General features: G+C 68.6%; 104 protein-coding genes and 1 riboswitch (1 of these 105 cut by a window edge). Of the genes, 64 read left to right on the top strand and 40 right to left on the bottom strand.

Annotated features, from left to right (window positions below):
• Window positions 1-66: 66 nt before the first annotated feature.
• Window positions 67-837, bottom strand: coding sequence for an ATP-binding protein (locus tag N8A90_RS14870; RefSeq protein WP_262075700.1), 771 nt, complete (start codon window positions 835-837; stop codon window positions 67-69).
• Window positions 838-848: 11 nt separating this feature from the next.
• Window positions 849-2,123: an integrase catalytic domain-containing protein gene (locus N8A90_RS14865; protein WP_262075699.1), complete on the bottom strand. Its 1,275-nt coding sequence runs from the start codon at window positions 2,121-2,123 to the stop codon at window positions 849-851.
• Window positions 2,124-2,563: 440 nt separating this feature from the next.
• Between N8A90_RS14865 and N8A90_RS14860 the strand changes: the two genes are divergently transcribed.
• On the top strand, window positions 2,564-3,241 hold the full coding sequence (locus tag N8A90_RS14860) for a hypothetical protein (RefSeq protein WP_262075698.1): 678 nt from the start codon (window positions 2,564-2,566) through the stop codon (window positions 3,239-3,241).
• 173 nt (window positions 3,242-3,414) lie between these two features.
• Here the strand turns inward: N8A90_RS14860 and N8A90_RS14855 are convergent, their stop codons facing one another.
• The gene (locus tag N8A90_RS14855; RefSeq protein WP_262075697.1) at window positions 3,415-3,963 is read right to left on the bottom strand and encodes an HAD domain-containing protein; all 549 of its coding nucleotides are present in this window, start codon (window positions 3,961-3,963) and stop codon (window positions 3,415-3,417) included.
• A gap of 375 nt (window positions 3,964-4,338) precedes the next feature.
• On the opposite strand from N8A90_RS14855, the gene N8A90_RS14850 reads away from it, so the two are divergent.
• Window positions 4,339-4,728 carry a helix-turn-helix domain-containing protein gene (locus N8A90_RS14850; protein ID WP_262075696.1) on the top strand — a complete coding sequence of 130 codons (390 nt, stop codon included), beginning with the start codon at window positions 4,339-4,341 and terminating at the stop codon, window positions 4,726-4,728.
• A 53-nt stretch (window positions 4,729-4,781) separates the two neighbouring features.
• Here N8A90_RS14850 and N8A90_RS14845 read toward each other — a convergent pair whose 3' ends face one another.
• The 4 genes from N8A90_RS14845 to dnaA all read right to left on the bottom strand — a co-directional run bounded on the left by N8A90_RS14845 (window position 4,782) and on the right by dnaA (window position 11,030).
• Window positions 4,782-5,300 (bottom strand): hypothetical protein, encoded by a 519-nt coding sequence (locus N8A90_RS14845; protein WP_262075695.1) that lies wholly within the window; start codon window positions 5,298-5,300, stop codon window positions 4,782-4,784.
• 452 nt (window positions 5,301-5,752) lie between these two features.
• Window positions 5,753-8,371 (bottom strand): DNA topoisomerase (ATP-hydrolyzing) subunit B, encoded by a 2,619-nt coding sequence (gene gyrB, locus N8A90_RS14840; RefSeq protein WP_262075694.1) that lies wholly within the window; start codon window positions 8,369-8,371, stop codon window positions 5,753-5,755.
• A 103-nt stretch (window positions 8,372-8,474) separates the two neighbouring features.
• On the bottom strand, window positions 8,475-9,581 hold the full coding sequence (gene dnaN, locus N8A90_RS14835) for a DNA polymerase III subunit beta (protein WP_262075693.1): 1,107 nt from the start codon (window positions 9,579-9,581) through the stop codon (window positions 8,475-8,477).
• Between the two features lie 69 nt (window positions 9,582-9,650).
• Window positions 9,651-11,030: a chromosomal replication initiator protein DnaA gene (gene dnaA, locus N8A90_RS14830; RefSeq protein ID WP_262075692.1), complete on the bottom strand. Its 1,380-nt coding sequence runs from the start codon at window positions 11,028-11,030 to the stop codon at window positions 9,651-9,653.
• Window positions 11,031-11,311: 281 nt separating this feature from the next.
• Between dnaA and rpmH the strand changes: the two genes are divergently transcribed.
• The 7 genes from rpmH (at window position 11,312) to N8A90_RS14795 (ending at window position 16,854) form a co-directional block, all read left to right on the top strand.
• Complete coding sequence (gene rpmH / locus N8A90_RS14825) at window positions 11,312-11,446, top strand: 50S ribosomal protein L34 (RefSeq protein ID WP_007834827.1); 135 nt, start codon at window positions 11,312-11,314, stop codon at window positions 11,444-11,446.
• A 76-nt stretch (window positions 11,447-11,522) separates the two neighbouring features.
• Entirely contained in the window at window positions 11,523-11,912 is a 390-nt protein-coding gene (locus N8A90_RS14820) for a ribonuclease P protein component (protein WP_262075691.1), read from the top strand.
• A complete protein-coding gene (gene yidD, locus N8A90_RS14815; RefSeq protein WP_262075690.1) occupies window positions 11,909-12,193 on the top strand; it encodes a membrane protein insertion efficiency factor YidD in 285 nt (94 codons plus the stop codon). Before N8A90_RS14820 ends, yidD begins: the two co-directional genes overlap by 4 nt.
• On the top strand, window positions 12,190-13,947 hold the full coding sequence (yidC, locus tag N8A90_RS14810) for a membrane protein insertase YidC (RefSeq protein WP_262075689.1): 1,758 nt from the start codon (window positions 12,190-12,192) through the stop codon (window positions 13,945-13,947). The genes yidD and yidC overlap by 4 nt, the downstream gene beginning before the upstream one ends.
• Window positions 13,948-14,027: 80 nt before the next feature.
• Window positions 14,028-15,434 (top strand): tRNA uridine-5-carboxymethylaminomethyl(34) synthesis GTPase MnmE, encoded by a 1,407-nt coding sequence (mnmE, locus tag N8A90_RS14805; protein WP_262075688.1) that lies wholly within the window; start codon window positions 14,028-14,030, stop codon window positions 15,432-15,434.
• Window positions 15,435-15,506: 72 nt separating this feature from the next.
• Complete coding sequence (locus N8A90_RS14800; RefSeq protein ID WP_262075687.1) at window positions 15,507-15,974, top strand: Crp/Fnr family transcriptional regulator; 468 nt, start codon at window positions 15,507-15,509, stop codon at window positions 15,972-15,974.
• A 91-nt stretch (window positions 15,975-16,065) separates the two neighbouring features.
• Entirely contained in the window at window positions 16,066-16,854 is a 789-nt protein-coding gene (locus tag N8A90_RS14795) for a hypothetical protein (protein WP_262075686.1), read from the top strand.
• Between the two features lie 28 nt (window positions 16,855-16,882).
• On the opposite strand, the gene N8A90_RS14790 is transcribed toward N8A90_RS14795, so the two are convergent.
• Window positions 16,883-18,865, bottom strand: coding sequence for a monovalent cation:proton antiporter family protein (locus N8A90_RS14790; protein ID WP_262075685.1), 1,983 nt, complete (start codon window positions 18,863-18,865; stop codon window positions 16,883-16,885).
• Between the two features lie 87 nt (window positions 18,866-18,952).
• Here N8A90_RS14790 and N8A90_RS14785 point away from each other — a divergent pair, with 87 nt between their 5' ends.
• Genes N8A90_RS14785 through N8A90_RS14770 form a run of 4 tightly spaced genes read left to right on the top strand, consistent with a single transcriptional unit; the run spans window position 18,953 to window position 21,944 of the window.
• The gene (locus N8A90_RS14785; protein WP_262075684.1) at window positions 18,953-19,954 is read left to right on the top strand and encodes an SIS domain-containing protein; all 1,002 of its coding nucleotides are present in this window, start codon (window positions 18,953-18,955) and stop codon (window positions 19,952-19,954) included.
• Window positions 19,954-20,502 carry a KdsC family phosphatase gene (locus tag N8A90_RS14780; protein WP_262075683.1) on the top strand — a complete coding sequence of 183 codons (549 nt, stop codon included), beginning with the start codon at window positions 19,954-19,956 and terminating at the stop codon, window positions 20,500-20,502. Before N8A90_RS14785 ends, N8A90_RS14780 begins: the two co-directional genes overlap by 1 nt.
• Entirely contained in the window at window positions 20,499-21,146 is a 648-nt protein-coding gene (lptC, locus tag N8A90_RS14775) for an LPS export ABC transporter periplasmic protein LptC (RefSeq protein WP_262075682.1), read from the top strand. The genes N8A90_RS14780 and lptC overlap by 4 nt, the downstream gene beginning before the upstream one ends.
• 9 nt (window positions 21,147-21,155) lie before the next feature.
• Entirely contained in the window at window positions 21,156-21,944 is a 789-nt protein-coding gene (locus N8A90_RS14770) for an SDR family oxidoreductase (protein ID WP_262075681.1), read from the top strand.
• Between the two features lie 74 nt (window positions 21,945-22,018).
• Here the strand turns inward: N8A90_RS14770 and N8A90_RS14765 are convergent, their stop codons facing one another.
• Complete coding sequence (locus N8A90_RS14765; RefSeq protein ID WP_262075680.1) at window positions 22,019-22,543, bottom strand: RNA recognition motif domain-containing protein; 525 nt, start codon at window positions 22,541-22,543, stop codon at window positions 22,019-22,021.
• Between the two features lie 249 nt (window positions 22,544-22,792).
• A riboswitch (yybP-ykoY riboswitch) is annotated at window positions 22,793-22,971 on the top strand.
• A 14-nt stretch (window positions 22,972-22,985) separates the two neighbouring features.
• Here N8A90_RS14765 and N8A90_RS14760 point away from each other — a divergent pair.
• The 4 genes from N8A90_RS14760 (at window position 22,986) to N8A90_RS14745 (ending at window position 26,027) form a co-directional block, all read left to right on the top strand.
• Window positions 22,986-23,546 (top strand): TMEM165/GDT1 family protein, encoded by a 561-nt coding sequence (locus tag N8A90_RS14760; RefSeq protein ID WP_262075679.1) that lies wholly within the window; start codon window positions 22,986-22,988, stop codon window positions 23,544-23,546.
• A 140-nt stretch (window positions 23,547-23,686) separates the two neighbouring features.
• Window positions 23,687-24,841, top strand: coding sequence for a homoserine O-acetyltransferase (locus N8A90_RS14755; protein WP_262075678.1), 1,155 nt, complete (start codon window positions 23,687-23,689; stop codon window positions 24,839-24,841).
• Window positions 24,838-25,422 (top strand): methionine biosynthesis protein MetW, encoded by a 585-nt coding sequence (gene metW, locus N8A90_RS14750; protein WP_262075677.1) that lies wholly within the window; start codon window positions 24,838-24,840, stop codon window positions 25,420-25,422. Before N8A90_RS14755 ends, metW begins: the two co-directional genes overlap by 4 nt.
• An 11-nt stretch (window positions 25,423-25,433) precedes the next feature.
• Window positions 25,434-26,027: an IMPACT family protein gene (locus N8A90_RS14745; RefSeq protein WP_262075676.1), complete on the top strand. Its 594-nt coding sequence runs from the start codon at window positions 25,434-25,436 to the stop codon at window positions 26,025-26,027.
• 12 nt (window positions 26,028-26,039) lie between these two features.
• On the opposite strand, the gene N8A90_RS14740 is transcribed toward N8A90_RS14745, so the two are convergent.
• Window positions 26,040-26,984 carry an ion transporter gene (locus N8A90_RS14740; RefSeq protein ID WP_262075675.1) on the bottom strand — a complete coding sequence of 315 codons (945 nt, stop codon included), beginning with the start codon at window positions 26,982-26,984 and terminating at the stop codon, window positions 26,040-26,042.
• Between the two features lie 174 nt (window positions 26,985-27,158).
• Between N8A90_RS14740 and N8A90_RS14735 the strand changes: the two genes are divergently transcribed.
• On the top strand, window positions 27,159-27,677 hold the full coding sequence (locus N8A90_RS14735; protein WP_262075674.1) for a polymer-forming cytoskeletal protein: 519 nt from the start codon (window positions 27,159-27,161) through the stop codon (window positions 27,675-27,677).
• On the opposite strand, the gene N8A90_RS14730 is transcribed toward N8A90_RS14735, so the two are convergent.
• Complete coding sequence (locus N8A90_RS14730; RefSeq protein ID WP_410087686.1) at window positions 27,678-28,493, bottom strand: DUF72 domain-containing protein; 816 nt, start codon at window positions 28,491-28,493, stop codon at window positions 27,678-27,680.
• A 106-nt stretch (window positions 28,494-28,599) separates the two neighbouring features.
• On the opposite strand from N8A90_RS14730, the gene N8A90_RS14725 reads away from it, so the two are divergent.
• Window positions 28,600-30,120, top strand: coding sequence for a M20 family metallopeptidase (locus tag N8A90_RS14725; protein WP_262075672.1), 1,521 nt, complete (start codon window positions 28,600-28,602; stop codon window positions 30,118-30,120).
• Between the two features lie 13 nt (window positions 30,121-30,133).
• Here the strand turns inward: N8A90_RS14725 and N8A90_RS14720 are convergent, their stop codons facing one another.
• The 5 genes from N8A90_RS14720 to N8A90_RS14700 form a co-directional block, all read right to left on the bottom strand.
• The gene (locus tag N8A90_RS14720) at window positions 30,134-31,315 is read right to left on the bottom strand and encodes an MFS transporter (RefSeq protein ID WP_262075671.1); all 1,182 of its coding nucleotides are present in this window, start codon (window positions 31,313-31,315) and stop codon (window positions 30,134-30,136) included.
• 31 nt (window positions 31,316-31,346) lie between these two features.
• Window positions 31,347-31,763: a YidB family protein gene (locus N8A90_RS14715; RefSeq protein WP_262075670.1), complete on the bottom strand. Its 417-nt coding sequence runs from the start codon at window positions 31,761-31,763 to the stop codon at window positions 31,347-31,349.
• A 102-nt stretch (window positions 31,764-31,865) separates the two neighbouring features.
• Entirely contained in the window at window positions 31,866-33,242 is a 1,377-nt protein-coding gene (locus N8A90_RS14710) for a M20/M25/M40 family metallo-hydrolase (protein ID WP_262075669.1), read from the bottom strand.
• Window positions 33,239-33,955, bottom strand: coding sequence for a 16S rRNA (uracil(1498)-N(3))-methyltransferase (locus N8A90_RS14705; RefSeq protein WP_262075668.1), 717 nt, complete (start codon window positions 33,953-33,955; stop codon window positions 33,239-33,241). Before N8A90_RS14705 ends, N8A90_RS14710 begins: the two co-directional genes overlap by 4 nt.
• Before the next feature lies 1 nt (window position 33,956).
• On the bottom strand, window positions 33,957-35,045 hold the full coding sequence (locus N8A90_RS14700; RefSeq protein WP_262075667.1) for an aminoglycoside phosphotransferase family protein: 1,089 nt from the start codon (window positions 35,043-35,045) through the stop codon (window positions 33,957-33,959).
• 196 nt (window positions 35,046-35,241) lie between these two features.
• Between N8A90_RS14700 and N8A90_RS14695 the strand changes: the two genes are divergently transcribed.
• The 3 genes from N8A90_RS14695 to rsmA are packed head-to-tail and all read left to right on the top strand — an operon-like array spanning window position 35,242 to window position 39,873.
• Complete coding sequence (locus N8A90_RS14695) at window positions 35,242-37,632, top strand: LPS-assembly protein LptD (protein WP_262075666.1); 2,391 nt, start codon at window positions 35,242-35,244, stop codon at window positions 37,630-37,632.
• 13 nt (window positions 37,633-37,645) lie between these two features.
• Window positions 37,646-39,061: a peptidylprolyl isomerase gene (locus tag N8A90_RS14690; RefSeq protein ID WP_262075665.1), complete on the top strand. Its 1,416-nt coding sequence runs from the start codon at window positions 37,646-37,648 to the stop codon at window positions 39,059-39,061.
• A 17-nt stretch (window positions 39,062-39,078) separates the two neighbouring features.
• A complete protein-coding gene (gene rsmA, locus N8A90_RS14685; protein WP_262075664.1) occupies window positions 39,079-39,873 on the top strand; it encodes a 16S rRNA (adenine(1518)-N(6)/adenine(1519)-N(6))-dimethyltransferase RsmA in 795 nt (264 codons plus the stop codon).
• A 239-nt stretch (window positions 39,874-40,112) separates the two neighbouring features.
• Here rsmA and N8A90_RS14680 read toward each other — a convergent pair whose 3' ends face one another.
• The 3 genes from N8A90_RS14680 to N8A90_RS14670 form a co-directional block, all read right to left on the bottom strand.
• Window positions 40,113-40,550, bottom strand: coding sequence for a barstar family protein (locus N8A90_RS14680; protein WP_262075704.1), 438 nt, complete (start codon window positions 40,548-40,550; stop codon window positions 40,113-40,115).
• A gap of 44 nt (window positions 40,551-40,594) precedes the next feature.
• On the bottom strand, window positions 40,595-41,011 hold the full coding sequence (locus N8A90_RS14675; RefSeq protein ID WP_262075663.1) for a ribonuclease domain-containing protein: 417 nt from the start codon (window positions 41,009-41,011) through the stop codon (window positions 40,595-40,597).
• 200 nt (window positions 41,012-41,211) lie between these two features.
• Window positions 41,212-43,569: an NADP-dependent malic enzyme gene (locus tag N8A90_RS14670; protein WP_262075662.1), complete on the bottom strand. Its 2,358-nt coding sequence runs from the start codon at window positions 43,567-43,569 to the stop codon at window positions 41,212-41,214.
• Window positions 43,570-43,804: 235 nt separating this feature from the next.
• Here N8A90_RS14670 and N8A90_RS14665 point away from each other — a divergent pair, with 235 nt between their 5' ends.
• From N8A90_RS14665 to N8A90_RS14595, 15 genes are all read left to right on the top strand, one after another.
• Window positions 43,805-44,662, top strand: a complete 858-nt coding sequence (locus N8A90_RS14665; RefSeq protein ID WP_262075661.1) for a FadR/GntR family transcriptional regulator — start codon at window positions 43,805-43,807, stop codon at window positions 44,660-44,662.
• A gap of 28 nt (window positions 44,663-44,690) precedes the next feature.
• Window positions 44,691-46,019, top strand: a complete 1,329-nt coding sequence (locus N8A90_RS14660) for an ABC transporter substrate-binding protein (protein WP_262075660.1) — start codon at window positions 44,691-44,693, stop codon at window positions 46,017-46,019.
• Window positions 46,020-46,114: 95 nt separating this feature from the next.
• Window positions 46,115-47,011 carry a branched-chain amino acid ABC transporter permease gene (locus tag N8A90_RS14655; RefSeq protein ID WP_262075659.1) on the top strand — a complete coding sequence of 299 codons (897 nt, stop codon included), beginning with the start codon at window positions 46,115-46,117 and terminating at the stop codon, window positions 47,009-47,011.
• Between the two features lie 153 nt (window positions 47,012-47,164).
• Window positions 47,165-48,163, top strand: coding sequence for a branched-chain amino acid ABC transporter permease (locus N8A90_RS14650; RefSeq protein ID WP_262075658.1), 999 nt, complete (start codon window positions 47,165-47,167; stop codon window positions 48,161-48,163).
• Entirely contained in the window at window positions 48,160-48,960 is an 801-nt protein-coding gene (locus N8A90_RS14645; protein WP_262075657.1) for an ABC transporter ATP-binding protein, read from the top strand. The genes N8A90_RS14650 and N8A90_RS14645 overlap by 4 nt, the downstream gene beginning before the upstream one ends.
• Window positions 48,961-48,963: 3 nt before the next feature.
• Complete coding sequence (locus tag N8A90_RS14640) at window positions 48,964-49,629, top strand: ABC transporter ATP-binding protein (protein WP_262075656.1); 666 nt, start codon at window positions 48,964-48,966, stop codon at window positions 49,627-49,629.
• Window positions 49,626-51,227 (top strand): class I adenylate-forming enzyme family protein, encoded by a 1,602-nt coding sequence (locus tag N8A90_RS14635; RefSeq protein ID WP_262075655.1) that lies wholly within the window; start codon window positions 49,626-49,628, stop codon window positions 51,225-51,227. Before N8A90_RS14640 ends, N8A90_RS14635 begins: the two co-directional genes overlap by 4 nt.
• Before the next feature lie 69 nt (window positions 51,228-51,296).
• Window positions 51,297-52,346 (top strand): SPFH domain-containing protein, encoded by a 1,050-nt coding sequence (locus N8A90_RS14630; RefSeq protein WP_262075654.1) that lies wholly within the window; start codon window positions 51,297-51,299, stop codon window positions 52,344-52,346.
• A 9-nt stretch (window positions 52,347-52,355) separates the two neighbouring features.
• The gene (locus N8A90_RS14625; protein ID WP_262075653.1) at window positions 52,356-53,858 is read left to right on the top strand and encodes a DUF4178 domain-containing protein; all 1,503 of its coding nucleotides are present in this window, start codon (window positions 52,356-52,358) and stop codon (window positions 53,856-53,858) included.
• Window positions 53,859-53,898: 40 nt separating this feature from the next.
• Entirely contained in the window at window positions 53,899-54,120 is a 222-nt protein-coding gene (locus N8A90_RS14620) for a DUF350 domain-containing protein (protein ID WP_262075652.1), read from the top strand.
• Between the two features lie 2 nt (window positions 54,121-54,122).
• Window positions 54,123-55,658 carry a polyamine aminopropyltransferase gene (locus tag N8A90_RS14615; protein ID WP_410087688.1) on the top strand — a complete coding sequence of 512 codons (1,536 nt, stop codon included), beginning with the start codon at window positions 54,123-54,125 and terminating at the stop codon, window positions 55,656-55,658.
• A 2-nt stretch (window positions 55,659-55,660) separates the two neighbouring features.
• Window positions 55,661-57,244, top strand: coding sequence for an FAD-dependent oxidoreductase (locus N8A90_RS14610; protein ID WP_262075650.1), 1,584 nt, complete (start codon window positions 55,661-55,663; stop codon window positions 57,242-57,244).
• A complete protein-coding gene (locus N8A90_RS14605; RefSeq protein WP_262075649.1) occupies window positions 57,241-58,353 on the top strand; it encodes a saccharopine dehydrogenase family protein in 1,113 nt (370 codons plus the stop codon). The genes N8A90_RS14610 and N8A90_RS14605 overlap by 4 nt, the downstream gene beginning before the upstream one ends.
• Window positions 58,350-58,730, top strand: a complete 381-nt coding sequence (locus N8A90_RS14600; protein WP_262075648.1) for a DoxX-like family protein — start codon at window positions 58,350-58,352, stop codon at window positions 58,728-58,730. The genes N8A90_RS14605 and N8A90_RS14600 overlap by 4 nt, the downstream gene beginning before the upstream one ends.
• Entirely contained in the window at window positions 58,727-59,215 is a 489-nt protein-coding gene (locus N8A90_RS14595; protein ID WP_262075647.1) for a DUF2269 family protein, read from the top strand. Before N8A90_RS14600 ends, N8A90_RS14595 begins: the two co-directional genes overlap by 4 nt.
• Before the next feature lie 52 nt (window positions 59,216-59,267).
• Here the strand turns inward: N8A90_RS14595 and N8A90_RS14590 are convergent, their stop codons facing one another.
• Complete coding sequence (locus tag N8A90_RS14590) at window positions 59,268-60,653, bottom strand: aminopeptidase P N-terminal domain-containing protein (protein WP_410087685.1); 1,386 nt, start codon at window positions 60,651-60,653, stop codon at window positions 59,268-59,270.
• Window positions 60,654-60,819: 166 nt separating this feature from the next.
• Between N8A90_RS14590 and N8A90_RS14585 the strand changes: the two genes are divergently transcribed.
• Window positions 60,820-62,832 (top strand): hypothetical protein, encoded by a 2,013-nt coding sequence (locus tag N8A90_RS14585; RefSeq protein ID WP_262075645.1) that lies wholly within the window; start codon window positions 60,820-60,822, stop codon window positions 62,830-62,832.
• A 22-nt stretch (window positions 62,833-62,854) separates the two neighbouring features.
• Here the strand turns inward: N8A90_RS14585 and N8A90_RS14580 are convergent, their stop codons facing one another.
• Together N8A90_RS14580 and N8A90_RS14575 are read right to left on the bottom strand one after the other, a co-directional pair.
• Window positions 62,855-63,574: an NDP-sugar synthase gene (locus N8A90_RS14580; protein ID WP_410087687.1), complete on the bottom strand. Its 720-nt coding sequence runs from the start codon at window positions 63,572-63,574 to the stop codon at window positions 62,855-62,857.
• 76 nt (window positions 63,575-63,650) lie between these two features.
• Complete coding sequence (locus N8A90_RS14575; protein ID WP_262075643.1) at window positions 63,651-64,040, bottom strand: S-adenosylmethionine decarboxylase family protein; 390 nt, start codon at window positions 64,038-64,040, stop codon at window positions 63,651-63,653.
• Window positions 64,041-64,176: 136 nt separating this feature from the next.
• Between N8A90_RS14575 and tkt the strand changes: the two genes are divergently transcribed.
• The 3 genes from tkt to N8A90_RS14560 all read left to right on the top strand — a co-directional run bounded on the left by tkt (window position 64,177) and on the right by N8A90_RS14560 (window position 68,334).
• Window positions 64,177-66,228, top strand: coding sequence for a transketolase (tkt, locus tag N8A90_RS14570; RefSeq protein WP_262075642.1), 2,052 nt, complete (start codon window positions 64,177-64,179; stop codon window positions 66,226-66,228).
• A 41-nt stretch (window positions 66,229-66,269) separates the two neighbouring features.
• Entirely contained in the window at window positions 66,270-67,271 is a 1,002-nt protein-coding gene (gene gap, locus N8A90_RS14565; protein ID WP_262075641.1) for a type I glyceraldehyde-3-phosphate dehydrogenase, read from the top strand.
• 148 nt (window positions 67,272-67,419) lie between these two features.
• Window positions 67,420-68,334 (top strand): c-type cytochrome, encoded by a 915-nt coding sequence (locus tag N8A90_RS14560; protein ID WP_262075640.1) that lies wholly within the window; start codon window positions 67,420-67,422, stop codon window positions 68,332-68,334.
• 12 nt (window positions 68,335-68,346) lie between these two features.
• Here the strand turns inward: N8A90_RS14560 and N8A90_RS14555 are convergent, their stop codons facing one another.
• On the bottom strand, window positions 68,347-68,655 hold the full coding sequence (locus tag N8A90_RS14555) for a putative quinol monooxygenase (RefSeq protein ID WP_262075639.1): 309 nt from the start codon (window positions 68,653-68,655) through the stop codon (window positions 68,347-68,349).
• A gap of 83 nt (window positions 68,656-68,738) precedes the next feature.
• Window positions 68,739-69,146 carry a VOC family protein gene (locus tag N8A90_RS14550; RefSeq protein ID WP_262075638.1) on the bottom strand — a complete coding sequence of 136 codons (408 nt, stop codon included), beginning with the start codon at window positions 69,144-69,146 and terminating at the stop codon, window positions 68,739-68,741.
• Window positions 69,147-69,250: 104 nt separating this feature from the next.
• Here N8A90_RS14550 and N8A90_RS14545 point away from each other — a divergent pair, with 104 nt between their 5' ends.
• Window positions 69,251-69,901 (top strand): TetR/AcrR family transcriptional regulator, encoded by a 651-nt coding sequence (locus N8A90_RS14545; RefSeq protein WP_262075637.1) that lies wholly within the window; start codon window positions 69,251-69,253, stop codon window positions 69,899-69,901.
• A 1-nt stretch (window position 69,902) separates the two neighbouring features.
• On the opposite strand, the gene N8A90_RS14540 is transcribed toward N8A90_RS14545, so the two are convergent.
• Window positions 69,903-71,144 (bottom strand): MFS transporter, encoded by a 1,242-nt coding sequence (locus N8A90_RS14540; RefSeq protein ID WP_262075636.1) that lies wholly within the window; start codon window positions 71,142-71,144, stop codon window positions 69,903-69,905.
• Window positions 71,145-71,178: 34 nt separating this feature from the next.
• Window positions 71,179-72,279, bottom strand: a complete 1,101-nt coding sequence (locus N8A90_RS14535) for a pirin family protein (protein WP_262075635.1) — start codon at window positions 72,277-72,279, stop codon at window positions 71,179-71,181.
• A 161-nt stretch (window positions 72,280-72,440) separates the two neighbouring features.
• On the opposite strand from N8A90_RS14535, the gene N8A90_RS14530 reads away from it, so the two are divergent.
• Window positions 72,441-73,487, top strand: a complete 1,047-nt coding sequence (locus N8A90_RS14530) for a DUF2272 domain-containing protein (protein WP_262075634.1) — start codon at window positions 72,441-72,443, stop codon at window positions 73,485-73,487.
• A 3-nt stretch (window positions 73,488-73,490) separates the two neighbouring features.
• Here N8A90_RS14530 and N8A90_RS14525 read toward each other — a convergent pair whose 3' ends face one another.
• Window positions 73,491-73,739, bottom strand: coding sequence for a DUF3297 family protein (locus N8A90_RS14525; protein ID WP_262075633.1), 249 nt, complete (start codon window positions 73,737-73,739; stop codon window positions 73,491-73,493).
• 51 nt (window positions 73,740-73,790) lie between these two features.
• Between N8A90_RS14525 and N8A90_RS14520 the strand changes: the two genes are divergently transcribed.
• The gene (locus N8A90_RS14520) at window positions 73,791-74,393 is read left to right on the top strand and encodes a DNA-3-methyladenine glycosylase (protein WP_262075632.1); all 603 of its coding nucleotides are present in this window, start codon (window positions 73,791-73,793) and stop codon (window positions 74,391-74,393) included.
• 6 nt (window positions 74,394-74,399) lie between these two features.
• Here the strand turns inward: N8A90_RS14520 and N8A90_RS14515 are convergent, their stop codons facing one another.
• Genes N8A90_RS14515 through N8A90_RS14505 form a run of 3 tightly spaced genes read right to left on the bottom strand, consistent with a single transcriptional unit; the run spans window position 74,400 to window position 80,272 of the window.
• A complete protein-coding gene (locus tag N8A90_RS14515; RefSeq protein WP_262075631.1) occupies window positions 74,400-75,866 on the bottom strand; it encodes an efflux transporter outer membrane subunit in 1,467 nt (488 codons plus the stop codon).
• Window positions 75,866-79,042: an efflux RND transporter permease subunit gene (locus N8A90_RS14510; protein ID WP_262075630.1), complete on the bottom strand. Its 3,177-nt coding sequence runs from the start codon at window positions 79,040-79,042 to the stop codon at window positions 75,866-75,868. The genes N8A90_RS14515 and N8A90_RS14510 overlap by 1 nt, the downstream gene beginning before the upstream one ends.
• A gap of 9 nt (window positions 79,043-79,051) precedes the next feature.
• The gene (locus N8A90_RS14505) at window positions 79,052-80,272 is read right to left on the bottom strand and encodes an efflux RND transporter periplasmic adaptor subunit (RefSeq protein WP_316044020.1); all 1,221 of its coding nucleotides are present in this window, start codon (window positions 80,270-80,272) and stop codon (window positions 79,052-79,054) included.
• A gap of 390 nt (window positions 80,273-80,662) precedes the next feature.
• On the opposite strand from N8A90_RS14505, the gene N8A90_RS14500 reads away from it, so the two are divergent.
• The 14 genes from N8A90_RS14500 (at window position 80,663) to N8A90_RS14435 (ending at window position 96,664) form a co-directional block, all read left to right on the top strand.
• Entirely contained in the window at window positions 80,663-81,454 is a 792-nt protein-coding gene (locus N8A90_RS14500) for a class II aldolase/adducin family protein (protein WP_262075628.1), read from the top strand.
• A gap of 123 nt (window positions 81,455-81,577) precedes the next feature.
• Window positions 81,578-83,146: an ABC transporter substrate-binding protein gene (locus tag N8A90_RS14495; protein WP_262075627.1), complete on the top strand. Its 1,569-nt coding sequence runs from the start codon at window positions 81,578-81,580 to the stop codon at window positions 83,144-83,146.
• A gap of 137 nt (window positions 83,147-83,283) precedes the next feature.
• On the top strand, window positions 83,284-84,255 hold the full coding sequence (locus N8A90_RS14490; RefSeq protein ID WP_262075626.1) for an ABC transporter permease: 972 nt from the start codon (window positions 83,284-83,286) through the stop codon (window positions 84,253-84,255).
• Window positions 84,252-85,100 (top strand): ABC transporter permease, encoded by an 849-nt coding sequence (locus N8A90_RS14485; protein WP_262075625.1) that lies wholly within the window; start codon window positions 84,252-84,254, stop codon window positions 85,098-85,100. Before N8A90_RS14490 ends, N8A90_RS14485 begins: the two co-directional genes overlap by 4 nt.
• Complete coding sequence (locus tag N8A90_RS14480; protein WP_262075624.1) at window positions 85,097-86,746, top strand: ABC transporter ATP-binding protein; 1,650 nt, start codon at window positions 85,097-85,099, stop codon at window positions 86,744-86,746. Before N8A90_RS14485 ends, N8A90_RS14480 begins: the two co-directional genes overlap by 4 nt.
• A gap of 17 nt (window positions 86,747-86,763) precedes the next feature.
• Window positions 86,764-87,711 (top strand): 2-hydroxyacid dehydrogenase, encoded by a 948-nt coding sequence (locus tag N8A90_RS14475; protein WP_262075623.1) that lies wholly within the window; start codon window positions 86,764-86,766, stop codon window positions 87,709-87,711.
• Window positions 87,712-87,746: 35 nt separating this feature from the next.
• Window positions 87,747-89,117 carry an aminotransferase gene (locus N8A90_RS14470; protein WP_262075622.1) on the top strand — a complete coding sequence of 457 codons (1,371 nt, stop codon included), beginning with the start codon at window positions 87,747-87,749 and terminating at the stop codon, window positions 89,115-89,117.
• Window positions 89,114-90,172, top strand: coding sequence for a histone deacetylase family protein (locus tag N8A90_RS14465; RefSeq protein WP_262075621.1), 1,059 nt, complete (start codon window positions 89,114-89,116; stop codon window positions 90,170-90,172). Before N8A90_RS14470 ends, N8A90_RS14465 begins: the two co-directional genes overlap by 4 nt.
• 10 nt (window positions 90,173-90,182) lie before the next feature.
• On the top strand, window positions 90,183-91,088 hold the full coding sequence (locus tag N8A90_RS14460; RefSeq protein ID WP_262075620.1) for a DMT family transporter: 906 nt from the start codon (window positions 90,183-90,185) through the stop codon (window positions 91,086-91,088).
• 36 nt (window positions 91,089-91,124) lie between these two features.
• Window positions 91,125-91,871 carry a GntR family transcriptional regulator gene (locus N8A90_RS14455; RefSeq protein ID WP_262075619.1) on the top strand — a complete coding sequence of 249 codons (747 nt, stop codon included), beginning with the start codon at window positions 91,125-91,127 and terminating at the stop codon, window positions 91,869-91,871.
• Window positions 91,868-92,896, top strand: coding sequence for a histone deacetylase family protein (locus N8A90_RS14450; protein WP_262075618.1), 1,029 nt, complete (start codon window positions 91,868-91,870; stop codon window positions 92,894-92,896). The genes N8A90_RS14455 and N8A90_RS14450 overlap by 4 nt, the downstream gene beginning before the upstream one ends.
• Window positions 92,893-93,951, top strand: a complete 1,059-nt coding sequence (locus tag N8A90_RS14445; RefSeq protein WP_262075617.1) for a phosphotransferase — start codon at window positions 92,893-92,895, stop codon at window positions 93,949-93,951. The genes N8A90_RS14450 and N8A90_RS14445 overlap by 4 nt, the downstream gene beginning before the upstream one ends.
• 15 nt (window positions 93,952-93,966) lie before the next feature.
• The gene (locus N8A90_RS14440; RefSeq protein WP_262075616.1) at window positions 93,967-95,250 is read left to right on the top strand and encodes an aspartate aminotransferase family protein; all 1,284 of its coding nucleotides are present in this window, start codon (window positions 93,967-93,969) and stop codon (window positions 95,248-95,250) included.
• Window positions 95,251-95,260: 10 nt separating this feature from the next.
• Window positions 95,261-96,664: an amidase family protein gene (locus N8A90_RS14435; RefSeq protein ID WP_262075615.1), complete on the top strand. Its 1,404-nt coding sequence runs from the start codon at window positions 95,261-95,263 to the stop codon at window positions 96,662-96,664.
• Between the two features lies 1 nt (window position 96,665).
• Here the strand turns inward: N8A90_RS14435 and N8A90_RS14430 are convergent, their stop codons facing one another.
• The 6 genes from N8A90_RS14430 to N8A90_RS14405 all read right to left on the bottom strand — a co-directional run bounded on the left by N8A90_RS14430 (window position 96,666) and on the right by N8A90_RS14405 (window position 101,997).
• Window positions 96,666-97,682 (bottom strand): MerR family transcriptional regulator, encoded by a 1,017-nt coding sequence (locus tag N8A90_RS14430; protein WP_262075614.1) that lies wholly within the window; start codon window positions 97,680-97,682, stop codon window positions 96,666-96,668.
• A gap of 60 nt (window positions 97,683-97,742) precedes the next feature.
• The gene (locus N8A90_RS14425; RefSeq protein WP_262075613.1) at window positions 97,743-98,027 is read right to left on the bottom strand and encodes a cupin domain-containing protein; all 285 of its coding nucleotides are present in this window, start codon (window positions 98,025-98,027) and stop codon (window positions 97,743-97,745) included.
• Between the two features lie 49 nt (window positions 98,028-98,076).
• Window positions 98,077-100,611 (bottom strand): chemotaxis protein CheW, encoded by a 2,535-nt coding sequence (locus N8A90_RS14420; protein WP_262075612.1) that lies wholly within the window; start codon window positions 100,609-100,611, stop codon window positions 98,077-98,079.
• Window positions 100,612-100,750: 139 nt separating this feature from the next.
• Window positions 100,751-101,236, bottom strand: a complete 486-nt coding sequence (locus N8A90_RS14415; RefSeq protein ID WP_262075611.1) for a GNAT family N-acetyltransferase — start codon at window positions 101,234-101,236, stop codon at window positions 100,751-100,753.
• 4 nt (window positions 101,237-101,240) lie between these two features.
• The gene (locus N8A90_RS14410) at window positions 101,241-101,498 is read right to left on the bottom strand and encodes a hypothetical protein (RefSeq protein ID WP_262075610.1); all 258 of its coding nucleotides are present in this window, start codon (window positions 101,496-101,498) and stop codon (window positions 101,241-101,243) included.
• A 22-nt stretch (window positions 101,499-101,520) separates the two neighbouring features.
• Window positions 101,521-101,997 (bottom strand): peptidylprolyl isomerase, encoded by a 477-nt coding sequence (locus N8A90_RS14405; protein ID WP_262075609.1) that lies wholly within the window; start codon window positions 101,995-101,997, stop codon window positions 101,521-101,523.
• A gap of 234 nt (window positions 101,998-102,231) precedes the next feature.
• Here N8A90_RS14405 and N8A90_RS14400 point away from each other — a divergent pair, with 234 nt between their 5' ends.
• Window positions 102,232-102,696 (top strand): DUF2846 domain-containing protein, encoded by a 465-nt coding sequence (locus N8A90_RS14400; protein WP_262075608.1) that lies wholly within the window; start codon window positions 102,232-102,234, stop codon window positions 102,694-102,696.
• 100 nt (window positions 102,697-102,796) lie between these two features.
• Here N8A90_RS14400 and N8A90_RS14395 read toward each other — a convergent pair whose 3' ends face one another.
• Complete coding sequence (locus N8A90_RS14395) at window positions 102,797-103,186, bottom strand: hypothetical protein (protein WP_262075607.1); 390 nt, start codon at window positions 103,184-103,186, stop codon at window positions 102,797-102,799.
• 26 nt (window positions 103,187-103,212) lie between these two features.
• On the opposite strand from N8A90_RS14395, the gene N8A90_RS14390 reads away from it, so the two are divergent.
• Window positions 103,213-103,962 (top strand): TorF family putative porin, encoded by a 750-nt coding sequence (locus N8A90_RS14390; RefSeq protein ID WP_262075606.1) that lies wholly within the window; start codon window positions 103,213-103,215, stop codon window positions 103,960-103,962.
• Here the strand turns inward: N8A90_RS14390 and N8A90_RS14385 are convergent.
• Window positions 103,946-104,704 (bottom strand): tRNA-uridine aminocarboxypropyltransferase, encoded by a 759-nt coding sequence (locus N8A90_RS14385; protein ID WP_262075605.1) that lies wholly within the window; start codon window positions 104,702-104,704, stop codon window positions 103,946-103,948. The two genes, N8A90_RS14390 and N8A90_RS14385, sit on opposite strands and share 17 nt — an antisense overlap.
• A 41-nt stretch (window positions 104,705-104,745) precedes the next feature.
• A complete protein-coding gene (locus N8A90_RS14380) occupies window positions 104,746-105,693 on the bottom strand; it encodes a LysR family transcriptional regulator (RefSeq protein ID WP_262075604.1) in 948 nt (315 codons plus the stop codon).
• 105 nt (window positions 105,694-105,798) lie between these two features.
• Between N8A90_RS14380 and N8A90_RS14375 the strand changes: the two genes are divergently transcribed.
• Genes N8A90_RS14375 through N8A90_RS14365 form a run of 3 tightly spaced genes read left to right on the top strand, consistent with a single transcriptional unit; the run spans window position 105,799 to window position 109,180 of the window.
• Window positions 105,799-107,640 carry a gamma-glutamyltransferase family protein gene (locus N8A90_RS14375; protein ID WP_262075603.1) on the top strand — a complete coding sequence of 614 codons (1,842 nt, stop codon included), beginning with the start codon at window positions 105,799-105,801 and terminating at the stop codon, window positions 107,638-107,640.
• 39 nt (window positions 107,641-107,679) lie between these two features.
• Window positions 107,680-108,645, top strand: coding sequence for a Bug family tripartite tricarboxylate transporter substrate binding protein (locus tag N8A90_RS14370; RefSeq protein WP_262075602.1), 966 nt, complete (start codon window positions 107,680-107,682; stop codon window positions 108,643-108,645).
• Window positions 108,646-108,682: 37 nt separating this feature from the next.
• The gene (locus N8A90_RS14365) at window positions 108,683-109,180 is read left to right on the top strand and encodes a GAF domain-containing protein (RefSeq protein ID WP_262075601.1); all 498 of its coding nucleotides are present in this window, start codon (window positions 108,683-108,685) and stop codon (window positions 109,178-109,180) included.
• Here N8A90_RS14365 and N8A90_RS14360 read toward each other — a convergent pair whose 3' ends face one another.
• Window positions 109,181-110,419: a dienelactone hydrolase family protein gene (locus N8A90_RS14360; protein WP_262075600.1), complete on the bottom strand. Its 1,239-nt coding sequence runs from the start codon at window positions 110,417-110,419 to the stop codon at window positions 109,181-109,183. It abuts the gene before it with no gap.
• Between the two features lie 339 nt (window positions 110,420-110,758).
• Here N8A90_RS14360 and N8A90_RS14355 point away from each other — a divergent pair, with 339 nt between their 5' ends.
• Window positions 110,759-111,592, top strand: partial view of an AraC family transcriptional regulator gene (locus N8A90_RS14355; RefSeq protein ID WP_262075599.1) — the 5' portion only. Its footprint extends 180 nt past the window's final position; the window shows 834 of its 1,014 coding nt (coding positions 1-834); it begins with the start codon at window positions 110,759-110,761; its stop codon lies beyond the right edge, outside the window.

Below are 111,592 nucleotides of genomic sequence, written 5' to 3'. Positions count from 1 at the left end.
CCCGCAGCTCGCCATGTGAAAAGCAGCCCTCGGCGAAGGAACGGGCTCGTCCGCAGGGGGAGTATTTCAGCAGCCTGCTAGGTCGTAGGCAAGTCGATTCATAAAGGCGCTAACCACACCCACAAGCCCTCCGGAGAGCAGATAGCAGTGCTTGACCAGCTGAGGAATTGGCAAGCCAAACTGCAACCCAGCCTTCTCGAACTCGTCCGCATAAGTCTTGACGCACGCGCCAAAAGACTTGTACTGCGCCGGGTCCATGCAGTCGTAAGGTCGGAACTCGCGGCGGGCCTGTGAACGCTTGCGCAGTTGCTCGTTGCTTTGGTACAGCTTCTCCAGGTGCGGTACGCCAAACAAGATGACGGTCAGGCCTACACGGTCTATAAGTTGCTTGAACCAATCGCCCGCCGCGCGCGGAGGCATCTTGGCCCCCACCTCGACGATGTGACTAGCTTCCTCAAATAGGATGACCTTAGTGCCAGCCAATCTGAGAAGCTTTTCCATCTTCGCGAAAAGGTCACCGCTGTTGCCGCGTACGGTTGGCATGCCCAGGGCTGCCAGTACGCTTTTAGGCATTTCCTTTGGGGAAACTGGGCTAGGGATTGGTACCACGAGTACCGGAATACGCCGAACGCCGTCAACTTTAAGCTCTGGATAGTCTCTGGCCAGATTGTTGATGAGCATGCTCTTGCCTACACGCGAGGGCCCGATGACCCACTCGGATGCCGCAGGGTGACCCGCCAAAGCGTCATCGATTCGGCGTTTAAGAGCCTGATAGTGATTGGCGAACTCTGCGTGTGGAATCTCGCAGCTCTCAATGACTCGGCGCACGCCGAACATGACGTTCCTTGTCATAGTGCCTCGCCAGTCCTGCGGTCAATGATGGGAAGTGCGTCGAACTGTTCGAGCGAAAAGTCACTCGTGACAGACGCTTCATCAGCCACGGCCTCTGCCGCCAATGGCCGTTGGCGCGCCTGCTCGACAGCCTGCAAATGCTTCGTTTCATTGCGAACGCTTTTCGACGCAGAGGTGCTATTGCGCTTAGCCGCCCGGAGAGGGGCTTCCAAGCTGGCTGCAAAGATGTCTTTGCGAAACCTCTCTCGGATAACAGAACCTGCCGCCTTAGCAACCTCCTTGGCTGCCTTCTCCTTAGCTTTGGCCGCAGAGAAGGATAGAACGGGGGTCCCCTCGTCCACGTCAGCGTTGACGAGGGGAACCAACTCCTCGCCGTTGACTACATATACCGTCCGAAAGTCATCCGGGTCCACGAACACTTCGACCTCTGTCTCCCCGAATCGATTGATAAGCCTGTCGAGGTTTTGGCCGCGGAAGTGGAAGGACTCCACCGTGATGCCGGTAGTGCGTGCGAGGGTCCGCTTCTCTGAAGTGAACTTCACCCTGCGCCAATCGTCCAGATTGGGCGGCATGGGCATGGCGGCACCATCCCGCTCCATTCGCAGAAAGCGAGCAAGGGGCGTGGCGCCCAGGTCACTTGCCTCGGCGAAGTCGGCCCGAACCAGCCGGTCCAGCGGCCTGTTCGCCCAATCCTCGTAGTAAAAGCGAGCAATCCAGCGCTCGAGTTCTTCCATCGACATCAGTCGGTCACCCAGTGCGGTGGGGTCGCGACGTCCATCCTTCCCGTCCATGCGTGTGCAACCTGGCAGTGTCTCGAGCGCCTCTTTGAGGGCGCGATTCAGCCGCTCTATGAATGGCTTGTGATGCGGATGGTGAGACTTGCAATAACTGACTTCAATCCCGAGGCTGGTCAGGCTTGAGATACGTTCGTTCTTGGCCTCCGAGCCGTTGTCAAAAACGAGGCAAGTCGGCGCGCCGTAAGGGTCAGCATCAAAGTGCACGTCCATGGCGGAAAGTCGCGCTTTCTTTGAGTACAAAATGCTCTCAACGCAGGCGAGACTAACTGCAGTCGTTGGGGGCCCGACCGAGAGCGCCCATCCCACTACCAGACTGGTTGCGACATCGATGGCGTGGACCAACCAGATGTCGCGCAATTCACCTGCCAGGGTTTGAACGCGGAATGGCAGGTGAAGGGCATCTTGCTCAACTCTTTGCAGGAATCCATGCACGCGAATTGCATTCTTTGCAACGGCCTTCTTAGCGGCGCGCAAATGAGGGAGTATTCGAAGCAATTCATCATCCGAACTCAAGTGTGTAAAGAGAACCTTCAAAACATACTTGCGGCTGATATTCCGGTCGGCCGTGAGTAGCTCTTCTTCGTGAGCCTTGGTATTGCAGTGCTCGGTGATGGAGGCAATACGGCATGACAGTCCCCACGTACGAGTATCCCGTGCCCTCCTGTGATGTGCCCTCTGTCCGGCATCGCGCGCTGGAGGAATACCGGCGCTTTCGCACCGAATGCCTAGAGTCACTCCGCGGTGACTCAGACACGTCGGTGATGAATCAAATCCATGACCTCACGTGGCACACGGCGGTCTTCCGAACGATGAACGAAGCGCGCCGTCTCGAACCCAGTCGCCCAGTGAGCGGGGCCATGTGGGAGTTGGTCACGGCTGGGTACGCTCACCTGATGGCACTAGGGATTCGCCGCTTGGTCGATACCGACTCCCGGGCTGATTCCCTCTGGAATGTCCTGGTCAGGGTCGAGAAGAGACCCGAGCTCCTCACGCGTGAGTTCTTCGTTTGTCACGATGGATTGCCGTTCGACACAGAGGCCGCAAAGGCTCGGTATTACGAGAACCTATCCCCCTCCGAGCGCACCTCAGCTCGATACCTTCCGAACAGTGGTCCCGGAGGATGGGCCATGTCAGAGCTTGTGCACGACGGCTTCGACAAGCTGCACGGCAAGACGGTGCGCCGAAGGCGAACGGACAAGCTTCCAATGAAGGTTGTCGAAGAGCTGAAGGAGGCGCTACGCCATCCAGCAATCAAGAAGGTCTGCACCATGGCAGACAAAAGATTTGCCCATGCAGAGAGGTTCGCCGCCTCGGCGGCGCCGGCGCCTACTGCGACCTACGATGAAGTCGACCAGGCACTGCAACAACTGGTCAAACTGGCAAACTTTATCGCTGGCTCATTCTTCTTTGATACCGTGATGGGCTCAGTCGTGGCGACCCCACAGTTTGATGTACTTGCAGGGCTTGACCAACCATGGGTAACAACGGAGAACTTGGCTGCGCTGAATGAATACTGGTATCAGCTCGCGGCCGAGATGGATGTTTGGGCCTCTCAGTCGGATTTGCTGTTGGACAGGCAGGGCTCAAAATGAAACTTGAGCTTTTCTGAGCGCTCATGAATTCCCAACAGTCGTCACGCTCAATTAGATGGACGTGGTAAGCCGCCGTGCGAAGTCGCTAGACGAGATAGTTGCTGACCGCAAGAATCGGCAGTTGGCAGTCTGAGTCGACGTGAGGTGCTCTAACAGTTGTTCGCGAGCGCTCCTCACGCGACCCCCGCTTCCATGCGTAGCAAGCAAGCCGCGCGGAGCCGGAGGTACTCCGCTTCTCTCAGCCCGCGGGACTCTTTGCACAGGACGATGAATGGCCCGTGCTCGCTCTGCAGTTCGAGGTCAAGACCAGTACCTGAGAGTTCATCGTCGATGACGACGAACCTGTTTGCAAATTCGGGATGGGCCGCGAGCCAGGCTTGGATTTCGGCACGGCGATTGGTTCGACCCCGGATTTTCGGTGTCGCAGCGTCGGGGTGGAGACTGTCGACAACCCACTGAAGCCCGCCTCGGGCGAGAGCCTCGCGGAGCCTTTTTTCGCCCAGGGCCTGCCACCAGGACGTTGTCAGCACGTAGAGAGGGCAAAACTCATCGTTGATTCGTCGCAGGTGCCCACATGCTGCAGCCTCGAAGAGGCTGTCCCAAATGTTGGCCGATGTGGCGACCGCAGCGCTGCGTTTCGTGGGTCGTTCTGCTGCTAGCGCAGCGGCCGCGTCGTAGCCGCCGTACGGTGCGTTCAGGCACAGGACATCATCGATGTCCAAAAAGCACACCGGCCGCCGGAGGGTACTCGGAGAGGAAGAGCGCTTTCTAATGGCCATCGCATGAGTTTCGGAAGGCGCAGACTGGAGGCGGGCAGCCGCAGCCTGGTTACCAGTCCTCGGGTTTGCCGAACGCATGTGGCGGGAATGTGACTTTGCAAGCGCGCACTAGGTCCGGTGCTATCAAGAACAAGGTTCGTGGGTCTCGTGCTCCAGGCTCGACCAGCGCTTCCAGTCGGGCGTGCGCCCGAGCGAACTCCTCAGCGCTTCCTGTCGACAACAACGGCGTTTTGGTGGCAGTGCGCTTGACCATGGCGTTATTTTGAGCGAAATGGTCCCAAGTTGCTGCACTCTTTGCAACGGCCATGGAGGCTTGTAATGCTCGTTAAATCGAGCACAATGACCTTAAAGATTGAAATCACGAACATGAAGGTCAAGCAATCTGACGCTTTGAGCGCGCCCCTAGCGGAGCAATGCACGCAAATTGGAGAACTGCTCGCAAGGCTTCGACATGCTCGCAAGATGAAACAGTCGGACGCAGCTGTGCGGGCCGGGCTGTCGCGCAATACTGCGTATCGCCTCGAACAGGGCGACCCGGGGGTGGCATTCGGGCAGATACTGCGATACCTCCAGGCAATCGCCCCCGGCGCCACGCTTGTCAGTCTGCTGACAGAGGCGGACCCGGCGTTAGTTGTACTTAGGGCGCGGGAGGCCACTCAGCGTGTGCGTGACCTGACAGCAGAGGAGCTCAAAAATCTGGATTTCTAGGCTGACAGCCCTGCAGAGAGGCTCTCCGCGGTATCAGTTTCAAGGGCGTGGCGCTAAGGCGCGTCGACGACGGCAGCGTGTGCAAGGATGAAATCCCCGGTGCCGTAGCCCCACGAGCCGCCGACGATTACGGGCTCTGAAAACCTCAAACGCTCGACCTTGATGGCAGCAGCCTCGGCCGTCGAAGTGGGGAAAAATGCCCCGCCTGGCTGGGCGTGCAAGAAAAAGTCTCCCGTCAGGCGGTCGCATTCGGGGCAGGTGTTCGCGTAGTACGAGCCGCCGACGGTATTGCTGTGCTGTAGTCGGTACGACGGATTTCGGGCAGTCAGCTCTGCCAACAGGGCCTCCGGCATGACATCAAGTTCGCGGATGATGAACATGTCATCGGTCTCCGTGACCTCGCCCATCGCCTCCCCGTCGTCCTCAATCGCGTGAGCGCCGAGCGCCACCGCTGTGAATGCGGCTTTGCAGTGCCAGCAAGATGTGGTTGCCGACAGCAGGAGAAGAGGTGGAAACAAGCGGAGGTTCACCTCGGCCTGGTCATCACCCTCATCGGCGTCGTCGTAGTTCATGCCGACATTCTGATTGCTCGCAAGAGGGATGGCCATCGTGACCGCGGGTCGAGGACCTTTGCTCGCGGCTTGTGCGCCAGCGGTTCGTCGGACTACGGCGGATTACGTACGGGAAGTCTAATTACGCACGGCCAACGTGATTTCGCATTCTGGAGGCCTCGCATGCAACGCACGGCTTCCGGCGCCCAGAAGTCCTTGGCGCGCCAAAGCTGGCGCTGTCAACCAAGCAAGGTTCGGCTGGGAAGCTAGTGAGCCTCGACGTCCGCAGGTGGTGCACCAGCAGGGTAGCCGCCTCAGCAGTGTTGGCAAAAAAGTCGTTGGAAATCAATGGCTTGCCACGGCGGTGGTCGAGTATGAACTCGCCTTCTCCGAAGACGCGCGTTCTCACTTATGGGGATTTCTCACTGATGCGGCGCAAATTCTCAGCTAATGCGTCGGTCTACACTACACCATCAAACGTCGATATTCGCCGCCCGCAGCGCGTTCTGCTCGATGAATTCACGGCGCGGTTCCACCTCGTCGCCCATCAGCATCGTGAACACGCGGTCGGCTTCGATCGCGTCGTCGATCTGCACGCGCAGCAGGCGGCGCACGGTCGGGTCCATCGTGGTTTCCCAGAGCTGCTCGGGGTTCATCTCGCCCAGGCCCTTGTAGCGCTGGCGTGAGGTGGTGCGTTCGGCTTCGCCGATCAGCCACTTCATCGCGACGCGGAAGTCGGAGACCTTCTCTTCCTTCGCACGCTCGCCTTCGCCGCGCTTGACGACCGCGCCTTCGCTCAGCAGGTCGCGGAAGGTGTTGGCCGCGGTGGCGAGTGCGGCGTAGTCGGCGCCGTGGACGAAGTCCTGCGTGATCACGCTGCTCTTGATGTTGCCGTGGTGGCGGCGGCTGATGCGCAGCACCGGCTTGTCGGTGCGCGCGTCGAACTCGCTCGCGACTTCGGCCGGTACGCCGGTCTCGTTGAGTTCGCGCAGCTTGGCCTGCAGCGCGACGGCCGAGGCTTCGGCGCCGGCCGTGGTGTCGAGGTCGAGCGACACGCCGTCGGCGATGGCGCGCAGCGCGGCCGCGTCCATGAACACGCCCAGGCGCGCGATCACGGCCTGCGCCAGCTGGTGCTTGCGCGCCAGCTCGGCCAGCGTGTCGCCAGCGAGTGTGGTCGGGTTCGGGCCGCCGGTCTCGATGCTCGCGTTTTGCAGCGCCACCTTCAGCAGGAAGGCGTCGAGCGCCGGGCCGTCCTTGAGGTATTGCTCTTCCTTGCCGACCTTCACCTTGTAGAGCGGCGGCTGCGCGATGTAGATGTGGCCGCGTTCGACCAGCTCCGGCATCTGCCGGTAGAAGAAGGTCAGCAGCAGCGTGCGGATGTGGGCGCCGTCGACGTCGGCGTCGGTCATGATGATGATGCGGTGGTAGCGCAGCTTGGCGACGTTGAAGTCGTCGGCGCCCCCGCCGTTCGTCGTGGCGCCGGCGCGGCCGATGCCGGTGCCCAGGGCGGTGATCATCACCAGGATTTCGTTGCTGGTCAGCAGCTTTTCATAGCGTGCCTTCTCGACGTTCAGGATCTTGCCGCGCAGCGGCAGGATGGCCTGGAACTTCCGGTCGCGGCCTTGCTTGGCGGAGCCGCCGGCGGAGTCGCCCTCCACCAGGTAGACCTCGCACAGCGCCGGGTCCTTCTCCTGGCAGTCGGCCAGCTTGCCGGGCAGGCCCATGCCGTCGAGCACGCCCTTGCGGCGCGTCATCTCGCGGGCCTTGCGGGCGGCTTCGCGGGCACGAGCGGCTTCGACGATCTTGCCGCAGATGATCTTGGCGTCGGCCGGGCGCTCCTGCAGGTAGTCGGTCAGGAGCTTGCCGACGATGTCTTCCACCGGCGCGCGCACTTCGCTGGACACCAGCTTGTCCTTGGTCTGGCTGGAGAACTTGGGCTCGGGCACCTTCACGCTCAGCACGCAGCACAGGCCTTCGCGCATGTCGTCGCCAGTGACCTCGACCTTCGCCTTCTTGGCGAACTCGTTCTCTTCGATGTACTTGTTGATGACGCGGGTCATCGCGGCGCGCAGGCCGGTCAGGTGGGTGCCGCCGTCACGCTGCGGGATGTTGTTGGTGAAGCACAGCACCTGCTCGTTGTAGCCGCTGTTCCACTGCATCGCGACTTCCACGCCGATCTCCGTGCCCGGGATGCCGCCATAGGTTTCGGCGGGGCGCTTGCCCTCCGCATAGAACACGTTGGGGTGCAGGACGGTCTTGCCCTTGTTGATGAACTCGACGAAGCCCTTGACGCCGCCGGCACCGGAGAAGTCGTCTTCCTTGCCACTGCGTTCGTCCTTCAGGCGGATGCGCACGCCGTTGTTCAGGAAGCTCAGCTCGCGCAGGCGCTTGGAGAGGATCTCGTAATGGAAGTCCGAGTTCTCGATGAAGATCGTGGTGTCGGGCAGGAAGTGCACTTCGGTGCCGCGCTTGTCGGTGTCGCCGACGATCTTCATCGGCGAGACTTCGACGCCGTTGACCGTCTCGAGAAGGCGGTTCTGCACGAAGCCGCGGCTGAACTCGAGCTCGTGGATCTTGCCTTCGCGGCGCACCACCAGGCGCAGCATCACGCTCAGTGCGTTCACGCACGAGACGCCCACGCCGTGCAGGCCGCCCGAGACCTTGTAGCTGTTCTGGTTGAACTTGCCGCCGGCATGCAGCTCGGTCAGCGCGATCTCCGCGGCCGAGCGCTTGGGCTCGTGCTTGTCGTCCATCTTCACGCCGGTCGGGATGCCGCGGCCGTTGTCGGTGACGGAGATCGAGTTGTCGGTGTGGATGGTGACGACGATGTCGTCGCAGTAGCCGGCCAGCGCCTCGTCGATCGAGTTGTCGACCACCTCGAACACCAGGTGGTGCAGGCCGGTGCCGTCGGAGGTGTCGCCGATGTACATGCCGGGGCGCTTGCGCACGGCTTCCAGGCCTTCGAGGATCGTGATCGAGCCTTCGCCGTACGAGGTGTCGGGGGGCGTGATCTCGATCGGGATCGCGTTCTCGATTTCAGGCGTGTAGACCGGCTCGGTGTGCGGTGCTTCCGGCTTGTTTTCTTCGCTCATTGGGGACACATCCTCTCTGGGGAAACGGGTTCTGGGGTCTCTTGAAAGACCCAACCCGCGGGGCCGCGGGTTGTGGGGGGCTAAGGCAGTCGACGGGAACGCATCAAATGCGCATTGGCATCACGACGTACTTGAAGTTCGCGTTCTCGGGAATCGTCAGCAGCGCGGAGCTGTTGGAGTCGGCCAGGTCGAGCTGGACCATGTCCTGGCTCATGTTCGACAGCGCGTCGATCAGGTAGGTCACGTTGAAGCCGATCTCGATGGCGTCGCCGCCGTAGTCGATGTCGAGTTCGTCCTGGGCTTCTTCCTGTTCGGCGTTGTTCGACGCGATGCGCAGGGTGCCCGGCTCCAGGTTCAGGCGCACGCCCTTGAACTTGTCGCTGGTCAGGATGGCGGTGCGCTGCAGGCTGGCCAGCAGCGTGGCGCGGCCCAGCGTGACGCTGTTCTTGTGGGCCTTCGGGATCACGCGGTTGTAGTCGGGGAACTTGCCCTCGACCAGCTTGGTGACGAACTCCATGCCGCCGAAGCTGAACTTCGCCTGGTTGTTGGCGAACTGCATCTCGATGGCGCCGTCGGCGTCGGACAGCAGGCGCTGCATCTCGATCACGGTCTTGCGCGGCAGGATCACTTCCTGGCGCGGCACCTCGACCTCGAGCGTGGCGGAAGCGAAGGCCAGGCGGTGGCCGTCGGTGGCCACCAGGCTCAGCTGCTTGCCCTCGGCCACGAACAGGATGCCGTTGAGGTAGTAGCGGATGTCGTGCACGGCCATCGCGAACGACACCTGCTGCAGCAGGTCCTTGAGCGTCTTCTGCGGTACGCTGAAGACCGGGCCGAAGTTCGCGGCTTCCTGCACCAGCGGGAAGTCCTCCGCCGGCAGCGACTGCAGCGTGAAGCGGCTCTTGCCGCCCTTGAGCACCAGCTTGCTCGCGCTCGATTCGAGGCTCACCGTCTGGTCGGTCGGCATGGTGCGCAGGATGTCGATCAGCTTGCGCGCGCCAATGGTCGTGGTGAAGTTGCCTTCGTCGCCGCCCAGTTCGGCCGTCGTGCGGATCTGGATTTCCAGGTCGCTGGTCGTGAGCTGCAGCTGCCCGCCGGTCTTGCGGATCAGCACGTTGGCCAGGATCGGCAGCGTGTGCCGCCGCTCCACGATGCCCGCCACCGACTGCAGCGCGGCGAGAACTTTGTCTTGTGTTGCCTTCAGGACGATCATCTCTTACCTCTTCCTCGTTTCGTTCGATTCGTTGACTCGTGCAGTGCCGAGATTAGCGGGTGCCGGTGACTAGCCCTTGAGGGTCTGCTCGAGCACATGGAGCTGCTGGTTGAGCTCGGTGAGCTGCTGGCGCTCGCCCGAGATCTTGCGCACCGCGTGCAACACCGTCGTGTGGTCGCGGCCACCGAAGAGTTCGCCGATTTCCGGCAGGCTCTTCTGGGTCAGCTCCTTGGCCAGGTACATCGCGATCTGCCGCGGCCGCGCGATGCTGGCCGGGCGCTTCTTGCTGTACATGTCGGCGACCTTGATCTTGTAGTAGTCGGCCACCGTCTTCTGGATGTTTTCCACCGAGATCTGCCGGTTCTGGATCGACAACAGGTCGCGCAGCGCCTCGCGTGCCAGGGCGATCGAGATCTCCTTCTGGTTGAAGCGCGAGTACGCGAGGATCTTGCGCAGCGCGCCTTCAAGTTCGCGCACGTTCGAGCGCACGTTCTTCGCGACGAAGAAGGCCACCTCTTCCGGCATCTCGGCCGACTCGGCGCGCGCCTTGTTGATCAGGATGGCCACGCGCATCTCGAGCTCGGGCGGCTCGATGGCGACCGTGAGGCCCGAGTCGAAGCGCGACACCAGCCGCTCGTGGATGTCGGCCAGGCCCTTGGGGTAGGTGTCGCTGGTCATCACGATGTGCGACTTCTTGGCGAGCAGGGCCTCGAACGCGTTGAAGAATTCTTCCTGCGTGCGGTCCTTGTTGGCGAAGAACTGCACGTCGTCGATCAGCAGCAGGTCGAGCGAGTGGTAACGCTCCTTGAACTCGTCGAAAGTCTTGCGCTGGTAGGCCTTGACCACATCCGACACGAACTGTTCGGCGTGGATGTAGAGAACTTTGGAATCGGGCCGGTCGGCGAGCAGGCGATTGCCCACCGCGTGCATCAGGTGGGTCTTGCCCAGGCCGACGCCGCCGTAGATGAACAACGGGTTGTACAGATGCCCCGGCATGCCCGACACGTGCATGGCCGCCGCGCGCGCCATGCGGTTGGCCGTACCCTCGACCAGGGTGTCGAAGGTGAGGCCGGAGTTCAGGCGGTTCTTGAAGGTGGCCGAGGCCGTGTCCTCGCCCAGGCCAGCCACGTCGCGCGGCACGTCCGTCTCGGCCATGACCGCCATGGGGGCACTGCGCACGGGCGCTTCCCGCGGAGCAAGCGCTAACTCGACATGCACCGACTGGCCGTAGATCTTCTCGGCCATGGCCGCGATCTTGCTGGCGTACTGAGCCCGGATCCAGTCGAGCTTGAAGCGGTTCGCAACGAACACGGTCATGCGCGACAGGTCGTCCGTGACCTGTGCGGTCAGCGGCTTGATCCAGGTGTTGAACTGTTGCTCGGACAGCTCCTGCGCGAGTTGGTCGACGCAGGCCTGCCAGAGGCTGTCACCCGCGCCGTCGTTCGGCATGGGCGGTTTGGAAGGGGGTGCCCTCTGTCATTTTTCTGGTTGTCGTGTTGTGGATAGCTGCCTTGTCAGGGCGACGGGCATTCTAACTTGTCAAAACCTTATCCACACCCGCGTCGAGGACCGATGTGTCCCGCGCCGCATGCCCCTGCGCAGGGCCGGATTTGTCGCTTTGGCAATTGTTTGTGATAATCGCGGGTTTCCCTGAAAACCTCTTTGTGTGTTTCGGGGCGTCAACCCTCGCCGGTGCAATCGATCAACGGCGGGTTCCTAGGAAAAGCATCATGAAACGCACTTACCAAGCCTCCAAAGTCCGCCGCGCCCGTACCCACGGCTTCCTGGTCCGCATGAAGACCCGCGGCGGCCGTGCCGTCATCAACGCTCGCCGCGCCAAGGGCCGCAAGCGCCTGGCCGTCTAAGGCCCGACCGACGGCACCCTTGCAGGATTCGCCGCTTCCGTCCGCAGCCCCTCGTGGCGCACTGCGGGTGGGTTCCATGCAGCGGCTCCAGACCCGCGCGCAGTTCCAGGCCGTCCTCGCTGGTGCCACCGTGGCGCGCACCGCCCACTTCGCATTGCACCGCTGCCCGCTCGACGCGCCAGCCGGGGCCGAGTCGCTGTTCGGCAGCGCGCGCGACGTGTGGGTGGGTGCCATGGTGCCCAAACGCTGGGCTCGCCGCGCGGTCACGCGCAATGCCATCAAGCGACAGATCTACACCGTGAGCGCCCTGGCCGAAGCTTCGCTGCCGCCTGCTGCGCACGTGGTGCGTCTGCGCGCCGGTTTCGACCGCAAGCAATTCGTGAGCGCCACCTCGGACAAGCTCAAGGCGGCGGTGCGCGCCGAGCTCCAGCAGCTGCTCCAGCGGGCCCAAGCGGTGCGTCCATGATCCGGCGCGCGCTGATCGGCCTGGTCAAGGCCTACCGGTTGCTCCTGAGCCCCTGGCTCGGGCAGTCGTGCCGTTTCGAGCCGACCTGTTCCGTGTATGCCATCGAGGCGCTCGAGCGCCATGGCGCTGCCAAGGGCAGCTATCTCACCCTGCATCGCATCGCGCGCTGCCAGCCCTGGTGCCAGGGCGGCCACGATCCGGTGCCTCCCACGAAGGCCGAGCGCGACGCTTCGCGATCGCTGTTCGCCTTTCTCTCCTCCGACAAGAAGTCTTCTTCATGAACGATATTCGCCGCACCATCCTGCTGGTGATCTTTGGTTTCTCGCTGGTGATGCTGTGGGATCAGTGGCAGGTCTACAACGGCAACAAGCCGACCTTCCTGCCTTCGAGGACGGCCCAACCTGCCCAACCGGCAGCAGGCACCGCAGCGGCATCGCCCGATGCCGCCAACGGTGCGCTTCCGGCGGCTGCCGGCAGCACCGCGAGCGCGGCGGCGGTGCCCACGCAGGGCGCACCGGCAGCGGCCGGCGAGAAGGTGAAGATCACGACCGACGTGTTCTCCGCGGTCATCGATGGCCAGGGCGGGACGCTGTCGGAGCTGCAGCTGCGCAAGTACGACGAGCAGACCAACAACGGCGGGTTGATCGAAACCTTCCACCGGCTCATCGGCAACCCGCCGGCGCCCAATGTCGTCAAGGACGTCACGCTGATGGAAGACGGCTCGGCCGCGACACGCTATGTCGCGCAGACCGGCCTGCTCAACACCGTCGACAGCGGTGACCGCTTTCCGAACCACCTGACGCCGATGACGCCGACGGCCGGCCCGCGCACGCTGGCAGACGGGCAGAACACACTGGAGGTCGCGTTCGAGTCGCAACCTGCTGGCGGCCTCAAGTACGTCAAGACCTATGTGTTCACCCGCGGCGACTACGCCATCCGCGTGAAGCACCAGGTGGTCAACGTGGGTGACCAGCCGCGCGACGCGCAGCTGTACCTGCAGTTCGTGCGCCACGGCACCGTGGCCGCCGGCACCATGTTCGGCACCAACACCTTCACCGGCCCGGCGCTCTACACGGACGAGAAGAAGTTCCACAAGGTCGCGTTCGCCGACATCACCAAGAACAAGGCCGAACTGCCGCCGCCCGCCAACAACGGCTGGATCGCGATGGTGCAGCACTATTTCGTGTCGGCCTGGCTGCTCAATGTCCCTGGCAGCGAGAACCTCAAGCGCGAATTCCGTGTGGCCGATCTGGGCAACAACCTGTACTCGGTGGCGATGGTGCTGCCGCTCCAGAAGCTCGCGCCGGGCGCGTCGCAGACGATCGACAGCAGCCTGTTCGCCGGCCCTGAAGAAGAGAAGAAACTCGAGGCGCTCGCGCCTGGCCTCGAACTGGTCAAGGACTACGGCATCTTCACGATCATCTCGAAGCCGCTGTACTGGCTGCTGAACCAGTTGCATGGCCTCCTGGGCAATTGGGGCTGGTCGATCGTCGCGCTGGTCGTGCTGCTCAAAGCGGCCTTCTACTGGCTCAACGCCAAGGCCTACGCCAGCATGGCCAAGATGAAGGCCATCAACCCGAAGATCACGGAGATGCGCGCGCGGCTGAAGGACAAGCCGCAGGAGATGCAGCAGGAGATGATGCGCATCTACAAGACCGAGAAGGTCAACCCGATGGGCGGCTGCTTCCCCATCGTGATCCAGATCCCGGTGTTCATCGCGCTTTACTGGGTGCTGCTGTCGTCGGTCGAGATGCGCCATGCGCCGTGGATCGGCTGGATCCATGACCTCTCGGCACCCGATCCGTGGTTCATCCTGCCGGTCATCATGACCGCGACCTCGCTGTTCCAGACCTGGCTCAACCCGACGCCGCCGGACCCGATGCAGGCCAAGCTGATGTGGATCATGCCGCTGGCCTTCAGCGTGATGTTCATCTTCTTCCCGGCCGGTCTGGTGCTGTACTGGATCACGAACAACACGCTGTCGATCGCGCAGCAGTGGTTCATCAACAAGCGGCTGGGTGTGCTGGGCAAGTAGGCCCCGGCCCCACGCCGACCTGCTCCGAGGGCCGCGCAAGCGGCCCTTTTCCATGGCAACTGCGAAACAATAGGTCTTCCATGCTGGCCCGCTCCACCGATCCGATCGTCGCCATCGCCACCGCCTCGGGCCGTGGTGCGGTCGGCATCGTCCGGGTGTCGGGGCGCGGGCTCGGCCCGCTGATCGCCGCACTGTGCGGGCGATCACTCAAGCCGCGCGAGGCCACCTACCTGCCCTTTCTCGACGCTGGCGGCGAGGCCATCGACCGCGGGCTGGCGCTGCACTTCCCGGCGCCGCATTCCTTCACCGGCGAGGACGTGCTCGAGCTGCAGGCGCACGGCGGTGCGGTCGTGTTGCAGCTGCTGCTCGCGCGCTGCCTGGAGGCCGCGGCCGAGGTCGATGCGCCCAGCGGCAAGCCGCGGCTGCGCGGCCTGCGCGTGGCCGAGCCGGGCGAATTCAGCCAGCGCGCCTTCCTCAACGGCAAGATCGACCTGGCGCAGGCCGAGGCGATCGCCGACCTGATCGACGCCAGCACCGAAGCCGCGGCCCGCAGCGCCGGCCGCTCGCTGTCGGGCGCCTTCTCGCGCGAGGTGCATGGGCTGCGCGACGCGCTGGTGCACCTGCGCATGCTGGTCGAGGCGACGCTCGATTTTCCCGAGGAGGACATCGACTTCCTCCAGAAGGCCGATGCCGCCGGCCAGCTCGCCGGGCTGCAGGCGCAACTCGCCGAGGTGGGCCTGCGCGCGCGCCAGGGGGCGCTGCTGCGCGAGGGCATCAAGGTCGTGATCGCCGGGCAGCCCAATGCCGGCAAGAGCTCGTTGCTCAACGCGCTCGCCGGCGCCGAGCTGGCCATCGTCAGCGCGGTGGCCGGCACCACGCGCGACGTGGTGTCGCAGACCATCCAGATCCAGGGCGTGCCGCTGCATGTGGCCGACACCGCGGGGCTGCGGGAGAGCTGCGACGAGGTCGAGCAGATCGGCGTGGCCCGCGCCTGGGGCCAGATCGACAGCGCCGACGCGGTGCTGTTCCTGCACGACCTGACCCGCGGCGACGAGCCCGCGTACGTGGCGGCAGATGCCGACATCCTGCACACGCTGCAGTCGCGTCTCGCGGCGAGCGTGCCGGTGCTCGATGTCTGGAACAAGCAGGACGCGACCTCCTCGCCAGTGCCGGCCGGCGGCCTGGCGCTTTCCGCGAAAACGGGGGCGGGTGTCGAGGCATTGCGCCAACGGTTGCTGGAAATCGCCGGCTGGCAGTCGGTGCCCGAAGGCCTGTACCTGGCGCGTGCGCGCCACGTCGATGCGCTGGCGCGCGTGGCGCAGCACCTGTCGCTGGCCGCCGCGCACCTCGGCGCCCGCAACCCCGCGCTCGACCTGCTGGCCGAAGAGCTGCGCCTGGCGCAGAACGCGCTGAACGAGATCACCGGGGAATTTGGTGCCGATGACCTGCTGGGTGTGATTTTTTCGCGATTCTGCATAGGAAAGTAGTACACGTCTGACACAAGCGTGTGACATTTGTCTACATTTACGGTTCTCACTCCGAACACAGGGGACCGGACCATGTCTTCCGCCATCCAGGCGCTGTGCCGTGCAGTCACGCACAACACCAGCTATGACGCCTTTGCGCCGGCGCTGAACGCGCAGCAATGGGAATTGCTCGGCGACTACATGCAGGGGTTCGAGCTGCCCGCCGGGCATGTGCTGATCAACCAGGGGGCGCAGGACCGCACCTTGTTCTTCATCGAGAGCGGTACCCTCAGCGTGCACCTGACCGGCAGCAAGGGCCAGATGCAGTTGGCCATCCTGAACCCGGGGGCGGTGGTCGGCGAAGGCTCCTTCTTCTCGCGGCTGCCGCGCTCGGCCAACGTGGTGGCCATCGGCGCTGCGCGGGTCTGGCGGCTCACGCCGGTGCGCTTCGCCGAGATGTCGAACCGCCAGCCGAACCTGGCGCTGGAGATCGTGATCGCCCTCGGCGGCGTGATCGCCAAGCGCATGGTCGACCGGCTCAAGCGCGTCGCGGTGACCTGAGCGCGCGATGGCATTGATCTGCGTGGCCTGCCGCACGGAGAACCGTGACGCGGCCAAATTCTGCAGGGGGTGCGGCGGCAGGCTGGTGAGCTTGCCGCCACGGTCGGCCGCGGAAGCGGAGGCGCTCGACGATGCGTGGGGGGCCACGGTGGTGGCGCCGCTGGACGACGGCCGCTCGCCGCCACCGCGCGCCGGTTCGCAGCCGGCCCGTGCGTCGCGCCCGTCGGCGCTGCACACGGCGTCTGCCGAGCCCTCCTCGCGCCCGCATCGTCTCGACATCGCCCCGCCGCCGCGCGACCGCAGCGTGTTCTGGGTGCTGCTGGCGGCCGCGGCCATCGTCGTCGCCACCGGTGGCCTGTATGTCTATCGGGGCCTGCATCGGAAGCCGGCGCCGGTGGCCGTGCAAACGCAGACACAAGAGCCGGCGGCGGTACCGCCGCCGATGCCCGCCTCCGCACCGGAGCCCGCTGCGCTGCCGGTCGCGGCCTCGGTGACACCGGCCGAAGCGCTGCCGGCCGAAACGCCGCCTGCCGAAGAGGCGGCCCCCACCGTGCCGGCGCAGACGGCTTCTGCGCCCGCCGTCGCAGTCGCATCCGGGCGAAAGCCGCGCAAGGTGGCGTCTACGGCGGCGCCGCCCGCTGCACCGCCGCCTGTGACCGCGGCACCGGCGGTGCCGGTCGCTCCCCCGACGGCGCCGGTCGAGGCACCCGCACCGGCCGACCCGGGTCAGGCCTGCGCCGGGCGCAACTTCATTGCCATGGCGCAGTGCCTGGCCGCGCAGTGCGCCAGGCCCGAGTTCGGCGCTCATGCCCGCTGCGACGACGTGCGGCGCCAGCAGCGGATCGACGAAGAAAAGCGCAACCCGACCAACGCCGCCTGAGTCCTGCGAAGGCGCCGACGCGTGGCGCTCAGCCTTTCTGCAGCACCTCGATCGCCAGCGCCAGCGCATCGGGCTTGCCCGACAGCACCAGCGTGTCGCCGTCGTCCAGCACCGTGTCGTCGGCCAGCGGGGCCGCCTTGCCGCTGTGCCGGCGGATCCCGACGATGCGCACGCCCACGGCGTGCAGCGCGATCTGGCCGAGCGCCCGTCCGACTGCACGGGCGCCGGGCGTGAGCGTGAAGCTGTTGAGCCGTTCGTGGTCGACTTCGTCGCTCCGGTCGTCGGCCCCGTGAAAGTAACCCCGCAGCAGGTTGTAGCGGGCGTCGCGCAGGTCCTGCACCACGCGAATCACGCGCCGCATCGGCACGCCCACCAGCGCCAGCGCATGGCTGGCCAGCATCAGCGAGCCCTCGATGGCTTCGGGCACGACTTCGGTCGCGCCGGCGGCCCGCAGCTTCTCCAGGTCGAGGTCGTCCTGCGTGCGGACGATCACCGGCACCTGCGGCGCATGCGCGCGGGTGTTGGCCAGCACCTTGAGCGCACCGGGCACGTCGAGGTAGGTCACGACCACCGCGCTGGCGCGCGCCAGGCCGGCGGCCATCAGCGCCTGCAGCCGGGCGGCGTCACCGAACACGACCGAGTCGCCCGCCGCCGCGGCCTGGCGCACCCGGTCGGGGTCGAGGTCGAGCGCCATGTACGGGATGCCTTCGCGCTCCAGGATGCGCGCCAGGTTCTGGCCGCAGCGGCCGTAGCCGCAGATGATCACGTGCTGTGCGGTGTTGATGGTCTTGCGCGCGATGCTCGTCATCTGCAGCGACTGCTGCATCCAGTCGCTGGCGACCAGCCTGCGCACGATGGCGTTGCTGTACATGACGATGAAGGGCGTCGCCAGCATCGACAGCACCATCGCCGCCAGCACCGGGTTGGCCAGCCAGGGCGGCAGCAGGCCGCGGTCCTGTGCCAGCGTCAGCAGCACGAAGCCGAATTCGCCGGCCTGCGCCAGGTAGAGCCCGGTGCGCAGCGAGACGCCGGCGGTCGCGCCCAGGCCGCGCGCCAGCAGCGTGACCAGCCCGAGCTTGAAGCCGAGCGGCAGCACCAGCAGCACCGCCACCAGCGCCCAGCGCTCCACCACGATGTGCCAGTCCAGCGACATGCCGATGGTGATGAAGAACAGGCCGAGCAGCACGTCGTGGAAGGGCCGGATGTCGGTTTCCACCTGGTGCTTGTATTCGGTCTCCGACACCAGCATGCCGGCGACGAAGGCGCCCAGCGCCAGGCTCAGCCCCGCCAGCTCGGTGAGCCAGGCCAGGCCCAGCGTGACGAGCAACAGGTTGAGCATGAAGAGTTCCTCGCTGCGCCGCCGCGCCACCAGCGTGAGCCACCAGCGCATCACGCGCGGCCCGCCGTAGAGCAGCACGCCGACCAGGAACGTGGCCTTGAGCATGGCGATCGACAGCGCCTTGAGGAGCGTCTCGGGCGGAGCGCCCAGCGCGGGGATCAGCACCAGCAGCGGCACCACGGCTAAGTCCTGGAACAGCAGCACGCCCATCACGCGCTTGCCGTGCTCGCTTTCGAGTTCGAGCCGTTCGGACATGAGCTTGACCACGATCGCCGTGCTGCTCATCGTGAGCGCGCCGGCCAGTGCCAGCGCCGTCTGCCACCCCAGTTGCCAGGCCGGCGGCAACAGCCGCGCCAGCAGCAGGGCGCCGACCGTGGCGATGCTCATGGTCAGCACCACCTGCAGCAGCCCGAGGCCGAACACGTGCTGGCGCATCGCGCGCAGCTTGGGCAGGCTGAACTCCAGCCCGATCACGAACATCAGGAACACCACGCCGAATTCGCCCAGGTGGCGGATGCTCTCGTCGTTCTGTGCCAGCGCGAAGGCGTGCGGCCCGATCAACACGCCGGCCGAGAGGTAGCCCAGCATGGGCGGCAACTTGAGGTAACGGCAGCTCACCACGCCGATCACCGCGGCCAGCAAATACAACAGCGTGAGATCGAGCGAGGACATGCCCGATGCTAGCAAGCGCCATGCGCGCAGGCGGGGCACCGGCGCGCCGCGGCGGCCGGATGGCGCCCGGCCGATAAAATCCGCGCCATGAGTTCCCGCCCCCCCCTGGCCGACAAGGCCGATCCCGAGACGCTGCTGGCGCGGGCACGTACCACCTTCGACATCGAAGCCGAGGCCGTGCTCGGCCTGAAGTCGCGCATCGGCCCGAGCTTCGTCGACGCCGTGCACCGGATCCTCGAGGTGCGTGGCCGGGTGGTCGTGATGGGCATGGGCAAGAGCGGCCATGTCGGCCGCAAGATCGCCGCGACCCTGGCGTCGACCGGGACGCCGGCGATGTTCGTGCACCCGGCCGAGGCCAGCCACGGCGACCTCGGCATGATCAAGGCGGTCGACCTGGTGCTGGCCATCTCCAACAGCGGCGAGAGCGACGAACTCGCCGCCATCCTGCCGGTCGTCAAGCGTCAGGGCGTGCCGCTGATCGCGATCACCGGCGGGCGCGACTCGATGCTCGCGCGCCACGCCGACCTCGTGCTCGACAGCGGCGTCGAGAAGGAAGCCTGCCCGCTCAACCTCGCCCCGACCGCCAGCACCACCGCGCAGATGGCGATGGGCGACGCGCTGGCGGTGGCGCTGCTCGACGCCCGCGGCTTTGGCGCCGAAGACTTCGCCCGCTCGCACCCGGGCGGCGCGCTCGGGCGCAAGCTGCTCACGCTGGTGAGCGACCTGATGCGCTCGGGCGACGACGTGCCGCGCGTGCCGCCCACCGCCACCTTCAGCGACCTGATGCGCGAGATGAGCTCCAAGGGCCTCGGCGCCGCCGCGGTGGTCGACGCCGAAGGCCGGGCCATCGGCGTCTTCACCGACGGCGACCTGCGCCGCCTGATCGAGACCGGCGCCGACCTGCGGGCACTGACGGCGGCCGACGTGATGCACGCCAGGCCGCGCACCATCCGCGCCGACGCGCTGGGCGTGGAAGCCGCGGAACTGATGGAGCAGCACCGCATCACCAGCGTGCTGGTGGTCGACGCGGCCCAGGTGCTGATCGGCGCGCTGAGCATCAATGATCTGATGCGCGCGAAGGTCATCTGATGGCAACGCGTTTCCCCACTGAAACCCTGTTGGCGGCGCAGGACATCCGCATCGCCTTCTTCGACATCGACGGTGTGCTCACCGACGGCGGCGTGTTCTTCAGCGAGCACGGCGAGACGCTCAAGCGCTTCAGCATCCTCGACGGCTACGGCCTCAAGCTGCTGCGCGCGGCGGGCATCGTGCCGGCAGTGATCACCGGGCGCGACTCCAAGCCGCTGCGCGTGCGGCTCGAAGCCCTGGGCATCGAGCATGTGCGCTACGGCACCGAAGAAAAGCTCCCCGCCGCCGAGGCGATGCTGGCGCAGCTGCGCCTCGGCTGGACCCAGGCTGCCGCCATCGGCGACGACTGGCCCGACCTGCCGGTGCTCTGCCGCGCCGCGTTCTGTGCGGCACCGCCCAATGCGCATGCCGAAGTGCGTGCGGTCGCCCATCACGTCACGGCGGCGCGCGGCGGCGAAGGCGCGGCGCGCGAATTCTGCGATCTGCTGCTGACGGCCGGCGGGCACTACCGGCGCCTGCTCGATGCGGCGCGAGGCCCCGCCGCATGAAGCCGGTCCGCGCGCTGTTGCGCGACGCGGTCGATCGCGCCACCATCTACCTCCCGGTCATCGTGACCGCCCTGCTGGCCCTGGGCACCTACTGGCTGGTGCGCAATGCACCCAAGCTGCTCGAGCCCACCGCCAAGGCGGCACCGACCCACGAGCCGGACTTCTTCATGCGCGGCTTCGTCATCAAGAACTTCCTGCCGAGCGGCGCGCTGCGCAGCGAACTCTTCGGCACCGAAGGGCGCCACTATCCCGACAACGACACGCTCGAAGTCGACCAGGTGCGCATCCGTGCGATCTCGCCCGAGGGTCTCGTCACGCGAGCCACGGCAGACCGCGGCCTGTCCAATGGCGACGGCAGCGAGGTGCAGTTGTTCGGCAATGCGGTGGTGGTGCGGGAGGCGGCGACCATCGCCGCCGGGCGCACGGCACCGCGGCTCGAGTTCCGGGGCGACTTCCTGCATGCCTACCTCGACACCGAGCGCGTGACCTCGAACAAGCCGGTCACGCTCATCCGCGGCACCGACCGCTTCACCGCCGACACGCTCGACTACGACAACCTGAGCGGCGTCGCCAACCTGCAAGGCCGGGTGCGCGGCCAGCTGGTGCCGTCGGCCGTGCCGCCGGCGTCCGGCGCGCCGCGCTGAGCCCTTCTCATGGCTGCCAATCCGCGGCCGTTGGCCTTCATCACCGGCGCCTCCAGCGGCATCGGCCAGGCGCTGGCCGGCCGCTTCTACGACGCCGGCTACGACCTCGCACTGGTCGCGCGCCGCACCGGGGAGATCGAGGCCTGGGTGGCCAGGCGCGGCATCGCCGCCGACCGCTGCGGCATCTACGGTGCCGACGTGGCGCAGATCGACGCCATGGCCGAACTCGGCGCACGCTGCGTCGCCGCGCAAGGGCTGCCCGACGTGGTGATCGCCAATGCCGGCATCAGCGTCGGCATCGACACGGCGGACCGGGGCGACCTCGACGTGCTGGCCCAGACCTTCGCCATCAACAACGTCGGCCTGGCCGCGACCTTTCATCCCTTCGTCACCGCCATGGCCGCACGCGGCAGCGGCCGCTTGGTCGGCATCGGCAGCGTCGCCGCGATCCGCGGCCTGCCGGGACACGGCGCCTACTGCGCCAGCAAGGCGGGCGTCGTCGCCTACTGCGAAAGCCTGCGCGGCGAGCTGCGCGCGAGCGGCGTGAAGGTCGTGACGATCTGCCCCGGCTACATCGACACGCCCCTCACGCAGGGCAACCGCTACGGCATGCCCTTCCTGATGCGGGCCGACGATTTCGCCGACCAGGCCTTCCGCACCATCGAGGCCGGGCGCAGCTACCGCGTGATTCCCTGGCAGATGGGGGTCGTCGCAAAGCTCATGCGCCTGCTGCCCAATGCCGTGTTCGACCGGGCCGTGCAGGGGCGGGGCCGCAAGAAGCGGCGAGGCGATGACTGAGCGCCGATGGGCCTGACGCAGACATGAAAAAGGCTCCTCGAAAGGAGCCTCGTTGCTGAACTGAGCGTCGCGGATCAGTAGCCGCTGTTGCCGCCGCCGTAGCCGCCGCCGCCACCGCTGCGGCCGCCACCGCCGCGCGGGCCGGCACCGTAGGGGCTGCGGAAACCGCCATCGCCACCACCGCCGCCGCTGCGACCACCGCCGCCGCCGTAACCGCCACCACCACCACCGCTGCGGCCACCGCCGCCGCCGTAGCCTCCCCCGCCACTGCCGCCGCCGCCATAACCACCACCGCCGCCACCGTAGCCGCCGCCACCACCGCCGTAGCCACCGCTACGGGGCGGGCGCGCTTCCATGGGGCGGGCTTCGTTGACCACGACACTGCGGCCGCCCAGGGGCTGGCCGTTCATGCCGTTGATCGCGGCTTGCGCCTCGGCATCGCTGCCCATCTCGACGAAGCCGAAGCCCTTCGAGCGGCCGGTGTCACGTTCCATCATGACCTTGGCGCTGGTCACGGCGCCGAATTGGCCGAAGGCCTGTTCCAGATCACCGTCGCGCACCGAGTAAGGCAGATTGCCGACGTACAGTTTGTTGCCCATCGAGGGACTCCTCATAAACACATCAAAGAAAGCGATGGAGTCCCGAAAGCAATCATCCCGGCGTACCGCCGAGTCGCGCGAAACTGACCGATCACCCAATTTCCGCCCCGGCAAAATTTGAAGGGAGGCTCGTGCATTATGGGTGAAATATGAAATTTGCAAGCAGGATTTTCCCCTCGGCGCCGGCGCCGGTTTCAACCTGAAAAGTCAGTGCCAGCTCACAAGTCGATCGGCGCGCACCGCTAGAATCGTCCGGTCATTGGGGAGTAGCCGCCTTCCATCGCGAGAAGGGTTTGCGTCAACAGACTTGTCCTGCCCCACACAGGACATGGCGCAAACGGTAAGAAACTTGGCGAGACCTTTGACCATGCAACTTCGGGATTCGGCCGAAGGGTTGCGTGGTCAATTGCGTCTGCTTCGGCCGAGGAACCCCCACATCATCATGGAAGCTTTTCTCGTCGCCACCGGCATCGTCGCCCTGGCGGAAATGGGCGACAAGACCCAACTCCTCGCGCTCGTTCTCGCGGCGCGTTTTCGCAAACCCTGGCCGATCGTGCTGGGCATCTTCGCCGCCACCATCGTCAACCATGCCCTTGCCGGCGCGGTCGGCGCCTTCGTCACCCAGTGGCTGGGGCCTACGACCCTGCGCTGGCTGCTCGGCGGTGCCTTCATCGCGATGGCGCTGTGGATGCTGATCCCGGACAAGCTCGACGAGGAAGACACCGGCTCGCGCTCGCACTTCGGCGTGTTCGGCACCACGGTCGTCGCCTTCTTCCTGGCCGAGATGGGCGACAAGACCCAGATCGCCACCGTGATGCTGGCGGCACGCTTCGTGAACGACTACATCGGCGTGGTCGCCGGCACGACCTTCGGGATGATGCTGGCCAACGCGCCGGTGGTCTTCCTCGGCGAACGCATCATGCGGCGCGTGCCGATCAAGCTGGTCCACGGCATCTCGGCGGCGATCTTCGGGGTGCTGGGCGTGGTGATGATCGTCGGCTGACGGCGCCGACGCCGGTCGGGCGCCGCGGCTATACTTGCCCAGCGCCGATTTGCTACAGCTTGCGGGCGCTTAACAAATTCAGCTAAAGACCGTGGCCGAACCCGGCTCGTTTTTTGGCGAGGCCGGGTTTTTCTTTGTCCATGTCGTCCTTCGAAGTCGCTGCGCAATCGATGTCCTTTGCCGGGCCGCTGCCCCTGCGCAGCGGCGCGTCGCTGAGTGACTACTCGCTCGCCTACGAAACCTACGGCACGCTCAACGCCGACCGCAGCAACGCGGTGCTGGTCTGCCATGCGCTCAATGCGTCGCACCACCTGGCCGGCGTCTACGCCGGGCAGCCGAAGTCCGAAGGCTGGTGGGACAACATGATCGGGCCGGGCAAGCCGCTCGACACCGACCGCTTCTTCGTCATCGGCGTGAACAACCTGGGCTCCTGCTTCGGCTCGACCGGGCCGATGCACGTGAACCCGGCCACCGGCCGCGTCTACGGCGCCGACTTCCCGGTGGTCACGGTCGAAGACTGGGTCGATGCGCAGGCCGGCCTGCTCGATGCGCTCGGCATTCGCACGCTCGCGGCCGTCATGGGCGGAAGCCTCGGTGGCATGCAGGCGCTGTCGTGGACATTGCAGTACCCCGATCGCGTGCGCCATGCAGTCGTCGTGGCCAGCGCCCCCAACCTCACGGCCGAGAACATCGCCTTCAACGAAGTGGCGCGCCGCGCCATCGTGACCGACCCCGACTTCCACGGCGGCCACTTCTACGAGCAGGGCGTGATCCCCAAGCGCGGTCTGCGCATCGCACGGATGATCGGCCACATCACCTACCTGAGCGACGACGTGATGAACGAGAAGTTCGGGCGTCAATTGCGCAGCGCTGTCGAAGGCGAACTGGCAGGGACTGGCTACCGCTATTCGACGCAGGACATCGAGTTCCAGATCGAGAGTTACCTGCGCTACCAGGGCGACAAGTTCAGCGAGTACTTCGACGCCAACACCTACCTGCTGATCACGCGCGCGCTCGACTACTTCGACCCGGCGCGGGAACACGGCGGCGACCTCACCGAAGCCTTCGCGAAGGCGACGGCGAAGTTCCTGCTGGTGAGCTTCACCACCGACTGGCGCTTCTCGCCCGCGCGCAGCCGCGAGCTGGTCAAGGCGCTGCTCGACAACCGCCGCAGCGTGAGCTACGCCGAGATCGACGCACCGCACGGCCACGACGCCTTCCTGCTCGACGACGTGCGCTACATGGGCGTGGTGCGCTCCTACTTCGAGCGAGTCGCGGCGGAGCCGTCAGCATGAGCGACATCGACACCCAACGTCTCATCGCCAAGTTGGTACCCGAAGGCGCGCGCGTGCTCGACCTTGGCTGCGGCGACGGCGCCCTGCTCGACCTGTTGCAGCGCGAGCGCGGCTGCAGCGGCTACGGGGTGGAGATCGCCGACGGCAATGTGCTCCAGTGCATCCGCCGCGGCGTCGATGTGATTCAGCTGAACCTCGACGAGGGTCTCGCGATGTTCGACGACGCGTCGTTCGATGTCGTCCTGCAGATCGACACGCTGCAGCACCTGCGCAATGCCGAGGTCATGCTGCGCGAGACGGCGCGTGTGGGCCGGATCGGCATCGTCGCCTTCCCCAACTTCGCGCACTGGCCCAACCGCCTGAGCATCGCGCGCGGCCGCATGCCGGTGACGCGCCGCCTGCCCTACCAGTGGTACGACACGCCCAACATCCGCGTCGGCACCTTCAAGGATTTCGAGGTGCTCGCAGGCAAGAACAAGCTGCGCGTGCTCGATGCCTTCGGGGTGCAGGAGGGCCGAGAGGTGCGCTGGCTGCCGAACGCACGCGCCGGCACCGCCGTCTTCAAGTTCCAGCGGGCCTGAGAGGCCGAGCCATGGCGCAGACGCTCGCCGCCGCGGTGCACAGCGAACTCGTCATCAAGAAGAGCCGCTTCATTGGCTGCGTGCAGCCGGTGGCCGACCGCGAAGCCGCCCTGCGCGTCGTGAACGACCTGCGTGCCGCGCATCCCGGCGCGGCCCATGTCTGCTGGGCCCTGATGGCCGGCGGGCAATCGGCGGCCAACGACGACGGCGAGCCCGGCGGCACGGCCGGCCGGCCGATGCTCGAGGTGCTGCGACACCAGGACCTCGAAGGCGTGCTCGCGACGGTGGTGCGCTACTTCGGCGGCGTGAAGCTCGGTGCGGGCGGCCTGGTGCGCGCGTACACCGACGCGGTGGCGCAGGCGCTGCTGGGGGCGACCAAGCTGCCGTTGCAGCGGCTGCGAACGCTGTCGTGCAGCGTGCCCTATGCGATGGAAGGCATGCTGCGCCGCGAGCTGGCCGCAGCCGGTGCATCGCTGGGGGCCGTCGAGCACGGCACGCTCGTTCGCTGCACCTTCCAGGTGGTCGAGGCCGATGCCGTCGCGCTCGTGGCGCGCATCGACGATGCCTCGCAGGGCCGCGCCGTCTGGGCCGACGCGGACGCCTGAACGCTCAGCCTCTCAATCCAGCGCGCGTCCGCAGCAGCGGCAGAAGCGGGCGTCGGCGGTGTGCTGGCCGGTACCGCAGTCCGTGCAACTGCGCGTGTCCGGTGCGACGTGCAATGCGTCCGCCAACAGCCCGTGGCCACCCGTGAGCGCAGGCGCCGCATCCCGGCCATAACGCACCATCTCGGCCGAGACGATGCCCGTCGGCACGGCCAGCACGCCCCAGCCCAGCAGCATCATCACCGACGCGATCGCGCGGCCGATGTCGGTCTTGGGCACCAGATCGCCGAAGCCGACGGTGGTCATGGTCGAGATCGCCCAGTACACCGCCACGGGGATGCTGGTGAAGCCGTGCTGCGGCCCTTCGACCACGTACATCAGCGTGCCCAGCACCAGCACGACCATCAGCACGAAACCGACGAACACCATGATCTTGCGGCGGCTCGCGGCCAGTGCGGCCACCAGCGTGCGGTACTCGGCCGCGTAACGCGACATCTTGAAGATGCGGAAGACGCGCAGCAGCCGCAGGATGCGCACGTCGATCAGCACCGACAGCTCGGGCATCAGGATCGCCAGGTACGTCGGCAGCAGCGCCAGCAGGTCCACCACGCCATAGAAGCTCATCGCATAGCGTATCGGCCGCTTCACGCAGGCGAGGCGCGCGATGTACTCGAGCGTGAAGACGATGGTGAAGAACCACTCGAACACGCCGAAGACCGCGCCCCAGCGCGCGCGGATCGGCTGCACGCTGTCGAGCACCACGACCCCGACGCTCACGAGAATGACCGCGATCAGCGCCAGGTCGAACCATCGGCCCGCGCGCGTCTCGGATTCGAAGATGACCGCATAGAGCTTCAGGCGCCATCCGTGCTCGGGCTTGCCGAAGCGGATCTCGACCGGCACTTCGTCGGCGATGACCGGACCCGCGACAGCGGAACGGGGCGAAGATTTCTTGGGCATGGGTCGGTGAGGAGGACGGGGCGAGGCCGACGCATTGTCGTTGCGCGCCTTCGAAGCACATCGAAAGTACCCAACGCCGGGCCAGGCGAATGATCTCGTTACCAATCTTTCGGAAAAAAGTGCCAGCATGGTGCGTGGCCTTCTTACGATAGGCCGTTTCCAGAGGAGTAAGTCTTGGCTTCACAGTCCCCCTTCTTCGGCAAGCGTGACCGCGACACCGACAACTTCAATTCCCGTCCTGCGCCGCTCGTCGGCGGTGGCACCAATCTCGCCGGCACGCCCGTCACGCCTTCGGCCCTGACGCCCACGACGCCGGCTGCGACCGCACCGGCGGCCAAGGAAGGCGGCAGCAAGCTGACCGTCGGCCCGAACATCAAGCTCAAGGGTGTCGAGATCACCGACTGCGACACGCTGGTGGTCGAAGGCCTGGTCGAAGCCACGATGGACTCGCGCGTGATCCAGATCGCCGAGCAGGGCGAGTTCAAGGGCTCGGCCGAGATCGACATCGCCGAGATCCGCGGCGTGTTCGACGGCAACCTCACGGTGCGCGAGAAGCTCGTCATCCATTCGACCGGCAAGGTCACCGGCAAGATCCGCTACGGCAAGATCGTGATCGAGGAAGGCGGCCAGCTTTCCGGCGAGATCACCTTCAGCGCGTCGGAGTCGAAGAAGCCCGCGTTGCAGGCCGCCTGATCAGGCGCCCAGCTTCGCAATCAAGGCACCCGCCGCGGCGGGTGCTTTTTCTTTGGCGCCATTGATGAAGAAGACGAACACGTCGCGCGACTTGGCCGCGACATCGTCGGCGCTCTCCACGCGCGGCAGATCGTCCGGCGCCCCGCCATCGGCCCACTGCTGCGCACGCGCGGCCCAGGCCGCCAGGGCCTTCGGCGCGTAGCCGCTCTTGAGCTTCGCGTCGCTGTTCATCAGGCGCGCATAGGCGAAGTCGGCCGTCAGGTTGGCGAAGGACGGGAACTTGTCCGAGTCGGTGAACACCGTCGCGACGCCGTGGTCGCGCGCGAGCGCGAGGTAGTCGGCCGTCATGAAGCTCTCATGCCGCACGTCCATCACATGGCGCAGCGTGCGGCTGCCCGCCTTCTTCGGCAGCAGCGCGAGGAAGGCCGCGAAGTCCTCCGCATCGAAGACCTTCGTCGGCATGAACTGCCAGACGATCGGGCCCAGCTTGTCCTTCAATTCGGTGATGCCGCTGTCGACGAAGCGCGCGACCGATTCGCCCGCGCTCGCCAGCAGCTTGCGGTTGGTCGCATAGCGCGTCGCCTTCAGCGAGAAGACGAAGCCGTCGGGCGTCTCGTCGTGCCACTTGCGGAAGCTCTCGGGCTTCATGGTGCTGTAGTAGGTGCCGTTGACCTCGATCGCGGTGACCTGCCGGCTCGCGTAATGCAGCTCCTGCTTCTGCGGCAGGTCGGCGGGGTAGAAGTTGTCGCGCCAGGGCTCGTAGGTCCAGCCGCCGATGCCCACGCGGATGCGGTCGGTCGCCTTGCTGCTGCTCATCGCGCGCTCCTTCATGTCGAGTCGGGATTGGGACTGCGCACTCTACGCGGCGCGGCCGCAGGCGCACAATGCTTTTTCCCTCGATTCCCTTCAGCGGAGAACCCCGATGAACGCCCCCCTGCACCGCGAAACTGGACCAATGCCCGCCGGCGCGCTCGACGCCGAGCGTGCCCTGTCCGACGTCACCACGAAGTGGGACACCGACATCCTGCGCCAGCTCACCGACTACATCGCGATCCCGGCCAAGTCGCCGGGCTTCGACAAGGAATGGTCCGCCAACGGCTACCTCGAGACCGTGCTGCGCAACGCCGCGGCCTGGGTCGAGGCGCAGAAGGTCGAGGGCCTGACGCTCGAGATCGTGCGTCTCCCGGGCCGCACGCCGGTGCTGTTCTTCGAAGTGCCGGCCACCGGCACCGACATGGGCGACACGGTGCTGATGTACGGCCACCTCGACAAGCAACCCGAGTTCACCGGCTGGCGCAACGACCTCGGCCCCTGGACGCCGAAGTACGAGAACGGCCTGCTCTACGGCCGTGGCGGCGCCGACGACGGCTATGCGGTGTACGCCAGCATCGCTGCACTGCAGGCACTCAAGGCCCAGGGCGCCGCGCACCCGCGCATCGTCGGCCTCATCGAAACGTGCGAGGAAAGCGGCTCGTACGACCTGCTGCCCTACGTCACGGCTCTGAAGGACCGGCTGGGCGACGTGAGCCTGGTGATCTGCCTCGACTCCGGCGCCGGCAACTACGACCAGCTGTGGCTCACCACGTCGCTGCGCGGCATGGCCGGCGGCATGCTCAAGGTCGAGGTGCTGACCGAGGGCATCCACTCCGGCGATGCCTCGGGCCTGGTGCCGTCGAGCTTCCGCATCATGCGGCAGGTGCTCGACCGCCTGGAAGACAGCGCGACCGGCCGCCTGCTGCCGGCGAGCTTCCATTGCGAGGTGCCGGCCGACCGGCTGGCGCAGGCGCGCGTCACCGCCGGCATCCTGGGCGACGAGCTGTTCAAGCGCTTCCCCTGGGCGCACTACGACTGCGGTGGCTCGACCACCTTCGCGCTGCCCACCACCACCGACCCGGTCGAGGCGCTGCTCAACCGCACCTGGAAGCCGACGCTGTCGGTCACCGGCGCCGACGGCTTCCCGGCCCTGAAGGACGCGGGCAACGTGCTGCGCCCGTACACCGCCTTCAAGCTGTCGCTGCGCCTGCCGCCGCTGGTCGATGCCGACCGCGCGGTGCAGGAACTCAAGGCACTGCTCGAAGACAACGCGCCCTACCAGGCCAAGGTCACCTTCGAGGGAGGCGGCGGCGCCACCGGCTGGAACGCGCCCGCCATCACGCCGTGGTTCGAGCAGGCGCTCAACGCCGCGTCGCAGGCGCACTTCGGCGCGCCCTGCGGCTACATCGGCCAGGGCGGCACGATCCCGTTGATGAACATGCTCAGTGCGGGCTTCCCGACCGCGCAGATGATGGTCTGCGGCGTGCTGGGCCCCAAGAGCAACGCGCACGGCCCGAACGAGTTCCTGCACGTGCCCTATGCGAAGAAGCTGACGGCGGCGGTGGCCGAGGTGATCGCCGCGCTGCCGGTGGCGCACCGCCGGGCGCAGGCCGAGCCGGTCGCCGCCTGAGTTCGATCGCCGGTCAGGCCGGTGCGGCCGCGCGCCGTGCCACGGCCTGCCGGCGCGCCAGCCACAGCAGGGCCGCGGCGATCATCGCCACCGGCACCAGCGAGCCGATATTCAGCCACTGCCAGCCCTGCGTCGTCACCAGCACGCCCGAGGCCAGCGAGGTGACGGCCACGGTCGCGAACACGCTGAAGTTCAACGCGCCCTGTGCGCGGTCGCGCTCTTCCGGCGTGTAGGTGCCCAGCGACAGCGTCGTACTGCCGGTGAACAGAAAATTCCAGCCCACGCCGAGCAGAAACAGCGCGACCAGGAACTGGTGCAGGTCCACGCCCGACAGCGCCACGGCGATGCAGCCCAGCTGCAGCATCAGCCCCACGCCCATCACCGGCAGCGCACCGAAGCGCCGGATCAGGTGGCCGGTGAAGAAGCCCGGCGCGAACATGCCGATCACGTGCCACTCCAGCACGAAGGCCACGTCCGGGAACGGCAGGCTGCAGATCTGCATGGCGAGCGGCGTGGCGGCCATCAGCAGGTTCATCACGCCGAAGCCCAGCGCGCCCGAGAGCGCAGCCACCGCGAACACCGGCTGCCGAATGATCTCGCGCAGCGGCCGGCCGCCGTTCGCACGCTGCGTGGCTGGCAGGGCCGGGAACTCGATGAAGTGCATCACCGCCATGGCGAGCAGGGCGACGCCGGCCAGCGCGAGGTAGGCGCCGGCGAAGGGCACGGCGAGCACGTCGCGCGTGGCGCTCGCGAGGTTCGGCCCGGCCACCGCGCCGATGAGCCCGCCCGCCATCACGATCGACACGGCTTTCTCGCGGCCATCGGGCGGCGTGAGTTCGGCGGCTGCGAAGCGGTAGAGGCCGGCGTTGGCGTTGTAGTAACCGGCGATGACCGTGGCCAGGGTCAGCAGCCAGAAGTTGCGGCTGACGGCTGCCAGTGCGCACAGCAGCGCCGCCGCGAAGGCTACGCCCAGGCCGATCTGGAACGACAGGCGGCGGCCATAGCGCTGCTGCGTGCGCGCGACCAGGCCGGTGGAAAGCGCGCCGCCGACCACGTAGCCCATCACCGGCAGCGTGGCCATCCAGGCACGCGGCGCCATGCTCAGGCCCACCAGTCCGTTGATGGCGATGAAGGTGACGTTGTTGGTGAGGAAGAGGCCCTGGCAGGCGGCCAGCAGCCAGAGCTTGCGGTTCATGGGTCGGTGCTGGCCGGCGGGCGCCGCGCCTTCAGCGCTTCTGCAACAGGCCGCTCAGCGAGGACAGCAGCTCTTCGTTGGTGCCGACGCCCTGCTCGGGGATCTGGCCGTTCGGTGTGAGCCGGTCGATCAGCGAGGGCAGCAGCGTGGCCAGCATCGGCAGCAGCATGCCCGGGCTGATGCCCAGCTTGCCGGCGATGGCCGAGATCGCGTCGCTGCCCAGCACGTCGTTCAGCTGGCCGCCGGAGACGGGCGCGTTCTCGCCCTTGCCGATCCACGAGCCGATGACGTCGCCCAGGCCGGCCTGTTCGAACTTCGAGACCAGGCCGCCCAGGCCTTCGGGCCCGCCGCTGTTGCCGAGCAGGCCGCCGAGCGCACCGGCGAGATCACCCTGCCCGCCCTGCGAGCCGCCGAGCACCTGACCGAGCATCGAGTCGAGCAATCCCATGACGTGTTCCTTGATGGATATGTGAACGAAAGGCGTCGATTGTGCGCGTCCGCGCATGGCCTGGGAACCCGTCGGCCCTCTGGTATCTGCCGCGTGCGTGACTCAGTTGGCGGTCGACCGCCTGGCCAGCAGGGGCGCACTCACCTGTTGCACACCCACCAGGCCCAGCACCGTGAGCAGCGAATTCTGCGCGCCGCGCCAGGCTTCGTGCAGGTCGATCCATTCGTCCAGGGCGTGGAAGCCGCCGGTCAGCCCGCCGCCGCCGACCACGATGGCCGGGATGCCCAGCGACATCGGCACGTTGGCGTCGGTGCTGCCGCCGCGCAGCAGGGTGCGCAGGCCCACGCTGGCGTTGGCTCGCACCGCCGCCTCGACGATCACGGCGTCGCTCGGTGTGCGGCCGCCGGGGCGCTCGCCCACCAGGCGGTGCGTGGCGCGCAGCGTGTCGGTACGGGCGCGGGCGTTCTCCTCGCGCACCGCGGCGTCGACGGCCTCGAAGATCCGGCGCTCGAGCACCCGGAGTTCGGCTGGCGCGTCCGAGCGGATGTCGATCGCCATACGGGCCTCGGCTGCGATGACGTTGACGGCCGTGCCACCGCTCGCCGTGCCCACGGTGAAGGTCGTGCGCGGGAAACTGGGCGTCTTCAGATCGGCGATCTTCGCGATGGCCCGGCCCATGCCGTGGATGGCGCTGGGCACCCGGCCGAAGGCGCCGAAGCTGTGGCCGCCGGGCCCGTTGAAAACGATCTCGTGGCGGCGGCTCGCGGTGCCGGCCACCAGCACGCTGCCGTCGGGCGCCGGTTCGAGGCCGACCATGCCGTCGATCTCGGGATGCTCCGCGAAGATGCGCTTCATGCCGCGCAGGTTGCCCAGTTCCTCCTCGCCGACGCTCGCGGCGAACAGCAGGTCGCCCTCGGTCTGGACCTTCTGCTCGTTCAGCACGCGCAGCCACGACAGCAGCACCGTGAGGCCGCGCGTGTTGTCCGAGATGCCGGGCGCGTAGAGACGGCCGTCGCGCTCGCGCACGCGCACGTCGGTGCCGGCCGGGAACACCGTGTCGAGGTGCGCCGACACCAGCAGCGTCGGACCTTTGCCGCGGCCCTTGCGCAGGCCCAGCACGTTGCCTTCGCCATCGATCGTTGCATGGGACAGGCCCAGCGCCTTCAAGCGCGCCAGGAAGGCTTCGGCGCGCTTCTGTTCCTTGAAGGGCGGCGCCTCGATCTCGGTGAGCAGCCGCAGGTCATCGATGGTGTTGAGGTGGTCGTCGCGCACCGCGTCCAGCGCGCGCTGCACGACGGGCGCGGCCAGCAGCCGCGTGAAGGCGAGCCGGACCTCCGGGCGCACCGTCCTGTCGGCCATGGACTTCGGCGCGAAGTGCTGGGCCTGCGCGGCGCTTGCCAGGCAGAGGCTGGCCAGCAGGGCGGGCATGCGGTGGAAGCAGTGCCGCAGGCGCGATGGCCGGACGACGACAGCGCTCATGCCCCGCCCAGCAGCGTCAGCGCCGCGAGCGCTGCGGTTTCGGCGCGCAGCACGCGGGGGCCGAGCCGGGCCGGGCGGAAGCCCTGCGCCAGCGCGCGTGCTTCTTCGTCGGCGCTGAGACCGCCTTCCGGGCCGCTGAGCACTTGCCAAGCGCCGGTGGCTGTCAGTTCGACCAGCGGCTGCGTGCCAGGCGCCAGGCTCAAAACGACGCGCTGCATGCTGTCGTCCGCCTGTGCATCGCCGAGCCAGTCGGCGTAGCCGCGCACCGGGTGGATCAGCGGCACGCGGTTGCGGCCGCATTGCTCGCAGGCGGCGATGGCGATGGCTTCCCAGTGGGCGCGCTTCTTCTCGGCCCGCTCGCCGGCCAGGCGCAGCACGCCGTGGGCGGTCATCAGCGGCTGGATGCTCGTGGCGCCGAGCTCCGTGGCCTTCTCGACCAGCCAGTCCATGCGGTCGTTGGCCGGCATGCCCAGCGCGAGGTGCACGGCCTGCGGCGCTTCGCGCTCGACCGGGTCGTGCGCGCCGACGTTCACCGCGACCTCACTGCGGCCCATGCGCTCCACCACCGCGGCGTATTCGCCACCGCGGCCGTCGAACAGCGTCAGCGCCTGGCCGGGCTGCATCCGCAGCACCTGCACATGGCGCGCGGCGCCGGGCGGCAGTGCGAGCGCCAGCCCGGCCTGCAGGGGAACGGCGCAGTGGAAGCGCGGCACCTCAGACCCGGCCGTAGGCGAAGCCGACCAGCGGCTGCGTACCCTCGACCTCGTCGATCACGCGCAGCAGCGGCGTGAGTTCGGTGTAGCGGCTGGCCGTGGTGCGGATGTAGGCGATGAAGCGCGGCGTGTCGGCCAGGTATTTCGGCTTGCCGTCGCGCAGGGTCAGCCGCGCGAAGATGCCCGCGACCTTCAGGTGGCGCTGCAGGCCCATCCATTCGACGGCGCGGTAGAACTCGCCGAAGTCCTCGTGCACCGGCAGCCCGGCCTTGCGCGCCCGCTGCCAGTAACGCACGGTGATGTCCAGCACGAATTCTTCGTCCCAGCTCAGGAAGGCGTCGCGCATCAGGCTGGCGATGTCGTAGGTGATGGGGCCGTAGACCGCGTCCTGGAAGTCGAGCACGCCCAGCGGCCCGCCGTCGTCGGCCACCATCAGGTTGCGCGGCATGAAGTCGCGGTGCACGTAGACTCTGGGCGCAGCGAGGTTGTGCGCGACGATGGCCTGGAAGGCGCGGTCGAGCCGCTCCTTGAGCTGGCCCTCGACCGCGACGCCGCGGTGCTGCGCGATGTACCACTGCGGGAACAGCGCCAGCTCGCGTTCGAGCAGCGCGCGGTCGTAGGGCGGCAGCACGTCGGGCTTGGACGCCAGCTGCCAGGCGATCAGCGCGTCGATGGCCTGGCCGTACAGCGGGCGGTTCGCGTCGGCGTTCGACGGGTCGATCATATCGAGCATGGTGCGGCTGCCCAGGTCGTCGAGCAGCAGGAAGCCGTCGGCCACGTCCCAGTCGAGCACCTGCGGCGCCTTCACGCCGGCGTCTTTCATGCGCCGGGCGACATCGACGAAGGGCGCGCTGTCCTCCTTGTCGGGCGGGGCGTCCATCACGATGCGGGTGCGTGCGTCGTCCGTGGTGTCGATGCGGAAATAGCGTCGGAAGCTGGCGTCGGCCGACGCGAGGCGCACCGTTTCCGGCAACAGGCGGTGGGCCGGCCCGATGCGCGCGAGCCAGCGCCCGAAGGCCTCTGCGCGGGCCGGGTCGCTCCAGGCGATGGAAGGGGTGGCGCCGGCGGCCGGGTGCGGGGATGCGGTCATGGATAATCGATTCTACAAATCGCCTTCCCCGGCCTTCTGCGAACATCCCGGTTCGCAGCCCCCTTTCCCCTCGACGATCCGTGACGCTCCTGCCCATGTTCGAATTGAAAAGCCCTGGTGCCTGGCCCGCCGTGCCCCTGCTGCCTGATGCGATGCGGGCGACCCGGGCAGCGGGCGCGGCCGGGCGGAGCGGCGAATGAGCCGGCCGGTGCGCCCGCCCCTGCCGCTCGCCATCCTGACGCTGGCACTGTGGCAGGCCCAGGGCGCGTTCGCACAGGACGCTGCCTGGATCGACGCGCCGCTGCAGCTGCGGCGCACGCCGCAACTGGTCGAAACGATCCCGACCACCGAGCGCGGCCTGCGCCCCAGCTTCGTCGACGGCGACCGCATCTCGGGCCGGCCCGATCTGGAGACCGTGGTCGAGGGCAACGCCTCGCTGCGGCGCGGCGACACCGTGATCCATGCCGACCGCCTCGAGTATTACCAGCCCGACGACCTCGCCAAGGCGCAGGGCAACGTGCGGGTGAACCAGGGCGGCAACGTCTACGAGGGACCGGAGCTGCAGCTGAAGGTCGAGACCTTCGAGGGCTTCTTCAACAACGTGCGCTACCAGTTCCTCGAAACCGGGGGCAACGGCAACGCCGACCGCATCGACTTCGTCGACGCGAACGTCTCGGTGGCGCGGCATGCGACCTACACCACCTGCCGGCGCGAAGACTATCCGGGCTGGATGCCGGCCTGGCTGCTGACCGCCGCCACCTTGACCACCGACACCGAGGAGAGCGTCGGCATCGCGACCGACGCGCGCCTGAGCTTCATGGGTATCAGCTCGCCCGCGCTGCCGTCGATCAGTTTCCCGCTGAACAACCAGCGCAAGAGCGGCTTGCTGCCACCGGTCTTCGGCGTGGACAGCGTCAACGGCATCGAGCTGCAGATGCCCTACTACTGGAACATCGCACCGAACCGCGATGCGACGCTGACGCCGACGTTCATGACCAAGCGCGGCATCAACCTGGGCAGCGAGTTCCGCTACCTGGAGAACTCCTACAGCGGTACCTTGCGTGCCGACTACATGCCGTCGGACCAGCTGCGCAAGCGTGATCGCTGGGGCCTCTGGACCACCCACAACCAGACCTTCGATCCGAAGCCCTTCGGGCTCGATGGCCTCACCGGCACGCTGCGCATCAACCGGGTGAGCGACAACGACTACTGGCGCGACTTCTCCCGCACGCCGACCCTGAGTTCCCGCCTGCTCGACAGCGAGGCCGCGCTCAACTGGAGCAAGGGCGACTGGTACGGCCAGGTGCGCGCGCTGTCCTACCAGACGCTGCAGTATTCGCTCTCGCCGATCACGCCGCCCTACGACCGCATGCCGCAGCTCACGGCGAACAACATCCAGTACGACTGGCACGGCTTCGACGTCAGCACCTCGCTGGACTACACCCGCTTCAAGGCCGACTCGCTGTTCGCGCCGATGCTCAACGGGCAGCGCCAGCCCGACGGCGAGCGCGCCTTCGGCATCCTGCAGGTCAGCCGGCCCTGGATCACGCCGGGCACCTTCGTCATCCCGAAGGTGCAATTGCACGCGACGTCCTACCAGTTCGACGGATCGCTGGCCAACGGGTCGAACTCGGCGAGCCGCACGGTGCCGACCTTCAGCATCGACAGCGGGATGGTGTTCGAGCGCGACACCAGCCTGTTCGGCCGCTCGTTCCGGCAGACGCTGGAGCCGCGCCTGTTCTACGTGCGCACACCGTACCGCGACCAGAGCCAGCTGCCGGTGTACGACACCGCCGCCAACGACTTCAACTTCGCGACGATCTACACCGAGAACGCCTTCTCCGGCAACGACCGCATCTCCGACAGCAACATGCTGACGGCCGGCGTCAGCACCCGCCTGATCGACCCCGACACCGGTGCCGAGGCGGCCCGCTTCGGCGTGGCCCAGCGCTTCCGCTTCAGCGACCAGCGCGTCACGCTGCCGGGCGTCTCGCCGGTCACCGACCGGCTCAGCGACATCCTGGTGGGCGCCCAGATCAACTGGACCTCGAAGTGGACCGCCGACACCACCGTCCAGTACAACCCCGACTCCCGGCGGTCCGAGCGCAGCACCGTCACCGCCCGTTACAACCCGGGGCCGTACCGCACCATCAATGCCGCGTACCGCTACCAGGCCGACAGCACCACCTTGGCCAACGATGGCAGCAAGTCGATCGACATCGGCTGGCAGTGGCCGCTCAACGACCTGTGGGGCGACAAGGGCAAGAACCTCGGCCCGGGCCGGGGCGAAGGCGGCGGCCGCTGGTACGCCGTGGGCCGCATGAACTACAGCCTGAAGGACAGCAAGCTCACCGACGGCGTGATCGGCGTCGAATACGATGGTTGCTGCTGGATCGGGCGCGTGGTGCTGGAACGTTTGTCCACCGGACAGGTCACAGCAGCCACCCGGATCATGTTCCAGATCGAGTTCGTCGGCTTCGCGGCCGTCGGCGCGAGCCCCCTGAAGACGCTGTCGCAGAACATTCAGCGCTACCAGCCGCTGCGCCAGCCCGGCGAGACACCGAGCCGCTTCACCAATTACGACTGAGCCAACCCAACCCATGAAACTCCTCCGTTCCACCGCCATCGGAGCCTGCCTGGGCGCACTGATGCTCGCATCGGCCGCGCAGGCACAAGGCCTCGGCCTGCGCCCGAGCGGCGGCACCGGCATCACCGACATCATGCGCGGCGGGCCGCGTGTGAACGCGACCGCACCGGGTGCCGCAGTGCCGGCGGCGCCAGTCACCGGGCAGCGGTCGGCCGAGTACATCGTGGCCCTGGTCAATTCCGAACCGATCACCAATACCGAGGTGCAGAAGCGTGCAACGCGCATCCTTCAGCAGAACCCCGAGGCGCAGCGCCTGCCGCGCCCTGAACTGAACCGCCTCGTGCTCGAGCGGCTCATCTCCGAACGCGCGCAGCTGCAAGTGGCCAAGGAAGCCGGCATCAAGGTCGACGACCTCGCCGTCGACCAGGCCGAGCAGATGGTGGCGCGGCAGAACCAGGTGAGCCTCGACGAGCTCTACCGCCGCATCGCGGCCGACGGCGTGAGCAAGCAGGAGTTCCGTGCCGACCTGCGCGATCAGCTCACGCTGACCCGGGTGCGGGAGCGCGAGGTCAATTCCCGCGTCAAGGTCAGCGACACCGAGGTCGAGCAGTTCCTGCAGGAGCAGCGCAGCGGCAACGCGGCGCTGTCGCCCGAACTCAACCTTGCGCACGTGCTGGTGGCCGTGCCGGAGGATGCCAGCGAAGCGCAGGTCAAGGCGCTGCAGCAGAAGGCGCAGGGCCTGGCCCAGCGCGCCATCGGCGGCGAGGATTTCGCCAAGCTGGCGCGCGAGAATTCCGATTCGCCCGACCGGGCCAGCGGCGGCGTGCTCGGCCTGCGGTCGGCCGACCGCTATCCGCCCCTGTTCGTCGAGGCCACCCAGACCACGCCGGTCAATGGCATCGTCGGCCCGGTGCGTTCGGGCGCCGGTTTCCATGTGATCAAGGTGCTGGCCAAGGGCCGCGCCGGTGCGGCGGAAGGTGTCGTCACGCAGACGCAGGTGCGCCACATCCTGCTGCGCAACGACCAGCAGCGCAGCACCGCCCAGGCCATCGCGCAGCTCGCTGAGTTCAAGCGGCGCATTCAGGCCGGCACCGCCGACTTCGCCGGTCTGGCGCGCGACAACTCGGAGGACGGCAGCGCCAAGGAGGGCGGCGACCTCGGCTGGGGCCGCCCCGGCCAGTTCGTGCCCGAATTCGAGGAGGCGATGGACCGCCTCGCCCCCGGGCAGATCAGCGACCCCATCGTGTCGCGCTTCGGCGTTCACCTGATCCAGGTGCTGGGCCGGCGTGAGGCCAAGCTGAGCCAGACCGAGCAGCGCGAAGCCGCGCGCGCGGTATTGAAGGACAAGAAGATGGACGAGGCCTTCGAGACCTGGGTGCAGGAAACCCGCGGGCGTGCCTACGTCGAGCTGCGCGAGCCGCCCCAATAAATGAAGCACCCGGCCTGATGGCCCAGCACATTGCGCGCAAGCGCTTCGGCCAGCACTTCCTGTCGGACGGCGGGATCATCGACGCGATCGTGCAGGGCATCGCGCCGCAGCCGGGCGATGCCATGGTCGAGATCGGCCCTGGCCTGGCGGCGCTCACGCAGCCGCTGGTCGAGCGGCTGGGCCGGCTCACGGTGATCGAGCTCGACCGCGACCTGGCCAGGCGGCTGCGGGAGCACGGCCAGCTCGACGTGATCGAGTCCGATGTGCTCAAGGTCGATTTCGCCGCGCTGGCAGCCCGGCTCGCCGGCGATCCGCCGAAGCCGCTGCGCGTGGTGGGCAACCTGCCTTACAACATCTCCACGCCGATTCTTTTCCATCTGCTCGGCTACGCGCACCTGATCGCCGACCAGCATTTCATGCTGCAGAAGGAAGTGATCGACCGCATGGTGGCGCGGCCGGCCACGTCCGACTACAGCCGGCTGAGCGTGATGCTGCAGTGGCGCTATGCGATGGAGAATATTCTGTTCGTGCCGCCGGAGAGCTTCGAGCCGCCGCCGCGCGTGGACAGCGCCGTGGTGCGCATGGTGCCGTTCGCGCAGCCGCCGGTGCTCGACGCGGCGCGGCTCGGCGAGATCGTGCAGATCGCCTTCAGCCAGCGCCGCAAGATCCTGCGGCATACGCTGGGCCGGTGGCTGGACGAGCACGGCTTCGGCGGGCCCTTCGACGCGCAGCGCCGTGCCGAGGAAGTGCCGGTGGCCGAGTACGTGGCGCTGGCGCAGGCGGTTCCGCCCTCACCCTCGCCCGCGTCTTGAGCGGCGCACAGAAGAAAGCCCGTCGTCGACGGGCTTCCTTCATCAGGCTGCGGCGAGCCAGTATCCCGCGTTGAAGGGGCTGCTCATGCGCAGCGCCAGCGGCGACACGTCGACCAACTTGTCGGTCGGCATCTTCTCTGCGTTGGGATCGACGGGCGCGATGTCGATGCCGGCGGGCGGCGCGCTACCCTCTGGAGCCTCGGTCGCCCGTTCTGCTTGGCTGGTGGATGCAGAACGGGCTACAGAAAAGAATAGAAGCACCTGAACGGGATCTTCCGGTCGCCCCAGTAGTCGGAGGCGTCGCGGAAGATGTCGAGCAGCTGTTCGCGGGCTTCCTTGTCGAACTTGGCATTGGCCGGAATCTGCTCCAGCACCACCACGAAGCCTGGCTGCGGGCCCGATTTATGCAAAGGGTCCGTCATGCAGTCGTACAGCGCGTCGAAGTTCTTCCCGAAGTGGGCCGGGAAGGTGAACTGCTGTGCGATGAGGTCGAGCACGTCCTGCTTCGACTGGGCGTTGGCCAGGTTCGCATACAGGAAGTGCTGCCCGGACGCGTTCGCGGCATCCTGCAGGTCGTTCACGCGGAAGGCGCGAATCGACTGCACGATGTTGGGTCGCACGGCACGAAGGGATAAGGTCATCTCCGCTGGTCTTTCCATGGTTGTCGTCGTCATCATTTCTTGGGGGCGCGCTGGGGCGCCGCCCTCATCCAGTTCATCGGTCATGGCGAAATCCGCCTGAAACTCGCATAGTGGTCTGCCGTGTACCAGCACGCATCGGGCGCCGCCTGGCGCTCGCCGCCGCACACGATGCGTCGGGCACCCCGGTTGCGTGCGCCCGGCGTATCGACCGTGTATTCGCGGTAGTGCCCGCGGCGCGCGGAAGGCAACAGGCGCTCGCGGTTGCCGAACACCGTGCCGTCCTTCTCATGAGGGAACGGCCCGCCCGCGAAAATTGCCCGATAGGTCCGCTGACCTTGGGGTGGCAATTCGCGCAGTGCGATCGATTCCTGGGTCGGCTGCCGCGCTGCCGTCCGGTCAATGTCTCGGGTATCCCGGGCGTCGGCCCCGGTCGCCAATGCCGCCAGCAGCATGCCGGCGACGGCAAATCGGGACACAGACAACGAGATCGAGGCCATGAATGAAACGGTGACCGAAGGGGCACCACAGGAAAAGAGCGAGGGGCCGAATCAGGGATCAACCTTGGGGTTAACCCGCAAATTCAAGCCCGCCAGTGTGCACCACGGATGCACAAATAGCAAGCGCCTGCTCAATTATTGAGCAGGCGCTTGGGGGAATTATTCGGCAGTGAAGTTAGCGACCGCTGTCGCCGATGCACTCAGCGTTCGGCGTTGGCGTCGGCCACGGTCAGCGCTGTCATGTTCACGATGCGTCGGACGGTGGCGCTGGCGGTGAGGATGTGCACAGGTTTGGCCGCGCCCAGCAGCACCGGGCCGATGGCGATGTTGCCGCCCGCTGCGGTCTTGAGCAGGTTGTAGGAAATGTTGGCCGCGTCCAGGTTCGGGAATACCAGCAGGTTGGCGTCGCCGGCCAGGGCGCTGTGCGGCATGACGGCCGCGCGCTGCTTGCCGTCGAGCGCCACGTCGCCGTGCATCTCTCCATCGACTTCGAGCCAGGGGGCCTGGACGCGCAGCAGGTCGAGCGTGCGGCGCATCTTCACCGCGCTCGGCTGGTTGCTGGAGCCGAAGTTCGAATGCGACAGCAGTGCCGCCTTCGGCTTGAGGCCGAAGCGCATCATTTCTTCGGCCGCCATGGTCGTGATCTCGGCCAGCTCTTCCGGCGTCGGGTCGTAGTTGACGTGGGTGTCGACCAGGAAGACCTGGCGGTCGGGCAGCAGCAGGCCGTTCATGCAGGCGTAGATCGGCACGTCCTGCGGCGTGCTGGCGCAGCCGCCGGGGCGCTTGCCGATCACCTGGTCGATGTGGTGCAGGTGGATGGCGGTGGTGCCCCAGGTGCCGCAGATGAGGCCGTCGACCTCGCCCTTGTGCAGCAGCATCGAGCCGATCAGCGTCAGTCGCCGGCGCATCTCGATCTTGGCGGTCTGCACCGTGGTGCCCATCCGCTCGGTCATGCGGTGGTAGGTCTGCCAGAAGTCGCGGTAGCGGTGGTCCTGCTCGACGTTGACGATGTCGTAGTCGAGCTCTTCCCGCAGGCGCAGGCCGAACTTCTCGATGCGCTGGGCGATGATGGCCGGACGGCCGATGAGCGTCGGGCGCGCCAGGCCTTCGTCGACCACGATCTGCACGGCACGCAGCACGCGCTCTTCCTCGCCCTCGGCAAATGCCACACGCTTCTTGGTCGCGCGCTTGGCCGCGTCGAAGATCGGCTTCATCATCGTGCCGGAGGCGTAGACGAAGCTCTGCAGCTTGTCGCGGTAGGCGTCGAGGTCGGCGATCGGGCGCGTCGCCACGCCGCTCTCTTCGGCGGCCTTGGCCACGGCCGGCGCGATCTTCATCATCAGGCGCGGGTCGAAGGGCTTGGGGATCAGGTACTCGGGGCCGAAGGTGAGCTTCTCGCCCACGTAGGCGGCCGCCACGACTTCGCTCTGCTCGGCCTGCGCCAGTTCGGCGATGGCGCGCACCGCGGCGATCTCCATCTCGTCGGTGATCGTGGTCGCGCCCGAGTCGAGCGCGCCGCGGAAGATGTACGGGAAGCACAGGACGTTGTTGACCTGGTTCGGGTAGTCGGTGCGGCCGGTGGCCATGATGATGTCGCCGCGCACCGCGTGCGCGTCTTCCGGCGAGATCTCCGGGTTCGGGTTGGCCAGCGCGAAGATCACCGGCCGTGCCGCCATCTTGGCGACCATCGCCGGCTTGAGCACACCGCCGGCCGACAGGCCCAGGAACACGTCGGCGCCCTCGATCACTTCCGACAGCGTGCGCGCCTGCGTCTTCTGCATGTACTGGCGCTTGTCGTCGTCCATCAGCTCGGTGCGGCCGTCGTAGACCACGCCGGCCAGGTCGGTCACGAACACGTTCTCGCGCAGCAGGCCGACCTTGAGCAGCAGGTTCAGGCAGGCCAGCGCGGCAGCGCCGGCGCCGGAGGTGACCAGCTTGACCTCGGCGATGTTCTTGCCCGCGACCTTCAGGCCATTGAGAAGCGCCGCCGCCACCGTGATCGCGGTGCCGTGCTGGTCGTCGTGGAACACCGGGATCTTCATGCGCTTGCGCAGCTCGCGCTCGATGTAGAAGCAGTCCGGGGCCTTGATGTCTTCGAGGTTGATGGCGCCGAAGGTCGGCTCCAGCGACGCGATGATCTCGACCAGCTTGGCCGGGTCCTTTTCGTTGATCTCGATGTCGAACACATCGACGCCGGCGAACTTCTTGAAGAGCACGCCCTTGCCTTCCATCACCGGCTTAGACGCCAGCGCACCGATGTCGCCCAGGCCCAGCACCGCGGTGCCGTTGGTGATCACGGCCACCAGGTTGCCGCGTGCGGTGTACTTGTACGCGTTGGCGGGGTCCTTGACGATCTCCTCGCAGGGCGCGGCCACGCCGGGCGAATAGGCCAGCGCCAGGTCGCGCTGGTTGACCATCTGCTTGGTGGCCGCGATGGCGATCTTCCCCGGCACCGGCAGCAGGTGGTACTCCAGTGCGGCGCGGCGCAGTTCGGTGCGCTTGTCTTCAGCGCTGGGTGCGGTGGGGACCGCGGGGCTCAGGGGAGAGGATTCGGACATTGGCAGCGTGCTCCGGCGATCGCTGGCGCGTGAAATGACGCGTCCGCGACACTGTTGTAAGGGGCGCGATTGTAGACCTCGCCCATTGGGGAGAAGGCTCGAGCAAGCCGTGTGTCGCCGGAGGGCATCGGGTCCTCCAACGGGAAAACCCGCTCTCCGCAGCCCCGGCCGCTCCCCAAAATCCGATTGTCCGACAAACGAAACGCGCCCCTCGACGAGCGCGAGGAGACATCGATTGACCGGCAGCCTTCGCGCACCCCGCCGCACAGCGGGCAACCCTTCGTCCGCACGTACCGCGGCACCCGCCGTGCGGCTTGCCAGCGCACCGCCTGCGGACGACGTGTCGATGTTCAGCCGGCTTCGCCTGGAGCCGGCCTACAAGGCCGTGTCGTCGGAGATCGAGCGCAGCATCCTCAGCGGCAAGCTCAAGCCCGGCATGCCGCTGCCGACCGAGCAGAGCCTGGCGGAGCGCTTCGGCGTGCACCGCTCGACGGTGCGCGAAGCCATCCGGCAGGTCGAGCAGGAAGGCCTCGTCCAGCGCCGCGCGGGGCGCCGGCTCTTCGTCACACTGCCGGGGCTGTACGACCTGGCGCCCCGCGCCGCACGATTGCTCCTGCTGCAGCAGACCACCTTCCAGGAGCTGTGGCAGGTCGCCGTCACGCTGGAGCCCTTGGCGGCGCGCCTCGCCGCGACGCATGCCGAGGTGGCGGACCTCGAAGAGCTGGCGCACAACACCGAGCTCACCGCGGCGCTGCAGTCGCACGACGCCGATTCGGTCGAGCACAACACGCGCCTGGTCGAGCTCGACGTGGAGTTCCACGCGCTGGTCGGCCGCGCCAGCCACAACCGTGCGCTGATGCTGGCGCGCGAGCCGATCAGCCTGCTCTACAACCCCACGCTGCTGCAGATCCACCTGCACCTGCCGCAGTCGAAGGCGCGCAACCTAGCGGCGCACCGCGCCATCCTCGCCGCACTGCAACGGCGCGACGCGGATGCCGCCGCCGAGTGGACGCGCAAGCACATGGTCGACTTTCAAAAGGGTTTCGAGATGACGGGCCTGGACATGCGCACGCCCATCACGAAAGCACGGTAGTTCATCCAAAACGAAGGAGACAAGAGACATGGAATCGAAGCAGCAGATCGGATCGGCACGGGTCGGCGCATGGCGCCGCGGCATGGCGCGTTCCGCCATCGCCCTGGGCGTGGGTGCGCTCGCGCTCGGCGCGCAGGCGCAGGAGACGTTCAAGGTCGGCGTGGTGAGCTTTCTCTCGGGCCAGGCGGCGGAGAGCTTCGGCATCCCCGCGGTCAACGGCGCCAAGGCGCTGGTCGAGGCCTTCAACAAGGGCGAGGCGCCTGCGCCGTACAACAAGACCGGCTTCGGCGGCATGAAGATCGAGGCGATCTACGTCGACGAGAACGGCGGCGCGACCAAGCAGGTGCAGGAGCTGCGCAACCTCTACGACCGCGAGAAGGTCGATGCAGTCGTCGGCTACGTGGGCTCGGGCGACTGCCTGGCAGTGGCCCCGGTGGCCGAGGAGATGAAGAAGTTCCTCATCCTCTACGACTGCGGCACGCCGCGCATCTTCGAGGACGGCAAGTACAGCTACGTGTTCCGCACCGCCTCGCACGCGACCATGGACAACGTCGCACTGGCCCGCTACATGAAGGCGCGCAACGTCAAGGTCGCCAGCTACAACATGATCAACCAGGACTACGCCTGGGGCCAGGATTCGCGCAAGGACTTCATGCTGTCGATGGCGCAGCTCTACCCCGACGCCAAGGCCGGCGAAGACCTGCTGCCGAAGTTCGGTGCCGGCCAGTACGGCACCGAGATCTCGGCGCTGATGTCCAAGCGCGCCGACGTCACGCACTCCAGCCTGTGGGGCGGCGACCTGCAGGCCTTCATCCTGCAGTCGGGTCCGCGCGGGCTGTTCAAGCGCTCGCAGGTCGTGCTGTCGGCGGCCGACCATGTGCTGACCAACCTCGGCGACAAGATGCCCGACGGCGCGATCCTCGGCGCGCGCGGTGCCTACGGCCTGCTGTCGCCCAAGTCGGCACTCAACGACTGGTGGTGGAGCGTCTACCAGAAGGCCCAGAACACCTACCCTGCGCAGGCGCCCTACCGCATGGCGCAGGCGCTGATGGGCCTGAAGCTCGCGGCCGAGAAGGCGATGGCGGCCAACGGCGGCAAGAAGCCGACGTCGGAGCAGCTCGCGGCGGCGCTCAAGGGCATGGAATGGGATTCGCCCGGCGGGCGGATCCGCATGACGCTGGGCGACGGCCACCAGGCCACGCAGGAAACCGCCATCGGCAAGACGCGCTTCGACGCCGCCAAGAAGATGGTGGTGCTCGACGACATCCAGCGCTTCCCGGCCGAGTGCGTGAATCCGCCGCCGAACGTGAAGTCGGAAGACTGGATCAAGAGCAACTTCGCCGGCGCCAAGTGCTGAGCGCCTGAGCGGCGCGCCGTACCGGTCGTTCACCGACCCGCGCTTGGCGCGGGCCGGTGGATGCATCTCCAGCCTCCAACCCCTACGAGTCGGGCATGAACACCGCCATCACCATCCTCATCGACGGACTGAGCTACGCATCCTGGCTCTTCATCGTCGCGCTCGGGCTCACGCTCGTGTTCGGCGTGCTGAAGATCCTCAACATCGCGCATGGCAGCTTCTACGCGCTGGGTGCGTACGCCGCGGCCAGCTTCGTCGGCTGGTTCGCCACGCTGAAGTTCGCGCCCGAATGGTCGCTGGTCGCGATGCTGTTCGCGGCTGTGGCGGTGGCCGTGCTGGTCGCGCCGCTGACCGAGCGCGGGCTCATGCGCTTCTTCTACGGCCGTGACGAGGTGCTGCTGGTGCTGGTCACCTACGCCCTCTTCCTGATGCTGGAAGACATCACCAAGCTCATCTGGGGCGCCAACCCGTACTACGTGTCGGAGCCCTACGCGCTCTTCGGCAACGTCGAGATCGGCGACCAGGTGTACGTGGGGTACGACTTCATGCTGATGGGCATGGCGGTGGCGGTCGGGCTGGCGGTGTGGTGGGGCCTGAACCGCACGCGCCACGGCAAGATCGTGCTGGCCGTGATCCACAGCGAAGAGGTCGCGGCGAGTATGGGTGTGAACGTCTCGCGGGTCTACATGCTCGCCTTCTCGGTCGGCATCTTCCTGGCGGCGATCGGCGGTGCCTTCACCGCGCCGCTGATCTCGGTGCAGCCGGGCGTGTCGGTCGGCGTGATCATCGTGTCCTTCGCGGTGGTGATCATCGGCGGCCTCGGCAGCATCGAGGGCGCCGCCATCGGCGCACTCATCGTCGGGCTGGCCCGCTCCTTCGCGGTCCACGTCATGCCCGAGGTCGAACTCTTCTCCATCTACATCGTCATGGCGCTGGTGCTCATGGTGCGGCCCGAAGGCCTGTTCCAGCGCATCCAGGCCCGAAAGATCTGAAATGATGAAACCCACCTCCGATGCGCCTGCGGCGCCTCCCCCTCAAGGGGGCGCACCCAGCGGCCTGGCAAAGCCAGTTCCGCGGGTGCCCTGGCATCCGGCCGCGCCGGTCTCAGCGGCTGTCGGTCGCGCGCAGCGTCATGGATAACTGACATGCAGAGCATTCCTCTCACCTCGTCGCCACCGGCCGCCTCGCACCGCACGACGGTGCTGCTCGTCGGCCTGGCCTTCATCGCGGTGCTGATCGTCGCCGGCGCCTTCATGCCCAAGTGGCTGACCTTCCTGCTGACCATGGCGGCGTCGCACGGGCTGGTGTCGCTGGGCATCGTGCTGCTGATGCGCGGCGGCGTGGTGTCCTTCGGCCAGGGACTGGTCTTCGCGGTCGGCGGCTATGCCGCGGCGCTGGCCTTCAACCAGCTCGGCATCACCGATGCGCTGGGCCTGGCGTTGCTGGGCGGCGTGGCGGCGCTGGTCGTCGCCGCGCCCTTCGCGCCGATGCTGGCGCGCTACCGGGGCATCTTCTTCGCGATGCTCACGCTGGCGCTGTCGATGGTCTGCTACGGCGTGCTGGTCAAGACCAACGCGCTCGGCGGCTCCGACGGCTTCAACATGGGCCGCCCGACGCTGTTCGGCCAGGCTCTGCCGGACGCACGCGTGGGCTACGTGCTGTACGGCGTGACGCTCGGCTTCGCGGGCGTGATGGCGCTGCTGGCACGCGCCTACTTCGATTCGACGCGCGGGCTGGTTACGCAGGCGGTGCGCGAGAACGAGCTGCGCGTCGAATACCTCGGCGGTTCTGTCAAACAGGCGATGAGCATCAACTTCCTGCTGGCCGCCTTTGCGGGCGGTGCGGGTGGTGCGCTCACCGTGATGTCGCTCGGCCACATCGACCCGAACTTCAGCTACTGGACCACCTCCGGCGAGTTCGTCTTCGTCGCCATCCTCGCGGGCTGGCAGAGCGTGCTGGCGGTGTTCGTCGCCTCGACGCTGCTGGAGATCGTGCGCTCCTTCTCGAGCCTCTATTTCCCCAACACCTGGCAGCTGTCGCTCGGCCTCTTCCTGCTGCTGATGATCCGCTTCCTGCCGCGCGGCATCGGCTCGCTGTGGGTCGACCGCGTGGCCGCCAGGCGCTCGAAGGGAGGCCGCGCATGAACGCCGTCATGAAGTCCCTCACCGAAGTCACCCCGCCGGTCGAACGCGACATCCTCCTGCGTGCCAGCGGCATCGAGAAGCGCTTCGGCGCGGTGGTCGCGGCCAGCGGCATCGAGGTCGCGGTGGGTGTCGGCGAGCGCGTCAGCCTGATCGGCAGCAACGGCGCGGGCAAGACCACCTTCGTCAACATGATCACCGGCTACCTCAAGCCCGACACCGGCAGCATCGTGTTCGGCGACCGCGACATCACGCGCCTGGCGCCGCGGCAGATCACGCAGTTGGGCGTGGCGCGGTCGTTCCAGATCCCGCAGCTGTTCCAGGAGCTGTCGGTGCTGGAGAACATGCTGGTGGCCACCGCCTGCCGCGAGAACCGGCTGTCGTTCTGGCAGACCGCGCGGCGCGCCGATGCAGTGGCGCGTGCCGATGCGCTGCTCGCCCGCTTCAACCTCACCGAGCACCGCGAACGCCGCGTGGCCGAGTTGCCGGGCGGCGTGCGCAAGCTGCTCGACATCGCGATGGCCATGACCGGCGAGCCGCGCCTGCTGCTGCTCGACGAGCCCACCAGCGGCGTGTCGGCCGAAGAGAAATTCCCGATGATGGAGATCATCATGACCGCGCTCGGCCAGGCGCCGATGACGGTGCTCTTCGTCGAGCACGACATGGACATCGTCGAGCGCTACGCCGACCGCGTGATCGCCTTCTACAGCGGGCGCATCATCGCTGACGACGCGCCCGCAGCCGCACTCGCCACCGACGACGTGCGCCGCTACGTCACCGGCACCCTTCGCCAGGAGTAAGCGATGCTCGCCATCGAATCGATCCATGTCGCCATCGGCTCCGTGCAGGTGCTGCGCGGCCTCAGCCTGGCCGTCGTGCCCAACAGCATGGCCGGGCTCATCGGCCGCAACGGCGCGGGCAAGAGCACGCTGCTGCGCTCGGTGATGGGCCACCTGGCACCCACGCAGGGCCGCATCGTTTTCGACGGGCAGGACCTGTCGCGCCTGCCCAAGCACGGCCGCGCGGCGGCGGGCATCGGCTACATGCCGGAAGACCGCGGCCTGGTGCCCGAGCTCACCGTCGAGGAGAACATCCTGGTACCGCTGTGGGCCACCGGCGCACGCAACGCGAAGGCGCGGCTGGACTTCGTCTACGGCGTGCTGCCGGAGCTCGCGGCTATGCGCGAACGCCGTGCGCTGCTGCTGTCGGGCGGTCAGCAGAAGCTGGTCGCGCTGGGGCGTGCGCTGGGCGTCGGCACGCGGCTGCTGCTGCTCGATGAACCGTTCGAGGGTGTCGCGCCGGCGTTGTCGATGCGCCTCGGCGAGGTCATCGCCGGGCTGCGCGGCAGTGCGTTGTCGGTGCTGATTGCGCAATCGGACCTGAACCATTCGCGCAAGCTGGTCGATGTGGAATACGTGATCGAGCGCGGTGCGAATGTCGCCACTGAAGCGCACGCGAGTGCCGCATGAACACGCACTGGCAATCCCGGAACATCCCTGCGCTGCGTCATGAGGCGGCGTATGGCGACCGCATCGTGCGCTGCTTCGCCGAGCGGCCCGGCAGCATGCACGCGCTGCTCGAACAGGCGGTCGCCACGCACGGCGACAGCGACGCGGTGGTCTGCGGTGACACGCGATGGAATTACCTCCGACTCGACGCCGAAGTCGCGCGCATCGCCGCCGGCCTGGCCGCGCAAGGCGTGCAGGCCGGCGAGCGCGTCGTGCTGTTCATGGGCAACCGCCCGGAGTTCATCGCCGTCCTGTTCGCGGTGCAGCGCCTCGGCGCCATCGCGGTGCCGATCGGTGAGCGCGAGCAGAAGCCCGGCCTGGCCTACATGCTGCAGCAGTGCGGCGCCTGCGCCATCATGTTCGACGCGGCGCTGGCCGAGCGCGTGCCGGACACGGCCGACGTGCCGGCGCTGCGGCTGCGCATCGCCGCCGCGGGCGCTGCCGAGGGCGCGTTGCGGCTCGACGCGCTGGGCCACGATGCCGCGCCGGTCGCCGTCGCCACGGTGAAGCCGCAGGACACCGCCCTCATCCTCTACACCTCCGGCACCACGGGCCGGCCCAAGGGCGCGATGCTCACGCACCTCAACGTCGCGCATTCGGTGCGGCACTACGCGGTGTGCATGGGCGTGCGCACCGGCGACCGCTCCGCGCTGGCGGTGCCGGCCAGCCACGTCACGGGGCTGATCGCGGTGATCGCGGCGATGGTGCACGTCGGCGGCGCCATCGTCATGCTGCCGGCGTTCAAGGCGGCGAGCTTCCTGCAAACGATGGCGGTCGAGCGCGTCACCCACACGCTGATGGTGCCGGCGATGTACACGCTGTGCCTGATGGACCCGGCCTTCGACGGCGCCAGGCTCACGCACTGGCGCATCGGCGGCTACGGCGGCGCGCCGATGCCGGTGTCGGCCATCGATGCGCTGGCCGATCGCCTGCCTGGGCTCGTGCTGGTCAACGCCTATGGCGCGACGGAGACCACCTCGCCCACCACGATGATGCCGCCCGGCCTCACGCGCGACCATGCCGACACGGTCGGCGTGCCGCTGCCCTGCGCCGACGTGCGCGTGATGGACGAGGAGGGCCGCGAGCTGCCCGTCGGCGAGACCGGCGAACTGTGGATCGCCGGCCCGATGGTCGTGCCCGGCTACTGGGACAACCCCGACGCCACGCAGGCCGCCTTCACCGGCGGCTACTGGCATTCGGGCGACCTGGGCTCGGTCGATGCCGAGGGCTTCGTGCGGCTCTTCGACCGCAAGAAGGACATGCTCAACCGCGGCGGCTTCAAGATCTACTCGGTCGAGGTCGAGAACACGCTGATGGCGCTGCCCGGTGTGGTCGAGGCGGCGATCGTCGGACGCCCCTGCCCGGTGCTCGGCGAGCGGGTGCACGCCTTCCTCCACGCGCCCGGCGTGCCGCACGACGACGAGGCGGTGCGCGCCCATTGCCGCGCACAACTGACGGACTACAAGGTGCCCGAGACGATCACCTGGGCCGATGCGCCGCTGCCGCGCAACGCGGGCGGCAAGCTGCTCAAACGCGCGCTGCGCGATCAGCTCGCCTGAAGCCGCCGCAGCGCCGTCCGCAGCGCATATGATCCGGTCGATTCAACACGACCGATCTGGAGGGACGCCATGGCACTGATGGATTTCATCAAGAAACAGTTCATCGACATCATCCAATGGACCGAGTCCGGCGATGGCACGCTGGCCTGGCGCTTTCCGATGGCGGAGATGGAAATCCAGAACGGTGCCTCGCTCACCGTGCGCGAGTCGCAGGTGGCGGTGTTCGTCAACGAAGGCCAGGTGGCCGACGTCTTCGGCCCCGGCATGTACAAGCTGACGACGCAGACGCTGCCCGTCCTCACCTACCTGAAGAACTGGGACAAGCTCTTCGAGTCCCCGTTCAAGAGCGACGTCTACTTCTTCAGCACGCGCCAGCAGGTCGACCAGAAGTGGGGCACGCCCCAGCCCATCGCGATCCGCGACAAAGACTTCGGCGCCGTGCGCCTGCGCGCCTTCGGCAACTACAGCTTCCGCATCGGCGACGCCAAGCTGTTCCACACCGAAATCTCCGGCACGCGCGACATCTACACCGTGGCAGATCTCGATGGCCAGCTGCGCGGGCTTGTGCTGCAGAACATCAGCAATGCCATCGCCTCCAGCGGCGTGCCCTTCCTCGACCTGGCGGCCAACCAGATCGCGTTCGCCAACGCGCTGTCGGCGCAACTGCAGCCCGAGTTCGCCAAGATCGGCGTCAAGCTCGAAGCGATCACGGTGCAGAACGTCTCGCTGCCCGAAGAGCTGCAGAAGGTGCTCGACCAGAAGATCGGCATGGGCATGGTCGGCGGCGACATGGGCAAGTTCATGCAGTACCAGACGGCGCAGGCCATTCCGAAATTTGCCGAAGGCTCGGCCAGCGGCGGGGGCGGCATCGCGGGCGACGCGATGGGCCTGGGCGCCGGCGTGGCGCTGGGCCAGGTGCTGGCGCAGAACCTCGCGCAAGGGCTGAACCCGAACGCCGCGGCGACTGCCGCCGTGGCTGCTGCAGCGCCGGTCACCGAGATCAGCGCCAACGAGGTGATGGCCACACTCGAGAAGCTGGGCGATCTCAAGACCAAGGGCATCCTGACCCAGGAAGAGTTCGACGCCAAGAAGGCGGAGCTGCTCAAGAAGCTGGTCTAAGCGTCCGCGATGGCTGAGGAACCAGGCGCCCAGCGCGCCTACCGTGCGCCCTGCCCGGGTTGCGGCGCGCCGGTCGAATTCAGGTCTGCGCAGTCAGCGTTCGCCGTCTGCCCCTACTGCCAGAGCACTGTCGTGCGCCAGGGCGAAACGCTCGCGCGCATCGGCAAGATGGCGGAGCTGTTCGACGACTTCAGCCCGCTGCAGCTGTTCGCGGCGGGCCGGGTCGACGGCCAGCCCTTCACGCTGGTCGGCCGGCTGCAGTACGCCTACGCCGGCGGCCGCTGGACCGAGTGGATCGCCGCGCTCGACGGCGAGCGCACCGGCCTGCTGAGCGAGGACAACGGCGCCTTCGTCTTTTCGCTGCCCCACACGCTGGAGCGCGAAGCACCGCCGGCCGGCGATCTGCGCGTCGGCGCCACCACCGCCTTCAACGGCCAGAGCTACACGGTCGCGTCGAACGAGCAGGTGACGCTGGTGTCGGCACAGGGCGAGCTGCCGCGGCTGCCCGATCTGGGCAAGCCCTTCCCGGCCGTCGAGCTGCGCAGCGATCGGGGCGAGGTGCTCAGCCTCGACTACGACACGCAGCCACCGGGCGCCTACCTCGGCCGCGCGGTGCGGCTCGAAGACCTGCAGCTCACCGGCCTGCGCGACGAATCCGCCAAGGACGAGAAGGGCCGCAGCTTCGCCTGCCCGAATTGCGGCGCGCCGGTCACGGTCAACCTGACCGACAGCAAGAGCATCACCTGCAGCCATTGCAACAGCATCATCGACCTGTCGCAGGGCATCGGCGGCGAGCTGCGGCACGCCGAGCAGGACGAGCCGGTGCGGCCGCTGATCGCGCTGGGCAGCGTCGGCACCCTGCAGGGCGTGAACTGGCAAGTGGTGGGCTTCCAGCACCGCATGGGCGTCGAGCCCGGCGACGACGAGCACTTCGGCTGGAACGAGTACCTGCTCTTCAACCGCCAGCGCGGCTTCAGCTTCCTGGTCGATGCCGAGGACGGCTGGAGCATGGTCGCGCCGACCACCGGCGCGCCCAGCATGGCCGAGAGCGGCAAGACCGCGAAGTACCTCGGCAAGAGCTACCAGCAGCAGTACGCGTACAACGCCGAGACCACCTACGTGGCGGGCGAGTTCTACTGGCAGGTGGAGCGCGGGCAGAAGACCTTCAACCGCGACTTCGCCAACGGCAATGCGCTGCTGTCGATGGAGCGCTCGGCCAACGAGCTGACCTGGTCGTCCGGCAGCAGGATGGACAGCGCGACGGTGGCTGCCGCCTTCAAGCTCGACGCAAAGAAGGACATGTTCACGCGCGGCGACGCGGCGCCGTTGAGCAGTGGGTCGCGCGTCGGCTGCGGGACAATCATCGTCATCCTGGTAGTGATCTTCATCCTGCTACCGCTCCTTTTGACCACCTGCAGCTCGCGTTGCGACCCGAACACGCAGAACTGCTCGTCGACGCGCAGCTCGGGCGGTTCCTACGGTGGCTACTCCAGCGGCGGCGGTCACAAATGACCGGCGCCCTTTCACACACCCTTTTCTTCAGGAGGTTCTCATGATGGGAATTGAATGGCTGCGGCCCGCCGCGCTTCTCGGCTCGATGCTCTACGCCATCATCGGCGTGCTGATCTTCTGGGTCACCTTCCTGATCATCGACAAGCTCACGCCCTATGACCTCTGGCGGGAGATCATCGAGAAGCAGAACCGCGCGCTCGGGATGGTGGTCGCGGCGATGTGCCTGGGCATCTCGATCATCGTGGCCGCCGCGATCCATTGAGCGTGCCGGCCCCCGCGGCGCGCGGCCCGCAGCCCGTCGAGATCGCCCTCCTCGCCAGCGTCTTCGTCGTGGCCGCCTGCGGGCTGGTCTACGAACTGAGCGCGGCGGCGCTGAGCTCCTACCTGCTCGGCGATTCGGTGCTGCAGTTCAGCACCATCATCGGCACCTACCTCTTCGCCATGGGCGTGGGCTCGTGGCTCTCGCGCTACTTCGAGCGGCAGCTGCCGGCGCACTTCCTGCGCATCGAGCTGCTGGTCGCGCTCGTTGGCGGCACGCTGCCGACGCTGCTCTTCATCGCCAACGCCTACATCCCCGGCGCCTTCCGGCTGCTGCTCTACGGCCTGGTGATCGTGGTGGGCACGCTGGTCGGCCTGGAGATTCCGCTGGTCATGCGTATCCTCAAGCGCAACACGGCGCTGAAGGACCTGGTCTCGCAGGTGCTGACCTTCGACTACCTCGGTGCGCTGGCGGTGTCGGTCGCCTTCCCGCTGATCCTGGTGCCGCAGCTCGGGATGATCCGCACCGGCCTGCTGTTCGGCTTCATGAACGCGGCCGTCGCGCTGTGGGCGCTGTGGATGTTCCGGCATGAGCTGCGGCAGTTCGGCGCACACTTTGCGGCGTGCGTGCTCACGTTGGCCGTGCTGATCGCGGGCTTCGTCTTCGCCGACCGGATCACGACGCTGGCCGAAGACAAGTTCTACCAGGACCGCATCGTCTTCAGCGCCACGTCGCCCTACCAGCGCATCGTGGTGACGCGCGGCGGTGCGGGTCATCGGCTGTTCCTCAACGGCAACCTGCAGTTCGCCGAGCGCGACGAGTACCGCTACCACGAGGCGCTGGTGCACCCGGTGATGGCGGCGCACGGCGCGCCGAAGAAGGTGGCGGTGCTCGGCGGCGGCGACGGCATGGCGGTGCGCGAGATCCTCAAGTACCCGTCGGTCGAGTCGGTCACGCTGGTCGAGCTCGACCCGAACATGACGCGGCTGTTCGCCGAGCACGAGACGCTCGCGGCGCTCAACGGCGGGTCGCTGAAGTCGCCCAAGCTGAAGATCGTCAACACCGATGCGTTCCAGTGGCTGCAGGAAGGCGATGACGCCTATGACGTGATCGTCGTGGACTTTCCGGACCCCACGAATTTCGCCATCGGCAAGCTCTACACCAACTCCTTCTATGCGTTGCTCGACAAGCGCCTGGCGGCGAGCGGCTACGCGGTGGTGCAGACCACGTCGCCCCTGATCGCGCGCCAGAGCTTCTGGACGGTGGCGACCACCATCGAATCGGTCGGCCTCACGGCCACGCCGTACCACGTACACGTCCCGAGCTTTGGTGAATGGGGCTTCGTCATCGCGAGCCATCGGCCCTACCGCCGGCCCGAGGCGCTGCCGGCCGGCCTGCGCTACCTGTCGCTGCCCACGCTGCCGCTGATGTTCGACTTCCCGCTCGACATGGCGCGCGTGCCGGCCGAGGTGAACCGGCTGTCGAACCAGACGCTGGTCACGACCTACGAGCGCGAGTGGGGCAAGGTCTCGGGGCATTGACGATGCAGCGCCGCGCATTCATCGGCAGCGCCCTGGGCGCCGGCGCCTTGGCGCTGTCGGGTTGCGATGCACCGCGCGCCATCACAGGCGGCTTCACCGGCATCGACGTCGCGCGCGGCCATGCGTTGCGCGACGGCGCCTGGCGTGCCGGTGCGCCGTCGGCCGTGCGGCGCACGCGCGTGCTGATCGCCGGCGGCGGCGTCGCGGGCCTCGCGGCTGCGCGGGCCCTGCGTACCCGCGGTGTCGACGACTTCGTGCTGCTCGAACTGGAAGACACGGCCGGCGGCAACAGCCGCGGCGGGGCGGTCGAAGGCATCGCCTGCCCGCTCGGCGCGCACTACCTGCCGGTGCCGGGGGACGACGCGCACGAGGTGCAGGACCTGCTCGAAGAACTCGGCCTGCGGCGGCGCTTGGCCGGCCGCTGGGAATACGACGAGCGCCACCTGTGCCACAGCCCGCAGGAACGGCTCTTCTTCCAGGGCGAATGGCACGACGGTCTGCTGCCGGTGCAGGGCGTCGGCGCCGGCACGCTGGCGCAGTACCGCCGCTTCGCGCAGCGCGTCGACGAACTGCAGCACGCTGCGCGCTTCGCGATTCCCTCGCTGCGTGCGCCTTCCACACCGGCATCGCTCGCGCTCGACAGCATGACCTTCGGCCACTGGCTCGATGCCGAGGGCCTGGGTGATGCGCACCTGCGCTGGTACCTCGAGTACTGCTGCCGCGACGACTACGGCGCCGGTCTCGCGCAGGTGTCGGCCTGGGCCGGCATCCACTACTTCGCGAGCCGCCACGGCTTCCATGCCCCAGGGGACGACAACGCCGATCGCGATGCGGTGCTGACCTGGCCCGAAGGCAACGGCTGGCTAGCGCAGCGCCTCGCCGCGCCGCTGGGCGAGCGGCTGCGCACCGGCCAGGTCGTCACCCGCATCGCCCAGGCGCGCGATGGCGTCGAGGTCGACGTGTTCGATGCATCGACGAAGGCACTGGTGCGCTGGCAGGCCGAACGCTGCATCGTCGCGCTGCCGGTCTTCATCGCCGCACGCGTGGTCGAGAACCCGCCCGAGCCGTTGCGCCGAGCGGCGGCTGCCTTGCAGTACGCGCCCTGGCTGGTGGCGAACGTGCATCTCGATGCCCCGCTGGCCGACCGCCCGGGCGCCGCGCCGAGCTGGGACAACGTGGTCTACGGCACGCGCGGCCTGGGCTACGTCGACGCGCGCCACCAGACGCTCGACCCGACCCCGCGCGCGACCGTGCTGACCTGGTACCGCCCGCTCGGCCCGAGCGCCTTCGACGGCGCCGACGGCCGCCGCCAACTGCTCGACCAGCCCTGGTCCGCCTGGCGCGATGCGTTGCTGGCCGAGCTGTCGGTGCCACACCCCGACATCGCCGAGCGCGCCACGCGCATCGACATCACGCGCTACGGCCATGCGATGGCGATCCCGACGCCGGGGCTGCGTGCGCAACTCGGCAACGAGGGCACCGTGGTGGCCGGCCGGCTCGCGTTCGCGCACGCCGACTGGTCGGGCTATTCGATCTTCGAGGAGGCGTTCACGCGCGGGCACCTGGCCGGAATCGCATCGACATGAAGACACTGGTGCTCGGCGGCTACGGCAACTTCGGCGCGCGCATCTGCCGTGCGCTGGCGCAGGATGCGGGCATCGAACTGGTCGTCGGGGGGCGCGACCTCGATCGGGCGACGTCGTTCGCCCAGTCGCTGGGCGGCGGCGCGCGCGGCATGCGCATCGACGTGCAGTCGTCGGACCTGGCGCAGTCGCTCCGCGATGTCGGCGCCGAGCTCGTCATCCACACCGCGGGTCCGTTCCAGGACCAGGATTACCGCGTGCCGCACGCCGCCGCGGCGGCGTGCGCGCACTACATCGACCTGGCCGATGGCCGGCGCTTCGTCTGCGATTTTCCGACTGCGCTCGACGCCACCTTCCGCAACGCGGGGCGCGTGGCGGTCAGCGGCGCCAGCACCGTGCCGGCGCTGTCGTCGGCGGTGGTGGACCACCTCACGGCCGGCTGGAGAGACATCCGCCGCATCGACATCTGCATCGCGCCGGCGCAAGGCGCGCCGCGCGGCGAAGCGACGTTGGCCGGCGTGCTCGCCTACTGCGGCGCGCCGATCCGCATCTGGCAGAACGGCCGATGGGTCGAGCGCCTCGGCTGGGCGCGACCGACGAAGGTCGCGTTCGCGCGCATGAAGCCGCGGCGCGGTGCGCTGTGCGACATCCCCGATCTCGAGCTCTTCCCGGCGCGCTATGCCGGCGTGCAGTCGGTGATGTTCCGGGCCGCGCTCGAAGTCGGCTTCACGCAGCAGGCCTTCGCCTTCCTGGCGTTCCTGCGCCGCATCGGCCTGCTGCCGGCTCCGCACCGGCTCGCCGCACTGCTGCATGCCACGGGCGGTGTGTTCGATGCGTTCGGTACTGCGCTCGGCGGCATGGTGGTGCGCGTCGAAGGCATCGATGCACAAGGCGCGGCCGCACGCCGCGCGTGGCACATCGCCGCGGACGACAACCACGGCCCCGAGATCCCGTGCATGGCAGCGATCCTGCTGGCCCGCCGCCTCGGGCGCGGCGGTGCGCTGCCTCTCGGCGCGCAAGCCTGCGCCGGTCTGCTCGCCCTGTCGGAATTCGACCCCGAGTTCGCGCGTTGGGGCATGGTGACCGTCGTGGTCGACGAAGCTTCGCGATGACACATCGAGGCCCCGACGATGACCGCCTCCTGCGCCTCAGCCTGGTCGCCGTCTGGTTGACGACCGCCGCCGTCAGCCTCGTCGAACTGAACGGACAGAGCCGCCAGGTGCTCGCCGATGCCGGCGTGGCGTCGCCAGCCTGGCTGGTGCAAGGGCTCATCGTCGGCAGCGCCGTGGCCGACCTTCTCGTGGGCGTCGCGCTGTGGCGATGGCCAGGCCGCACGAGCTACGTCGCCGCCCTGGCGCTGATGGCGGCGATGACGCTGGCGGCGACCGCGCTCCAGCCCAGCCTGTGGCTGCATCCGCTGGGCCCGCTGCTCAAGAACCTGCCCATCGCCGCCGTGCTCTGGCATCTGATCCGACGCGCAACGCCATGAACACCTACCTGATCCTCAAGTGGCTGCACATCCTCTCCAGCGTGCTGATGGTCGGCACCGGTCTGGGGTCGGCCTTCTACATGTTCTTCGCCAACCGCAGCGGCAGCGTGCCCGCGCAGGCGGTGGTGAGCCGGCTGGTGGTGCGGGCCGACTGGTGGTTCACGACGCCCACGGTCATCCTGCAGCCGCTCACCGGCTTCGCGCTGGCGCACATGGCGGGCTGGCCGATGTCCACGCCGTGGCTCGCGCTGTCGATGGGGCTGTTCGTGCTGACGGGTGCCTGCTGGTTGCCTGTGGTGTGGCTGCAGATCCGCATGGCGGCGATGGCCGCACAGGCACAGCGTGATGGTGTACCGCTGCCGCCGTCGTACGCGCGCTACCAGCGTCGCTGGGAACGGCTCGGCTACCCGGCCTTCGTGGCGATGGTCGCCGTGTTCTATCTGATGGTGAACAAGCCGGCCCTCGCGTTCTGGCCCTTCGCGTAGCCCAAGGACCCGCTGCCGGGCCATGCGACGCATTGGCCACGCCGATCCGGCCTCATTCGCGCATCAGCGCCTCGATCTCGTCCGCCTTCACCGGCACGTCGCGCGTGGTCAACTCGCACCCGTCCGCGGTGACGATCGCGTCGTCCTCGATGCGGATGCCGATGTGGTGGAACTGCGCCGGCACGCCCTCGCCCGGCCGCACGTAGAGGCCGGGTTCGATGGTCAGCACCATGCCCGGGTGCAGGATGCGGCTGGGGCGGTTCTTGATGGTCTCGCCGCTGAGCGGGTCCTTGCGCTCGCTCACCTCGCCCTGCTGCGTGGGCTCGACGTAGCTGCCGCAGTCGTGCACGTCCATGCCCATCCAGTGGCCGGTGCGGTGCATGTAGAAAGGGAAGTAGGCGCGCTGCTCGATCACGTCCTCGAGGCTGCCGACCTTGTTGGCGTCGAGCAGGCCGACGTCGAGCATGCCCTGCGCGAGCACTTTCACGGCGGCCTCGTGCGGGTCGTTGAAACGGTTGCCGGCCTTGGTCGCGGCCACGGCGGCGACCTGGCTGGCCAGCACGATGTCGTACAGCGTGCGCTGCGGGCCGGTGAATTTACCGTCGGCCGGGAAGGTGCGGGTGATGTCGCTGGCGTAGCCGTCGAGTTCGCAGCCGGCGTCGATCAGCACCAGCTCGCCGGGGCGCACCGGCGCCACGTCCGCGTGGTAGTGCAGCACGCAGGCGTTGGCACCGGCGGCGACGATCGACGGGTAGGCCGGGTACTGCGAGCCGCCCATGCGGAATTCGTGCAGCAGTTCGGCGTCGAGGTGGTATTCGCGCAAGTCGCGGCCCTCGCGCAGCATGCGGGCTGAGGCCTGCATGGCGCGCACGTGGGCGCCGGCGCTGATCTTGCCGGCGCGCCGGATGATGTCGAGCTCGTGCGCGTCCTTCACCAGCCGCATCTCGTCCAGCGGGCCGCACAGGTCGCGCTGCTGGTCGGGGCACATCGCACCGAAGCGCACGCGCGCGCGGACCGACGACAGCCAGCCGTCGATGCGCGACTCCAGGCCCTTGTGCGTGGCAAAGGGGTACCAGACGGCGGTGGTGTTCTCCAGCAGCCGGGGCAGTTGGGTGTCGAGTTCGGTGACGGGGCGGGCCGCGTCGACGCCCAGGGCCTCCGGCGCCGCCTCGGGGCCGAGCCGGTGGCCGTCCCAGATCTCGCGCTCGAGATCCTTGGGCGCGCAGAACAGGGTGGCGTGGCCGCTGCCGGTGAGCACCAGCCAGGCATTGGGCTCGGTGAAACCCGTCAGGTAATAGAAGTAGCTGTCGTGACGGTAGAGGTAGTCACTGTCGCGGTTGCGTGGCCGCTCCGGCGCCGTCGGAATGATGGCGATGCCGCCGGGCCCGATAGTTGCTGCAAGACGATTGCGCCGGGCTATGTAGAAGGAAGTATCCATTGCTGTAACCATACTGCCGTTTTGTAACTGCACAGTGTGGCATCTCTGCCGACGCGAGCAAAGAATTGAAAGAAGAGTTCCCGTCGTTAGACCAAAAAGGTACAAACGCGCCACTGTCAATCAGAGGATTCCTACATTGTTCACGGTTACTGAAAATAAATTCGCGATGTCGCTCGTTTTGACGGCGGCGTTGGTCGGCTGCGGCGGTGGTGGCGGTGGCGGAACCGGTACGACGGCTTCGGGCAGCAGCAGTCTCGCCAGCACGACGCAGGCCGACAGCGGAAGCGGGGCCGGCGGCGCCACGGGCACCGTCCCGCTTCAGAACGATGTCGTGGACAGCGCCGTCAACGTGGTGCCCAGTGCCTACCGCGAGACGGCCCTGCAGTTCAGCAAGGCGGCCGGGATCGAATACCGGTACGGGCCCTCGTCGGCCAGCTATGGAACGTCCGGCAACAGCGGGCTTCCAACCTGGGGAACGCGTGGCGACCAGTCCTACGACCCGATCTCCATTCGCAATTCCGGCGGCACCCGGAGCTGTGTTCCCGCCAATCAGGGCGGTTACTGCGGCACCTGGCAGGTCGGCGGCCCCCTGCAGACCGACCCCGGTGACTATTCGTCGGCGATCGTGCACACGGCCTACATCGCCGACGCGCCGGCGACCAACGTGGGCATCTCGAACCTGCAGGCCATCAACATGGCCCACAACACCTTCGCCCAGAAGCCCGAGCCGAGCTGGACGGTCGAGTACAGCAATGGGGTCAACGACAGCGCGGCCGTCAGCTATCTCGCCCAGGGGCTCGGTGCGCGCGAGCCGGTGGCCGTCGGCCGCTGCTACGGCCGTTCCGGCTGGTGCACGAACAGCCTGATGGTGTTCCAGAGCGGGCTGATCGGCACCACGGGCAGCAACACCGCGTCGAACCGCACCACGGTCCAGCTGGCGGCGGGCAAGGTGCCCACCGCCATCGCCGTCACCGGCAGCAACGAGTTCGCACTGGTCACGGTCTGGGACACGGTCAACCTGAAGGGCCAGATCGCTGTCGTTGCGCTGGCGGGCCTCTGCAACGGCTGCAACCCCGACAATCCGTCGGGCTGGTACAACCACTGGGGCGAGTGGGGCAACGTCTACCCCGGGTTGCCCAACCTGGGCAACACGGCCTACATGAAGGTGCTCGGCTACGTCGATCTTCCCGACAACCTGCGTGCACCCACCGAGATCTCGGCCTCCACGGGCATCGCGTTCGAGGACTACAACCGCACCTTCGCGCCGGGAACCAACAACCTCCAGAACTACTACGCGCTGCCGCTGACGGACCAGAGCAACCGCACGAGCTTCTACTCGGGCGTCAACAGCGCCGCCTACGCACGGGCCGGTGTGGCCGTGGTCGTTTCCAAGTCGGAGAAGCGGGCCGCCTTCGTCGACCTGCGCCCGCTGTTCAGCTACTACCGCGAGAAGTACTTCGGTGGCAACCAGTCCGACTTCAACGCGATGATCGCCAGCCGCGGCGCCGGCGCCGGCCAGTGGCCCTACACCTTCGACGCAGTGGCGTCGCAGAAGCCGACGGTCATCAAGACGATCGACCTGGACAACCGGCCGACGGCCGTCAGCGTGCGGCCCAACGACGGCCCGCGGCGCGCCTTCATCGCCACGCAGGAAGGCCAATTGCACATCTACGACCTCGGCAACTACCTGACGCCCTCCGGCGGCGGCGCGGCCTCGGAAATCGTGCGCAAGGGCGGCGTGACCGTCGGCCGCAACCCGACCCACATCGCCTACGCCAAGCCGCACGACAGCACCAAGGTCTACACGCAAGGCTTCGCGCGGGAGGTCATCGTCACGTCGCGCGGCGACCGTCGGATCGACTGGGTGCAGTTTGGCGCCGACTTCAACAGTGGCGTTGCCCGTGCCAACCCGTTGACCGACACGCGGCTGGTGGACCCCATCGCCGCCGAAGATGCCGAGAACCACGGCACCGAGTCCTATGTCCTGTCCGTGGCGGATTACGGCGGGAAGCAGCTGTCCAACTACCGCTATGGCCCCGTGGTCTTCTGGACCAACCAGGGCAGCGGCAAGGCGTGCCAGCCGCCGAACGGCTGTGCGACCAATGGCACCTACGAGTTCGGTGGCAGCTTCGCGCTGCCAGGGGGGCCGTTCCAGGTCTCCGGTTCGAACATCCCTTGACGGCCGCCGCGCGGCGCCGGTCTCAGCGACCGGCGTTCAGCGCGGCCAGCCGTTCGGGTGTGCCCACATCCGCCCATGCGCCCAGGTAGCGTTCCGCGCTGACCTGGGCTTTTTCGATGGCGCGCCGCAACAGCGGCGCCAGCGCGGCCTTCGTGCCCTGCGGGTTGCCGGGCGGGATGTCGCAGTGCGGCGGCGCGAAGAAGGCGGCCCGGTAGAGGGCGATCGTCGAGAAGGTCAGGCGCTCGGGCGCGTCGTTCAGGGCCAGGCCGTCGGCCGACAGGCCGAAATCGCCCTTGGCGTTATGTGACGGATTTGGCACCAGCCACAGGTGGGCGAGCCGGCCGCTGCTGACAAAACGTGTCACAGCCGCCTCGGAAAAGACGAAATCCGGCGCATACACGTCGCCGGCCGCGACCCAGAACACGTCCGCGAGCATCGGCAAGGCGCGCACGATGCCGCCGGCTGTTTCCAGCGCGCCGCCGAAGTCGCGGCCCTCGTGCGAATAGGCGATGCGCAGCGGCATGCCGCGGTCCACGCCGCCCAGATCGCCGCCCGCGCCGAAGCGCGCCTCGATCTGCTCGCCCAGCCAGGCGGTGTTCACCACCACCGACGAGAAGCCGCCGGCCACCAGCGCCTCGAGCGGCCACTGCATCAGCGGCTTGCCGCGCACGTCCAGCAGGGGTTTGGGGGTGGTGTCGGTCAGCGGCCGCATGCGCTCGCCGCGGCCGGCGGCCAGCACCATCGCGCGTGCGCCGGTCATTGAGTCACCTTCGCTCTGCGGGCTGTGGGGCGAGCGCCTTCGGGCGGCCGGGCGGCGCTCATGCGCGCACCATGGCAGCGTCGCCGCGCGAAATCTCGTGACGCTCGACGCGCCCCGGCTCGAACAGCGCGAGCAGCGCGTCCAGCAGCGCGTGCGCCTGGGCCGAATGGTCGGCGCCGAAGTTGCACACATAGACGTCGAGCGTGGCGCCGCGCAATTCCGGCCAGGTGTGGACGCACAGGTGCGATTCGGCCAGCAGCACCGTGGCCGTCACGCCGCCCGGGCCCTCGGCCGTGGCGGGAAAGTTGTGGAACAACTGGCCGACGGCCTGCAGCCCGGCCGCGCCGACGGCGCGCAGGCAGCGCTCGCCCAGCAGCGTGGCGTCGGTGAGCCACGGCGGTGCGCATCGGCAGTCGTGGAGATCGGCGGTGAGATGCAGCCCTTGCATGGCTCGCGACTCTAGCAGTGCGCCCCGGAAGTGCGCCCCGGACGTGCCGGGACTTGTCGCAGGTCAGCGAGCCCGCCGGACCCGGCCCGTTAAAATCGTGGGCTCCCCCCAATCTCACCCCCGAAAGCCTTCCCCGATGGCCAACCAAGCCTTGATGGCCAACGCGATCCGCGCGCTGGCGATGGATGCCGTTCAACTCGCCAACTCCGGCCACCCCGGCGCCCCCATGGGCATGGCCGACATGGCCGTGGCGTTGTGGGGCGATCATCTGCGCCACAACCCCGCCAATCCGCACTGGGCCGACCGCGACCGCTTCGTGCTGTCCAACGGCCACGCGTCGATGCTGCTCTACGCGGTGCTGCACCTGACCGGCTACGACCTGTCGATCGACGAGCTCAAGAAGTTCCGCCAGTTGCACAGCAAGACCGCGGGCCATCCCGAAGTGGGCGTGACGCCCGGCGTCGAGACCACCACCGGCCCGCTGGGCCAGGGCATCACCAACGCCGTGGGCTTCGCCCTGGCCGAGAAGCTGCTGGCCGCGGAATTCAACCGCCCGAGCCACGCCATCGTCGACCACCACACCTACGCCTTCCTGGGCGACGGTTGCCTGATGGAAGGCATCAGCCACGAGGCCGCGGCGCTGGCCGGCGCCTGGAAGCTGGGCAAGCTGATCGCGCTGTACGACGACAACGGCATCAGCATCGACGGCCCCGTCAAGCCCTGGTTCATCGACAACACCGCCGAGCGCTTCAAGGCCTACGGCTGGAACGTGATCGGCCCGGTCGACGGCAACGACGCCCAGGCCGTGTCGAAGGCGATCGCCGACGCGAAGACCTCCACCGACAAGCCCACCCTGGTGATCTGCAAGACGCAGATCGGCAAGGGCAGCCCGAACCGCGCCAACACCGCCAAGGCCCACGGCGAGCCGCTGGGCGCCGACGAGATCGGCCTGACCCGCAGCGCGCTGCACTGGCCGTACGCGCCCTTTGAACTGCCTGCGACGGTGTACGCCGAGTGGGACGCCAAGGCCGCCGGCGCCAAGGCCGAGGCGGCGTGGAACGAGCGCTTCGCCGCCTACGCCAAGGCCTTCCCCGCGCTGGCCGCGGAGTTCACCCGCCGCATGAAGGGCGAGCTGCCCAAGAGCTTCCACCAGACCGCGTTCGACGCCGTGGTGGCCGCCCACGCGAAGGGCGAGACGGTCGCCAGCCGCAAGGCCTCGCAGCTCGCGCTCGAAGCCTTCACCGCCGCGCTGCCCGAAATGCTCGGCGGCAGCGCCGACCTGACCGGCTCCAACCTCACCAACACCAAGAGCACGCCCAGCCTGCGCTTCGACGAGCAGGGCAACGTGGTGCGCAGCGAAGGCAGCGAGCAGTTCCCCGACGGCCTGCTGGGCCGCCACATCAACTACGGCGTGCGCGAGTTCGGCATGGCGGCCATCATGAACGGCCTGGCGCTGCACGGCGGCTTCATCCCCTACGGCGGCACCTTCCTCACCTTCAGCGACTACAGCCGCAACGCCATCCGCATGGCCGCGCTGATGAAGCAGCGCGTCATTCATGTCTTCACGCACGACTCCATCGGCCTCGGCGAAGACGGCCCGACGCACCAGTCGATCGAGCATGCCGCGTCGCTGCGCCTCATTCCCAACCTCGACGTCTGGCGTCCGGGCGACACGGCCGAAACCACGGTGGCCTGGGCCGTCGCGCTGCAGAATGCCACGCGGCCGACGGCGTTGCTGCTGTCGCGCCAGAACCTGCCGTACTCGCCCAAGAGCGACCTGAGCGACATCAGCAAGGGCGCCTACGTGCTGGCCGAGCCCGAGCGCGTCGGCCTGAAGAACAAGAAGGTCAAGGCGGTCATCATCGCCACCGGCTCCGAAGTGCAGCTCGCGCTCAAGGCGCAGGAACTGCTCGCGGCCAAGAAGATCGGCGTGCGCGTGGTGTCGATGCCTTCGACCACCACCTTCGACCGCCAGGACGTGGCCTACAAGAAGCGCGTGCTGCCCAAGGGCCTGCCGCGCATCGCCGTCGAGATGGGCGTGACCGACGGCTGGTGGAAGTACGGCGTGTCGGCCGTGGTCGGCATCGACACGTACGGCGAATCGGCACCCGCGGGCGTGCTGTTCAAGTATTTCGGGTTCACTGCGGAGAACGTGGCCGCCACCGTCGAAGCGGCGCTTTCGCGCTGAGTCCCACCCATCGTCGTTTTTCAACCTTAGGAGCAAGTCACATGGCTATCAAACTCGGTATCAACGGCTTCGGCCGCATCGGTCGCAACGTGCTGCGCGCAGCGGTGCAGAACTTCAAGAACGACATCGAGATCGTCGCCATCAACGACCTGCTCGAGCCCGACTACCTGGCGTACATGCTGCAGTACGACTCGGTGCACGGCCGCTTCAAGGGCGAAGTCTCGGTCGACGGCCACACGTTGATTGTCAACGGCAAGAAGATCCGCCTCACGCAGGAACGCGACCCCGCGGCCCTGAAGTGGAACGAGGTCGGCGCCGACATCGTGCTCGAATCCACCGGCCTCTTCCTCACCAAGGAAACCGCGCAGAAGCACCTCGACGCGGGCGCCAAGAAGGTCATCCTGTCGGCCCCGTCGAAGGACGACACGCCCATGTTCGTCTACGGCGTGAACGACAAGAAGTACGCCGGCGAAGCCATCATCAGCAACGCCAGTTGCACCACCAACTGCCTGGCGCCGCTGGCCAAGGTGCTCAACGACAAGTGGGGCATCAAGCGCGGCCTGATGACCACGGTGCACGCCGCCACGGCGACGCAGAAGACCGTCGACGGCCCGAGCAACAAGGACTGGCGCGGCGGCCGCGGCATCCTGGAGAACATCATCCCGTCGTCGACCGGCGCCGCCAAGGCCGTGGGCGTGGTGATCCCCGAGCTCAACAAGAAGCTCACCGGCATGAGCTTCCGCGTGCCGACCTCCGACGTGTCGGTGGTCGACCTGACGGTCGAGCTGGAAAAGGAAGCGACCTACAAGGAAATCTGCGCCGAGATGAAGGCGCAGAGCGAAGGCGCGCTCAAGGGCATCCTGGGCTACACCGAAGACAAGGTCGTCGCCACCGACTTCCGCGGCGACCCGCGCACCTCGATCTTCGATGCCGAAGCCGGCATCGCGCTCGACAGCACCTTCGTCAAGCTGGTGAGCTGGTACGACAACGAATGGGGCTACTCGAACAAGTGCCTCGAGATGGTCAAGGTCGTGTCGAAGTAAGCGCGCCCACCGGTCGATCAGGAACGCGCCTTCGGGCGCGTTTTTCATGGGCGAGCGGGATCGGCTAGGCCGGCCGGCATAGGCGATCTCGGCGATTGCGAGCCCTTGCGCTGATCTCTAGCATCGCGCTCTTTTCAAACGCCATCCCATGACGAAAAGATTGAAGAGCTGGCTGCGCCTGGCCGGCCTCGCCCTTGTCGCGCTGGTGCTGCTCGCAGCCGCTGCGCTGTGGTTCGGCTTGCACCAGGCCGAGCAGAAGATGCAGCGCAAGGTCGACGTCGCCGTGCGGCCCGTGCCCCTGCGCCCGCTCACCGACACCGCCGCGATCGACCGCGGCCGCTACCTCTACGCATCGCGCGGCTGTGTGGACTGCCACGGCGCCCACGGCGGCGGCCGCACCTTCATCGACGACCCGAACGGCATGCGCGTCGTCGGCCCGCATATCGGCCCCGGCCCCGGCAGCGTGACCGCGGGCTATCGGCCCGAAGACTGGGTGCGCGTGATCCGCCACGGCGTGCACCCGCTCGGCCGGCCGCTGATGATCATGCCGAGCGAGGACTACAACCGCTTCACCGACGCCGACCTCGCCTCGCTCGTCGCCTACATCCGCAGCCTGCCGCCGACGCCCGGCGCCGCCGCGGTGATCGACCTGCCGCTGCCGGTGCGGGCGCTCTACGGCTTCGGCCTGATCCAGGACGCCGCCGCGAAGATCGATCACACGCGCCCGCCGGCCGCACCGGTGCCCGAGGGCGTGAGCGTGCAGCACGGTGCCTACGTCGCCAACATGTGCCTGGGCTGCCACGGCGCGCAGCTGGCGGGCGGCAAGATTCCCGGCGGCCCGCCCGACTGGCCGGCCGCATCGCGGCTCGCGCCCGGCGAGGGCTCGGTGATGGCGCGCTATCCCGATGCCGAATCCATGATGCGGCTGTTCAAGACCGGCCAGCGGCCCGACGGCACGCCGGTGCAGGTGATGCCCTTCGAGTCGCTGCGCGAAATCAGCGAGACCGACATGCGTGCGCTGCACCTCTACCTGCGGCAACTGCCGCCGCCGGCCAAAGGCTGAGCGCGCCGGGGCTCAGACGGCTTCGAGCACGTGGATCGTGCGGCTGGCCGTCCAGTCCTTCACCTTGGCGCCATAGGCCGCCATGTGCGGCGACGCGGCATGCGCCTGCAGCGCGGCCACGCTGGCCCAGCGTTCGATCACGACGAAGGTGTCGTCGCCGACACTGCCGCGCGACGGCGGCATGCCCGCGGCGTCGACCGTCGCTTCGTAGGCCATGCAGCCGTCTTCGGCGAGCACGGCCGACACGTTGGCCTGGAAGGCTTCGAGCACCTGGGCGCGCAGACCCGGCTTGGTGGTGATGAAGGCGAGGACGTGGATCATGGACGGAGTCTCCTTGTGGAAGCGGTGAATCTACCGCGCCTCCGCCTGCGGGCCTGACGCCTGTTTGCCAGTGCCCCAGGGGGTCAACCCGGCATGGCGCCCGGTTCCATGTACATCAGTTCCCACACATGGCCGTCGAGGTCCTGGTAGCCGTGCTGGTACATGAAGCCGTGGTCTTGCGCCTTCGTCGGCGTGGACCCGCCTGCGGCCACCGCCTTGGCGACGAGTTCGTCGACCTGCGCGCGGCTCTCGCATGAAAGGCAGAGCAGCACCTCGGTGCTGGTCCTGGCGTCGGCGATGGCCTTCGATGTGAAGGTCTGGAAGAAGGGCTCCACCAGCAGCATCACATAGACGTGGTCTTCGCTGACGATCATGCAGGTCGCGTTCTCGTTGGTGAACTGAGGGTTGAAGCGGTAGCCCAGCGCGGTGAAGAAGGCGACGGATCGGTCGAGGTCCTTGACCGGCAGGTTGACGAAGATCTGGGTGGCCATTGGCTTTCCTTTGGAAAATGGGATGAAATGGAGCGGCTTGTGGACGCCGTCCACAAGACCATAACGGAGAGAATGGACGCTGTCCACATGAAATTCCTCGTGCCATGAGTCCCGTTCCCGTCCCGCTGCCGGTGCGCAGCACCTACCGCCATGGCGACCTGCGGCGCGCGCTGCTCGAAGCGGGCATCGCGCTGGCGCGCAGCGGGGGCCCGGAGGCGGTGGTCCTGCGCGAAGTCACGCGGCAGGCCGGGGTGGTGCCCAACGCGGCGTATCGGCACTTCGGCAGCCGGCAAGAACTGCTGAAGGCCGTGCGCGCGGCCGCACTGTCGGCTTCCGCCACGGCCATGGAGGCCGAACTGGCCGCTGTTCCTGCGGGCTTGCCGCCGCCAGATGCCGCACGCGCCGCGCTGCGCGCCATCGGCACCGGTTACCTGCGCTTTGCACAGGCCGAGAACGGCCTGTTCCGCACCGCCTACGCGGCCTCCGACGATCTCGCGGGCCCGGGTGACCCGGCGCGTGCCGGGCCCAGCGGCAAGAACCCCTTCCAGCTGCTGGGCGAGGCCCTCGACCAGATGGTGGCCGCCGGCCTGATGTCGCCGGAGCGCCGTCCGGGCGCCGAATTCCTGGCCTGGTCGGCGGTGCACGGCCTCGCGATGCTGGTGCTCGACGGGCCGCTCGGCCCGGTGGTCGGCCCGCAGATGCAGCAGGTCGGACAGCGCCTGATCGACATGGTCGAGCACGGCCTCTCGGTCTGAATCAGCGCCCGCCAGGCGCCCGCAGGCTCGCGGGCTTGGGCAGGAACACGAAGGCGCCGGCCCCCGCCACCAGCAGGGCGGCGATGGTCAGCAGCACGCTCACGAACGGGTCGGCCCCGTGCGCCGACGCGACGGAAGCCACCGCACCCGTGAACCACTGCATCACCGCCACGCCGAGGAACATCGCCATCGTGAAGACCGCCATCGCGCGGCCGGTCATCGCGGCCGGATAGGCCGCCTTCACGTCGGCGTACTGCAGCACGATGTAGCCCGAGAGCAGGCCGACGGCGATCAGGCCCGCCACGTCGAGTGCCGCGCCGGGGTCGAGCGCCATCACGCCGAAGACGGCCGCCACCGTGAGCGTGAAGCCGACGATCCAGCGCCGCCGCGCCGCGCCGGGGTCGAAGCGGCCGAACAGCACCGGCCCGAACATGCCGACCACCGACACCGCGATCGCCACGTTGCCGCTCTGCACCAGCGAGAAGCCGTGCCGCTCGATCAGCAGCGGCCCGAGCCACAGCCCGCGCAGCGAGATGAAGGACGCGTAGGTCACCCATGCCAGCGCGACGATGCCCAGCGTGTGGGGCAGGGCGAACAGCGCGCCGTAGCTGCGCAGCGCGCCGAGCACCGACGGCCGCTCGGCCGCGGCGACCGGCGCCGGCGGCTCCTGCACCAGCCACAGGATCAGCCCCCACGCCAGCACCGAGACCCCACCCAGCGCCCAGAAGCCGGTGCGCCACGAGGTCGCCTGCACCAGCCACGCGAGCGGCGTGCCGGTCAGCAGCATGCCGAGCGAGCCGAGGCCCAGCGTCAGGCCCGACACCGCCGCGAAGCGCTCCGCCGGGAACTGCCGCGCGATGAACACGGTGCACACCAGGAAGGCCGGCGCACAGCCCACCCCGATCAGCACCTGGCCCGCCACCAGCACCGGGAAGTTCGGCGCCAGCGCCGACACCGCCGCGCCGATGATCGCCAGCGGGAACGCGGCCAGCACCGTGCGGCGCACGCCCTGCAGGTCGATGCCGATGCCCATCAGCAGCTGCAGCGCGCCGAAGGCGAAGTGGAAGGCACCCGCGAACAGGCCCAGCGCCTGGGCCGACAGGCCGAACTCGGCCTGCAGCGGCGTGGCCAGGATGGCGGCGACGGTGCGGAAGGCCTGGCTCAGCGCGAAGGCGCCGGTCAGGGCCAGCAGCATCAGCCAGGGCGAACGGGCGGGGTGGTGTCTCGGAAGGCTCGTTGTCATTCGGGTCACGCCATCGGTGGGCGCGACCTGCAGCCTAACCGCTGATCGCGGCGTCCGCTGTCGCTTGCGGCGCTGTCGCTTGCGGCGCTGTCGCCGGACGCTCCTCGCGCCCGTCCGGATGCCGCGCGAAGCGGGCCGGGTCGGTGCCGTGCACCGGCGCCTCGTCCGCCCACGGCCAGCCGCCGAACCGGGTGCGGCGGTAGTCGGCCATGGCCTGTTCGATCTCGGCGCGGGTGTTCATCACGAAGGGGCCGTACTGCGCCACCGGTTCGGCGATCGGGCGGCCCTGCAGCACCAGGAACTCGCTCACCACGTCATCGCCGTTGACCAGCTCGACCGCCTGGTCGGCGCGCAGCTCGATCGCGGCGTGGCGCGTCACCGCGCGGCCACCCACGGTCACCGACGCGCCCTTGAAGAAGTACAGGCTGCGCCGCGTGCCCCGGCCCTGCGCGGCGGGCAGGGTCCAGCGCGCGCCGGGGGCCATGCGGATGGTCCAGATGGCGACATCGGCATCGTCCTGCGCGGCCCACGAATCCGGGGGCGGCGCCAGTGGGCCACCGGCCGTGCCGGGGGCGGCATCGATGGGGCCGATGCGGCCGGCCACGCAGGCCACGTCGGTGGTGCGGCCCGCGTCGTCGGTGGCGGTGAAGCGCGGGATGTCTTCGGCCCAGAACATGGTGAAGTGCGGCGCGACCATCTTGTGGCGCGCCGGCAGGTTGAGCCAGATCTGGAACAGCTCCAGCGGGTTGGGCGCTTTCGCGTCGAGCAGCGGGAACATCTCCGAATGCACGATGCCCGCACCGGCCGTCACCCACTGCACGTCGCCGCCGCCGAAGCGCGCGGCCGCGCCGAGCGAGTCGGCATGGTCGATGAGGCCCTTGCGCACGATGGTCACGGTCTCGAAACCGCGGTGCGGGTGGCCGGGAAAGCCGGGGATGTCCTCGCCGTGGTACATGCTCCAGCCGTCCTTGCGGCTGAAGTCCTGGCCGATGGCGCGGCCTTCGAGCGACACCGCCGGGCCCATCGCGCCATTGCCGGCGGGGTAGGCGTCGTCGTGGTACGCGCAGAACAGGAACGGGTCGAGGGTCTCCCACGGAAAGCCGAGGGGCTTGATCTGGACGATGGGGTCGGTCATGGCGGTGTCTTTCGAGTGAGCGCCGGCTGCGAGGGCGGCGGCGATCCTCGGAATATGAGGCCGGATCGACAGGACGGAAGGCCGGTGGGAAGGACACCTTGTTCCGCGTGCGGAACGCAGGGCCGGTGGCGCGCGCCGCGCGCGGCTATGCTGCCCCTCGCATGCCCGTCGCCGCCATCCGCTCCTGTTGCTCGAAATCGCTGACATGCGCCGCGCTGACGCTCGCCGGGGCCGCCTCCGCGGGGGCTGCCGCCGACACCATCGACACCGCCGCCACCTGCCTGCGGACCGCGACGCAGGTCCCCGCGCCGCCCCGCGCCATCGCCTTCGCCGCAGCCGCTCAGCGGGAGCTCCAGGCCTTCGGCGACCAGACGCTCGATGCCGAGGGCCGGCTCGTCATCGCCGGCAGCTCGGAGGCAGAAGACACGCGCCGCGGCCTCGGCGACCGGCCGCCGTGGCAGCGCGTGCTCGGCTACTGGGAGGCGGTCGATCCGCAGGACGGCCTGCTGCCGTCGCAGGTGCGCTTCGGCGCATGGCGGCCGGCCGACCGGCGCCTGCTGGTGCAGGCCATCGGCCAGGCGTCCGAGGCGCGCTTGCAGGGGCTGGGCGTCGGGCCCGACCAGGGGCTGGAGGCGTCGGAGGTGCGTGCCTTGCAGACGGCCGTCAACCGCGTCGCGGTGATCGACACGCCCTGGTCGGCGGCCTTCGTGAGCTGGCTGGCGCGGCAGGCCGGGCTGGGCGACGGCGAGTTCGTGTTCTCCGAGGCGCACGCCGATTACGCCGGCGCTGCCTGGCAGGCCGGCGTGGCCGAGGCGGCGGGCCGCTCGACGCGCTATGCGATGCGCGCCTGCGACATCACGCAGACGCCGCCGCGCGTGGGCGACCTGGTCTGCCAGGCGCGCGGCGCCCGTGCCGGGCTCGACAGCTTCGCGCGCATCGGCGAGGTGCTGGCCGAGCGGCCGACCGGCGGCGCAGCCCTGCCTATGCATTGCGATGCGGTGGTGGCGGTCGATGCGCAGGGCTTCGACACCGTGGGCGGCAACGTGCTGCAGTCGGTCACGCGGCGCCGGCTCGATGTCGCACCGGGCACGTCGGTGCTCGATGCGAGCTATCTGGCCGAAGGCTGCACGGCGGGCACGCCCGGCTGCGTCGACCGGCACCTGAGCCGGCAGCCCTGGTCGCTGCTGCTGCAGTGGCGCGAGCGTTGAAGCTCAGCGGTAGAAGACTTCGACCCTGCCCTTGAGCTTGAGCATCAACGGCTTGCCCTTGCGGTCGAGCGTCTTGCCGGCCGGCACCTTGATCCAGCCTTCGCTGACGCAGTATTCCTCCACGTCGGCGCGCTCCTTGCCGTTGAAGCGGATGCCGATGTCGTGCTCGAACACGGCGGCGACATGGTGCGCGCTGCGCGGGTCGATGGAGAGGTGGTCGGGCAGGTCGGGGCGGGCGGTGGAATCGTTCATGGGGTCGGAGGAGTTCGTGCCCGCCATTTTCTCTGGGAAACTGCGCCACCCATGCCGCGCGCTTCGCATCGCCCCCTCGACCTCGATTTCGATGCCCCCTCCGAGGTCGTGGCGCGCGCGCTGATCGGCGTCACGCTGCTGGTCGACGGCGTCGGCGGCCGCATCGTCGAAACCGAGGCCTACGACCGCGACGACCCGGCCTCGCACACCTTCGGCGGGCCGACGCTGCGCAATGCGGCCATGTTCGGGCCGTCGGGCCACGCCTACGTCTACCGCTCCTACGGCATCCACTGGTGCCTGAACGTCGTCTGCCGCGAAGCGGGCCACGGCGCCGGGGTGCTGATCCGCGCGATCGAGCCCACGATGGGCATCGCGCGCATGCAGGCGCGGCGCAGGCTCGACGACCTGCGCCTGCTGTGCGCCGGCCCGGGTCGCGTGGGGCAGGCGCTGGGCATCGACGGCAGCTTCAACGGCAAGGCGCTCGATGCGCCGCCCTTCGTGCTGCTTCCTCCCCTCGGCGACCAGCCTGTGGTGCAGGTCGAGGTCGGCCCGCGCATCGGGATCTCGAAGGCCGCCGACGTGCCGTGGCGCTTCGGGGAGAGGGGCTCGCGCTTTCTGAGCAGGCCGTTTCGGGCAGTGCTGCGCGCGCGCTGATGGCCCTCAGCCGCCGGTCGACTTCGGCGCCATGCCGCCGGCGGCCTGCTCCGTCGTCTCGCGCCAGCCGCCCCCCAGCACCTTGTAGAGCGTGAGGCGATTGGTCTGCTCGGTGAGCTGCAGGCTGATGAGCGACTGCTGCGCCGCGTACAGCGCGCGCTGCGCGTCGAGCACGTCGAGGTAGGCCGCGCCGCCGCTGCGGAAGAGCGCGTCGGACAGCTCGAAGGCCCGCGTCGTGGCTGCGACCAGCGATTGCTGCGCGGCCAGCCGCTCGCCCAGCGTGCGCCGCGCGGCCAGGGCGTCGGCCACCTCGCGGAAGGCGACCTGCAGCGTCTTCTCGTAGCTCGAGAGCTGAATCTGCTGCTGCGCCTCGGCCACGCCCAGGTTGGCGCGGTTGATGCCGCCGTCGAAGATCGGCAGGCTGATCGACGGCGCGAAGTTCCACGCCGCGCTGCCGTCCGCGAACAGGCCCGACAGGCTGCTGCTCGCGGTGCCGGCCGAGCCGGTGAGCGTGATGCGCGGGAAGAAGGCCGCGCGCGCGGCGCCGATGTTGGCGTTGCTGGCGCGCAGCGCGTGCTCGGCGGCCAGCACGTCGGGCCGCTGCTGCAGCACCGACGAGGGCAGCTCGGCCGGCGGCGCGAGCAGCTGCGCGGCGGGCGCCTGCGCCATCGCGGCCATGGGCGGCGGCAGCAGCTCGGCGGGCACCGTGGTGCCGGCCAGCAGGTTCAACGCATTGCGGCTCTGCTCGGCCTGGCTGTCGAAGGCGGCCGCATCGGCGCGCGCGGTGTCGACGGTCGTCTGCGCCTGCGCCAGCGCCAGGCCCGACTGCGCGCCCAGGTCGTAGCTGCGCTTGATCAGGTCGTAGGACTTCTGTCGCGTTGCGAGCGTCTCGCGTGCGAGCTGCAGGCGCTGCTGGTCGGTCGCCAGCACCAGCCAGGCGGTGGCGACTTCGGCGACCAGGCTCAGCTGGGTGCCGCGGCGCGCGTCCTCGGTGGCAAAGAAGCTCTCGAGCGCGGCGTCGCTCAGGTTGCGCACCCGGCCGAACAGGTCGAGTTCGTAGCTCGTCAGGCCGAGGTTCACGTTGTACTGCGTCGCGAGGCGGGTCTGCCCACTGCTCGACACGCTGCCGGGCGTGCGGGTGCGGCTGCCGCTGGCGCCCAGGTTGGCCGACGGGAAGGCGCCGGCGCGTGTCACGCCGTACTGCGCCCGCGCCCGATCGATGTTCAGCGCGGCCACGCGCAGGTCGCGGTTGTTGGCCAGCGCGAGTTCGACCACGCCGCGCAGCCGCGCGTCGACGAAGAACTCGCGCCAGCCCAGGTCGCGCGCGGCGGGTTCCGCAGCGGCCATTCCGGCAGGTGCCGAGGCCCAGGCCGCGGGCACCGGCGCGGCCGGCTGGGTGTACGTGGGCGCAAGGTTGACGCAGCCCGACAGCAGGGCGACCGGCACGGTCAGCGAAAGAAGGGTGCGGCGCATCAGTGGCTCCCTTGCTCGATGGCCTGCACCGGCATGGCCGGCGGTGCCCGCTTGCTGCGGCGACGTTCCATGAAACCCCGGATCAGGACGAAGAAGAGCGGGACGAAGAAGATGCCGAGCGCGGTGCCGACCACCATGCCGCCCAGCACCGCGGTGCCGATCGACTGGCGGCCGCCGGCGCCCGCGCCGGTGCCGATGGCCAGCGGCAGCACGCCGAAGCCGAAGGCCAGCGAGGTCATCAGGATGGGCCGCAGCCGCAGGCGCACCGCCTCCAGCGTCGCCTCGAGCACGCTCTTGCCCTGCTCCTGCAGTTGCTTGGCGAACTCGACGATCAGGATCGCGTTCTTCGACGACAGGCCCACGGTGGTCAGCAGGCCGACCTGGAAGTACACGTCGTTGCTCAGGCCGCGCGTCCAGGTGAAGAGCAGCGCGCCCACCACGCCCAGCGGCACCACCAGGATGACGGAGAAGGGCACCGACCAGCTCTCGTACAGCGCCGCGAGGCACAGGAACACGAAGAGGATCGAGATGGCGTAGAGCATCGGCGCCTGCGCGCCCGACAGCCGCTCCTGGTAGGACGCGCCCGAGAACTCGTAGCCGATGCCGGCGGGCATCTGCTTCATCACGTCCTCGATTGCCAGCATCGCCGCGCCGGAGCTCACGCCCGGTGCCGCGTCGCCGACGAACTCATAGGCCGGCGCGCCGTTGTAGCGGATGAGTTGCGGCGAGCCGTAGGTCCAGCGCGTGCTCGAGAAGGCGGTGAAGGGCACCATCTGGCCGAGCGTGTTGCGCACGCTCCAGCGGCCGATGTCGGCGGGCAGCATGCGGAAGGGCGTGTCGCCCTGCATGTAGACGCGCTTGACGCGGCCGTTGTTCAGGAAGTCGTTCACGTAGGTGCCGCCCATCGCGGTCGACAGCGTGCTGTCGATGGCGGAGGTGGTGAGGCTCAGCGCGCCGGCCTTGGCGTCGTCGATGTCGACGGCGAATTCCGGCGTGTCTTCCAGGTTGTTGCTGCGCACGTTCGCCAGCTCGGGGCGCTGGCTCATCAGCTGCTGTGCCTGGTCGCGGGCCTTCAGCAACGCGGCGTGGCCCAGCCCGTTCTGGTCCTTGAGGAAGAAGTTGAAGCCGGCGTTGGCGCCCAGGCCGCGCACGGCCGGCGGCAGCACGACGTAGATGCGCGCGTCGCGCACGGCGGCGAGGTCCTTGCTGCCACGGCGGGCCACGGCGGCGGCGGAATGCGCCTTGCCCGGCCGGTCGTCCCAGTCCTTGAGCTTGACGAAGGCGCGTGCCGAACTCTGGTCACCGTTCTGGCCGACGATCAGGTTGATGGTCACGACCTCGGGCTGCTTCAGGAAGTAGTCCTGCACCTGCTGGAGCACCGGCTCCAGGCGCGCATTCGACGATCCGGGCGGCAGCGTGATCTGAACCTGCACGAAGCCCTGGTCCTCGTCCGGCAGGAAGGAGGTGGGCAGGCGCATGAACATGACGGCCATCACCGCGCAGATGCCGAGGTAGACCAGCAGGCTGCGCTTGCCGCGCCGCACGATGCTGCCGACGACGCCCGTGTAGCGGTCGGCGCTGCGGTCGAAGCGCTTGTTGAAGCCCGCGAAGAAGCGGTCGACGTAGCCCAGCGGGCCTTTGCGCGGCGCGCCGTGCGGCGAGTGCGCGCCCTTGGGCACCGGCTTGAGCAGCGTGGCGCACAGCGCCGGCGTGAGCGTCAGCGCCACCAGCACCGACAGCACCATGGCGGACACGATGGTGATGGAGAACTGGCGGTAGATCACGCCGGTCGAGCCGCCGAAGAAGGCCATCGGGATGAACACGGCCGACAGCACCAGCGCGATGCCGACCAGCGCCGGCGTGATCTCGGCCATCGACTTCTTCGTGGCCTCCTTGGGCGACAGGCCCTCCTCGCTCATCACCCGCTCGACGTTCTCGACCACCACGATGGCGTCGTCCACCAGGAGGCCGATGGCCAGCACCATGCCGAACATCGTCAGCGTGTTGATCGAGTAGCCGAAGGCCGAGAGCACGCCGAAGGTGCCCAGCAGCACCACCGGCACCGCCACCGCCGGGATCAGCGTGGCGCGGAAGTTCTGCAGGAAGACGTACATCACCAGCACGACCAGCAGCATGGCCTCGGCCAGCGCCTTGATCACCTCCTCGATCGACGCACTCACGAAGGGCGTGGTGTCGAAGCTCACGAAGGTCTCGAGCCGGTTCGGGAAGAAGGGCTGCAGCTCGGCGATCTTGGCATTCACTTTCTCCGCGACCTGCACGGCGTTCGCGCCGTCCGCCAGCACGATGCCCAGGCCGGCTCCGGGCTTGCCACCGAGCACCGAGCGCACCGTCAGGTTCTCGGCGCCGAGTTCGATGCGGGATACATCGCGCAGCCGAACCACGGCACCGTCCGCGGTCGCGCGCAGCACCACGTTGCCGAACTGCTCGACGGTGCGCAACTTGCTCCGCGCGGTGATGGTGGCGTTGAGCTGCTGCTGCGACGTGGCCGGCAGCGCGCCCAGCTGGCCGGCCGACACCTGGGCGTTCTGCGCCTGCAGGGCGGTGTTCACGTCCGAGGGCATCAGCGAATACTTGCGCAGCTTGTCGGGGTCGAGCCAGATGCGCATCGCGTAGCCGGTGCCCAGCGTCTGTACCTCGCCCACGCCGTCAATGCGGCTGACGACGTCGACCAGGTTGCTCGTGATGTAGTCGCCCACGTCCACGGCGCTGGCGCTGCCGTCGCCCGAGAACATCGAGACGATCATCAGGAAGTCGTTGCCGCCCTTGATGACGAACACGCCGCGGGTCTGCACCTGCTGCGGCAGCCGCGCCATGGCAGGCTGCAGCTTGTTCTGCACCTGCATCTGGGCCACGTCGACGTTGGTGCCGGGTGCGAAGGTCAGCTGGATGCGCGAGACGCCCGACGAGTTGCTGGTGCCCTGCATGTAGAGCAGGTTGTCGATGCCGGTGAGCTGCTGCTCGATCACCTGCGTGACCGAGTCCTCCACCGTCTTGGCCGAGGCGCCGGTGTAGGTCGAGACGATGGACACGCGCGGCGGCGCGATGTCCGGGTACTGCTCCAGCGGCAGCGTGCGGATCGCCATCAGCCCCGCGAGCATGACGATGATGGACAGCACCCACGCGAAGATGGGGCGGTCGATGAAGAACTGGGCCATGAGGGTTCCTCAGCGCACGGCCGTCGTGGACGGCGCAGGCTTCGCGCTCGCGACCGGCCCCGTGGCCACCGACATGCCGCTGCCGTTGAGCGCCTTCGGCGCGCCGCCGCCCGGTGCGGCCGGCGCCGCGACTTCCGAGGCGCGCACGGTGTCGCCCACGCGGGCGCGCTGCGAGCCCTCGACCAGCACCCGGTCGCCGGCGCTCAGGCCGCCGAGCAACTGCCAGCGGTTGCCGACGGCGCGGCCCACCACGATGGGGCGCCGCACCAGCTTGTCGTCGGCGCCGACCACCAGCGTCGACGCGGCGCCGTCGGGCGTGCGCGTGACAGCCTGCTGCGGAATCAGCAGGGCCGCCTCGTTCACGCCTTCCTGCAGCACGGCGCGCACGTACATGCCGGGCATCAGCAGGCGGTCGGGGTTGGGCATGACCGCGCGCAGGGTCACGCTGCCGGTGCCGGCATCGACCGTCACGCCGGCGAAGGTCAGCTTGCCGGGATGCGGGTAGACCGTGCCGTCTTCCAGCAGCAGCTGGATGGGGGCCTCGTCGGCCTTGCCGCGCTGCAGGCGGCCTTCGGCCAGGTCGCGCTTGAGGCGCAGCAGGTCCGCGCTGGACTGGGTGACGTGCACGTACACCGGGTCGAGCTGCTGCACCGTGGTGAGCGCGGTCGCCTGGTTGGCGGTGACGAGCGCACCGGCCGTGACGCTCGAGAGCTCGACCCAGCCGGTGATGGGCGAGCTGATGCGCGTGTAGCCGAGGTTGATGCGGGCCGTCTGTTCCGCGGCACGCGCCACCGCCACGTCGGCCTCGGCCTGCATCGCCGCGGCCTGCGTCTGCTCGTTCACCTGCTGGCTGATCGCGTCGATCTTGACCAGCTCGGCATTGCGCCGGGCCACGGTGCGCGCGTTCGCGAGCGTCGATTCGGCCTTGCGCACGTTGGCCTGGGCGCTGGCGTAGACCGCCTGGAACGGCGCCGGGTCCAGCTGGTAGAGCGCCTGGCCTTCCTTGACCTGCGAGCCTTCGCTGAACAGCCGCTTCTGGATGATGCCGCCGACCTGCGGCCGGATCTCCGCGATCACCGGCGCCACGGTGCGGCCCGACAGCTCGGTGTTGAAGGCCAGCCGCTCGGGCTTGAGCGTGACCACGCCCACCTCCTTGACCTGCGGCTGCGCCGCGCCCTTGGCGGCTGGCTCGTTGCGGGAGCACGCCGTGACGGCCAGCGCGGCCGCCAAGCCCCACGCAAGTCCAAGACGAATGCCGTGAGAAGCGGACGGAGACGGCGCGGGAGGGACAGGGTGCGGCATGGAAACGGGGTGGTGGTGTGGGGCAGACGGGAAGTGTGAAACGAGCGGGCGCTGCTGGTTCGCGGCAGGAGCGGGAAGAAGCCCTGCTTTACAGAACTTCACATTTACAGCGGCCTGTGTCCATATGCAAGCGCAATGCCCAGTCGCGGTGGATCGTCCGTGAAATCCTGCACCGTTTGCGGGCGGGTTCCCCCTATCACGCCTGGCCCGTAATTTGCATGATAAATGTCAAACGTTGACTGTCGACAGCTTACATATTGACCGCCCGCGCCATTCCGGCTGCGGCTGTCGAGGCAGGCGGCGAGCCAAGGACCCTTCATGCACCTCCAATCCGTGAGCCCCCGAAAGACCGGGATTTCCGCCGCCGAGCGCCTCGTGCGCGAAGACCTGGCCGCCGCCTACCGGCTGGTCGCGTACTACGGCATGGACGACAGCATCTACACGCACATCTCGGCGCGCGTGCCGGGCGCCGAGGGCCAGTTCCTCATCAACCCCTTCGGCATGCTGTTCCGCGACATCACGGCCTCGTCGCTGGTGAAGATCGACCTCGAGGGCCGCATCCTCGACGACTCGCCCCACGACGTGAACCCCGCCGGCTTCACCATCCACAGTGCGGTGCATTCGGCCCGGCACGACGCCGCCTGCGTGCTGCACACCCACACGGTGGCTGGCGTGGCCGTGTCTTCGCTGGCCGACGGCCTGCAGCCCTGCAACCAGTGGGCGCTGCAGTTCTACAACCGCGTGGTCTACCACGACTTCGAGGGCATCGCGCTCGACCACGAGGAGCGCGAGCGGCTCGTCACCGACCTCGGCCCCACGTCGCGCGCCATGATCCTGCGCAACCACGGCCTGATGACGCTGGGCCGCACCGTCTCCGAGGCCTTCATCCTGATGCTGAACCTCGAACGCGCCTGCCGCGTGCAGGTGGCCATCGCCTCCACCGGCGAAGCCATCCACCCCGTGCCGCCCGAGGTCTGCGAGCGCACCGCACGCCAGTACGAGAGCGGCGACAGCACGCGCGAAGTCGGCCAGGACGACCCGAACGCCCGCGAATGGCGCGCGATGCTCGAACGCATCGCGCCATCGCCGGTCACGTCCTTCCGCGATTGAACGTGTGAATGAACCTGTGCGCGCGCCGCGCTCGCGACGGTTCCTTCACGCGTTCTGAGCCCGCTTTTTTCTTTCCGTCGATCCTTCCTCCAACCCTTCTCGAGCTTCTAGGAGTCCTTCCCCATGAAAAGACGCAATCTCATTCAGGCGGGTGCTGCTGCCGCCGCCGGCTTCTCGATCGCCGGCGTGCCGCTGCACGTCCTGGCGGCCGGCAAGAAGGGCGGCGTGATCAACGCCGTCGTCCAGCCCGAGCCGCCGAGCCTGATGGTCGGCATCACGCAGAACGCGCCCACCCAGCTGGTGGCCGGCAACATCTACGAAGGCCTGCTGCGCTATGACGAGAAGATCAACCCGCTGCCCGGCCTGGCGACCTCGTGGACCTCGAACAAGGAAGGCACGCTCTTCACCTTCAAGCTCAAGCCCGGCGTGACCTGGCACGACGGCAAGCCCTTCACCGCCGCCGACGTGGTGTTCTCGGCCGACGTCTTCCTGCGCAAGACCCATGCGCGCCTGCGCAACAACCTGGCCGCCGTGGAGAGCATCAAGGCGATCGATCCGTTGACGGTCGAGTTCAAGCTCAAGTACCCCTTCGGTCCCTTCCTCGGCATCTTCGAGGTGGGCAGCATGCCGATGGTGCCCAAGCACATCTACGAAGGCACCGACTTCGCGACCAACCCGGCCAATGCCACGCCCATCGGCACCGGTCCGTTCAAGTTCAAGGAATGGGTCAAGGGTAGCTACATCCAGCTGGTGGCCAACGACAAGTACCACGTCAAGGACATGCCGCTGGTCGACAGCGTCTACTTCCACATCATTCCCGACGCGGCATCGCGCGCGGCCGCCTTCGAGTCGGGCAAGGTCGACGTCGTGCCCGGCGGGGCGGTCGAGTACTTCGACGTGCTGCGCCTGTCCAAGCTGCCCGGCGCGGCCGTCACCACCAAGGGCTGGGAGTTCTTCGCGCCGCACGCGTGGCTGTGGATCAACAACCGCAAGGCGCCGATGGACAACGTCAAGTTCCGCCAGGCGCTGATGTTCGCGATCGACCGCGAGGCGATCTGCAAGGTGGCGTGGCAGGGCTTCGCCAAGCCGGCGACCGGTCCGTTCAACAGCAACATCAAGTTCTACAGCACCGACGTCGCCAAGTACCCGCGCAACGTCGAGACCGCCAAGAAGCTGCTGGCCGAGGCCGGCTACAAGGGCGAGACGCTGCGCCTGCTGCCGCTGCCCTACGGCGAGACCTGGACGCGCGCGGCCGAGATCCTGCGCCAGAACCTGCTGCAGGCCGGCGTGAAGATCGAGATGGTCGCCACCGACGTCGCGGGCTGGAACCAGAAGCTCAACGAGTGGGACTACGACCTCGCCTTCACCTACGTCTACCAGTACGGCGACCCGGCCCTGGGCGTGTCGCGCAACTACACGACATCGAACATCGCCAAGGGCTCGCCCTTCAACAACGTCGAGGGCTATTCCAACCCGAAGGTCGACGAGCTGTTCGAAGCCGGCGCCAAGGAAGCCGATCCGGAAAAGCGCAAGGCCATCTACCTGCAGGTCCAGAAGATCCTGCTGGACGAAGTGCCGGTCGCGTGGCTCTACGAGATCAACTTCCCGACGCTGTACCGCACCAAGCTCGCGAACCTCGTGACCTCGGGCATCGGGCTGAACGACAGCCTGGGTGGCGCAAGTATTGGCTAACCCCCAGGCTTCGCGCACTGCGTGTCGCTTTGCCCACCCCCTTGCAGGGGGCGACACCTGCGGCCCGGCGAAGCCGGTTCCGCGGTGTCCCTGGAAAAGAGCGTGCAGGACGCGCGTCGACGGATTGGAGTGATTGAATGAAACGCACGCAATTTATGGTCAAGCGGGTGCTGCAGGGGCTGATCGCCATCCTGCTCATCGCGACCGTCAACTTCATGCTGGTGCGCGCTGCGCCGGGCGATCCGGTGTCGGTGATGGCCGGCGAGGCGGGGGCGTCCGACGCGCAGTTCGTGGCGCAGCTGCGTGCGCAGTTCGGCCTCGACAAGCCGCTCACCACACAGCTCGCCACCTACCTGGGCAAGGTGGTGCAGCTCGACCTGGGCTATTCCTACCGGCAGCAGCAGCCGGTGCTCCAGCTCATCCTGGACCGCCTGCCCGCAACGCTGCTGCTCACCGGCAGCGCCTTCGTGCTGTCGCTGATCTTCGGCATCACGCTGGGGGCGCTGTCGGCACGAAAGGCGGGCACCTGGGTCGACAGCGCCATCAGCCTGGTGGCGCTCGTCTTCTACGCCACGCCGCTCTACTGGCTGGCGCTCATGGCCGTGCTGGTCTTCACGGTGCAGCTCGACTGGCTGCCCGGCTTCGGATTCAGCACTGTGGGTTCCGGCGCCACCGGCCTCGCACTGGCCTGGGACATCGCGCAGCATCTGGTGCTGCCGGTGCTCACGCTGGCGCTGTTCTACATGGCCGTGTATGCGCGCATGACCCGCGCCGCCATGCTCGAGGTCGCGCAGATGGACTTCGTGAAGACCGCCCGCGCCAAGGGCGTGAAACCCGGGCGCATCCTGCGCGCCCATGTGCTGCGCAACGCGCTGCTGCCGGTCGTCACGTTGGCGGGCATTCAGGCCGGGGGGCTGATCGGCGGCGCCGTGCTGACCGAGACGGTGTTCGCCTGGCCCGGCCTCGGGCGTCTGATGTTCGACGCGCTGCTGCAGCGCGACTACAGCCTGCTGCTGGGCACCTTCCTGGTCACGGCCGCCATGGCCGTCCTCTTCAACCTCATCACCGACCTGGTCTACACCCTGGTGGACCCCCGGATCGAGCTATGACACTCAACAGTCCATTCTGGCGGCGCTTCCGCCGCAACAAGGGTGCCGTCGCCGGCATGGTGGTGCTGCTGCTGGTCGCCTTCATCGCCGTGTTCGGCCCGTGGATCGCCACCAACGACCCGTGGGGCATGGTGCAGCAGCCCTTCCTGCGTCCGTGGACGGAGCCCGGCTTCGCCATGGGCACCGACACGCTCGGGCGCGACATCCTCTCGGGCGTGATCTACGGCGCGCGCATCTCGCTCTTGATCGGCCTGGTGTCGACCGTCGTCGCGCTGCTCATCGGCGTCACGCTCGGCGCCATCGCCGGCTATTTCGGCGGCTGGGTCGACGCGGCGCTGATGCGCTTCACCGAGATCTTCCAGGCGGTGCCCAGCTTTGCGCTGGCCATCGTGCTGGTCGCCATCTTCCAGCCCTCGGTGGGTTCCATCGTCGCGGCCATCGCGATCGTGTCGTGGCCGCCGGTGGCGCGCCTGGTGCGCAGCGAGTTCCTCACGCTGCGCCAGCGCGACTTCGTGCAGGCCGCGCTGCTGGCCGGCCAGTCGACGCCGCGCATCATCCTCACGCAGATCCTGCCCAACGCCATGTCGCCCATCATCGTGATGGCCTCGCTGATGATCGCCACCGCGATCCTGCTGGAGTCGAGCCTGAGCTTCCTCGGCCTGGGCGACCCCAACCAGATGAGCTGGGGCTACATGGTCGGCTCGGCGCGCACCGTGCTGCGCCAGGCCTGGTGGATGGCGCTGTTCCCCGGCCTGGCCATCGTGCTGACGGTGCTCGCGCTCAACCTCGTGGGCGAAGGCCTGAACGACGGTCTCAACCAGCGCCTCGACGGGAGAACGAAATGAGCGTCACCGCCATGAAGCCCGTGCAGCCGGTGCTGGAGGTCGTCGACCTGAGCATCTGCCTGCCGTCCGGCGCCGACCGCGCGCTGGCCGTCGAAGGCGCCTCGCTCTCGGTGCTGCCGGGCCAGACGCTGTGCGTCGTCGGCGAGTCCGGTTCGGGCAAGTCGATGATCGCCAACTCGGTGATGGGCCTGCTGCCGCAGCCCCATGTGCGGCCGGTCGGCGGCAAGGTGCTGTTCGAGGGCATCGACCTGCTCACGCTGACCGAGCCGCAGATGCGAGAACTGCGCGGCCGCCGCATCGGCATGGTGTTCCAGGAGCCGATGACGGCGCTGAACCCGGTGATGCGCATCGGCGAGCAGATCGGCGAGGTGTTCGACGCGCACATGAACGTGCCGGCCGACGAGAAGCGCAAGCGCATCCTCGCCGCGCTGGCCGACGTCGGCCTGCCCGAGCCCGAACTGCTGATCGACGCCTACCCCTTCCGCCTGTCGGGCGGCCAGCGCCAGCGCGTGATGATCGCCTGCGCGCTCATCCTCGAGCCGGTGCTGCTGATCTGCGACGAGCCGACCACCGCGCTCGACGTGACCACGCAGGCGCAGATCCTGAAGCTGGTGCGCGAGCTGCAGCAGCGCCGCGGCACCGCGGTGCTCTTCATCACGCACGATTTCGGCGTGGTCTCGGAGATCGCCGACCACGTCGTGGTGATGCAGACCGGCAAGGTGGTCGAGGCCGGCCCGGCGCGCGACGTGCTGCAGGCCCCGCAGCACCCCTACACGCGCAAGCTGATCGATGCCATTCCCACCGGCACCGCCACGCGGGCGCCGTCGACCAGCGACGCGCCCTTCGTGCTGCAGGTGCAGGACCTGTGCAAGACCTACCGCTCCGGCAACGGCCTGTTCAAGCGCGGTCGCGCGGTGCAGGCGGCCAAGGACATCAGCTTCGACCTGCGCCGCGGCGAGACGCTGGGCGTGGTGGGCGAATCGGGCTCGGGCAAGTCGAGCGTGGGCCGCTGCCTGGTCGGGCTCGCGCCCTTCGACAGCGGCCGCATCCTCTTCAACGGGCGCAACCTCGCGCAGGGCGGCAACTTCCGCGCCGCGGCCGCGGGCAAGATCCAGATGGTCTTCCAGGACCCCTACGCATCGCTCAACCCGCGCCACCGTGTGGGGGCCGCCATCGCGGGCGGCCCGATCGCGCAGGGCGTGAGCAAGGCCGAGGCGATGGCGCGCACGATGGCGCTGCTGAAACTGGTCGGCCTGGGCGCCGACGCGGCCGAGCGCTATCCGCACGAGTTCTCGGGCGGACAGCGCCAGCGCATCGGCATCGCCCGCGCACTGGCGATGCAGCCGTCGCTGCTGGTGGCCGACGAGCCGGTGTCCGCGCTCGACGTGTCGGTGCAGGCGCAGGTGCTCGAACTCTTCGCGCAGGTGCGCGAGGAATTCCAGCTGGCCATGGTCTTCATCACGCACGACCTGCGCGTGGCCGGCCAGATGTGCGACCACATCGCCGTCATGCAACGCGGCGTGGTGGTCGAATACGGCGAGACGGCCAAGGTGCTGGGTGACCCGCAGCACGCCTACACGCGCAAGCTGATCGATGCCGTGCCGCGGCTCGCATCGCCGGCCGAACCCTCCGCCCTGGTGGCCTGATCCCGAAGACATTGAAGATGAAGAAGCCTCCCGTCGTCGCGCTGCTGAGCTCGGTGATCCCCATGCAGTACCTGGCCGATGCCTTCGAGGAGGCCCAGCCGGGCATCGACGTGCGCCTGGGCGCCGACCTCGGTGCGCTCGAAGACATCGACATCGCCGTGTGCTGGTTCCCGCCGCACGGCCGGCTCGCGCAGTTCCCGAAGCTGCAGCTGGTGCAGTCGCTGGCCGCCGGCGTCGACCACATCCTGGCCGACCCCGACCTGCCGCGCCACCTGCCGCTGTGCCGCATCGTCGACGACACGATGGCCGCCGGCATGAAGGCCTATGTGAGCTGGGCCGTGGTGCAGCACCATCGCGGCATGAAGGCGTATGTCGCGAGTTCCGATGCCGCGACGTGGGAGGAGCAGCCGGTGGTCTCGCCGCGCCGCCACCGCGTGGGCATCGCCGGCCTCGGCACGCTGGGCCTGGCCTGCGCCGACGCGCTCGCGACCATCGGCTACCAAGTGCGCGGCTGGAGCCGCAGCCCGAAGAGCGACTTGCCCGAAGGCGTGACCGGCTTCCACGGCGCCGACCAGCTCGACGACTTCCTCTCGGGCTGCGACACGCTGGTGTGCCTGCTGCCGCTGACACCGCAGACGCAGGGCTTCCTGAACGCCGCACTGTTCGCCAGGCTGCCGCGCGGCGCACACCTGATCAACGTCGGCCGCGGCGACCACCTGGTCGAGGCCGACCTGCTGCCGGCGCTCGCATCGGGCCAGCTGTCGGCCGCCACGCTCGACGCCTTCTCGCAGGAGCCACTGCCGAAGGACCACCCGTTCTGGGGCCACCCGGCCATCCTCGTCACGCCGCACATCGCGACGCGCACCGACCGCCTCGTCATCGCCCAGCAGACGCTCGCCAACCTGGCCGCCATCCGCGAAGGCCAACGCCCGCTCAACCAGATCGACCTCGAACGCGGCTACTGAGCCGCCACCCGGCCGATCGTCATCAGGAGAATCTCATGAACGCACCCACCCACGCCGAGAACGCAGCGCACGACGTCGCGGCCCACCTCCACCCCTTCACCAACCTCGCAACGCACCCGCAGGTCGGCCCGCTGGTCATCACGCGCGGCGACGGCATCTTCGTGGAAGACGACCAGGGCCGCCGCTACCTCGAGGCGATGTCGGGCCTGTGGTGCGCGTCGCTGGGCTTCAGCAACGCGCGCCTGGCCAAGGCCGGCAGCGACGCGCTGCATGGCCTGCCGTACTACCACACCTTCAACGGCCGCTCGAACCCCGCCGCCATCGCGCTGGCCGAGAAGCTGATCGCGCTGGCCCCGGTGCCGATGTCCAAGGTGTTCTTCGCCAACAGCGGCTCGGAGGCCAACGACTCGGCCGTGAAGCTGGTCTGGTACTACCACAACGCCATCGGCAAGCCGGCCAAGAAGAAGATCATCGCGCGCAAGAACGCGTACCACGGCGTCACGGTCGCCGCCGCGAGCCTGAGCGGGCTGATCACCAACCACCGCGACTTCGACCTGCCGATCGACCGCATCCTGCACGTCGACTGCCCGCACCACTTCCGCTTCGCCGAGCCGGGCGAAACCGAAGAAGACTTCGCAACCCGCCTGGCCGACAAGCTCGAGCAGCGCATCCTCGAAGAAGGCCCCGACACCGTGGGCGCCTTCATCGCCGAGCCGGTGATGGGCGCGGGCGGCGTGCTGGTGCCGCCGGCCACCTACTTCGAGAAGGTGCAGAAGGTGCTCGCCAAGTACGACGTGCTGCTGATCGCCGACGAGGTGATCTGCGGCTACGGCCGCACCGGCGAGATGTTCGGCTCGACCACCTTCGGCCTCAAGCCCGACATTCTCACCAGCGCCAAGGCGCTGTCGTCGGGCTACGTGCCGATCTCGGCCGTGATGGTCAACGAGAAGGTGCATGCGGCCATCGCCGCCAACAGCGGGAAGATCGGCACCTTCGGCCACGGCTTTACCTACTCTGGCCACCCGGTCGCCTGCGCCATCGCGCTGGAGACGCTGCAGGTCTACGAAGACGAGCACATCCTCGCGCACGTGAAGTCGCTGGTGCCGCAGTTCCAGAAGGCGCTGCACGGCTACCAGGGCCGCAAGTACGTCGGCGAAGTGCGCGGCGTGGGCCTGATCGGCGCGATCGAGCTGTACGCCGACCCGGGCCGGCGCGTGGCCTTCGACCCCGCGCAGAAGGCCGGTTACCGGCTCGCCGAGCTGGCGCTGGCGCAGGGCCTGATCGTGCGCGCCATGGGCGATTCGGTCGCCTTCTGCCCGCCGCTCATCACCACCGCTGCCGAGATGGACGACCTCTTCGTGCGCTTCGACCGCGCCATGGCCATCTTCGAAGAGACCTTCGCATGAAGGCCTTCTTCACCGACGACCAGCTGCTGCACGACCCGCAGCAGTACATGCGGGTCGGCCGCATCTGCAAGCCCACCGACCTGCCCAGCCGCGCGCATGCGCTGCGCGATGCGCTGGCCGGCCGCGGCATCGCGCTGGCGTCGCCGCCGGATGTGGGCCGCGCGTCGCTCGAGGCGGTGCACAGCGCCGACTACCTCGACTACCTCGAGACCGCCTACGCCCAGTGGCGCGAGCTGAAGGTGTTCGGCCTGGAGCCGGGCATCGAGGTGCTGCCCAACCTCTCGCCGTACTACAACGGGGTGCCCGGCGTCGACCGCGCGCCGTGCCCGTCGCCATCGCTCATTGCGCGCACCGGCTACTACATCAGCGACCTGTCCTGCCCCCTCGGGCCGCACACCTGGCGCTCGATCCTGCGCTCGGCGCACACGGCGGTGGCCGCGGCCGATGCGGTGCTGGCCGGCGACGACGTGGCCTATGCGCTGTGCCGGCCGTCGGGCCACCACGCGCACCGCGACCGCGCGGGCGGCTTCTGCTACATCAACAACAGCGCCATCGCGGCGCAGCGGCTGCGCACGCAGCACGGCCGCGTGGCGGTGTTCGACGTCGACGCCCACCACGGCGACGGCACGCAGAACATCTTCTATGCGCGCGGCGATGTGCTCACGGTGTCCACGCACGCTGATCCGAGCGGCTACTACCCGTTCTACACGGGCTATGCGCACGAGCGCGGCGTCGGCGCGGGCGAGGGCTTCAACCTCAACCTGCCGCTGGCGCACGGCAGCGGCAACGACGTGTTCCTCGACGCGGTCGACCGCGGCGTGGCGGCGGTGCGCGACTTCGCGCCGGGCGCGCTGGTGCTGCCGCTGGGCTTCGACACCTACAAGGACGACCCCATCAGTGTGCTGAAGCTCGACCTCGAGGCCTACCGCGCCCTCGGCGAGCGCGTCGGCGCCCTGCAACTGCCGACGGTGGTGGTGCAGGAAGGCGGCTACATGGTCGAGGCCATCGGCCCGGCGCTCGACCAGTTCGTGCAGGGCTTCCTGTCCACCCGATGAACGCCCACCGATGAGCGCCGCCATCGCCTCGCTGCGTCCGCCGGGCTCCCGCAGCGCCGGCGTCGCGATCTTCTTCTGCGCGCTGGTGGCCTTCGCGTCGTACGACGCGTTCTGCAAGTACATGCTGCAGTTCTATTCGGCGCCCTTCGTCAACGTGATGCGCTACTTCGCCGTCATCGGCATCGCGTTCGCGATGCTGCTGCACCACGGCGACCTGCGCATCTGGCGTGCGCCGCAGAAGCCGCTGCTGCTGCTGCGCGGCGTGATGCTGGCGACGGTGGCCACCTGCTTCATGACGGCACTGCTGTGGATGCCGCTGGCCGAGGCCACCGCCATCTACTTCACCGCGCCGCTGCTGATGGTGGCGCTGTCGCCCTGGCTGCTGGGCGAGACGGTGCGGCGCAGCCGCTGGATCGCGGTGCTCGTGGGCTTCGGCGGCATGCTGCTCATCGTGCGGCCGGGCGGCAACCTGCCGCTGCTGGGCACGGTGCTGATGGCGGTGTCGGCCGTCTGCTACGCGGTCTTCCAGCTGCTCACGCGGCGCCTCGCCGGCCAGGTGGCGAGCCCTGTGCAGTACGCGTACACGGCGATCGTCTGCCTGGTGGTCACGGCCATCCCCGCGCCCTTCTTCTGGCCGACGCAGCATGTGCCCGTCGGCGACGCGCTGCTGCTGCTGGCCGGCGGTGCCTGCAGCGGCGCCGCGCAATGGCTGCTGCTGGCCGCGTTCTCGCGCGTGGAAGCCTCGACGCTGGCACCGCTCAACTACTTCCAGCTCCTGCTGGCGGTGCTGATCAGTTCCTTCTTCTTCCACCGGCCGCCCGACACGATCGCCATCGCCGGCATCGCGCTGATCATGTGCGCCGGCATGTACATCGCGCGCGCGCGCTCGGCGCCGCCGAGGGTCGCCCCCGAATAAGAACGGAGCCGACGGCTCCAACGAGACAGGACATCCATGGCTCTCTCCGCCCCCCCCGACATTCCGATGTTCGAATCCGTCGAGTCGACCGACCTGGTCGGCCTGGTGGAGGCGCAGCTCACCCGCGCCATCGTCGAAGGCCACCTGCCGCCGGGCAGCCGCATCGTCGAAGCCGACATCGCCCGGCGCATGGGCATCAGCCGCGCGCCGGTGCGCGAGGCCGCACGCCGGCTGGAGCGCCAGGGTGTGCTGGTCGCACGCCCGCGCCATGGCTTCGCGGTGCGGACCATCAGCGTGCAGGAGATCGACGACCTGTACGAAGTGCGCATCAGCATCGAGCTGACCTCCATCGAGCTGGCCTGCCGCAAGGCCGACGACGCCGGGCTGGCGCGGGTGCAGGCGCTGCTCGAGAAGATGGTCCGCCCCGACCCCGACCTGCCGCAGGGCGAGCGCATCGCCAGCGACCTCGCGCTGCATACGCTCATCTGCGAACTGGCGGGCAACGCGCGGCTGCTGCGCATCTTCATGGACACGCAGATGGAGCTGCGCATGATCATCGCGCTCATCAATGCCGTGGACGATTCCGCCGCGGTGGCCGCGACGCACCGCGTGATCGTCGATGCGCTGATGCGCCGCGACGCCGAGGCCGCGAAGAAGGCCATGCGCATCCACCTCGAATACGCCTGGGAGCATGTGCGCGCGCTGTTCGTCGAACAGCACGGCGACGCGCCGTCCCTGCCGCGCCGGCCGCTGCCACGCATCGCCCTCGGAGAACTCGCATGAAGGTCGTCTACACCGACACCCACAAGGACCACGACCCGCAGCTCTTCATGGTGCGCGGCAAGCTCAAGCGCAGCAACGAGCAGCCCGAGCGCGCCTTCCGCCTGCTGAAGGCGGTGCAGGCCGAGGGCCACGAGGTCATCACCGCCGAGGACTTCGGCGCCGCGCCGCGTGCGGCCGTCCACACGCCCGAGTACCTGCGCTTCCTCCAGACCGCCTACGAACGCTGGCAGCTGCTCGACGACCCGTCGGACGAGGTCATGCCCAACATCCACCCGTTCCTGGGGCAGCCCTGCACCTACCCCGAGAGCGTGGTCGGCCAGGCCGGCTTCCACATGGGCGACGCAGCGTGCTCGATCGGCGCGCACACCTGGGCGGCCGCCACCGCGTCGGCCCACATGGCAACGCACGCCGCGCAGCTGGTGCTCGACGGCGAGCGAGCGGCCTACGCCTTGTGCCGCCCGCCCGGCCACCATGCCTACGTCGATCGGGCCAACGGCTTCTGCTACCTCAACAACGTGGCCGTCGCCGCGCAGCACCTGCGGCAGGCGCATGCGCGCGTGGCCATCCTCGACATCGACGTGCACCACGGCAACGGCACGCAGGGCATCTTCTACCGCCGCAGCGACGTGCTGACCATTTCGCTGCACGGTGACCCGCGCAACTTCACGCCCTTCTTCATCGGCCACGCGCACGAGCGCGGCGAGGGCGAAGGCCTGGGCTACAACATCAACAAGCCGCTGGCGCTGGGCACCGACATCGACGGCTACCTGCCCGCGCTGCGCGACGCCTGCGACAGCATCCGCGCCTTCGCGCCCGGCGCGGTGGTGGTGGCGCTCGGCCTCGACGCGCACGAGAGCGACCCCTACAAGGGCATGAAGATCACCACGCCCGGCTTCGCGGTGCTGCTGGCCGAGATCGCGCACCTGGGCCTGCCGACCGTGCTGGTGCAGGAGGGCGGCTACCTGTCGGACGACCTCGGCCCGAACATCGCGAGCGCGCTGCGCGGCTTCGAGGGCGTGGCATGACCGACGTGGCGGAATTCGACGACGCGAAGGTGCTGAGCGAGGGCTCGCCCGAACTCGACGAGGCCTGGGTCTGCACGCTCGCGCAGGAGCGCTGGGGAATCGCCGGCGAGATGAAGCCGCTGACCGGCGAGCGCGACCGCAACTACCGGCTCGAGCGCGCATCGGACGGCGCGCGCTTCATGCTGAAGATCTCGCACCCGGCCGAGACGGCGCTGGTGGCCGACTTCCAGACGCAGGCCCTGCTGCATCTCGCGAAGGCCGACCCGACACTGCCGGTGCAGCGCATCGTGCCCACGCTGGACGGCGCGCCGTCGATCGTGGTCGACCCGGGTGACGGCCTGCCCCGCGTTGCGCGCGTCTTCACCTACCTGCCCGGTCTGCCGCTGCCCGACGCGCCGCGCACGCCGCTGCAGCAGCAGAACCTGGCGCGCATGCTGGCGCGGCTCGACGTGGCGCTGGCCGGCTTCGACCACCCCGCCGGCGACCTGCCGCTGCCCTGGGACCTGCAGCGCGCCGAGAGCGTGCGCGGGCTGCTCGCGCACATCGCCGACGCCGATCGGCGCGCGCTCGCCACAGCCGCGCTCGACCGTTTCGAGCACACGGCCCGGCCGGTGCTGCGCACGCTGCCCGCGCAGCCGATCCACAACGACTTCAACATCTACAACGTGCTGGTCGACCCGCACGACACCGACCGCATCGCCGCCATCCTCGACTTCGGCGACATGGTGCGCGCGCCGTGCATCGACGACCTGGCCGTGGCCGCGGCCTACCAGATCGGCACCGACGACGCGCCGCTGGCGCACATCGTGCCCTTCGTCGCCGCGTACCACGCGGTGCGGCCGCTGTCGGCGACCGAGCTCGACCTGCTCTTCTCGTTGATCACCGCGCGGCTGGTGATGGTGGTCGCCATCAGCGGCTGGCGCGCCGCGCGCTACCCGGAGAACGCGGCCTACCTGTTGCGCAACAACCCGCTGTCGTGGGCGCGGCTGCAGGCCTGCGAACGCGTCGGCCACGCCGCGGCCACCGCGGCCTTTCGCAGCGCCTGCGGCCTCTAAATTGAAAGCCATCGCATGTCCTCGATTCCCGCCGACACCCAGGCCTTGATGGAACGCCGCGCCCGCGTGCTCGGCCCGGCCTACCGCCTGTTCTACGAGACGCCGCTGCACCCCGTGCGCGGCGACGGCGTGTGGCTGCACGACGCCGACGGCAAGCGCTACCTCGACGCGTACAACAACGTGGCCTCGGTCGGCCATTGCCACCCGCACGTGGTCGAGGCCATCGCGCGGCAGGCGGGCATCCTCAACACGCACACGCGCTACCTGCACGAAGGCGTGCTCGACTACGCCGAGCGCCTGCTCGCCACGATGCCCAGCGAACTCGCGCATGCGATGTTCACCTGCACCGGCAGCGAAGCGAACGACCTGGCGATGCGCATCGCCAGGTCGCACACCAAGGCCGAGGGCCTGATCGTCACGCGCTTCGCGTACCACGGCGTCACCGCGTCGATCGCCGAAGCATCGCCGTCGCTTGGCCACTTCGTGCAACTGGGCGACAGCGTGCGTACCGTGCCCGCGCCCGACAGCTACCGCATCGCGCCGTCGGAGGTAGGGCCCGTCTTCGCGGCCGGCGTGCGCGAAGCCATCGCCGACCTCGCGGCCAAGGGCGTGCGCCCGGCGGCGCTGCTGGTCGATACGTCCTTCTCCAGCGACGGCATCTTCACCGACCCGCCCGGCTTTCTTCAGGAAGCGGTCGAGGCCGTGCGCGAGGCCGGCGGCATCTTCATCGCCGACGAGGTGCAGGCCGGGCTCGGCCGCACGGGCGATGCGATGTGGGGCTTCCAGCGCCACGGCGTGGTGCCCGACATCGTCACCATGGGCAAGCCGCTGGGCGCGGGCCACCCGCTCGCTGGCATCGCGATCCAGCCCGCGGTGCTGGCCGCTTTCGGCCGCGAGTGCCGCTACTTCAACACCTTTGGCGGCAACCCGGTGTCGATGGCCGCCGGCATGGCGGTGCTCGACGTGATCGAGCGCGAAGGGCTGGTCGCGAACGCGCAGCGCGTCGGCGCGTACCTGCGCGGCCGGCTCGGCCAACTGGCAGATCAGCATGCGCTGATCGGCGACGTGCGGGGCGCCGGCTTCTTCGTCGGCGTCGAGATGGTGAGCGACCGCTCCGTGCGCACGCCCGCGACGGCCGAGACGGCGCGCATCGTCAACGCGATGCGCGAGCGCGGCGTGCTGTTCAGCGCCACGGGCGAGCATGCCAACACGCTGAAGATCCGCCCGCCGCTCGTCTTCTCCGAAGCCAATGCCGACCTGCTGGTCGAGACCCTGGACAGCGTGCTCGCCACGCTGTAAACAGCCGACCATGACCGACATCTGGCGCCTCTCTGCCTCCGACGTTGCGCAGCACATCGCGCAACGCCAATTTTCCGCCGTCGAAGCCGCGCAGGCCGCTTTGGCGCGGCTCGACGCCGTTAACCCACGGCTCAATGCGGTGGTCGACTGGCGCCCTGACGAGGTGCTGCAGCGCGCCGACGCCATCGACGCCGCACTGGCTCGCGGCGAAGACTGCGGCCCGCTGGCCGGCGTGCCGATCACCGTGAAGGTCAACATTGACCAGGCCGGCTTCGCGACCACCAACGGCGTGACGCTGCAGAAGGACCGCATCGCCGCCACGAACAGCCCGGTGGTCGACAACTTCCTGAAAGCCGGCGCGGTGATCCTCGGCCGCACCAACACGCCGGCCTTCAGCTACCGCTGGTTCACCGACAACCGGCTGCACGGCCGCACGGTCAACCCGCGCGATGCGTCGCTCACGCCGGGCGGCTCGTCCGGCGGCGCGGCGTCGGCCATCGCGGCAGGCATCGGCCACCTCGCACACGGCACCGACATCGCCGGCTCGATCCGCTACCCGGCCTACGCCTGCGGCGTGCACGGCCTGCGGCCCTCGCTGGGCCGCGTCGCGGCCTTCAATGCGTCGGGGCCGGAGCGCAACATCGGCGGGCAGATCACCGCCGTCTCGGGCCCGATCGCGCGCACCATCGGCGACATCCGCCTGGGCCTGGTCGCCATGGCCGGTGCCGACGACCGCGACCCGTGGTGGGTGCCGGCGCCGCTCACCGGCCCCGACGTGCCGCGCACCGTCGGGCTGTGCGTGCGGCCCGACGGGCTCGACACGAAGCCCGACATCGCAGCCGCCCTCAACGACGCCGCCGAGCGCCTGCGCGACGCCGGCTGGCAGGTGGAGGAACTCGACGACGTACCGCCGCTGCAGGACGCCTGCACCACGCAGATCGTGCTGTGGATGGGCGACGGCTACGACGCGATGGTCGCCGCCGCGCAGCAGGAAGGCGATGCCGGCGCCATCGCGGCGCTCGCGGGCCAGGCCGGCCTCGTCGGCGCGGCGGGTGCGCCGGACCTGTCGAAGGCGCTGATCCGCCGCGCCACCCTGGCCCGCGCCTGGCAGGAATTCACCGCGCGCTACCCGGTGCTGCTGATGCCGGCGAGCGCCGAGCTGCCCTTCGCGTCCGACCTCGACCTGCAGGGGCCGGATGCCTACGCGAGGGTATGGGCCGCGCAGGCGCCGATGATCGGCCTGCCGCTCACCGGCCTGCCTTCGCTGGTTGTCTCCACCGGCATGGTGGGCACCCGCCCGGTCGGTGTGCAGCTGGTGGCGGGGCGCTTCCGCGAAGACCTGCTGCTGGCGGCTGGCGAGGCGATCGAGGCGCGTGGTGTGCCGTCGATGCCGGTCGACTTCGGCGCTCCCTGACTCAAGCCGCCTGCGACCAGCAGGCCACCACACCTTCTGTGCGTGCGCGCGCCCGCGGTGTGCCCAGGCACATCGCCACCGCTTCGTAGCCCGTCGCGCCAGCGTGCGGCGCGACGCGGAAGGGAGGGCTGTGGTTCGGTGGGCAGAAGATCACCGTCTCGTCGGGCCCGACGACCCGCAGGTTCAGCAGGGACGAGGAGCGGGTAAGGCAGAAAAGCGGCCGCGCATGGGCGCCCTGTCGACGCAGGTTGGCGGCGAGGGCTTCCTGCGTCGCCTGATCGAGCCCCTGCTCGATCATGTCGATGACGAGCGCAGCGGGGCCTTCGGTGTCCAGTTCGACGACCAGGGCCAGCAAGGCGTCCGAGGCGGTCGCACCTTGCTCGGCGAGCAAGGCCATGTGTGTCGCGACCCGGGCGCTCAACGCGGCGTCGGCGCGCAGCCGTGCTTTGGCGGCGGCTGCACCCTCGGCCGCGCGGTCCAATCCGACGAAGACCGTATTCGGCAAGGTCGCGGCCAGGCGCTGCGCCAGGCGCGTCTTGCCGCTGAACAGCGGGCCGACGATGTAGTTGATCGCCCGGATGTCCTGCAGCTCGAAGACTTCGCCGTTCCAGGGCCATGGGAGTTCGAACACGACGCGAAGCGCTGGGCGTTCTCGGCGCTGAACCGGGGCTTCGCCGTGCGAGTGGGAATGCCGGAAGGCCTGTACCTGGCCCACCATGCCCGAGATCTCGCGCATGCGTGCTTCAAGCGCTGCCTGGTGCTCGACCAGTGCAGGTTCGATGCACGGCGCATGGCCATCGAGCACGCGCGCTGCCTGTGCGAGGGTGAGCCCGAGGGCGCGCAGTGCCACGACTTGCGTGGCCCGCTGCATGTCCTCGGGCCCATAGATCCGCCATCCGACGGACGAACGGGTCGGCACGATCAGGCCCTGTTGCTCGTACACGCGGAGCGCCTTGACCGATACGCCGAGTTGCCGGGCGGCTTCGGACGGATGTAGATATCGACTCGTGGAGCCCATGGGTCACCTCGTCAGCTTTGGATGCGCCCTTTATAGGGGCGTCCCCAGGGGACGGGTCAATCACTTCAGCTCGATCTCCACGAAGACGAACTCGTATTCGTTGGCGTTGATCACGTTGTGCTCGACGCCCGTGAGCCGCGTGTACGAGACGCCGGCGGTCAGGGGGCTGCGCACCTCGCCGTTCGGCGTTTCCAGCAGCAGCGTGCCGCTGGTCATCGGCACCACGACGTAGTCCATGCCGTGGCGGTGGTAGCCGGTTTCGGCGCCGGGCGGAAAGCGCCATTCGGTGACGGTGACGCGGTCGTTGTCGATCTGGACGGTGGGGATGGCGGTGGGGCGGTTCATGCGCGTCATTGTGCAAGGCGCGTGCCCGCATCGCCGCACGGCGGCGTCGCTACGACCGCGCCGCGGCTCGTCCGATGGCGTGCAGCGCATCGATGTCGATGACCGTCAGCATCGGCCCTTCGCCGCCGTCCACCAGCGCGGTGGCCAGCGGGTCGCGTGCCTCGAGCCCCGGCGGCAGCGGGCGCAGGGCCGAGCGCGGCACGTCGAAGACCGGGCCGAGTTCGTCCACGCGCAGCACGACCCGGCGCTGGTTCGCGTCTTCGCAGACGACGAGCAGGGCGTCGCGGCGGGCCGTTACGCCGCCCGTTTCGCGGCCCATGTCGCGGCCAGGGCGATGGAGGTCGATCACGGCCAGCGCCCGGTCGTCGTGGATGACGATGCCGCCGCGTCCCTCGCCGGCGGCCGAGGGTGGCGCCTCGATCGCCTCGACCACCTGGGCCGTCGCGAGCCCCAGCCACTGGGGGCCGAGCCGCACGCTCGCGAAGCCGATGCGTTCGTCGTCCCGCGGCGCGTGCGTATCCGGTGCCGGCGCGAAGCGCACGGGCAGGGCGCCGGCCTCGTCGGCGGCCACCTCGCCCAGGGCCGACAGCACCAGGCAGGCCATGTCGTCGGGGCCGCAACTGCCGGCGCTGTCGTATTCACGGTAACCGCCCGTCATGGCGATGCCGGCCGCATGGAGCACGCCGCCGAGCTCGACGAGTGCGCCGCTGGAGGCACCCCGTGCCAGCGATTCGCAGCGCTGGCGCAGCGGCGCTTCGTCGCCGGCCTGCCAGCGCGCGTCGGTGCTGGCCACCACGGTGCCGTTGCGGGTGAGAAAGAGCGCCAGGGCGCCGGGCAACGGCGCGCCCGCCGCGTCGCGCGGCAGCACGTCGCGCAGCATGGCTTCCATCTGCACCGCACTGTCGAAGACGGTCGCCACGGTGCCGCCCCGGCCCGTGCCGGTGTGGGCGTGTGCCGCGAAGATGCTGGTGCCGCGGCCGTCGTAGAAGGGCGAGGGGCCGAAGGCCGCGCGCACGTAGGCGCTCTCGTCGCGCAGCAGGGCGGCCGCCGACATCCAGGGCGTCGCCACGGTGCCCTCCTGCGGCGTGCGTGAGCAGGCGAGCACCTTGCCGTGCTCGTCGAGCAGCAGGATCTGCGCGTACACCGTGTACAGGCCGTTGATGTGCGCGAGCACCTTCGAGGCCTGGGCGCACGCGGCGGGCGTGCGGTCGCGCGCGGCGGCGCGCAGGGTCTCGTCGAGGGCCCACCAGCGGCAGTCGTTCGCGCGCTCGTAGAAGCTGCGGTCCAGGATGTCGCTGCCGAGTGCCGCGCAGGCGCGCACCTCGTCGATCACCGAGGCTTCGGCAGACTGCTGCAGCTGCTCGATCGCGGCTTCGAAGACCTGGCTGATGCGGCGCCCCGTGGCGGTGACGCGCTCCAGCAGCACGTTCGCGAAGCCGGTGCCGGACGCGTCGCCCCCGTCCTCCTTGCGCAGGCGCAACTGGCCGTTCCACACCAGCCGCTCCAGGCCGCGCTGGATGCCCTTGGCCTGGATCGGGATCGTGCGCAGCGCTTCGCCGAACAGGCTGTTGCCGGCGGAGAGCCGGGCGCCGATGTCTTTCTTGGGCATCGACATCGGTGCTGTGCTGCCGTCGAACGCGACATCGAGCGGCACCAGCACGCAGCCGGCCCAGCCCAGGCCGACGTAGCCCTGGTAGCCGTCGGAGTTCGCCTGCACCGTGAGGTACTCGCGCCCCGCGAAGCGCAGGGTGGTGCCGCCCGGGCGTGGCGTCGGAAGCACCACGCCGAGCCCGACCTGGTGCACGTCGGAACTGGCGACCACGGTGCGCTGTGCGTCGAGCAGCAGCAGCACCGAGGTCTCGTCGCCCGCGCTGAGCGCCGCGAAGATCGACGCCATCTCGTTCTGCAGCGCGAAGCTCAGGCACAGCACCGCCGCGGCGTGGCCGCCGGGGGTGCGCACCGGGGCGCAGAAGAGCAGGCCGTCCTGTCCGCCAAGCAGCGGCGATGGGCCGAAGCGCTCGAGGTAGGGCGCCTCGTTGCGCAGCGCCGCCTGGGCGAGGCCGGCGTCTGCCTGCACGGGGGCGTCCTGCCGCAGGCGCACGCGGGCGCTGCCGTCGGCCGCGAGCAGCAGGATGTCGTCGTACACGCTGTACTTCGCCTGGTACGAATTCAGATGGTTGTGCAGGGCGGTGGCCTGCGTCGCGTCGATCTCGGTCGATGCGGCGGCGCTCACCAGGGCGTCGTCCAGCGCGAGGAAGCCGACGTCGGCGGTGCGCTCGAACAGGTTGCGCACCAGGAGGTCGACCAGGGTCTGCGCCTTGGCGCGCGCCGAGCGCAGGGCGTCCTGGCGCAGGCGCTGGGCCAGGGCGTCGAGCAGCACGCCGGTCAGGGCGTGGAACTTCGCGCCCGTGGCGGCGATGGACGTGCCACTGCCGGTCATCTGCGCGAGCAGACCGAGCTGGCCCCAGGTGTCTTCCAGCCGCTGCAGCGACTCGCGATGGTCATTCACCAGCGCCATGCGCGGGACGAGCGGCGCAACGTCGGGAGAGAACGTCACGCCCTTGAAAACGACAGTTCCGGACATGGCATGTGCAGACGGATGCGCCCAGGGGTCGGCATACCGCGTGGCGGGATGAAGGAGATCGCATCCTAGGCCGCGGGTGCCGTTCCCCATGGGGGGAACAGAGGGGGCTTTGTCCCTCAGTTCGCGGCCTGCGGTGGGCTCAGGCCGCGGCCGTCAGCACCTTGCGCATGCGTGCATTGCGCAGGATGACGCCCGCGCGCTCGACCTCCTGCCGCGCTTCGATCGCGAAACCCGAGGCGAGGAAGAAGCGCTCCGCACGCAGGCTCACGTTGGCATGCAGCGCGGCGATGCCCTGCGCCTGCGCCACCGCATGCAGATGCGCCATCAGGGCCGTCGCGACGCCGCGACCCGCGTGATCGCCCGAGACGAAGAACATGTCGATGTGGCCGGACGGCTGCACGTCGGCAAAGCCGGCCATCGTGCCGCCCCGTTCGGCGATGAAGGGCCGGATGCGCTGCATGCGCTCGGCCCACCATGCGGCGTCGTGGTCGTGCGGCGCCCAGGCGGCGAGCTGCTCGGGCCGATAGTCGCGGGCCGCGAGGGTGTGGACGGAGGACGCGAAGACGCGGCGCAGCGCAGGGGCGTCGCCCTGCTGGTAGCCGCGGATGCGAAGCGCGTCTTCCAAGGGCCTACCGCCCTGTCACCGACCACCCCGCATGCAGGTTGGCCTTGTCATTCTCGTATTCCCAGCGGGTGCCGCAGCGGTCGCAGCGGTAGCTGGTGACGGTGACCATGCGGCCGTCCTCGCGCTCTTCCTTGCGGTTGTTGCCCTGCACCAGTTCGGCGTGGCCGGGGGCTCGGCGCCAGTTGCGCTGGATGCCGGTGCACGGCTCGCACAGCGCCATCTTCTTCTGGTCTTGTTCGCGGGCGCTCAAGGGGGAGTTCATGGGTGGGCCGTCGGTTCGTGGATCAATGATGGTGGCCGCCTGCGCCGTGCACATGGCGGTGTTCCAGCTCTTCCGGCGCGGCAGCGCGCACCTCGAGCACCTTCAGCACGAAGCGCAGCTCCATGCCGGCCAGCGGGTGGTTGCCGTCGAGCAGCACCTGGCTGCCCTTGATCTTCTTGACGTAGTAGATCTGCGGCTCGCCGTTGTCGTTGCGGCCTTCGAGCTGGCCGCCGACCTTCACGCCCGGCGGGAAGTCGCTCTTGTCGATGGTGCGCTCCAGCGCCGGGTCGCGCACGCCGAAGGCGTCTTCGGGCTTGAGCTGCAGCGTAACGCCGTAGCCGGCTTCCTGGCCGTCCAGCGCCTCCTCGATCTTGGGCAGCGTGTTGTCGTAGCCGCCATGCAGGTAGCCCATGGGCTCCGTGGCCTCCTCGATGAGCTTGCCCTGCAGGTCGGTGACCTTGTAGCGGAGGGTGACGACGGTGTCTTTTTCGATTTTCATGGGGGGATTCTCCCGCAGAGCGCCTGGTGGGGCCAGGCGACGCGCAACGCCGACTTGCCGGGCGCCAGTTCCCCCAGGCTGTCACCCCGTGAATCCAACATCAGCGAGATGTGGTTACGTATTGAAACAAGAAGGCATAATCCCGCCGCTCGCGGCACCACGCCGCAGCCATGGAGGCGGGCTCGAGATCGGGCTCGGCGTTTTGTCCCCTCAACTGTTTTCCAAGTTCAAAAGATGAAGATCAATCACAACATCACCATCCTCGCCCTTTCCGCCTTCGTGTTGGCCGGATGTGCCTCCGTCAACATGGCCAGCAAGGAGGAGTCGGACAAGGCCAAGCAATTCAGCGCTCCCACTGCAGGAAACTCCGGCGTCTATGTGTATCGCAACAGCTTCGTCGGGAAGGCGCTGAAGAAGGACATCTGGGTCGACGGCAAATGCCTGGGCGAGAGTGCATCCGACGTGTTCTTCTACACGCAGGTCGAAGGCGGCAAGAAGCACAAGATCGAAACGGAATCGGAGTTCTCGCCCAACGCGCTGGAGGTGTTCATGGAGGCCGGCAAGAACTACTTCGTCCGGCAGTTCATCAAGCTCGGTGCTTTCGTGGGCGGCGCCGACCTGGAACAGATCCCCGAGGAGCAAGGCAAGGCCGACGTGGCCAAACTCGGGTTGGCGCAGCCGGGCACGTGCGGCAAGTAAGTTGTCTTGCTGGGCGCTCACGAACGGGCGCCTGCCGCTGACGGTCACGGGAAAAGCGCAACGGCGCTGCCGTGCCGTCGATGATCGACGACGCGCACGATCACGCCCCACCCACCACGATCTCCTGCCCGGTGATGTTGCGCCCGCCTTTGCCCGCCAGCAAGCGCGCCGCGGCGACCACGTCGGCGGTGTCGTTGGTCCGCTGCAGCGCGACGCCGAGCGATTGCACGCAGCGCTGCAGCACCACGGCTTCGCTCATGCCTTCGGTCTCGGCCTGGTCGGCCCGTCGCTGGCGCATGCAATCGACCGCGATGGCTCCGGGCGCCACGAGGTTGGCCGTCACGCCATCGAAGTCCTTGACCTTGAGCTCGTCGCTGACCTTCCCTTTTTTATGCCGTCTTTGCGCGAGGCGGCCAAAGCTTTGCACCTTCTTGATGCCCGTTGCTCGACAGTGTCGTCCGGCTGCCGACCCGGCAGACATGAACGACAACGGCCGATGGCCTCAACGGAATCCCCATGCAAAAACGCACCCTTCGCACCACCCTCTGTCTCGCCCTCGCCACCCTGCCGATGTTCGCGAGCGCGCAACTCACGGCGAACGTGGCACTCACGAGCAACTACAAGTTCCGCGGGCAGGACCAGGACACGGGCCGCACCCGCGCCTTCAAGCCGGCGATCCAGGGCGGCTTCGACTACGCCTTCGGCGAGAGCGGCTGGTACGTGGGCAACTGGAACTCCAGCGTCAACTGGCTGTCGGGCAACAGCATCGAGAGCGATCTGTACGGCGGCTACAAGTTCGCAGCGGGTGGCGTGAACTGGGACGTGGGCGCGCTGACCTACATCTACCCGGGTGCCAAGGGCGCCAACACCACCGAGCTCTACGGTGCCGGCAGCGTCGGTCCGCTGACGCTGAAGTACTCGCACACGATCTCCAAGGACTACTTCGGCTGGGCTGGCGAGAACGCGGGCTCGGGCTACAAGGGCCGCAACACTGGCTACCTGAACCTGGCCTTCGCGCAGGAAGTGGCGCCCTCGCTGACGCTCAAGGCGGCGGTGGGCTACACGCGCTTCAACGGGGGCATCAAGGACTACACGGCCCTGACCAGCACCAAGATCCCGAACTATGTGGACTACGCGCTGGGCGTGTCGTACGACTTCGGCAGCGGCGTGGCGCTGTACGGTGGCGTGCAGGGCGCCAACAAGAAGGACTACTTCGGCTTCGTGAACAAGGCGCGCGCCATCGTCACGCTCAGCAAGACGCTGTAGCAAGCGACAGTGCCGACACCTCGCGCAGCCTCTGATGCGCGAGACCCTCCCACGCCACAGGCTGCTGGTTCTTCGCGCACAGGTAGTGGTGGGTGAAGACATCCAGGTAGGCGTCCAAGGTCTGCGCAACGTGGCGCTCTCCCGCCAGGTCCAGGCACAGCGCGGCGACTTCGCTGGTGCAGAGGTGGTCGTCGCGGCCGGAGTTGCGCAGTTGGTAGCGGGAGGCCTGCTCCGGCGCCAGGCTCAGCACCGGCAGCGCGTCGAGGCAGGGGCTGCGCCCGAACATCTTGCGGGCCTCGGCCCAGGTGCCGTCGAGCAGGATGAACAGCGGGCGTTGGCCCATTCCATCAGCGGACGCGTCGGCCTGCGGCACGGTATGCACCACGCGCTCGGGCGCCGCGTACTGCCCGGGGAACACCACGAAGGGTTGCCATTGCGGGTCGGCCAGCAGGGCCCGCAGTGCCGGGTCGGTCTCGGTGCGCGCCCAGCCGAAGGCGAAGGTGTCGGCCACCACGTCGGCGACCAGCCAGCCGGTGTTGCTCGGCTTGAGCGCTTCGATGTCGGCCATGAGCAGGCAGAAGCCGGCGCGGGTGGACAGGGTCGGACGCAGGGCGCACAGGCAGTGGCTCGGCAGCAATCGACAACCTTCGCAGCGCTCGCGCTTGAAGCCCCCGCGGGCAAGAAAGGGTTTGCTGCTGCGCGCCAGGCGGGCGGCGCGCAGCCGGGCGACGGCGTGGGGCATGCGGGGATTCTCGGGCCAGGCGGGTGGGCGCTGCCTCGCCCTCAACGCAACGCCGCCGCCAGCCCCTGAATCACCGACGCCTTCGGCGAATCCCGCAGCCACGCCAGCCCCACCGGCGGCAGGTTCCACGGCAGCGGGCGCGGCATGACCTCGGCGGCGCCGGTGGCGGCCACGGCCTGCGCCACGTCGCGCGGCAGGATCGTCACGGCCCGCGGCAACTGCTGCATGGCCGAAGCGACGGTGCGCACCGCGTAGGCCTCGAGCAGCGGCACGGGCACCGTGCGGCCGGCGGCGGCGAAGACGGTGTCGATCATCTGGCGGATCGGCGTGTCCGAGGGCGGGAAGATCCAGTCCATCTCCGACAGCAGCGAGATGTCGACCGAGTCCTGGCGCGTGAGCCGCGGCGCGCTGGCCTTCGACACCACCACGCAGGCCTCCTGCCGGTACAGCAGTTCCTGCACCAGGTCGTCGTCGGTGCTGTCGTGCGAGAAGCGGCAGATGGCGCAGTCGAGCGTGCGCTGGCGCACCGCCAGCACCAGGTTGTGCGTGGTGTCCTCATGCGCCAGCAGTGCGATGCGCGGGCGCAGGCCGAAGAGGTGCTGCCACGCGGCGTCGAGCGTCTGCGTGGCGGCATAGGGAATCACGCCCACGCGCAGCCGTCCTTGCAGCCCGGCGCCGCTGACGGCGCGCAGTTCCTGCTGCAGCGCGTGGTTGTCCGCCACGGCGAGCTTGGCGCGCGCCAGCACCACCTCGCCGGCCACCGTCGGCTCCAGGCCGCGTCGGCTGCGGATGAAGAGCGGCGTCATGAAGATGTCCTCGATGTCGGCCAGCGCACGCGTCACGGTCGGCTGCGCGAGCGACAGCTGCTCGGCCACGCGGGTGATGGAGCGGTGCCGGTCGACCGCCATCAGCAGCACGTAGTGCCGCATCTTCAGGCGGGTTTCGAGGCGCAGGGCGAGGGCGTCGGGGGCAAGGGGCGCGGGAGACATGGTGTTCTTGAGCATAGCAATTGATGCATGCATCAATAGCAATCCATGTGCATTGGCCTATTTCATGCGACCAGAATCGGCGCATCCCTTCGATGCACCAGAACCATGAGCACCTTCACCACCCGCCCTGAAATCACCGGCACGCACGGCGTCGCCGCGGCCACGCACTGGCTCGCCGCGCAGACCGCCATGGGCGTGCTCGAGCGCGGCGGCAACGCCTTCGATGCGGCCGTGGCCGGCGGCTTCGTGCTGCAGGTGGTGGAGCCGCACCTCAATGGCGCGGGCGGCGAAGTGCCCATCCTCTTCTGGAGCGAGAAGGACCGGCGCATGCAGTCGGTCTGCGGCCAGGGCGCCGCACCGGCCGAGGCCTCGGCCGCCACCTTTCGCCACCTGGGGCTCGAACAGGTGCCGGGCATCGGCCTGCTGCCGGCCACCGTGCCGGGCGCCTTCGGGGCGTGGCTGACGATGCTGCGCGACCACGGCACCTGGTCGCTGGCCGACGTGCTGGCGCCGGCCATCGGCTATGCGCGCGACGGCTACCCGCTCATCCCGCGCGCGGTGCAGGCCATCGTCGCGGTGCAGGCGCTGTTCCGCGAGCATTGGCCGTCCTCGGCCGAGGTCTGGCTGCCCGACGGCCAGGTGCCGAAGCCCGGCGCGTTGTTCTGCCAGCCGCGGCTGGCCGCGACCTACGAACGCATCGTGCGCACCGCCGAGAGCGACGGCGACGGCACGCGCACCGGCACCATCGATGCCGCGCTGCGCTGCTGGTACCAGGGCTTCGTCGCACGCGAGATCGACAGCTACTACCGCACGGCCCAGGTGCGCGACACCACCGGCGAGCGCCACGCCGGCCTGCTGCGCTTCGACGACATGGCGCAGTGGCAGCCGACCGTCGAGTCGCCGCTGACGGTCGACTTCGGCCGCTACACGCTGGCCAAGTGCGGCTTCTGGAGCCAGGGCCCGGCCTTCCTCGAACAGATCGGCATGCTGCGCCACGCGGGCCTCGAACAACACGCGCCGCACACTGCGGGCTTCGTGCACCGCATCGCCGAAGCCGCCAAGCTGGCGCTGGCCGACCGCCTCGCCTGGTACGGCAGCGCACCCGGTGCATCGCGCGAGGCGCAGATGGCGCTGCTGTCCGACGACTACCTGCGCCAGCGCTGGATGGCGGTGGGCGACCGCGCATCGCAACAGCTGCAACCGGGCGCGCCGCTCGGCCACGCACCGCGCCTGCCCGACCTCTACGTGGCGGCTCGCACGCTGCGCACCGCCGACACCCGCTTCGGCATCGGCGAGCCCACCTTCGCCGCGCTGCCGCCCGTCGCCGAATGGGCCGAGCGCGAAGTCTTCGTCGGCGACACCTGCCACATCGACGTGATCGACCGCCACGGCAACATGGTTGCGGCCACGCCCTCGGGCGGCTGGCTGTCGTCGAGTCCGGTGATCCCGGCGCTCGGCTTCGCGATCAACACGCGCCTGCAGATGACCTGGCTCGACGACGGCCTGCCCAACACCGTGACGCCCGGCGTGCCGCCCTGCACCACGCTGTCGCCCTCGCTCGCGCTGCGCGACGGCGAGCCGTACATGGTGTTCGGCACACCCGGCGGCGACCAGCAGGACCAGTGGTCGCCCGCCTTCTTCCTGCGCCATGCCGTGCACGGCATGAACCTGCAGGAAGCGATCGACGCGCCGGCCTGGCACGTCGACCATTTCCCCGCGTCGTTCTGGCCGCGCGCCACCACGCTCAACCGGCTCACGGTCGAGTCGCGCTTCTCGCCCGAGGTGCTCGATGCGCTGCGCGCGCAGGGGCACGACGTGAAGGTCGGCGAACCGTGGTCGGAAAGCCGCCTGTCCGCCTGCACGCGCGAGCACGACGCCAAGGGCCGCTTGCTGCTGCGCGCCGCGGCCAATCCGCGCGGCATGCAGGGCTACGCGGTCGGGCGCTGACGACGACACCCCCTTCTTTTTTCATCGAGGAGTCTTCCCATGTTTTCACGCATCCGACGCGGCATCACGCTGCTGGTCCTCTGCGGCTTCGCCACCCTCGCCGCGGCCGAGTGGCCCGACAAGCCCATCACGCTGGTCGTGCCCTGGGCACCCGGCGGCTCGACCGACATCCTCGCGCGCTCTCTGGCCGAGCAGCTGACCAAGTCGCTGGGCCAGACGGTCATCGTCGACAACCGGGCCGGCGCGTCCGGCAACATCGGCTCGAACTTCGTCGCCAAGGCCAAGCCCGACGGCTACACGCTGCTGATCGGCTCGATGAGCACCCACGCGATGAACCCGGCGCTGATGCCGGCCATGCCCTTTCGCGGCGTCGAGGACTTCACGCCCATCGCGCAGATGGCCAACGTGATCAACACCATGGTCGTCAACCCGGCCGTGCCCGTGACCAACGTGAAGGAGTTCATCGCCTACGCCAAGGCCAACCCCGGCAAGCTGGCCTACGCGTCGGCCGGCCCCGGCTCCACCAACCACCTGAGCGCGGTGCTGTTCGAGAAGGCAGCGGGCATCGAGATGCTGCACGTGCCGTACAAGGGCGGCGCGCCGGCCGTGGTCGACACCGTGTCGAACCAGACGCAGGTGCTGTTCTCGGCCGGCACGCAGACGCTGCCGCATGTGAAGGCCGGCAAGCTGCGCCTCTTGGGCGTGACCGAGGCCAAGCGCTCGCCGCTGCTGCCCGACGCCCCCACCGTGGCCGAGACGCTGCCGGGCTACGAACTCGGCGTCTGGTACGGCGCCTTCGGCCCGGCCAACCTGCCCAAGGAACTGGTGACCCGGCTCAACGTCGAGATCAACAAGGCGCTGGCGCAGCCCGAGGTGCGCGCGCGCATGGATTCGATGGGCGTCGAGATCGTCAAGGGCACGCCGCAGCAGTTCGCCGCCGTGCTGCGCAGCGACGCCGACCGCTACGGCAAGCTCATCCGCGAGCTGGGTATCAAGAATGAGTGAGGCAAGCACGGCAGCGCCGTTGTGCCTTCCGCTAGACGTGTGCCACGTACTCACGCAGACGCTGCCGCGTTCACGCACGATGGACGCGGCGCTGCACTGCATCGACGGCGTGCGCCGGCGCATGCTCGGCGACGGGTTGCTGACGGTCAATGTCGACGCGTCGCCGCCCGCGCCGACCGAGGGCGACATCGTCGATTTGCAGCGCGTGTGGACTTCCGATGTCGCCGCCTATCCAGTGGGCGGGCGCAAGCGCAAGACGCTGACGCCGTGGACGCGCCAGTTGCTGCGCGGTGCGCAGATGTTCGTGGGCGAGGGCGACGCCGCCTTGCGCGAGGTCTTCGACGACCATGAGCGCATCGCATCGCTCGGCCTGCACGCGGTGGTCAACGTGCCGCTGCTCGATGCGTCCGGCCGCTGCGCCGCGACCTTCAACCTGCTCGGCGTACGGCCAACCTGGCAGCCGCAGGAGCTCGCGCTGGTGCAGCTGCTGGCGCTGCTCGCCACACCCTGGGTGCTGGCCGACCGCGGCGCCTGATCAGCCGCCCTCGCTCGTCTTCCACCGCGCCATCAGCGTGTTCGACGGCAGCGTCTCGTCGAGCAGCTTGTGCGCCGTCTCGGCACCGGCCACCGGCAGGCCGGCCGGGTCGAGCACGCCGATCTGCACCAGCGCGCTGGCCTGGTCCCAGTAGATGTGCTCGTGGCACAGCTTGTCGCCGCGGAAGCGCACCACGCCGAGCATCGGCAGCTCGACCTTGCGGCCGGTCGGTGCGATGCCGGGCAGCATCCAGTCGACCTCGGTTGTGTGCGTGAAGCTCATGATGAACTCGTCGACGAGCTGGTTGGAGCCGACGGTGCGCGACAGCGGCCGCAGCGCCATGTCCGGCGGGTTGCCGTGCACGAAGTGGTGCTTGTAGAAGCGGTAGAGCTGCTTGTAGCCCACGCCACCGGTCATGGTGGGGATGTGGTTGACGTAGGGCTCGGCCACCATTGTCGCCATCGTGTCCTCGACGTTGCGCGTGCCGAACTCGTATTCGCAGTGCTTGTCCCACAACGCCGAGAGGTCGTAGTCGGGGCCCAGCTCGCGCTTGAGCGTGGCGATGGTGCGCTGCTGCGCCATCATCGACGCGAGCTTGTCGAAGTGCATGCCGTTGATGCGCGCGAAGGCGTGTTCGACGCCCGGGTAGGTGTAGATCTCGATGCGCTTGTTGGGCGCCAGCGCTTCGGTGATCGTGGCGCGCGCCGCAGCGTCGCAGTAGCCGTCGAGCTCGGCGAAGTGCAGCACCAGCCGGCCCTTGATCTTCGGTGCCTCGGCCAGCGCATGCTCGATGCCCATGCCGTAGTAGCCCACGGCCACCGCCACGTCGGTGCGGCAGGCCGCGAAGTAGGCGAGCCGCCCGCCGAGGCAGAAGCCGACGAGGCCCTGGCCGACCGACTTCTCCACCTCGGGCAGCGTGCGCAGCAGGTTCAGCGTGGCCTGGATGTCCTCGATGCCCTTGTCCAGGTCGAAGCCCTGGAAGTAGCCGATGGCCTGCTCGAAGTCGGCCGGCGTGTAGCCCAGTTCGATGCCCGGCTTCTGGCGCCAGAACAGGTCGGGCACGATGGCCACGTAGCCTTCCTCGGCGTACAGGTCGGCCGTGGCGCGCATGTTGGCGTTCACGCCGAAGATCTCCTGCGCGATGACGATGCCGGGGCCATGGCCGCTGGCGGGCACGGCCACGTAGGCGGAGAAGCTGCCGCTGCCGTCCAGCGCCGGAAGGGTGAGGGTTCTGCTCATGGGTGCGGCCTGCGTGGGGCAGGCGGAGTGAGTTGGCGACCGCCCGATCTCACCGCAAAACCGGGCGCGTGGCTATCCGGAATCCGCAACCCGGTGCAGGCCGCGCTGCGGCGCCTCGCCGATTGCGGACAAAGGTGCCCGCGCGGGATGGTCATCGGCATGGCTCTTGCTCGCCGGCAGCGGTGGATGCAGACTGCCATGCCGCACGTCCGACCCGTACGGAACCACGCCCGACCCCTGCGCACCCCACGGCGCCCCAAGGAGCTTGAAGCACATGACCCGGACCATCCCGTCCCTTCCGTTCCGCTTCGACCGTGCCGCGTCCGCGGCGTGCCGGCCATGAGTCCGGCCGTGCCGGCGATGGACCTGTCGCGGCTCTACCGCAACCGGGTCTTCGCGTCGAACCGCATCGACTCCTCCCGCGCCTACCTGCGCGACGCGCTGGTCGAGCACGACGTGCGCTGCGGCGCCGGCGCGATCGACTCGGCGCTCTACAGCGCGGGCTCGCCGCGGCTGCAGATGTTCATCCTGCGCTACGGCCCCGAGGTCGAGGTGCGCCCGCAGCCCTTCGACGGCTTCGCGCTGGTGCAGATGCCGCTGTCCGGCAGCGCCGAGATCGAGAGCGACGGCCACTGCCTTTCGATCGGCCGCGGCCAGGTGGCGGTGATCGCGCCGCGCCGCAGCGTGCGCCTGCGCTGGAGCCGCGACTGCGAGCAGCTGCTGCTGCGCATCCCGCTGACGCTGGTGCACGACGCCGCGGTGCGCAGCGCGCAGGCGCCGGCCGCCACCGCGCTGCAGTCGGCCCACCGGCTGCACGACGGCGCGTCGGCCCAGTGGTTCGGCCTGGTGCAGTCGCTCATGGAGCTCGCCCTGCCCGATGCCGCCGACCGGCCCGCGGCGTGCCACCCGGCCTGGCTCGAGCATGTCGAGCAGAGCCTCGCCTACTTCCTGCTGACGCAGCAGCCGGCGGGCGGCGCACCGGTGCTCGACGACGCGGCGCTGACCCTCGGCGCCCCGTCGTCCGGCGGCGGGGCGCTCGAGCCGCCGCTGGCCGCCGCCGAGCGCTACATGCGCAGCCGCCTGTGCGCGCCGCTGTCGCTCGAAGACCTGGCACGCGCCGCGGGCGTGAGCCCGCGCACCCTGCACATGCACTGCAAGCGCCGCTTCGGCGTG

The sequence above is a fragment of the Variovorax sp. N23 genome (genome assembly GCF_025486315.1).
In the GTDB taxonomy this organism is placed as follows: Bacteria; Pseudomonadota; Gammaproteobacteria; order Burkholderiales; family Burkholderiaceae_C; genus Variovorax.
The sequence above is the reverse complement of the archived record's forward strand: the minus strand, read 5'-3'. Positions and strand labels throughout refer to the sequence as shown.

Excerpts from the sequence above, each read along its gene's own strand:
- N8A90_RS14870 (WP_262075700.1), bottom strand. The coding sequence starts at position 837 with ATGTTCGGCGTGCGCCGAGTCATTGAGAGCTGCGAGATTCCACACGCA.
- N8A90_RS14850 (WP_262075696.1), top strand. The coding sequence starts at position 4,339 with ATGCTCGTTAAATCGAGCACAATGACCTTAAAGATTGAAATCACGAAC.
- N8A90_RS14845 (WP_262075695.1), bottom strand. The coding sequence starts at position 5,300 with ATGAACTACGACGACGCCGATGAGGGTGATGACCAGGCCGAGGTGAAC.
- gyrB (WP_262075694.1), bottom strand. The coding sequence starts at position 8,371 with ATGAGCGAAGAAAACAAGCCGGAAGCACCGCACACCGAGCCGGTCTAC.
- dnaN (WP_262075693.1), bottom strand. The coding sequence starts at position 9,581 with ATGATCGTCCTGAAGGCAACACAAGACAAAGTTCTCGCCGCGCTGCAG.
- dnaA (WP_262075692.1), bottom strand. The coding sequence starts at position 11,030 with ATGCCGAACGACGGCGCGGGTGACAGCCTCTGGCAGGCCTGCGTCGAC.
- rpmH (WP_007834827.1), top strand. The coding sequence starts at position 11,312 with ATGAAACGCACTTACCAAGCCTCCAAAGTCCGCCGCGCCCGTACCCAC.
- N8A90_RS14820 (WP_262075691.1), top strand. The coding sequence starts at position 11,523 with ATGCAGCGGCTCCAGACCCGCGCGCAGTTCCAGGCCGTCCTCGCTGGT.
- yidD (WP_262075690.1), top strand. The coding sequence starts at position 11,909 with ATGATCCGGCGCGCGCTGATCGGCCTGGTCAAGGCCTACCGGTTGCTC.
- yidC (WP_262075689.1), top strand. The coding sequence starts at position 12,190 with ATGAACGATATTCGCCGCACCATCCTGCTGGTGATCTTTGGTTTCTCG.
- mnmE (WP_262075688.1), top strand. The coding sequence starts at position 14,028 with ATGCTGGCCCGCTCCACCGATCCGATCGTCGCCATCGCCACCGCCTCG.
- N8A90_RS14800 (WP_262075687.1), top strand. The coding sequence starts at position 15,507 with ATGTCTTCCGCCATCCAGGCGCTGTGCCGTGCAGTCACGCACAACACC.
- N8A90_RS14790 (WP_262075685.1), bottom strand. The coding sequence starts at position 18,865 with ATGTCCTCGCTCGATCTCACGCTGTTGTATTTGCTGGCCGCGGTGATC.
- N8A90_RS14785 (WP_262075684.1), top strand. The coding sequence starts at position 18,953 with ATGAGTTCCCGCCCCCCCCTGGCCGACAAGGCCGATCCCGAGACGCTG.
- N8A90_RS14780 (WP_262075683.1), top strand. The coding sequence starts at position 19,954 with ATGGCAACGCGTTTCCCCACTGAAACCCTGTTGGCGGCGCAGGACATC.
- lptC (WP_262075682.1), top strand. The coding sequence starts at position 20,499 with ATGAAGCCGGTCCGCGCGCTGTTGCGCGACGCGGTCGATCGCGCCACC.
- N8A90_RS14770 (WP_262075681.1), top strand. The coding sequence starts at position 21,156 with ATGGCTGCCAATCCGCGGCCGTTGGCCTTCATCACCGGCGCCTCCAGC.
- N8A90_RS14765 (WP_262075680.1), bottom strand. The coding sequence starts at position 22,543 with ATGGGCAACAAACTGTACGTCGGCAATCTGCCTTACTCGGTGCGCGAC.
- N8A90_RS14760 (WP_262075679.1), top strand. The coding sequence starts at position 22,986 with ATGGAAGCTTTTCTCGTCGCCACCGGCATCGTCGCCCTGGCGGAAATG.
- N8A90_RS14755 (WP_262075678.1), top strand. The coding sequence starts at position 23,687 with ATGTCGTCCTTCGAAGTCGCTGCGCAATCGATGTCCTTTGCCGGGCCG.
- metW (WP_262075677.1), top strand. The coding sequence starts at position 24,838 with ATGAGCGACATCGACACCCAACGTCTCATCGCCAAGTTGGTACCCGAA.
- N8A90_RS14745 (WP_262075676.1), top strand. The coding sequence starts at position 25,434 with ATGGCGCAGACGCTCGCCGCCGCGGTGCACAGCGAACTCGTCATCAAG.
- N8A90_RS14740 (WP_262075675.1), bottom strand. The coding sequence starts at position 26,984 with ATGCCCAAGAAATCTTCGCCCCGTTCCGCTGTCGCGGGTCCGGTCATC.
- N8A90_RS14730 (WP_410087686.1), bottom strand. The coding sequence starts at position 28,493 with ATGAGCAGCAGCAAGGCGACCGACCGCATCCGCGTGGGCATCGGCGGC.
- N8A90_RS14725 (WP_262075672.1), top strand. The coding sequence starts at position 28,600 with ATGAACGCCCCCCTGCACCGCGAAACTGGACCAATGCCCGCCGGCGCG.
- N8A90_RS14720 (WP_262075671.1), bottom strand. The coding sequence starts at position 31,315 with ATGAACCGCAAGCTCTGGCTGCTGGCCGCCTGCCAGGGCCTCTTCCTC.
- N8A90_RS14715 (WP_262075670.1), bottom strand. The coding sequence starts at position 31,763 with ATGGGATTGCTCGACTCGATGCTCGGTCAGGTGCTCGGCGGCTCGCAG.
- N8A90_RS14710 (WP_262075669.1), bottom strand. The coding sequence starts at position 33,242 with ATGAGCGCTGTCGTCGTCCGGCCATCGCGCCTGCGGCACTGCTTCCAC.
- N8A90_RS14700 (WP_262075667.1), bottom strand. The coding sequence starts at position 35,045 with ATGACCGCATCCCCGCACCCGGCCGCCGGCGCCACCCCTTCCATCGCC.
- N8A90_RS14695 (WP_262075666.1), top strand. The coding sequence starts at position 35,242 with ATGAGCCGGCCGGTGCGCCCGCCCCTGCCGCTCGCCATCCTGACGCTG.
- N8A90_RS14690 (WP_262075665.1), top strand. The coding sequence starts at position 37,646 with ATGAAACTCCTCCGTTCCACCGCCATCGGAGCCTGCCTGGGCGCACTG.
- rsmA (WP_262075664.1), top strand. The coding sequence starts at position 39,079 with ATGGCCCAGCACATTGCGCGCAAGCGCTTCGGCCAGCACTTCCTGTCG.
- N8A90_RS14680 (WP_262075704.1), bottom strand. The coding sequence starts at position 40,550 with ATGATGACGACGACAACCATGGAAAGACCAGCGGAGATGACCTTATCC.
- N8A90_RS14675 (WP_262075663.1), bottom strand. The coding sequence starts at position 41,011 with ATGGCCTCGATCTCGTTGTCTGTGTCCCGATTTGCCGTCGCCGGCATG.
- N8A90_RS14670 (WP_262075662.1), bottom strand. The coding sequence starts at position 43,569 with ATGTCCGAATCCTCTCCCCTGAGCCCCGCGGTCCCCACCGCACCCAGC.
- N8A90_RS14660 (WP_262075660.1), top strand. The coding sequence starts at position 44,691 with ATGGAATCGAAGCAGCAGATCGGATCGGCACGGGTCGGCGCATGGCGC.
- N8A90_RS14655 (WP_262075659.1), top strand. The coding sequence starts at position 46,115 with ATGAACACCGCCATCACCATCCTCATCGACGGACTGAGCTACGCATCC.
- N8A90_RS14650 (WP_262075658.1), top strand. The coding sequence starts at position 47,165 with ATGCAGAGCATTCCTCTCACCTCGTCGCCACCGGCCGCCTCGCACCGC.
- N8A90_RS14645 (WP_262075657.1), top strand. The coding sequence starts at position 48,160 with ATGAACGCCGTCATGAAGTCCCTCACCGAAGTCACCCCGCCGGTCGAA.
- N8A90_RS14640 (WP_262075656.1), top strand. The coding sequence starts at position 48,964 with ATGCTCGCCATCGAATCGATCCATGTCGCCATCGGCTCCGTGCAGGTG.
- N8A90_RS14635 (WP_262075655.1), top strand. The coding sequence starts at position 49,626 with ATGAACACGCACTGGCAATCCCGGAACATCCCTGCGCTGCGTCATGAG.
- N8A90_RS14630 (WP_262075654.1), top strand. The coding sequence starts at position 51,297 with ATGGCACTGATGGATTTCATCAAGAAACAGTTCATCGACATCATCCAA.
- N8A90_RS14625 (WP_262075653.1), top strand. The coding sequence starts at position 52,356 with ATGGCTGAGGAACCAGGCGCCCAGCGCGCCTACCGTGCGCCCTGCCCG.
- N8A90_RS14620 (WP_262075652.1), top strand. The coding sequence starts at position 53,899 with ATGATGGGAATTGAATGGCTGCGGCCCGCCGCGCTTCTCGGCTCGATG.
- N8A90_RS14610 (WP_262075650.1), top strand. The coding sequence starts at position 55,661 with ATGCAGCGCCGCGCATTCATCGGCAGCGCCCTGGGCGCCGGCGCCTTG.
- N8A90_RS14605 (WP_262075649.1), top strand. The coding sequence starts at position 57,241 with ATGAAGACACTGGTGCTCGGCGGCTACGGCAACTTCGGCGCGCGCATC.
- N8A90_RS14600 (WP_262075648.1), top strand. The coding sequence starts at position 58,350 with ATGACACATCGAGGCCCCGACGATGACCGCCTCCTGCGCCTCAGCCTG.
- N8A90_RS14595 (WP_262075647.1), top strand. The coding sequence starts at position 58,727 with ATGAACACCTACCTGATCCTCAAGTGGCTGCACATCCTCTCCAGCGTG.
- N8A90_RS14590 (WP_410087685.1), bottom strand. The coding sequence starts at position 60,653 with ATGGATACTTCCTTCTACATAGCCCGGCGCAATCGTCTTGCAGCAACT.
- N8A90_RS14585 (WP_262075645.1), top strand. The coding sequence starts at position 60,820 with ATGTCGCTCGTTTTGACGGCGGCGTTGGTCGGCTGCGGCGGTGGTGGC.
- N8A90_RS14580 (WP_410087687.1), bottom strand. The coding sequence starts at position 63,574 with ATGGTGCTGGCCGCCGGCCGCGGCGAGCGCATGCGGCCGCTGACCGAC.
- N8A90_RS14575 (WP_262075643.1), bottom strand. The coding sequence starts at position 64,040 with ATGCAAGGGCTGCATCTCACCGCCGATCTCCACGACTGCCGATGCGCA.
- tkt (WP_262075642.1), top strand. The coding sequence starts at position 64,177 with ATGGCCAACCAAGCCTTGATGGCCAACGCGATCCGCGCGCTGGCGATG.
- gap (WP_262075641.1), top strand. The coding sequence starts at position 66,270 with ATGGCTATCAAACTCGGTATCAACGGCTTCGGCCGCATCGGTCGCAAC.
- N8A90_RS14560 (WP_262075640.1), top strand. The coding sequence starts at position 67,420 with ATGACGAAAAGATTGAAGAGCTGGCTGCGCCTGGCCGGCCTCGCCCTT.
- N8A90_RS14555 (WP_262075639.1), bottom strand. The coding sequence starts at position 68,655 with ATGATCCACGTCCTCGCCTTCATCACCACCAAGCCGGGTCTGCGCGCC.
- N8A90_RS14550 (WP_262075638.1), bottom strand. The coding sequence starts at position 69,146 with ATGGCCACCCAGATCTTCGTCAACCTGCCGGTCAAGGACCTCGACCGA.
- N8A90_RS14545 (WP_262075637.1), top strand. The coding sequence starts at position 69,251 with ATGAGTCCCGTTCCCGTCCCGCTGCCGGTGCGCAGCACCTACCGCCAT.
- N8A90_RS14540 (WP_262075636.1), bottom strand. The coding sequence starts at position 71,144 with ATGACAACGAGCCTTCCGAGACACCACCCCGCCCGTTCGCCCTGGCTG.
- N8A90_RS14535 (WP_262075635.1), bottom strand. The coding sequence starts at position 72,279 with ATGACCGACCCCATCGTCCAGATCAAGCCCCTCGGCTTTCCGTGGGAG.
- N8A90_RS14530 (WP_262075634.1), top strand. The coding sequence starts at position 72,441 with ATGCCCGTCGCCGCCATCCGCTCCTGTTGCTCGAAATCGCTGACATGC.
- N8A90_RS14525 (WP_262075633.1), bottom strand. The coding sequence starts at position 73,739 with ATGAACGATTCCACCGCCCGCCCCGACCTGCCCGACCACCTCTCCATC.
- N8A90_RS14520 (WP_262075632.1), top strand. The coding sequence starts at position 73,791 with ATGCCGCGCGCTTCGCATCGCCCCCTCGACCTCGATTTCGATGCCCCC.
- N8A90_RS14515 (WP_262075631.1), bottom strand. The coding sequence starts at position 75,866 with ATGCGCCGCACCCTTCTTTCGCTGACCGTGCCGGTCGCCCTGCTGTCG.
- N8A90_RS14510 (WP_262075630.1), bottom strand. The coding sequence starts at position 79,042 with ATGGCCCAGTTCTTCATCGACCGCCCCATCTTCGCGTGGGTGCTGTCC.
- N8A90_RS14500 (WP_262075628.1), top strand. The coding sequence starts at position 80,663 with ATGCACCTCCAATCCGTGAGCCCCCGAAAGACCGGGATTTCCGCCGCC.
- N8A90_RS14495 (WP_262075627.1), top strand. The coding sequence starts at position 81,578 with ATGAAAAGACGCAATCTCATTCAGGCGGGTGCTGCTGCCGCCGCCGGC.
- N8A90_RS14490 (WP_262075626.1), top strand. The coding sequence starts at position 83,284 with ATGAAACGCACGCAATTTATGGTCAAGCGGGTGCTGCAGGGGCTGATC.
- N8A90_RS14485 (WP_262075625.1), top strand. The coding sequence starts at position 84,252 with ATGACACTCAACAGTCCATTCTGGCGGCGCTTCCGCCGCAACAAGGGT.
- N8A90_RS14480 (WP_262075624.1), top strand. The coding sequence starts at position 85,097 with ATGAGCGTCACCGCCATGAAGCCCGTGCAGCCGGTGCTGGAGGTCGTC.
- N8A90_RS14475 (WP_262075623.1), top strand. The coding sequence starts at position 86,764 with ATGAAGAAGCCTCCCGTCGTCGCGCTGCTGAGCTCGGTGATCCCCATG.
- N8A90_RS14470 (WP_262075622.1), top strand. The coding sequence starts at position 87,747 with ATGAACGCACCCACCCACGCCGAGAACGCAGCGCACGACGTCGCGGCC.
- N8A90_RS14465 (WP_262075621.1), top strand. The coding sequence starts at position 89,114 with ATGAAGGCCTTCTTCACCGACGACCAGCTGCTGCACGACCCGCAGCAG.
- N8A90_RS14460 (WP_262075620.1), top strand. The coding sequence starts at position 90,183 with ATGAGCGCCGCCATCGCCTCGCTGCGTCCGCCGGGCTCCCGCAGCGCC.
- N8A90_RS14455 (WP_262075619.1), top strand. The coding sequence starts at position 91,125 with ATGGCTCTCTCCGCCCCCCCCGACATTCCGATGTTCGAATCCGTCGAG.
- N8A90_RS14450 (WP_262075618.1), top strand. The coding sequence starts at position 91,868 with ATGAAGGTCGTCTACACCGACACCCACAAGGACCACGACCCGCAGCTC.
- N8A90_RS14445 (WP_262075617.1), top strand. The coding sequence starts at position 92,893 with ATGACCGACGTGGCGGAATTCGACGACGCGAAGGTGCTGAGCGAGGGC.
- N8A90_RS14440 (WP_262075616.1), top strand. The coding sequence starts at position 93,967 with ATGTCCTCGATTCCCGCCGACACCCAGGCCTTGATGGAACGCCGCGCC.
- N8A90_RS14435 (WP_262075615.1), top strand. The coding sequence starts at position 95,261 with ATGACCGACATCTGGCGCCTCTCTGCCTCCGACGTTGCGCAGCACATC.
- N8A90_RS14430 (WP_262075614.1), bottom strand. The coding sequence starts at position 97,682 with ATGGGCTCCACGAGTCGATATCTACATCCGTCCGAAGCCGCCCGGCAA.
- N8A90_RS14425 (WP_262075613.1), bottom strand. The coding sequence starts at position 98,027 with ATGAACCGCCCCACCGCCATCCCCACCGTCCAGATCGACAACGACCGC.
- N8A90_RS14420 (WP_262075612.1), bottom strand. The coding sequence starts at position 100,611 with ATGTCCGGAACTGTCGTTTTCAAGGGCGTGACGTTCTCTCCCGACGTT.
- N8A90_RS14410 (WP_262075610.1), bottom strand. The coding sequence starts at position 101,498 with ATGAACTCCCCCTTGAGCGCCCGCGAACAAGACCAGAAGAAGATGGCG.
- N8A90_RS14405 (WP_262075609.1), bottom strand. The coding sequence starts at position 101,997 with ATGAAAATCGAAAAAGACACCGTCGTCACCCTCCGCTACAAGGTCACC.
- N8A90_RS14400 (WP_262075608.1), top strand. The coding sequence starts at position 102,232 with ATGAAGATCAATCACAACATCACCATCCTCGCCCTTTCCGCCTTCGTG.
- N8A90_RS14390 (WP_262075606.1), top strand. The coding sequence starts at position 103,213 with ATGCAAAAACGCACCCTTCGCACCACCCTCTGTCTCGCCCTCGCCACC.
- N8A90_RS14385 (WP_262075605.1), bottom strand. The coding sequence starts at position 104,704 with ATGCCCCACGCCGTCGCCCGGCTGCGCGCCGCCCGCCTGGCGCGCAGC.
- N8A90_RS14380 (WP_262075604.1), bottom strand. The coding sequence starts at position 105,693 with ATGTCTCCCGCGCCCCTTGCCCCCGACGCCCTCGCCCTGCGCCTCGAA.
- N8A90_RS14375 (WP_262075603.1), top strand. The coding sequence starts at position 105,799 with ATGAGCACCTTCACCACCCGCCCTGAAATCACCGGCACGCACGGCGTC.
- N8A90_RS14370 (WP_262075602.1), top strand. The coding sequence starts at position 107,680 with ATGTTTTCACGCATCCGACGCGGCATCACGCTGCTGGTCCTCTGCGGC.
- N8A90_RS14360 (WP_262075600.1), bottom strand. The coding sequence starts at position 110,419 with ATGAGCAGAACCCTCACCCTTCCGGCGCTGGACGGCAGCGGCAGCTTC.